General features: G+C 62.8%; 102 protein-coding genes and 1 riboswitch (2 of these 103 only partly in view). Of the genes, 52 read left to right on the plus strand and 50 right to left on the minus strand.

Annotation, left to right across the window (positions count from 1 at the left end; translation table 11 throughout):
- Nucleotides 1-783, minus strand: partial view of a UDP-glucose 4-epimerase GalE gene (galE, locus tag ACR9Y2_RS06310; protein ID WP_435040205.1) — the 5' portion only. 198 nt of this gene lie to the left of the window's left edge; only the first 783 of its 981 coding nucleotides appear in the window; it begins with the start codon at nt 781-783; its stop codon lies beyond the left edge, outside the window.
- A 68-nt stretch (nt 784-851) separates the two neighbouring features.
- Nucleotides 852-1,385, minus strand: coding sequence for a glutathione peroxidase (locus tag ACR9Y2_RS06315; protein ID WP_435040206.1), 534 nt, complete (start codon nt 1,383-1,385; stop codon nt 852-854).
- A 43-nt stretch (nt 1,386-1,428) separates the two neighbouring features.
- Here ACR9Y2_RS06315 and ACR9Y2_RS06320 point away from each other — a divergent pair, with 43 nt between their 5' ends.
- On the plus strand, nt 1,429-2,205 hold the full coding sequence (locus ACR9Y2_RS06320) for an enoyl-CoA hydratase (protein WP_435040207.1): 777 nt from the start codon (nt 1,429-1,431) through the stop codon (nt 2,203-2,205).
- A gap of 58 nt (nt 2,206-2,263) precedes the next feature.
- On the opposite strand, the gene rseP is transcribed toward ACR9Y2_RS06320, so the two are convergent.
- The 3 genes from rseP to ACR9Y2_RS06335 form a co-directional block, all read right to left on the minus strand.
- Nucleotides 2,264-3,586 carry an RIP metalloprotease RseP gene (gene rseP / locus ACR9Y2_RS06325; RefSeq protein ID WP_435040208.1) on the minus strand — a complete coding sequence of 441 codons (1,323 nt, stop codon included), beginning with the start codon at nt 3,584-3,586 and terminating at the stop codon, nt 2,264-2,266.
- 14 nt (nt 3,587-3,600) lie between these two features.
- Nucleotides 3,601-4,800 carry a 1-deoxy-D-xylulose-5-phosphate reductoisomerase gene (locus ACR9Y2_RS06330; protein WP_435040209.1) on the minus strand — a complete coding sequence of 400 codons (1,200 nt, stop codon included), beginning with the start codon at nt 4,798-4,800 and terminating at the stop codon, nt 3,601-3,603.
- Between the two features lie 756 nt (nt 4,801-5,556).
- A complete protein-coding gene (locus ACR9Y2_RS06335; protein WP_435040210.1) occupies nt 5,557-6,459 on the minus strand; it encodes an NAD(P)-dependent oxidoreductase in 903 nt (300 codons plus the stop codon).
- A gap of 105 nt (nt 6,460-6,564) precedes the next feature.
- Here ACR9Y2_RS06335 and ACR9Y2_RS06340 point away from each other — a divergent pair, with 105 nt between their 5' ends.
- From ACR9Y2_RS06340 to ACR9Y2_RS06385, 10 genes are all read left to right on the plus strand, one after another.
- Nucleotides 6,565-7,539, plus strand: a complete 975-nt coding sequence (locus ACR9Y2_RS06340) for a 2-hydroxyacid dehydrogenase (RefSeq protein WP_435040211.1) — start codon at nt 6,565-6,567, stop codon at nt 7,537-7,539.
- Between the two features lie 54 nt (nt 7,540-7,593).
- Entirely contained in the window at nt 7,594-8,502 is a 909-nt protein-coding gene (locus tag ACR9Y2_RS06345) for a polysaccharide deacetylase family protein (RefSeq protein ID WP_435040212.1), read from the plus strand.
- Between the two features lie 7 nt (nt 8,503-8,509).
- The gene (locus tag ACR9Y2_RS06350; RefSeq protein WP_435040213.1) at nt 8,510-9,538 is read left to right on the plus strand and encodes a sugar phosphate isomerase/epimerase family protein; all 1,029 of its coding nucleotides are present in this window, start codon (nt 8,510-8,512) and stop codon (nt 9,536-9,538) included.
- Nucleotides 9,535-10,296 carry an SDR family NAD(P)-dependent oxidoreductase gene (locus tag ACR9Y2_RS06355; RefSeq protein ID WP_435040214.1) on the plus strand — a complete coding sequence of 254 codons (762 nt, stop codon included), beginning with the start codon at nt 9,535-9,537 and terminating at the stop codon, nt 10,294-10,296. The genes ACR9Y2_RS06350 and ACR9Y2_RS06355 overlap by 4 nt, the downstream gene beginning before the upstream one ends.
- A gap of 7 nt (nt 10,297-10,303) precedes the next feature.
- A complete protein-coding gene (locus ACR9Y2_RS06360) occupies nt 10,304-11,227 on the plus strand; it encodes a TlpA family protein disulfide reductase (RefSeq protein ID WP_435040215.1) in 924 nt (307 codons plus the stop codon).
- The gene (locus tag ACR9Y2_RS06365) at nt 11,214-11,981 is read left to right on the plus strand and encodes a hypothetical protein (protein WP_435040216.1); all 768 of its coding nucleotides are present in this window, start codon (nt 11,214-11,216) and stop codon (nt 11,979-11,981) included. Before ACR9Y2_RS06360 ends, ACR9Y2_RS06365 begins: the two co-directional genes overlap by 14 nt.
- The gene (gene fahA / locus ACR9Y2_RS06370; protein WP_435040217.1) at nt 11,959-13,146 is read left to right on the plus strand and encodes a fumarylacetoacetase; all 1,188 of its coding nucleotides are present in this window, start codon (nt 11,959-11,961) and stop codon (nt 13,144-13,146) included. The genes ACR9Y2_RS06365 and fahA overlap by 23 nt, the downstream gene beginning before the upstream one ends.
- Complete coding sequence (locus tag ACR9Y2_RS06375) at nt 13,143-15,065, plus strand: acetoacetate--CoA ligase (RefSeq protein WP_435040218.1); 1,923 nt, start codon at nt 13,143-13,145, stop codon at nt 15,063-15,065. Before fahA ends, ACR9Y2_RS06375 begins: the two co-directional genes overlap by 4 nt.
- 227 nt (nt 15,066-15,292) lie before the next feature.
- Complete coding sequence (locus tag ACR9Y2_RS06380; protein WP_435040219.1) at nt 15,293-16,216, plus strand: hypothetical protein; 924 nt, start codon at nt 15,293-15,295, stop codon at nt 16,214-16,216.
- 113 nt (nt 16,217-16,329) lie between these two features.
- Complete coding sequence (locus ACR9Y2_RS06385; RefSeq protein WP_435040220.1) at nt 16,330-17,463, plus strand: mandelate racemase/muconate lactonizing enzyme family protein; 1,134 nt, start codon at nt 16,330-16,332, stop codon at nt 17,461-17,463.
- 10 nt (nt 17,464-17,473) lie between these two features.
- Here the strand turns inward: ACR9Y2_RS06385 and ACR9Y2_RS06390 are convergent, their stop codons facing one another.
- A complete protein-coding gene (locus tag ACR9Y2_RS06390) occupies nt 17,474-19,879 on the minus strand; it encodes a TonB-dependent receptor (protein ID WP_435040221.1) in 2,406 nt (801 codons plus the stop codon).
- A 37-nt stretch (nt 19,880-19,916) separates the two neighbouring features.
- A riboswitch (cobalamin riboswitch) is annotated at nt 19,917-20,136 on the minus strand.
- A 185-nt stretch (nt 20,137-20,321) separates the two neighbouring features.
- Here ACR9Y2_RS06390 and ACR9Y2_RS06395 point away from each other — a divergent pair.
- The 6 genes from ACR9Y2_RS06395 (at nt 20,322) to ACR9Y2_RS06420 (ending at nt 24,960) form a co-directional block, all read left to right on the plus strand.
- On the plus strand, nt 20,322-20,624 hold the full coding sequence (locus ACR9Y2_RS06395) for a type II toxin-antitoxin system HigB family toxin (protein ID WP_435040222.1): 303 nt from the start codon (nt 20,322-20,324) through the stop codon (nt 20,622-20,624).
- A complete protein-coding gene (locus tag ACR9Y2_RS06400) occupies nt 20,621-21,862 on the plus strand; it encodes an ImmA/IrrE family metallo-endopeptidase (protein ID WP_435040223.1) in 1,242 nt (413 codons plus the stop codon). The genes ACR9Y2_RS06395 and ACR9Y2_RS06400 overlap by 4 nt, the downstream gene beginning before the upstream one ends.
- 104 nt (nt 21,863-21,966) lie before the next feature.
- Nucleotides 21,967-22,764, plus strand: coding sequence for a hypothetical protein (locus tag ACR9Y2_RS06405; RefSeq protein ID WP_435040224.1), 798 nt, complete (start codon nt 21,967-21,969; stop codon nt 22,762-22,764).
- Nucleotides 22,765-22,893: 129 nt separating this feature from the next.
- Nucleotides 22,894-23,211, plus strand: a complete 318-nt coding sequence (locus ACR9Y2_RS06410) for a hypothetical protein (protein WP_435040225.1) — start codon at nt 22,894-22,896, stop codon at nt 23,209-23,211.
- 146 nt (nt 23,212-23,357) lie between these two features.
- Nucleotides 23,358-23,792, plus strand: a complete 435-nt coding sequence (locus tag ACR9Y2_RS06415; protein ID WP_435040226.1) for a VOC family protein — start codon at nt 23,358-23,360, stop codon at nt 23,790-23,792.
- The gene (locus ACR9Y2_RS06420) at nt 23,773-24,960 is read left to right on the plus strand and encodes a DNA glycosylase AlkZ-like family protein (RefSeq protein WP_435040227.1); all 1,188 of its coding nucleotides are present in this window, start codon (nt 23,773-23,775) and stop codon (nt 24,958-24,960) included. Before ACR9Y2_RS06415 ends, ACR9Y2_RS06420 begins: the two co-directional genes overlap by 20 nt.
- A 94-nt stretch (nt 24,961-25,054) precedes the next feature.
- On the opposite strand, the gene ACR9Y2_RS06425 is transcribed toward ACR9Y2_RS06420, so the two are convergent.
- The 10 genes from ACR9Y2_RS06425 to ACR9Y2_RS06470 all read right to left on the minus strand — a co-directional run bounded on the left by ACR9Y2_RS06425 (nt 25,055) and on the right by ACR9Y2_RS06470 (nt 36,076).
- Nucleotides 25,055-26,155: a Fic family protein gene (locus ACR9Y2_RS06425; protein ID WP_435040228.1), complete on the minus strand. Its 1,101-nt coding sequence runs from the start codon at nt 26,153-26,155 to the stop codon at nt 25,055-25,057.
- Between the two features lie 99 nt (nt 26,156-26,254).
- Nucleotides 26,255-27,814 (minus strand): DHA2 family efflux MFS transporter permease subunit, encoded by a 1,560-nt coding sequence (locus tag ACR9Y2_RS06430; protein WP_435040229.1) that lies wholly within the window; start codon nt 27,812-27,814, stop codon nt 26,255-26,257.
- Nucleotides 27,811-28,437 (minus strand): AAA family ATPase, encoded by a 627-nt coding sequence (locus ACR9Y2_RS06435; protein WP_435040230.1) that lies wholly within the window; start codon nt 28,435-28,437, stop codon nt 27,811-27,813. Before ACR9Y2_RS06435 ends, ACR9Y2_RS06430 begins: the two co-directional genes overlap by 4 nt.
- Entirely contained in the window at nt 28,437-29,690 is a 1,254-nt protein-coding gene (locus ACR9Y2_RS06440) for an HlyD family secretion protein (protein ID WP_435040231.1), read from the minus strand. The genes ACR9Y2_RS06435 and ACR9Y2_RS06440 overlap by 1 nt, the downstream gene beginning before the upstream one ends.
- 19 nt (nt 29,691-29,709) lie before the next feature.
- Nucleotides 29,710-31,083 (minus strand): TolC family protein, encoded by a 1,374-nt coding sequence (locus ACR9Y2_RS06445; RefSeq protein ID WP_435040232.1) that lies wholly within the window; start codon nt 31,081-31,083, stop codon nt 29,710-29,712.
- Nucleotides 31,083-31,694, minus strand: coding sequence for a TetR/AcrR family transcriptional regulator (locus tag ACR9Y2_RS06450; protein WP_435040233.1), 612 nt, complete (start codon nt 31,692-31,694; stop codon nt 31,083-31,085). The genes ACR9Y2_RS06445 and ACR9Y2_RS06450 overlap by 1 nt, the downstream gene beginning before the upstream one ends.
- An 88-nt stretch (nt 31,695-31,782) precedes the next feature.
- Nucleotides 31,783-32,832 (minus strand): cytochrome d ubiquinol oxidase subunit II, encoded by a 1,050-nt coding sequence (cydB, locus tag ACR9Y2_RS06455; protein WP_435040234.1) that lies wholly within the window; start codon nt 32,830-32,832, stop codon nt 31,783-31,785.
- Nucleotides 32,832-34,166 carry a cytochrome ubiquinol oxidase subunit I gene (locus tag ACR9Y2_RS06460; protein WP_435040235.1) on the minus strand — a complete coding sequence of 445 codons (1,335 nt, stop codon included), beginning with the start codon at nt 34,164-34,166 and terminating at the stop codon, nt 32,832-32,834. The genes cydB and ACR9Y2_RS06460 overlap by 1 nt, the downstream gene beginning before the upstream one ends.
- A 72-nt stretch (nt 34,167-34,238) precedes the next feature.
- Nucleotides 34,239-35,147, minus strand: coding sequence for a VWA domain-containing protein (locus ACR9Y2_RS06465; protein WP_435040236.1), 909 nt, complete (start codon nt 35,145-35,147; stop codon nt 34,239-34,241).
- 32 nt (nt 35,148-35,179) lie between these two features.
- The gene (locus ACR9Y2_RS06470; RefSeq protein WP_435040237.1) at nt 35,180-36,076 is read right to left on the minus strand and encodes an RluA family pseudouridine synthase; all 897 of its coding nucleotides are present in this window, start codon (nt 36,074-36,076) and stop codon (nt 35,180-35,182) included.
- Nucleotides 36,077-36,108: 32 nt separating this feature from the next.
- Between ACR9Y2_RS06470 and sppA the strand changes: the two genes are divergently transcribed.
- Nucleotides 36,109-37,875 (plus strand): signal peptide peptidase SppA, encoded by a 1,767-nt coding sequence (gene sppA, locus ACR9Y2_RS06475; protein ID WP_435040238.1) that lies wholly within the window; start codon nt 36,109-36,111, stop codon nt 37,873-37,875.
- 222 nt (nt 37,876-38,097) lie between these two features.
- Here the strand turns inward: sppA and ACR9Y2_RS06480 are convergent, their stop codons facing one another.
- Genes ACR9Y2_RS06480 through ACR9Y2_RS06490 form a run of 3 tightly spaced genes read right to left on the minus strand, consistent with a single transcriptional unit; the run spans nt 38,098 to nt 41,462 of the window.
- Complete coding sequence (locus tag ACR9Y2_RS06480; protein WP_435040239.1) at nt 38,098-38,472, minus strand: VOC family protein; 375 nt, start codon at nt 38,470-38,472, stop codon at nt 38,098-38,100.
- A gap of 24 nt (nt 38,473-38,496) precedes the next feature.
- Nucleotides 38,497-40,935, minus strand: coding sequence for a protein kinase domain-containing protein (locus tag ACR9Y2_RS06485; protein WP_435040240.1), 2,439 nt, complete (start codon nt 40,933-40,935; stop codon nt 38,497-38,499).
- Nucleotides 40,932-41,462, minus strand: coding sequence for an ECF-type sigma factor (locus ACR9Y2_RS06490; protein WP_435040241.1), 531 nt, complete (start codon nt 41,460-41,462; stop codon nt 40,932-40,934). The genes ACR9Y2_RS06485 and ACR9Y2_RS06490 overlap by 4 nt, the downstream gene beginning before the upstream one ends.
- Before the next feature lie 79 nt (nt 41,463-41,541).
- Between ACR9Y2_RS06490 and ACR9Y2_RS06495 the strand changes: the two genes are divergently transcribed.
- Complete coding sequence (locus tag ACR9Y2_RS06495; protein ID WP_435040242.1) at nt 41,542-42,927, plus strand: hypothetical protein; 1,386 nt, start codon at nt 41,542-41,544, stop codon at nt 42,925-42,927.
- Here ACR9Y2_RS06495 and ACR9Y2_RS06500 read toward each other — a convergent pair.
- Nucleotides 42,909-43,673 carry an NIPSNAP family protein gene (locus ACR9Y2_RS06500; RefSeq protein ID WP_435040243.1) on the minus strand — a complete coding sequence of 255 codons (765 nt, stop codon included), beginning with the start codon at nt 43,671-43,673 and terminating at the stop codon, nt 42,909-42,911. The two genes, ACR9Y2_RS06495 and ACR9Y2_RS06500, sit on opposite strands and share 19 nt — an antisense overlap.
- 40 nt (nt 43,674-43,713) lie before the next feature.
- Between ACR9Y2_RS06500 and ACR9Y2_RS06505 the strand changes: the two genes are divergently transcribed.
- The 5 genes from ACR9Y2_RS06505 to ACR9Y2_RS06525 all read left to right on the plus strand — a co-directional run bounded on the left by ACR9Y2_RS06505 (nt 43,714) and on the right by ACR9Y2_RS06525 (nt 52,330).
- On the plus strand, nt 43,714-46,389 hold the full coding sequence (locus ACR9Y2_RS06505; protein ID WP_435040244.1) for a bifunctional YncE family protein/alkaline phosphatase family protein: 2,676 nt from the start codon (nt 43,714-43,716) through the stop codon (nt 46,387-46,389).
- A gap of 109 nt (nt 46,390-46,498) precedes the next feature.
- Nucleotides 46,499-46,975 (plus strand): ribosome maturation factor RimP, encoded by a 477-nt coding sequence (gene rimP, locus ACR9Y2_RS06510; RefSeq protein ID WP_435040245.1) that lies wholly within the window; start codon nt 46,499-46,501, stop codon nt 46,973-46,975.
- Nucleotides 46,976-47,024: 49 nt separating this feature from the next.
- Nucleotides 47,025-48,440 (plus strand): transcription termination factor NusA, encoded by a 1,416-nt coding sequence (gene nusA / locus ACR9Y2_RS06515; protein WP_435040246.1) that lies wholly within the window; start codon nt 47,025-47,027, stop codon nt 48,438-48,440.
- 74 nt (nt 48,441-48,514) lie between these two features.
- Entirely contained in the window at nt 48,515-51,994 is a 3,480-nt protein-coding gene (gene infB, locus ACR9Y2_RS06520) for a translation initiation factor IF-2 (protein ID WP_435040247.1), read from the plus strand.
- Between the two features lie 48 nt (nt 51,995-52,042).
- Nucleotides 52,043-52,330 (plus strand): DUF503 domain-containing protein, encoded by a 288-nt coding sequence (locus ACR9Y2_RS06525; RefSeq protein WP_435040248.1) that lies wholly within the window; start codon nt 52,043-52,045, stop codon nt 52,328-52,330.
- Between the two features lie 22 nt (nt 52,331-52,352).
- Here ACR9Y2_RS06525 and ACR9Y2_RS06530 read toward each other — a convergent pair whose 3' ends face one another.
- Complete coding sequence (locus ACR9Y2_RS06530; protein ID WP_435040249.1) at nt 52,353-52,637, minus strand: hypothetical protein; 285 nt, start codon at nt 52,635-52,637, stop codon at nt 52,353-52,355.
- A 56-nt stretch (nt 52,638-52,693) separates the two neighbouring features.
- Between ACR9Y2_RS06530 and dtd the strand changes: the two genes are divergently transcribed.
- Complete coding sequence (dtd, locus tag ACR9Y2_RS06535) at nt 52,694-53,134, plus strand: D-aminoacyl-tRNA deacylase (protein ID WP_435040250.1); 441 nt, start codon at nt 52,694-52,696, stop codon at nt 53,132-53,134.
- 40 nt (nt 53,135-53,174) lie between these two features.
- Nucleotides 53,175-54,032, plus strand: coding sequence for a formyltetrahydrofolate deformylase (gene purU, locus ACR9Y2_RS06540; RefSeq protein WP_435040251.1), 858 nt, complete (start codon nt 53,175-53,177; stop codon nt 54,030-54,032).
- A gap of 7 nt (nt 54,033-54,039) precedes the next feature.
- Here the strand turns inward: purU and ACR9Y2_RS06545 are convergent, their stop codons facing one another.
- The gene (locus tag ACR9Y2_RS06545) at nt 54,040-54,705 is read right to left on the minus strand and encodes a pentapeptide repeat-containing protein (RefSeq protein ID WP_435040252.1); all 666 of its coding nucleotides are present in this window, start codon (nt 54,703-54,705) and stop codon (nt 54,040-54,042) included.
- Between the two features lie 148 nt (nt 54,706-54,853).
- Nucleotides 54,854-55,468 (minus strand): GTP cyclohydrolase II, encoded by a 615-nt coding sequence (ribA, locus tag ACR9Y2_RS06550; protein WP_435040253.1) that lies wholly within the window; start codon nt 55,466-55,468, stop codon nt 54,854-54,856.
- Between the two features lie 59 nt (nt 55,469-55,527).
- Here ribA and ACR9Y2_RS06555 point away from each other — a divergent pair, with 59 nt between their 5' ends.
- The 5 genes from ACR9Y2_RS06555 (at nt 55,528) to ACR9Y2_RS06575 (ending at nt 61,748) form a co-directional block, all read left to right on the plus strand.
- A complete protein-coding gene (locus ACR9Y2_RS06555) occupies nt 55,528-56,817 on the plus strand; it encodes a sensor histidine kinase (RefSeq protein ID WP_435040254.1) in 1,290 nt (429 codons plus the stop codon).
- A gap of 101 nt (nt 56,818-56,918) precedes the next feature.
- Nucleotides 56,919-57,839 (plus strand): hypothetical protein, encoded by a 921-nt coding sequence (locus ACR9Y2_RS06560; protein WP_435040255.1) that lies wholly within the window; start codon nt 56,919-56,921, stop codon nt 57,837-57,839.
- Between the two features lie 168 nt (nt 57,840-58,007).
- Nucleotides 58,008-60,362, plus strand: a complete 2,355-nt coding sequence (locus ACR9Y2_RS06565) for a S8 family serine peptidase (protein WP_435040256.1) — start codon at nt 58,008-58,010, stop codon at nt 60,360-60,362.
- 244 nt (nt 60,363-60,606) lie between these two features.
- A complete protein-coding gene (locus ACR9Y2_RS06570; protein ID WP_194447452.1) occupies nt 60,607-61,077 on the plus strand; it encodes a GreA/GreB family elongation factor in 471 nt (156 codons plus the stop codon).
- A 23-nt stretch (nt 61,078-61,100) separates the two neighbouring features.
- Nucleotides 61,101-61,748, plus strand: coding sequence for a CDP-alcohol phosphatidyltransferase family protein (locus ACR9Y2_RS06575; RefSeq protein WP_435040257.1), 648 nt, complete (start codon nt 61,101-61,103; stop codon nt 61,746-61,748).
- Between the two features lie 56 nt (nt 61,749-61,804).
- Here ACR9Y2_RS06575 and ACR9Y2_RS06580 read toward each other — a convergent pair whose 3' ends face one another.
- The 3 genes from ACR9Y2_RS06580 to ACR9Y2_RS06590 all read right to left on the minus strand — a co-directional run bounded on the left by ACR9Y2_RS06580 (nt 61,805) and on the right by ACR9Y2_RS06590 (nt 65,956).
- A complete protein-coding gene (locus tag ACR9Y2_RS06580; protein ID WP_435040258.1) occupies nt 61,805-62,182 on the minus strand; it encodes a holo-[acyl-carrier-protein] synthase in 378 nt (125 codons plus the stop codon).
- Nucleotides 62,182-64,941, minus strand: coding sequence for a M14 family metallopeptidase (locus ACR9Y2_RS06585; RefSeq protein ID WP_435040259.1), 2,760 nt, complete (start codon nt 64,939-64,941; stop codon nt 62,182-62,184). The genes ACR9Y2_RS06580 and ACR9Y2_RS06585 overlap by 1 nt, the downstream gene beginning before the upstream one ends.
- Nucleotides 64,942-65,062: 121 nt before the next feature.
- Complete coding sequence (locus ACR9Y2_RS06590; protein ID WP_435040260.1) at nt 65,063-65,956, minus strand: hypothetical protein; 894 nt, start codon at nt 65,954-65,956, stop codon at nt 65,063-65,065.
- Nucleotides 65,957-66,105: 149 nt separating this feature from the next.
- Between ACR9Y2_RS06590 and ACR9Y2_RS06595 the strand changes: the two genes are divergently transcribed.
- Genes ACR9Y2_RS06595 through ACR9Y2_RS06605 form a run of 3 tightly spaced genes read left to right on the plus strand, consistent with a single transcriptional unit; the run spans nt 66,106 to nt 69,496 of the window.
- A complete protein-coding gene (locus ACR9Y2_RS06595; protein WP_435040261.1) occupies nt 66,106-66,471 on the plus strand; it encodes a PadR family transcriptional regulator in 366 nt (121 codons plus the stop codon).
- Entirely contained in the window at nt 66,468-69,011 is a 2,544-nt protein-coding gene (locus ACR9Y2_RS06600; RefSeq protein ID WP_435040262.1) for an ADOP family duplicated permease, read from the plus strand. Before ACR9Y2_RS06595 ends, ACR9Y2_RS06600 begins: the two co-directional genes overlap by 4 nt.
- A gap of 23 nt (nt 69,012-69,034) precedes the next feature.
- Nucleotides 69,035-69,496 carry a helix-turn-helix transcriptional regulator gene (locus tag ACR9Y2_RS06605; RefSeq protein ID WP_435040263.1) on the plus strand — a complete coding sequence of 154 codons (462 nt, stop codon included), beginning with the start codon at nt 69,035-69,037 and terminating at the stop codon, nt 69,494-69,496.
- A 3-nt stretch (nt 69,497-69,499) separates the two neighbouring features.
- On the opposite strand, the gene ACR9Y2_RS06610 is transcribed toward ACR9Y2_RS06605, so the two are convergent.
- Together ACR9Y2_RS06610 and ACR9Y2_RS06615 are read right to left on the minus strand one after the other, a co-directional pair.
- Entirely contained in the window at nt 69,500-72,259 is a 2,760-nt protein-coding gene (locus ACR9Y2_RS06610; protein ID WP_435040264.1) for an ADOP family duplicated permease, read from the minus strand.
- Nucleotides 72,256-72,600: a PadR family transcriptional regulator gene (locus ACR9Y2_RS06615; protein WP_435040265.1), complete on the minus strand. Its 345-nt coding sequence runs from the start codon at nt 72,598-72,600 to the stop codon at nt 72,256-72,258. Before ACR9Y2_RS06615 ends, ACR9Y2_RS06610 begins: the two co-directional genes overlap by 4 nt.
- Before the next feature lie 201 nt (nt 72,601-72,801).
- Here ACR9Y2_RS06615 and recA point away from each other — a divergent pair, with 201 nt between their 5' ends.
- The gene (gene recA / locus ACR9Y2_RS06620) at nt 72,802-73,881 is read left to right on the plus strand and encodes a recombinase RecA (protein WP_435040266.1); all 1,080 of its coding nucleotides are present in this window, start codon (nt 72,802-72,804) and stop codon (nt 73,879-73,881) included.
- 132 nt (nt 73,882-74,013) lie between these two features.
- Here recA and ACR9Y2_RS06625 read toward each other — a convergent pair whose 3' ends face one another.
- Genes ACR9Y2_RS06625 through hslV form a run of 7 tightly spaced genes read right to left on the minus strand, consistent with a single transcriptional unit; the run spans nt 74,014 to nt 79,242 of the window.
- Nucleotides 74,014-74,448, minus strand: coding sequence for a Dabb family protein (locus ACR9Y2_RS06625; protein WP_435040267.1), 435 nt, complete (start codon nt 74,446-74,448; stop codon nt 74,014-74,016).
- On the minus strand, nt 74,432-74,806 hold the full coding sequence (locus ACR9Y2_RS06630; RefSeq protein ID WP_435040268.1) for a hypothetical protein: 375 nt from the start codon (nt 74,804-74,806) through the stop codon (nt 74,432-74,434). Before ACR9Y2_RS06630 ends, ACR9Y2_RS06625 begins: the two co-directional genes overlap by 17 nt.
- 27 nt (nt 74,807-74,833) lie before the next feature.
- Nucleotides 74,834-75,496 (minus strand): fructose-6-phosphate aldolase, encoded by a 663-nt coding sequence (gene fsa, locus ACR9Y2_RS06635; RefSeq protein ID WP_435040269.1) that lies wholly within the window; start codon nt 75,494-75,496, stop codon nt 74,834-74,836.
- A 30-nt stretch (nt 75,497-75,526) separates the two neighbouring features.
- On the minus strand, nt 75,527-76,297 hold the full coding sequence (locus ACR9Y2_RS06640; protein WP_435040270.1) for a fumarylacetoacetate hydrolase family protein: 771 nt from the start codon (nt 76,295-76,297) through the stop codon (nt 75,527-75,529).
- Nucleotides 76,298-76,346: 49 nt separating this feature from the next.
- Nucleotides 76,347-77,342 (minus strand): fibronectin type III domain-containing protein, encoded by a 996-nt coding sequence (locus ACR9Y2_RS06645; RefSeq protein ID WP_435040271.1) that lies wholly within the window; start codon nt 77,340-77,342, stop codon nt 76,347-76,349.
- Nucleotides 77,342-78,700, minus strand: coding sequence for an ATP-dependent protease ATPase subunit HslU (gene hslU, locus ACR9Y2_RS06650; protein WP_435040272.1), 1,359 nt, complete (start codon nt 78,698-78,700; stop codon nt 77,342-77,344). Before hslU ends, ACR9Y2_RS06645 begins: the two co-directional genes overlap by 1 nt.
- A gap of 2 nt (nt 78,701-78,702) precedes the next feature.
- Entirely contained in the window at nt 78,703-79,242 is a 540-nt protein-coding gene (gene hslV, locus ACR9Y2_RS06655) for an ATP-dependent protease subunit HslV (RefSeq protein WP_435040273.1), read from the minus strand.
- Between the two features lie 52 nt (nt 79,243-79,294).
- Here hslV and ACR9Y2_RS06660 point away from each other — a divergent pair, with 52 nt between their 5' ends.
- Complete coding sequence (locus ACR9Y2_RS06660; protein ID WP_435040274.1) at nt 79,295-80,101, plus strand: NAD(P)-binding domain-containing protein; 807 nt, start codon at nt 79,295-79,297, stop codon at nt 80,099-80,101.
- A gap of 45 nt (nt 80,102-80,146) precedes the next feature.
- On the opposite strand, the gene ACR9Y2_RS06665 is transcribed toward ACR9Y2_RS06660, so the two are convergent.
- From ACR9Y2_RS06665 to nadB, 3 genes are all read right to left on the minus strand, one after another.
- The gene (locus tag ACR9Y2_RS06665; protein ID WP_435040275.1) at nt 80,147-80,473 is read right to left on the minus strand and encodes a type II toxin-antitoxin system PemK/MazF family toxin; all 327 of its coding nucleotides are present in this window, start codon (nt 80,471-80,473) and stop codon (nt 80,147-80,149) included.
- 259 nt (nt 80,474-80,732) lie between these two features.
- A complete protein-coding gene (locus tag ACR9Y2_RS06670; protein ID WP_435040276.1) occupies nt 80,733-81,980 on the minus strand; it encodes a hypothetical protein in 1,248 nt (415 codons plus the stop codon).
- Nucleotides 81,973-83,508, minus strand: a complete 1,536-nt coding sequence (nadB, locus tag ACR9Y2_RS06675; RefSeq protein ID WP_435040277.1) for an L-aspartate oxidase — start codon at nt 83,506-83,508, stop codon at nt 81,973-81,975. The genes ACR9Y2_RS06670 and nadB overlap by 8 nt, the downstream gene beginning before the upstream one ends.
- Before the next feature lie 41 nt (nt 83,509-83,549).
- Between nadB and aroB the strand changes: the two genes are divergently transcribed.
- The gene (gene aroB, locus ACR9Y2_RS06680) at nt 83,550-84,623 is read left to right on the plus strand and encodes a 3-dehydroquinate synthase (RefSeq protein ID WP_435040278.1); all 1,074 of its coding nucleotides are present in this window, start codon (nt 83,550-83,552) and stop codon (nt 84,621-84,623) included.
- On the plus strand, nt 84,620-85,369 hold the full coding sequence (gene ubiE / locus ACR9Y2_RS06685) for a bifunctional demethylmenaquinone methyltransferase/2-methoxy-6-polyprenyl-1,4-benzoquinol methylase UbiE (RefSeq protein WP_435040279.1): 750 nt from the start codon (nt 84,620-84,622) through the stop codon (nt 85,367-85,369). The genes aroB and ubiE overlap by 4 nt, the downstream gene beginning before the upstream one ends.
- Nucleotides 85,370-85,391: 22 nt before the next feature.
- Here ubiE and ACR9Y2_RS06690 read toward each other — a convergent pair whose 3' ends face one another.
- Nucleotides 85,392-85,916 carry a hypothetical protein gene (locus tag ACR9Y2_RS06690; RefSeq protein ID WP_435040280.1) on the minus strand — a complete coding sequence of 175 codons (525 nt, stop codon included), beginning with the start codon at nt 85,914-85,916 and terminating at the stop codon, nt 85,392-85,394.
- A gap of 133 nt (nt 85,917-86,049) precedes the next feature.
- Nucleotides 86,050-87,375 carry a hypothetical protein gene (locus tag ACR9Y2_RS06695; protein ID WP_435040281.1) on the minus strand — a complete coding sequence of 442 codons (1,326 nt, stop codon included), beginning with the start codon at nt 87,373-87,375 and terminating at the stop codon, nt 86,050-86,052.
- Between the two features lie 256 nt (nt 87,376-87,631).
- On the opposite strand from ACR9Y2_RS06695, the gene ACR9Y2_RS06700 reads away from it, so the two are divergent.
- From ACR9Y2_RS06700 to ACR9Y2_RS06715, 4 genes are all read left to right on the plus strand, one after another.
- On the plus strand, nt 87,632-88,075 hold the full coding sequence (locus tag ACR9Y2_RS06700) for a GntR family transcriptional regulator (protein ID WP_435040282.1): 444 nt from the start codon (nt 87,632-87,634) through the stop codon (nt 88,073-88,075).
- Complete coding sequence (locus ACR9Y2_RS06705; RefSeq protein ID WP_435040283.1) at nt 88,072-88,959, plus strand: ABC transporter ATP-binding protein; 888 nt, start codon at nt 88,072-88,074, stop codon at nt 88,957-88,959. Before ACR9Y2_RS06700 ends, ACR9Y2_RS06705 begins: the two co-directional genes overlap by 4 nt.
- Nucleotides 88,956-89,672, plus strand: a complete 717-nt coding sequence (locus tag ACR9Y2_RS06710) for an ABC transporter permease subunit (RefSeq protein WP_435040284.1) — start codon at nt 88,956-88,958, stop codon at nt 89,670-89,672. The genes ACR9Y2_RS06705 and ACR9Y2_RS06710 overlap by 4 nt, the downstream gene beginning before the upstream one ends.
- A 79-nt stretch (nt 89,673-89,751) precedes the next feature.
- Nucleotides 89,752-91,095, plus strand: coding sequence for a YdcF family protein (locus ACR9Y2_RS06715; protein WP_435040285.1), 1,344 nt, complete (start codon nt 89,752-89,754; stop codon nt 91,093-91,095).
- Between the two features lie 381 nt (nt 91,096-91,476).
- On the opposite strand, the gene ACR9Y2_RS06720 is transcribed toward ACR9Y2_RS06715, so the two are convergent.
- Nucleotides 91,477-92,202: a helix-turn-helix transcriptional regulator gene (locus ACR9Y2_RS06720; RefSeq protein ID WP_435040286.1), complete on the minus strand. Its 726-nt coding sequence runs from the start codon at nt 92,200-92,202 to the stop codon at nt 91,477-91,479.
- A 147-nt stretch (nt 92,203-92,349) separates the two neighbouring features.
- Between ACR9Y2_RS06720 and ACR9Y2_RS06725 the strand changes: the two genes are divergently transcribed.
- On the plus strand, nt 92,350-92,889 hold the full coding sequence (locus tag ACR9Y2_RS06725; RefSeq protein WP_435040287.1) for a DUF4405 domain-containing protein: 540 nt from the start codon (nt 92,350-92,352) through the stop codon (nt 92,887-92,889).
- A gap of 23 nt (nt 92,890-92,912) precedes the next feature.
- Nucleotides 92,913-93,719, plus strand: a complete 807-nt coding sequence (gene ubiG / locus ACR9Y2_RS06730) for a bifunctional 2-polyprenyl-6-hydroxyphenol methylase/3-demethylubiquinol 3-O-methyltransferase UbiG (protein ID WP_435040288.1) — start codon at nt 92,913-92,915, stop codon at nt 93,717-93,719.
- A gap of 1,374 nt (nt 93,720-95,093) precedes the next feature.
- Here ubiG and greB read toward each other — a convergent pair.
- A complete protein-coding gene (gene greB / locus ACR9Y2_RS06735) occupies nt 95,094-95,717 on the minus strand; it encodes a transcription elongation factor GreB (RefSeq protein ID WP_435040289.1) in 624 nt (207 codons plus the stop codon).
- A 969-nt stretch (nt 95,718-96,686) separates the two neighbouring features.
- On the opposite strand from greB, the gene ACR9Y2_RS06740 reads away from it, so the two are divergent.
- Nucleotides 96,687-99,167 carry a hypothetical protein gene (locus ACR9Y2_RS06740; protein ID WP_435040290.1) on the plus strand — a complete coding sequence of 827 codons (2,481 nt, stop codon included), beginning with the start codon at nt 96,687-96,689 and terminating at the stop codon, nt 99,165-99,167.
- 544 nt (nt 99,168-99,711) lie between these two features.
- Here ACR9Y2_RS06740 and ACR9Y2_RS06745 read toward each other — a convergent pair.
- The 6 genes from ACR9Y2_RS06745 to ACR9Y2_RS06770 all read right to left on the minus strand — a co-directional run bounded on the left by ACR9Y2_RS06745 (nt 99,712) and on the right by ACR9Y2_RS06770 (nt 105,282).
- Complete coding sequence (locus tag ACR9Y2_RS06745; protein WP_435040291.1) at nt 99,712-100,149, minus strand: hypothetical protein; 438 nt, start codon at nt 100,147-100,149, stop codon at nt 99,712-99,714.
- A gap of 395 nt (nt 100,150-100,544) precedes the next feature.
- Entirely contained in the window at nt 100,545-101,369 is an 825-nt protein-coding gene (locus tag ACR9Y2_RS06750) for a hypothetical protein (protein WP_435040292.1), read from the minus strand.
- Between the two features lie 138 nt (nt 101,370-101,507).
- The gene (locus tag ACR9Y2_RS06755; RefSeq protein WP_435040293.1) at nt 101,508-102,143 is read right to left on the minus strand and encodes a hypothetical protein; all 636 of its coding nucleotides are present in this window, start codon (nt 102,141-102,143) and stop codon (nt 101,508-101,510) included.
- A gap of 243 nt (nt 102,144-102,386) precedes the next feature.
- Complete coding sequence (locus tag ACR9Y2_RS06760; protein ID WP_435040294.1) at nt 102,387-103,475, minus strand: hypothetical protein; 1,089 nt, start codon at nt 103,473-103,475, stop codon at nt 102,387-102,389.
- Nucleotides 103,476-103,903: 428 nt separating this feature from the next.
- Nucleotides 103,904-104,524 carry an NYN domain-containing protein gene (locus ACR9Y2_RS06765; RefSeq protein WP_435040295.1) on the minus strand — a complete coding sequence of 207 codons (621 nt, stop codon included), beginning with the start codon at nt 104,522-104,524 and terminating at the stop codon, nt 103,904-103,906.
- A 284-nt stretch (nt 104,525-104,808) separates the two neighbouring features.
- The gene (locus tag ACR9Y2_RS06770; protein WP_435040296.1) at nt 104,809-105,282 is read right to left on the minus strand and encodes a carboxypeptidase-like regulatory domain-containing protein; all 474 of its coding nucleotides are present in this window, start codon (nt 105,280-105,282) and stop codon (nt 104,809-104,811) included.
- A 412-nt stretch (nt 105,283-105,694) separates the two neighbouring features.
- Between ACR9Y2_RS06770 and ACR9Y2_RS06775 the strand changes: the two genes are divergently transcribed.
- From ACR9Y2_RS06775 to ACR9Y2_RS06805, 7 genes are all read left to right on the plus strand, one after another.
- Nucleotides 105,695-106,564, plus strand: coding sequence for a hypothetical protein (locus ACR9Y2_RS06775; RefSeq protein ID WP_435040297.1), 870 nt, complete (start codon nt 105,695-105,697; stop codon nt 106,562-106,564).
- 92 nt (nt 106,565-106,656) lie between these two features.
- Nucleotides 106,657-107,565 (plus strand): terminase large subunit domain-containing protein, encoded by a 909-nt coding sequence (locus ACR9Y2_RS06780; protein ID WP_435040298.1) that lies wholly within the window; start codon nt 106,657-106,659, stop codon nt 107,563-107,565.
- A gap of 238 nt (nt 107,566-107,803) precedes the next feature.
- The gene (locus ACR9Y2_RS06785; RefSeq protein WP_435040299.1) at nt 107,804-108,442 is read left to right on the plus strand and encodes a hypothetical protein; all 639 of its coding nucleotides are present in this window, start codon (nt 107,804-107,806) and stop codon (nt 108,440-108,442) included.
- Nucleotides 108,443-108,557: 115 nt separating this feature from the next.
- The gene (locus tag ACR9Y2_RS06790; protein ID WP_435040300.1) at nt 108,558-109,976 is read left to right on the plus strand and encodes an efflux transporter outer membrane subunit; all 1,419 of its coding nucleotides are present in this window, start codon (nt 108,558-108,560) and stop codon (nt 109,974-109,976) included.
- Nucleotides 109,977-110,022: 46 nt separating this feature from the next.
- Nucleotides 110,023-111,312 (plus strand): efflux RND transporter periplasmic adaptor subunit, encoded by a 1,290-nt coding sequence (locus ACR9Y2_RS06795; protein ID WP_435040301.1) that lies wholly within the window; start codon nt 110,023-110,025, stop codon nt 111,310-111,312.
- Nucleotides 111,309-112,061 carry an ABC transporter ATP-binding protein gene (locus tag ACR9Y2_RS06800; RefSeq protein WP_435040302.1) on the plus strand — a complete coding sequence of 251 codons (753 nt, stop codon included), beginning with the start codon at nt 111,309-111,311 and terminating at the stop codon, nt 112,059-112,061. The genes ACR9Y2_RS06795 and ACR9Y2_RS06800 overlap by 4 nt, the downstream gene beginning before the upstream one ends.
- A gap of 304 nt (nt 112,062-112,365) precedes the next feature.
- Nucleotides 112,366-113,580 (plus strand): ABC transporter permease, encoded by a 1,215-nt coding sequence (locus ACR9Y2_RS06805; RefSeq protein ID WP_435040303.1) that lies wholly within the window; start codon nt 112,366-112,368, stop codon nt 113,578-113,580.
- A 4-nt stretch (nt 113,581-113,584) separates the two neighbouring features.
- Here the strand turns inward: ACR9Y2_RS06805 and ACR9Y2_RS06810 are convergent, their stop codons facing one another.
- Both ACR9Y2_RS06810 and ACR9Y2_RS06815 read right to left on the minus strand, forming a co-directional pair.
- Complete coding sequence (locus ACR9Y2_RS06810; protein ID WP_435040304.1) at nt 113,585-113,944, minus strand: hypothetical protein; 360 nt, start codon at nt 113,942-113,944, stop codon at nt 113,585-113,587.
- 26 nt (nt 113,945-113,970) lie between these two features.
- A protein-coding gene (locus tag ACR9Y2_RS06815) for a hypothetical protein (RefSeq protein WP_435040305.1) crosses the window boundary here: on the minus strand, nt 113,971-114,036 show its 3' portion. Its footprint extends 237 nt past the window's final position; the window shows 66 of its 303 coding nt (coding positions 238-303); its start codon lies off the right edge, out of view — the gene reads right to left on this strand; the stop codon is at nt 113,971-113,973.

The raw sequence follows: 114,036 nt of genomic DNA on the forward strand, positions 1-114,036 counted from the left end.
CACTTCCATCACCGAATAGCCTTGACCCATCCCAGCGTTATACACGCCGCTGGGCCCGCCGGAGAGCAGGCTGTCCAGGGCCAGCCTATGCGCTTCCGCCAAATCAGACACATGGACGTAGTCGCGCACGCAGGTTCCGTCCGGCGTTGGGTAGTCGTTGCCGAACACCGTGATCGGCTTGCCCGTCCGGATCGCGCGGAAGATCAGCGGAATCAGGTGCGTTTCCGGCTCGTGCTCCTCGCCGATGCCATACTTGCTTTCCGCCCCGCAGGCGTTGAAGTAGCGCAGCGCGACGTAGCGCAGCGACGAGCACTCATCCAGCCAGCGCAGCGTCGTTTCAGTCATCAGCTTCGATTCCCCATAGGGATTCACTGGCTTCAGTGGTTGGTCTTCAATGATCGGAACGTGCTCCGGGTTGCCATACACGGCTGCGGTCGAACTGAAAACCAGGCGCCGCACGCCATGCCGCCGCATCGCGTCCAACAGTGATAACGACCCGCCGGTGTTGTTACGGAAGTACTTTTCCGGCTCGCGCACCGACTCGCCCACGGCGATGAACGCCGCAAAATGGATCACCGCATCAAACTGTGTCTTGTTGAAGACCCGGTCCAGCGCCACCGTGTCATGGAGATTTACGACATGCAGCCGCCCTTCGGGCACGTTGTGCGCGTAACCCTTTGACAAATCATCCAACACCTGGACGTCATGGCCCAGGGAAAGCAGGTGGTGCGCGGTGTGCGAACCAATGTAGCCGGCTCCGCCGGTGACGAGAATGCGAGCCATAAGAGAAAAGGGTTGGACCGCCGTACAGGCGATCCAACCCTCTAAGCTATCAGATTCAACAGCCTAACTTATTGCAAAGCCTTTTCCACGGCCGCGGTCAATTCGGGCGACTCCGGAGCCACCTTCGACTCGAAGCGCTCGATCACCTTGCCGTCCTTGCCCACCAGGAACTTGGTGAAGTTCCACTTCACATCGCCGCCCTTGGCGGCCGTGAGGTACTGATACAACGGCGTCATGTCCGCGCCCTTCACGCTGACCTTCGACATGATGGGGAACGTCACATTGTAGTTGCGCGAGCAAAAAGTCTTGATCTCCTCGTCCGTGCCCGGCTCCTGGCCGCCGAAGTTATTGGCCGGGACGCCGACGATCACGAAGCCCTTGCTGTGATACTTCTGGTAAAGATTCTCCAGGCCGGTGTACTGTGGCGTGAACCCGCACTTGCTGGCTACGTTCACAACAAGGACGACCTTGCCTTCATAGCTCTTCAGCGGCGTGGATTTGCCGTCGATGCTGTTCATCGTAAAGTCGTAGATGGAGTTGGCGGCAAAGGCTGTCATGGCGACGAGGAGTATCCCTCCCAGGGCGGTGGCAATGGCTTTCATGCGCCATTAGATGCGACGGGTTCTGATTCGGACCAGAAAATCAATGAACTCTGAAATGATTTACATCCAACAGGTTGGAGCTGTTCTGACCATCACTCTGGCCCGGCCGGAGCGTCGCAACGCACTTTCCCTCCAACTGATGCGCGAGCTTACCGGTTGCCTGGCAGCGGCGGCGGAAGACCGTTCCATCGGAGCCGTCATCCTGGCCGCCGAGGGCAAAGTGTTCTCTTCCGGTCACGACCTCTCCGAGATTCCCGGCCGTTCGGAAGCTGATTATCAGGAGATCTTTGAGACCTGCTCCAACATGATGGAGTTCATCCAGCGTCTACCCCAACCAGTCATCGCCATGGTGCAGGGACTGGCCACCGCTGCCGGATGCCAGCTCGTGGCCGCCTGCGACCTGGCCGTGGCCAGCGACCAGGCCGCCTTCGCTACCCCGGGCGTCAAGATTGGGCTGTTCTGCACCACCCCGATGGTCCCATTGACCCGTGCCATCGGCCGCAAACGCGCCCTGGAAATGTTGCTCACCGGTCGGCTGGTCTCCGCGAATGAAGCCGCGGAATGGGGCCTGGTCAACGATGTCGTCCCGGCGGAGCGACTGAGGGAAGCCACCTGGGAACTCGCGTCCCAGATCGTGGCGGCCAGCAGTTATACCGTCGGCTTGGGCAAACATGCCTTCTATCGCCAAATTGACCTCGACCAGCACCGCGCCTACGAGTACGCCTCCGGTGTCATGACAGAGAATGCCATGGCAGCCGACGCCCAGGAGGGCATATCCGCATTCCTTCAGAAACGCCAGCCCAAATGGAACGGCCGCTAAAAAGCGAAAAGGGCACGCCGAAGCATGCCCTTTGTTTTGATTTGCCTGGGAGCCTGCGTCAGCCGGGCAGCAGCTTCGTGATGTCGTTGTAGAGCACGAAGACCACCACCATCATCAGGAACACAAAGCCCAGCTTGAAGACCGTCTCCTTGAGGGCGAGGCTCAGATCCCGCCGCATCAGCATCTCGATGAGCAGCAACAGGATGACGCCGCCGTCAAGAATCGGGATAGGCAACAGGTTGAAGATCGCCAGGTTCAGGCTGACCGTCGCCATCAGGTTGATGAACGACATCGGGCCCTCGCGGGCCGCTTCGCCGGATAACCGCGCGATGCTGATGGGTCCTTCCAGCGACTTCGCCGAGGAACGGCGCTCCAGGATCGCGTGCAGGAATTGATAGATCAGGGTTGCGCCCTTCAAATTCTGCTTCACCGATTCGTTGATCGCCGCTGCCGGCGACAGTTTGGAGTACACCACTCGGGGAGCCAGTTCCACGCCGATCAGCCAGCGGCCGCCACCGCCCATCTGATCGCTGAAGTGCGGCAGAATGCTCACGGTGCGGGTTTCCTGTCCGCGGCGGTAGGCAATATCCACCGCGCGACCGTCAGATTGTTTCAGGACTTCATGAATCCGGTAGATGGTGCGAATGGGCTGCCCATTAATGCTGACGAGCATGTCGCCCTTCTGCAGGCCCTTCTTCTCGGCATCCATCCCAGCCACAAGGCCGCCAACTTCGATGTCCGTCTGCTCCGCCCAGCCAGCCAAGCCGACGCCCACCTTCGGGTCCATCTCCGGCGTGACCGTTAACGGAAGCCGCTCGCCTTTGCGATCGATCACCAGGGGCAGGGCCTTGCTGGCGCTGACCACTTCCTTCAGCAGCACGTCTTCCCAGGTTGGGTTGGCCTTGCTCTCGATCTGTACAATAACGTCGCCTTCACGAAGCCCGGCTTTCGCAGCCGGTGAATCCGGTTTCACATACCCGATGCTGGCCGGCCCCTGGGCGCTTGCCAATTTCGGATAGCGGATCATGTAGAGACCCGCCAGCAGCGCAACCGCCAGGACGACATTCATAGCCGGACCGGCAAAGACGACAATCAGCCGCTGCCACCGCGGCTTGGCCAGAAAACCACGTGGGTCGATCTCGTCGGAAGGTTGCTCACCGGCCATCCGGACGTACCCGCCAAACGGGATCCACGCCACGCGGAAGTCGGTCTCACCCTTCTGGAAGCCGAACAGCCTCGGGCCAAAACCGATGCTGAACGTGTCCACCCGGATATCAAAGTATCGGGCTGCCCAATAGTGGCCCAGTTCGTGGATGACGATCATCACCCCGATCAGGACCAGCAGCCACCAGACATTCTCGAAGAATTGGTAGAAGACCATTCCCCATTCCTTTTCTAGTACTTAGCGGGGCTAGCCATCACCCGCGCACCCAACCGCTCGCGCGTCACCTGACGCGCCACCGCTCGAGATTCCCGATCCACATCCAGCACCTGCCCAATGGATTGGGACGGCTGGCTGGGTACCCTGTTCAATGTCTCTTCGACCACTTCCGCGATTCCGGGGAATGAGATTTCATTCCGCAGAAAGGCCTCTACTGCTATTTCATCGGCAGCATTCAGCGTACAAGTAGAGGTCCCGCCAGTATTCTGCGCCTGATAGGCCAAACGCAAAAGCGGAAACTTATCCAGATCCGGGGCGTGGAACTCCCAGGTTCTCGCCTGCGCCCAATCCAATCGCGGCACCGGGGCACTCGCCCGTTCCGGATATGTCAGGGCGTATTGGATCGGCATTCTCATGTCGGTCGCGCAAACCTGCGCGATCACGCTGCCATCATTGTATTCCACCATGGCATGGACCGTAGACTGTGGATGTACCACGACTTCCACCTGGCTGGTTGGGAAGTCAAAAAGCCAGCAAGCCTCAATGACTTCGAAGCCCTTGTTCATCAGGGTCGCCGAATCGACAGTGATCCGTGGACCCATCTGCCATGTTGGATGGTTCAAAGCCTGTTCAGGTTTTACCAGAAGCAGATCTTCCTTAGGAGTTTTCCTAAAAGGACCGCCCGAGGCGGTCAGAATCAGCTTCGTCGCGTCTTCCCGGCGCCCGGCCCGCAGGCACTGGTGGGCACCGTTGTGCTCACTATCCACGGGAATCAGCTCAGTTCCAAACTGTTTCACGGCTGCCATCACCAGGCTGCCGCCAGCCACCAGGGTTTCCTTATTTGCTAAACCGATGCGCTTACCCAGGCGAATCGCCTCATAGGTGGCTTCCATGCCCGCCACCCCGACGATCGCCGACATCACGAAATCGGTCTCCGGCGCCGTAGCCACTTCCGTATAGGCAGCCAAGCCGGAGCGCAGGTCTGGCGAAAGCACCCCCGCGTCTTTCAACAGGGCTGCGAGCACAGGCACGTCTTCTGCCCTGGCCACCACCGCGACAGCGGGTTCAAACTCTTGAATCTGTTGGGCCAACCTGGTCAGGTTGCGGCCCGCCACCAGCGCGTGGATCGCAAAGCGCTCGCGGTTCTGGCGAACCACGTCCAAAGTGCTTTGGCCGATGCTTCCGGTGGATCCGAGGAGGGTTACTCGTTGCATGAGCGGACGCCCGTAATTCTATCACTGCGCGCCGCTACTGATTGGATTGCGCACATTTCTTTACGGTGACTTACTGCTTTGGAGGAGGAAATGGAAGACCCAGAGGGCGCCAGGGAGGTGAATGCTTCAGGGGTCTTTTGAGGTTAGTCTCGCTTTGGTGGGAGTTGCCTCCCTGGCTTGATTCCAATCTTAGAATACTGTTTCCCGGATTGCAAGAGTTTTCTACGGTTTTCTGTAGGAAAAAAATGAGCAGGGCTATGGATGGCAGTAAGTCATTGATTCTAAGCACATATGAATTTTGAAAGGAACGGAGCGCCAGCAGCCCTCAGGAGTTGGAACCGGGAAAACTCCTTCATCCTCAGCCCGATGGGTGCTTCAGTTTCTCATAATCGACCCAAATCGGCCGGTCGGCGCCCATGAGCTCAACCATATTTGGAATCCCACCCTGCCAAGCCCACTAATCAGGGAGCCGGGCAGAATCTGATCCGGCCGCTGCGAAGGGTCCTACGGGAAAATGGGAATTGATTCTCAACAGGCGGGCAAGGGAGCGACTCGGGGCGTGAACCAGGACACACAAGTCCAGACCGTGTAAAGTTCGTTTGGTTTTCTTTGGAGGAGGGAAGCAAGACCCAGAGGGCGCCAGGGAGGTTGAATGCTTCAGGGGTCTTTTGAGGTTAGTCTCGCTTTGGTGGGAGTTGCCTCCCTGGCTTGATTCCAATCTTAGAATACTGTTTCCCGGATTGCAAGAACTTTCTACTATTTTTGGGAGGGTTTTTTTACTTCGACCCCGGCGAGGCGCTCTAAAACCTTGATAGTGCTGCAGATATCCTCTTCTCCGGCACCTTCAGCGATGGCCGTGCGGAACAACTGCTGGGTGAGTGCGGTGAGTGGCAGCGGTACATCCATCTCATTGCCCGTGTCCAGCATCAGTCCGATGTCTTTGTGCATCCATCTCACTGAAAAATTGGTACTAAAGTCGCGCCGGAAGACATAAGGAGCCTTGAATGACACCAAGCCGCTCTTGGCCGCCGAGTTGTCGAGGATATCCAACATCAGTTCAGGATCCACGCCGGCCTTCGTAGCCAGTACCATACCCTCGTTGAATGCCTGTAACAGGTTCGAAAGAATAAGGTTCTGGGTCAATTTGGCATGCAGCCCCAGCCCAGTCCCACCGCAATAGTAGAACCGCTTGCCCATCAGTTCCAGGAACGGCTTCACTTTTTCATAGACAGCTTGACTCCCGCCTACCATGAAGGTCAGGGTCGCCCCTTCGGCGCCTGGTTTGCTGCCCGTCACGGGAGCATCCAGGAAATCGGCGCCCTTCTCGGCCAGTGTGGCGGCCGCCCGGCGGGCATAGCTGGGGGCGACGGTGCTGCAGTCGGCGATCACGGCGCCCGGCCGGAGGCCCTCAACGAGCCCGTTCTCCCCCAGCGTCACCTTGGCCGACATGTCTGTATCGCCCACGCACAGGAAGATGATGTCCGCATTCTCGGCCACCTGCCTGGGCGTCTCGCAAACAATCGCCTTGCCCAGACCGGTCAGCGCCGCCGCTTTGGAAGCGGTATGCGACCACAACGCCACCTCGTGCCCGGCTTTCAATAGGTGGCCGGCCATGGGACCGCCCATGATGCCCAGACCGAGGAAGCCCAGTTTCGCCATGTTGATTCTCCTGTCTTTCTTTTCTTTACAGCGCCCAGCAATTCATGGAGGATCCTCAATTGTAAGCCCCTCGCCGCTCGTGCGACAATCGCGGCTGACTCTGCCATGTCGAAGATTCTAGTCACCAAACGCGTCTACCCCGAAGCCGTCGAGTTCCTTCGCAAAGACTTCGAGGTGGACTATGAGGGCACCGATGCCGGTTTGACCACCGAGGCGCTGATCGAACGCGCCAAGGGTTGCGACGCGATTGTCAGCCAGCTCACCGACAAACTGAACGCCGAAATACTGTCTCAGTTTGAGGGGATTAAGGTGATCGCCAACGTGGCCGTCGGCTTCGACAACATCGACGTCCCGGCCGCCACGGAGCGCGGCATCCTGGTCACGAATACCCCCGGCGTTCTCACCGAGACCACAGCCGACTTCGCGTTCACCCTGTTGATGGCCACCGCCCGCCGCATCCCCGAGGGTCACGCCTTCGTCCATTCCGGAGAGTGGAAGACCTGGCTGATCGACCTGTTGGCCGGCCAGGACATCCATGGCGCCACATTGGGTCTGTTCGGCCTAGGCCGGATCGGCGCCGCTGTCGCTCGCCGGGCCAAGGGCTTCGGCATGCGCATCCTATATAACGACGCGATGCCCGCTCCGGCCGCCCTGGAACACGAACTCGATGCGCGCTTCGTCTCGAAGGACGAACTGCTGCGCGATTCCGACTTTGTCAGCCTGCACGTACCGCTGACGCCGGAGACCCGCCACTTCATCGGGGCTGCCGAACTGGCTCGCATGAAGCCGACAGCCATTCTGATCAACACTTCTCGCGGCCCGGTTGTCGACGAAGCCGCTCTCGCCGACGCCCTCGAAAAGCGGCTCATCTGGGCCGCCGGCCTGGACGTCTTTGAGCGCGAGCCGCAGGTGGAAGAAAAACTCCTTTCGCTGCAGAACGTCGTCCTGGCTCCGCATATTGCCAGCGCCAGCGTCGCCACGCGCCGCCGCATGTCGATGATGGCCGCGGAGAATGCCGCCGCCGCTTTGAAAGGCGAGCGTCCCGCGAATCTGCTCAACCCCGACGCCTGGACCGCTTAGCGCGCTTCCGGCGGGCGCCCACATCCAGTTGCGGCTTGCACGATAATCGTGTTGATGCAACGCAGAAGTTTTCTCTCCCTGGCCGCCGCCTCGGCCGCGTCATCCGCCCTGCCTTCGCTCTCCGCACAGACCGGTGAAAAGCGCCTCATTGTGCATGCCGACGATGCGGGCATGTGCCATTCCGTGAACGTGGCCACCATCGAAGCCCTCACCAAGGGCTCGGTCAGTTCGGCCAGTATTATGATGCCCTGCCCCTGGGTGTCCGAATTCGCCGCCTGGGCCAAGGCCAACCCCAAAATGGACCTCGGGCTGCACCTCACGCTCACCAGTGAGTGGAAGTACTATCGCTGGCGGCCGGTGGCTCCCATCGATCAGGTGAAGGGCCTGCTCGATCCGGAAGGCTACATCTGGCGCGATGTCCGCAACGCGGCCACCCACGCCACGCCCGCCGAAGTGGAAACGGAACTCCGCGCCCAGGTCATTCGCGCGAAGGAATACGGCATCCAGTTCACCCACGTCGACACGCATATGGGCACGCTCTTCGCGCGGCCCGACTTCTTCGAGGTTTATACCAAGGTCGCCAAGGAATTTAACGTCCCCTGCATGCTCCCGCGCCCCACGCCCGAGGCCGAGAAGGAGATGAAGGAGTACCCCATCACCGTCGACATGCTGAACAAGAAAGCGGCCGCCGGCTATAAGATGCTCGACCGCCTGGTGACCGGCGTGCCCGGCAAAGGCTGGGATGAGCGCACTGCCAACTATCGCAAGCTGATCGCGGAATTGAAGCCCGGCGTCACCAAGCTCATCATCCACCTGGCTAAGGACGACGCCGAGATCCGCGCCGTCACGGGCGCCTGGGAATACCGATGGGAAGATTTCCGCTTCTGGACCAGCCAGGAAGCGAAGGATCTTCTCGCGAAGAACAACGTTCGCCTCTTCACTTATCGCGAACTTGCCGGATAATAGCCACATGCTGCGCCGCGAATTCCTCGCCACCACCCTGTCCGCGCCGGCCGCTTTGGCCGCCGCACCCGCCGGAGCGAAACTTGGTGTGGACCTGTTCAGCCTGCGCTCGCAGAACTGGACGGCGTTCGAGTACCTGGACTACTGTTCCAAATTCGGGGCGCGCACCGTGCACTTCTCTGAGATCCGTTTTCTCGGCTCCCTGGAAGACGACCACGTCCGCAAAGTAGGCGAACACGCGGCCAAACTCGGCATCGAGGTGGAGATCGGCATGCGCTCCATGTGCCCCACCTCCACTGCTTTTGATCCCAAGCTCGGCACGGCCGAGGAACAGCTCATCCGCCTGATGCGCGCCGCCAAGCTGACCAACTCCAAGCTGGTGCGCGCGTTTCAGGGGACGCTGGCCGACCGCAAGACCCCCGGTGGCATCGAGGCCCGCATCGAAGACAGCGTTAAGGTGCTGCGCAACGTGCGTTCGCAGGCGCAGGACCTCAACATGAAGATCGCCATCGAGAACCATGCCGGCGACATGCAGGCGCGTGAGCTGCGCATGTTGATCGAGGGCGCGGGCAAGGATGTTGTCGGCGCCTGCTTCGACTCCGGCAACCCCTGCTGGGTGCTGGAGGATCCGAACCTCACGCTGGAAACGCTGGCGCCCTACATCCTCACCAGCCACATCCGCGACAGCTATTTGTGGAACGACGAGAACGGCACGCAGGTGAACTGGACGCGTATGGGCGAGGGCAATGTCGGCATCGAGGGCCTGCTCACACGGTTCCTGGAGCTCTGCCCCGGCAAGTCGATGTCGCTGGAGATCATCGTCATGGGCCCGCGTCCCTATACCTGGCGCAAGCCCGAATTCTGGGACGGCTATCGCGGTATTCCCGCGGCCGACTTCGCGCGGTTCCTCAACCTGGCCGGCAAAGGCACTCCGCAAACGCCGCGCCCGGCTCCGGCCAAAGACCAGGTGGCCGCGCGCGAACGCGAGGACTTCGAAGCTTCCATGAAATGGACCCGCGAATTCCTGAAGGTATGAGCGGCCAGCAGGCAGGACTCCTTGCTGGCAAGGTCGCCTTGGTGACGGGAGGCTCCCGGGGCATCGGCGCCGCCATTGCCGCTGCCTTCCATCGCGAAGGCGCAAAGGTCGCCATCTGCGGGCGCAGGCAGGAGACGCTCGACGCCGTGGCTGCATCGCTCGGCGAAGGAGTACTGGCCTGCGCTGCACATGTGGGACGCGCGGACGACCTCAAGGTCCTGGTGGCGAAGGTCGAACAGGAACTCGGCCCCATCGACATCCTGGTGAACAATGCGGCCACCAACGTCGCCCAGGGCCCGTGCCTGAGTCTCGACGAAGGCGCCTTCGACAAGATGGTGGAGGTGAACCTGAAGTCCACCTTCCGCCTCATCCAGGGCATTGCCCCGGGCATGTGCGATCGAGGCCGCGGATCGATTCTGAACATTGCCTCAGTGGCTGGGCTGAAGCCGCAGTTCGAGAGCCTGCTCTATTCCATGACCAAGGCCGCGCTCATCATGATGACCAAGTCCTATGCGCAGGAGCTGGGGCCTAAGGGTGTACGTGTCAATGCGATAGCGCCAGGCCTCATTCAGACAAAACTGAGCGAGTTCTTCTGGAAGGACGAAGAGCGCCGTCGAATCTTTTTCAAAGACCAGCCCATCCAACACGTGGGACAGCCCGAAGAGATAGCGGAATTGGCCGTGCTCCTGGTGAGCGATCGCGCCTCCTATGTGACCGGTGAAGTGGTTGTCGCCGACGGCGGATTCCTGCTGACCTGAGAGCCGAATGCGTCGAACCTTACCCCTCTTTTTCCTCATGATCATCACGAAAGTGGCGCTACCGCCCGTATACGCCCAGAAACCGCCCATTGTCTTGGAAGTGCGCGACGCCCTCGATGCGAAGGACTACGCCGCCGCCGTCAAAGCCCTGGCCGCCGATCGCGCCGCTTCCGGTGTGACCCCCGCCTACATCGAAGCCGTCAGCTGGGTGGGCCGCGGCTACCTGGCCGCCAAGAACTACGACCAGGCGGATCACTATGCCACCGAGGCCCGCAAGCTGATCCTGGAAGCCCTCAAGCGCCGTAAGCTCGATGCCGAACCCTCGCTGCCGCTCGCCCTGGGCGCCTCGATTGAAGTGCAGGCCCAGGTGTTGAACGCGCGCGGCCAAAAGGCTGAGGCCGTGGCGTTTCTCCAGCAGGAAGTGAAGACCTGGCACGCCACCTCCATCCGAACCCGTGTCCAGAAAAGCCTGAACCTGATTTCATTGAAGGGCCGAACGGCGCCACTGCTGGACATTCACGAATACGTGGGCGACAAGCCGCCCGCCGTGGCCGCGTTGAAAGGCCGCAAGGTGCTGGTCTTTTTCTGGGCCCACTGGTGCGCCGATTGCAAAGCCATGGCCGGTGTCGTGGCGCGCCTCGCCCGCGAGTATCCTCAAGTGGCCGTCTTCGGGCCCACTCAGCCCTATGGCTATGCCGCAGGCGGAGTGGAAGTGCCGCGCGCGGAAGAGATCAAGTACATCGACGAAGTGCGTCAGCGCTACTACAAGAACATTCCGGGCCTCGCGGTTCCGGTCAGCGAAGAGAACTTTAAGCTTTGGGGCGCCAGTACCACGCCGACCGTGGCCGTGATCGACGCTCGCGGCATGGTGCGCCTCTATCATCCCGGGAAGATGAGCTATGAGGAACTCCTGCCGTATGTCCGCGATTAACGCTTTTCTCGAAGGAATTGTCGACTACGCGGGCCTGTTCCCGCCTGCGCGGCTCGATCTCCCCACGGCACTCGGCAACTACGACTACTACCAGCGGCATCCGCGCGCTTCCATGCTGGCCCGCTTCGTGCTGCCTCTGGATTTGCTCCTGACTGCTCAGCCCCTGCCAGCGCGGGTCTCCCTGGTCTGCCGCGGCGATGGAGTGCAACTGCCCGAGCTTCCGCCGCAGGTGGAGGCCCTGGAAGTCGCAGGTTCCCTGGCTACGCCCACTGGCCTGCCCGTCTTCCACGAAATTGACTGGCGCGGCTCGCTCACCACCCGGTTCCCCACCGCTGGTGGTGTGAAGCTGCGTACCGGCGGACTGACTCCGGACACCATTCCACCTGCCGATGCAGTGGAAAACTTCCTGCTGGAGGCCGCCCGCCGCGCCCTGCCCATCAAGTTCACGGCCGGTCTCCACGCGCCCGTGCCCAATGACGACCCTCAAGTGGGTGCCCGCCTGCACGGCTTCCTGAACCTCTTCGCCGCCGCCTTTGCGGCTTATTCGGGTGAGACCGACCTGGCAGGCTTCATCGCCGGTGCAGGATGGGCTGATTTCCAATTCACCGCAACCCACTTCCACGCGGGGCCATTCTCGTTTACTCTCGATGAGATCGTCACGCTGCGCCGCAAGTTCGTCATCAGCTTCGGGTCCTGCAGCTTTCTGGAACCAATCGAGCACCTGGAACGCCATGGCTTCTTACAATTCGAATGACCCCACCCTGAAGAGCTGGGTGCCGACGCCGCCGGACCATCCGTTCCCGCTCCAGAACCTGCCGTTCGGGATCTTCGCCTCGAGGCCCGGAGATCCGCGGCCTGGCGTCGCTATCGGTGATCGGGTTCTCGACCTCGCGGAACTCGGCCTGCTCGAAGGCGACTCGCTGAACGCATTCATGGCCCAGGGTCCGGCCGCCTGGCGCGAACTGCGAGCGAAGATCTCCTGGCTCCTCAACGCGGACAATCCGGAGCTGCGTGACCATCCCGGCTCCGCCCTGCACCGCGTCGAGGAAGTGGAGCTTCTCCTGCCTGCCCACATCGGCGACTATGTCGACTTCTACTCCTCGCTGGAGCACGCCACCAACGTCGGCAGCATGTTCCGCGATCCCGCCAACCCGCTGCTGCCCAACTGGCGCTGGCTGCCCATCGGCTACCACGGCAAAAGCGGCACCATCGCCCTCAGCGGGACACCCGTCCGCCGCCCCAAAGGCCAGTTGACCGCCGACAACCAGACCGCCGTCTATGCGCCCTGCCGCCGTCTCGACATCGAACTCGAGACCGGCTTCTTCCTGGCCTCCGAAACGGACGTTTTCGGACTCGTCCTGCTCAACGACTGGTCGGCCCGCGACATCCAGCGCTGGGAGTATCAGCCGCTGGGCCCCTTCCTGGCCAAGAGCTTCCTCACCTCGATCTCGCCCTGGGTTGTGACGCTCGATGCACTCCAGCCCTTCCGCGTCGACGGGCCGGCACAGCAACCAGCGCCTCTCCCCCATCTGCACACGCCGGAGCCCCGCAACTACGACATGCACTTCGAAGTCTGGCTCCAGCCTGCATCGGCAGCCCGCGCTACCCGCATCGCCCGCACCAACTTTCGCCACATGTACTGGTCGATGAGCCAGCAGCTTCAGCACCTCACCTCCAATGGCGCCCCGGTGCGTCCAGGCGATCTCTGCGGCTCCGGCACCATCAGCGGACCCACTCCAGACTCCTACGGCTCCCTGCTGGAACTCGCCTGGAACGGCACCAAGCCCATCACGCTCGATACCGGCGAGACGCGCGCCTTCCTGGAAGACGGCGACACCGTCACCCTCCGCGGCTGGTGCCAGGGTGCCGGCTACCGCATCGGGTTGGGCGACGTCGTCGGTACGGTGGTGCCCGCATGATCTGGCGACCTTCCATGCGCCGCATCGCGCAGACCAATCTCGACCGCTTCATGGCCGGCCACCGCGACTACGACTCGCTGTGGCGCTGGTCCATTGAGAATCGCGAAGAGTTCTGGACTGCCGTCTGGCGTTTCTGCGGCGTCAAGGCGTCGCAGAAGTACACCGCCGTGACCGAGCCTGCCGAAGGCGTCCGCCAGGTCTCCTGGTTCCCCGGCGCGCACCTCAACTTCGCCGAGAACCTGCTGCGCTACAACGACGACTCGCCCGCCATCATCGCCTGCAACGAGGGCGGCCAGCGGCGCATCTTCACCCATCACGAATTGCAGCAACAGGTGTCGCGCATGGCCCAGGCGCTCCATGCCTCCGGAGTCCGCACCGGCGATCGCGTGGCTGCCTGGCTGCCCAACATCCCCGAAACCGTGATCGCCATGCTCGCCACGGCCAGCCTCGGCGCCATCTGGTCCTCCTGTTCCCCTGACTTCGGCGTGCAGGGCGTGCTCGACCGCTTCAGCCAGATCGAACCCAAGGTCCTGATCGCCGCCGACGGCGTCCAGTACAACGGCAAGCAGATCGACACCCTCGGGCGGCTGGCCGAGATCGTCAAGGGCCTGCCTACCCTCAAGCTGACCATCGTCGTCACTCTCGACGATCTCAATCCAAACCTGAAGGCCATCCCCCATGCCATCCGCTGGCAGGACGAAATCGCGTTCTATCCGCCCAAGCCGCTCACCTTCGTCCAACTCCCGTTCGAACACCCGCTCTACATCCTCTTCTCTTCCGGCACCACGGGTCTTCCCAAGTGCATGGTCCACGGCGCCGGCGGCACCCTGCTTCAACATCTCAAGGAGCATGTCCTCCACACCGACGTGAAGCCGAACGACCGCCTTTTCTACCACACCACCTGCGGCTGGATGATGTGGAACTGGCTCGTCAGCGCGCTCGCCACCGGCGCCTGCATCGTGCTTTACGACGGTTCGCCTGTCTACCCCCGCCAGGATGTCCTCTGGGATATGGCCGCCGCCAGCCGCGTCACCATCTTCGGCACCAGCGCCAAGTACCTCATGCTGATGCAGAAGGCCGGCTCGTCGCCGCGCACCACCCACGACCTTCTCGCGCTCCGCACCGTGCTCTCCACCGGCTCGCCGCTGCCCTTCGAGAGTTGGGAGTACATCTACTCCCACATCCACCCCGACATCCAGGTCTCGTCCATCTCCGGCGGCACGGACATCGTCTCCTGCTTCGCACTGGGCAACCCGGTCGGGCCCGTCTATCGCGGCGAGATCCAGGTGCGCGGCCTCGGCATGCACGTCGAGGTCTTCAATCAGCAGGGTCAACCGGTCGTTGGGGAGAAGGGCGAACTCGTTTGCCACCCGCCGTTCCCCTCCATGCCTCTCTACTTCTGGAACGACCCCGGCGAATCCAAATACCGCGCAGCCTACTTTGAACGCTTTCCCGGAGTCTGGTGCCACGGAGACTGGGCGGAAATTACCCCTCGCGGCGGCGTCATCATCTCAGGCCGCTCAGACACTACGCTCAATCCCGGCGGGGTCCGCATTGGGACCGCCGAGATTTACCGCCAGGTCGAACAGGTCGACGAAGTGCTCGAATCTCTCGTCATTGGCTTGAATGTAGACAATGATGTAGAGATTATTCTGTTCGTAAAACTGCGGCCTGGGATCGACCTCTCCCCCGAGCTCAAAGACCGTCTTTGCCGCCAAATCCGCACCGGGGCCAGCCCGCACCACGTACCTCGGCACATCTTTCCTGTCAGTGATTTACCGCGCACTGTCAGCGGGAAGCTCAGTGAAGTCGCAGTCCGCGAGACGCTACTGGGGCATCCGGTTCCCAACACCACCGCCCTAGCTAATCCTGAATCTTTAGTCAATTTTATTTCGCTTCCTTTCGTCAGGAAACCCTAGTGCCACCCACTGCATTTGCGCCGGATAACTACGGCGTTCTTCTGCTAGTCCTTTGGTTCTAGTACGTCTAGAATCAAATCCAGAGTGAGGACCTTAGTGGTCCTTTTTGTGGAGGCATCCGTCGCCGCACGTGGCTCGATTCGCGCGTCAAATACGCGTGCCCCGTCACGCTGCGCCGCCGCATTCCCCTCCTTGCAGGATTTGCTTATTTAGACGGAGGACAAAACATGAAACTCATCAGGACTTTTACGCTCACTGCGGCCTTGATTCTGGCCGGATTGATCATCTTTTCCGCCCCGGTGAAAGCCCAGCCGAAAGCGTCGAGCGGAGCGATCTTCACCACGCTGGGTGACGGCACGGCCGTGAACCACAATCAGTATTCCTCCACTTGTGCCGTGTTCCTGGACGGCGGCCCGGGCCCGAATGCTCCGGCCCACGCGGCTGGTTTGGATGATGGTGAGTACTACTTCCAGGTCACCGATCCCAGCGGCAAGACCCTGCTCAGCACCGACGTGGTCGCCAACCGGAGATTCCGGGTGCAGAACGGTGTCATCGTGGCCTATACCGGCGTCGGCGGCCCCGTCCATCCCATCGGCCTCGACCAGGATCATCCCGAGCTCGGCGCTATCACCATCCGCCTCGCCAACGCCACCTGCCCCACTGACTTTGCCCCGACGCCCAACAACGGCGGCGCCTACAAAGTCTGGGCCACTCCGGTCATCAGCTTCGTCGGCGATCCGAACCTCGTCGACAACTCCTGCGGCAACGGCTGCTTCCACGGCTTCATGCCCTCGGCCTCAAAATCGGACAACTTCAAGGCCAAGAACGATGCCGCCACCTTCTGCCTGAGCGTCGAGAAGCAACTGCAGTTCATGGATGGCCACACTGGCATCGGTGCCGGCTGGTTGTTCAATGTCACCGATCCCCTGGGTGTCGTGAACGCCTATTTCACCGATGACAACGGCATCCTCAACATCTGCGGCCTGGCCGCTGGCGCCTATACCGTGGCGGAGGATGCCAACTCCCAAATCCGGGGGCTCGTTGTCAATGGAGTGGAACAGCCTCTCAGTACGACCCTCTCGTTCACTTGGACCACCGGACAGCCGGCACCTGTCATCCTCTTCCAGAACCTCTACGGCAACCCGTTTTAGGCTTGGTGTGATTCCGTTACCATCCACTCCTTCGGAATCTCCCCACCCGACGGCCCGGGGCATCCTTCACCGGGTGCCCCTGGCCACTTCCACCTGTGACATCATGTTCACGCATGAAACGTCGAGCCTTCCTTGGCGCCCTCGGCCTGTCGCCTCTCCTCAAAGGCCTGCCGCCTCTCCTCAAAGGCCTGCCGCCCCTCAAAATCACTGACCTCAAAGCAGTCAACGCCGACGGCTATATCTTCTACCGCCTTTACACCAATGGTGGAGTCACCGGTGTGGGCGAACCCAGCCCCTCCAACGGCCCGCTGAACGTCACCTTCGCCGAGATGCTCAAACCGCTCATCCTCGGCATGGATGCGTTTCGCATCGAGGAGATCTGGCAGAAGCTCTACATCGGCCTCTACAAGACCCGCGGCCAGTCAGCGTCCATGGCCATCTCCGGTGTCGACATCGCGCTCCACGACGTAGTGGGCAAAGCCCTCGGGGTGCCTGTCTCCACGCTGTTAGGCGGAGCAGTGCGCGACCGCATCCGCATGTACGCCAGCTATACCAGCCGCGACCGCGCTCCCGTCGAACAGGCCAAACTCTGCGCCGCCGACATCCAAAATGGCTTCACCGCCGCCAAGATCAAAATCGCCGCCCGTCACGGCTTCGACGCCGATCCCAAATACCCAGATCACGACATGGTGCGCGAAGTGCGCTCCGCTATTGGACCCAAACCCGAGTTCATGGTCGATGCCAACTCCGGCTACAGCGTGCCGCACGCCATCCAGATCGGGCGCATGCTCGAAAAGTACGACGTGTTCTGGTTTGAAGAGCCCGTGCCGTTCACTGACTATGCCGCCACAGCCCGTGTCAACGCGGCGCTCGATCTGTTCATCGCCGGCGGAGAACAGGACCATACCCGCTACGACTTCCAGAAGATGATCGAGGCTGGAGCAGTCGACATGGTCCAGGCCGACGTCACCAAGGCCGGCGGCGTCAGCGAGTGCAAAAAAATCGCCGCCATGGCCGATGCGGCGGGTCTCGGCTATACGCCGCACGACACCTCGCACAACATCGGCCTGGCGGCCTGCTTACACATGGTGGCGTCCACACCCGTCTGCCGCTACTCGCAGGAGTTCATCAGGGAACCCGGCGGCAAACGCATTCTCAAGACGCCCCTCGTGCCCGAAAAGGGCTTCATCACGCTGCCCACCGGCCCCGGACTCGGCATCGAGATCGATCCCAGGTTCGGAGAGTAGTGGACCTCGCTTAGAACGACAGCTTCAACCCGCCCGTCGCCCAGATGCCCGGCGTCCGGAACCCATCTTCGAAGTAGCGCTGGTTCGTCAGATTCTCCGCTCGCGTGAAGAACCGCAGCGCCGTCCGCTCGCCCAGCGGCAGCGTGTAGCTCACCGCCAGGTCCAGCTTCCGCGGCCCGTCGAACTGGTAAGGCCGGTTGCCGCTGCCCACGAAGAACGAGCCCGAGATGTAGTCGCTGGCGCCCAGGAAGCTCAGCGTCACCTGCGTGCGCTTCGACACCTGCTGCGTCGCCACTGCCGTGAACATCTGCGGGAATACACGGATCGACCGCAGCGAACCCCCGATCAGCCCGCTCGTCCTCTCGTCCGCATTCGTGTAGGTATAGGACGACGACAGCGTCAGGCTGCGATAGGGCCGGGCCTCACCCGACACTTCCACGCCGCGCGCTAACCCGCCGCCCATATTCACATAGCCGCCATAGCGCCCGTACGGATCGTTCACCAGCCCGGCATAGCCGATTACTTCCTGCAGGCGCGTGTAGAAGTACGACGCGCTCACGCGATACCGTGAATTGGCGAAATACTGATCCACACCGAAGTCGGTCGATACCGTCCGCTCCGGCCGCAGCCGCGGGTCGCCCAGCGGGCTGAACGCGCCGAAATAGAACGACGAGCCCAGCCGCTCATACAAAGTGGGCGACCGGAACCCGTTGCCCGCATGCGCGCGCAGCTTCGTCGAGCTGGCCGGCACGAAGTAGCTCACCGTCACGTCACCCGTGTACGCGTTCGGCGGCGCTGAAAACGTTGCTCCCTGGTATAGCGGAGTGCCGCCCGTGAACAGCGGCTGCGAGAGCTGGAAATCCTGCAAACGCCCGCTCAGGTTCACCTGCAGCCGCTCGCCCAGCATCCTGATCTGGTCGGTGAAGAACACGGAATGGCTGCGCTGCGTGGCCGAGGCCTTCGCATCCACGCGCTGCGTTGGATCCGGATTCTGGTCCGTTGAGGGATTCTCATAGAACTCGCGCTCCCACTCATACCCGGCGCTCAACACGTTCCACTTGGCCAGCACCCAGTCGGCCCGCGCCTGGATCGTATCCAGCCGTCCGCCAAAGATGCTCGACGAATTGTACGGCGACTGGTAGCCCGATCCCGCCGGACCATTCCTGTTGTCGCGATCCGAGTTCACCGCCTGGTAGTTCACCCGGTAGTTGAACCGCGGCGACACCTGCTGGTTCCAGCTCAATAGCGAGGAGACCACCAGCCCCACCCTCCGGCTGTCGGGATCATAAAGGTTCGGGGCAAACGTGGCGTTGCCCCACGAGAACGGCTTGCCCTGGTCCGCCAACCGGGCCTGGTCGGCCGCCAGTGGAATCCCGGGAATCACCGTCGACGACGGCAGGTTTGCAGCCGGCGCGGCCTGCGGACCCGAGTTGATCCCCACATTCGCTGAGGTGCCCCACACGCGGCCTGAAAGAGAAGTGCTGGCCGAAGGGCGCCACAACGCATAGCCCATCCCGCTGGTGTTGCGGACATTCTCGATACCGTCCACGCCGCCGTTGACGTTCAACTCGGCCACCCCGGCACTGTATTGGAACTTGTCGTTCTTCAGTCCGCCGGCCACCCGAGCCATACCCCGGAACAGGCCCAGGCCGCCGCCTTCGCCTGTCACCTCACCGCGTAGCGTGCCGCCGCCCTGGTCCGTCACCAGGTTAATCACGCCGGCCGTGGCATTCGTCCCATACAGCGACGAGCCCAGCCCGCGCAGGACTTCAATCCGGTCGGTCCCGATCAGTTGCAGATCGCCCAGAAACGCTGTAGCGTCGCCCTGCACGCTGGCCGCGTCACGCAGCCGCATGCCGTCGATCAGGACACCCGTATCCGCCGCGCGCAAACCCCTGGTGAGGATCCGCGTAAACGAACCCGGCCCACCCAGTTGCTGAACCCGCAACCCGGCCGTCAGCTTGATGGCTTCAGTGAAAGTGATCACCTGCCGCCGTGCCATCTCGCCGGAATCCACTACATCCATCGCCTTGCCGGACTCTGAGGTCGACACCGGATTCGCAGTGGCCGTCACCAGCACGCGCGACGCCAGCCCGCGGATTTCCAGCTTCAAATCAACCGTCAGATCCTTGCCGTGTTCCACCGTGACACTCACGGCGTTTGCCTGGTCCAGCCCGCCGGTCCGGCCTTCCAGCAGGAATTCGCCGGCCGGGACATCCTCCATGCGGAAGGAGCCTTGCCCATCGGCGACGGCCGTCCGCAGGAACGAACTATCGCGGTTGTAGAGACGCACGGTGGCGCCGGGCACAGCCGCGGCGGATGGATCGAGCACTCGGCCCGATAGAGATTGGGTACGAGGCGACTGTGCGAAGACACACAACGCCGTCAGAAAGGAAAATGTAAGAACGCGAAACATGCGCCCCTCCCTCGAGAGCTACTTGGAGATGCCGGAAACGTTTCCGGCCCGACGGCAGGTCTTCGGACTTGTGAGCATGTCCCGGATGACTCCGGGCTTTCCTACGATCCGCGGCTTCCCAAGTGCCCTGGGGCGCTCAGTGCCAAACTGCGGAGCTCGTTCTCACTTACCGCTGCGGGGCAGTCCCGGATTCTCACCGGGTTCCCTCTTACGCGGCTGGTTGTTGATGCCAGCCGGCCAGTCGTATTCAGATTATCCCGTCCGTTTTGCCTTCCAGTCAAACTGAAAGTAACCGGGTCCGTGTGAAAGCCCACTAAAGCCGACCAGCCCCGAAGGTTCCGCGGGGCTGCCACACGGTTCCGATTGAGCTCAGTTTGGTATATGCTACCAGTGTGGGAGCATAGTACTGGAATAGATTTATGGGATCAGGACTCCGTCTCCCATGAGAGTGATCGCGTTGCGGACTCTTCGCCAGTTCTGGGAGAGCGATTCGAAGCATGCGGATTCGAAAGCCCCGTTGCAGGCTTGGTACCACGAAGCGAAATGCGCAACCTGGTCCAATCCCGCCGCCGTCAAGGCTCAGTACCGCAACGCAAGCATCCTGAAGGAGAGTAGAGTCGTTTTCAACATTGGCGGAAACAAATACCGCCTGGTCGTCAGGATCAACTACGCCGTCGAGATTGTATTCGTGCGGTTCATAGGGACTCACGAACAATATGACGAGATCGATGCGGAGACCATATGACTGAGACAATTCGCCCAATCCGATCAGAGCAGGACTACGAAGAAGCCCTCGCCCGAATCGACAGTCTCATGGATGCCCGGCCGGGCACGCCCGAAGCGGACGAACTGGATCTCCTCGCGACTCTCGTGGAGTGGTATGAGAAGCAGCACTTTCCCATCGAGAAGCCGGATCCCGTCGCCGCCATCCGATTCCGCCTGGAACAGGCCAATCAGACGAGCCGCGATCTAGTGCCGCTCCTCGGTAGCCGCGCCAAAGTGTCCGAAGTGATGTCCGGCAAACGTGGGCTCACGCTCCAGATGATCCGCGCTCTGCACCGTCACCTCGGCATCCCCGCGGAGGTTCTGTTGCAGGAAACTGCCGCCGCTTCGCCCAGCACCGGCACGGCCGCCGACTGGACACGCTTCCCCATCGCCGCGATGGTGAAAGCCGGTTGGTTCGACGCAAGCCGTCGGACAGGTCCAGGCTGGAAAGCGCAAGCCGAAGTTCTGATGCGGGACCTCATTGAAAGGGCGGGTGGCCTGGATGCCGTTCCGGAGGCCCTATATCGTAAGGGCGTTACCAGCCGGCAGAACGCAAAGACCGACCGCTTTGCACTCAAAGCCTGGTGTTACCAGGTAATCGCTACCGCTCAAGCCAAGCCGCTTTCTGCGAAGTACCGGCCCGGCGTTGTCACTGAGCCATGGGCGCGGAAACTGGCGAAGCTGAGCGCCTCTTCCGCGGGCCCTCAACTGGCAAAGGAATACCTTGAGCGCCACGGAATTCACTTGATCCACGCTGGCCATTTGCCCCGGACGTATCTGGATGGGGCGGCGATGCTCCTGCCCAATGGGACGCCGGTCATTGCTGTCACCCTGAGGTTCGATCGGCTCGACAACTTCTGGTTTTGTCTGTTCCACGAACTCGCCCATATCGCCCTGCACCTGCGCGACAAAAATGATCTTTTCATCGATGACCTCAGTCTGGACGGCTCTTCGGATGGTTCTACCAATCGTGCAGAGGCTGAAGCCGATCGATGGGCCGCGGATATGTTGATTCCCCCAGACCTCTGGCAATGCAGCGCTGCGGCCGAGCGGCCGACTCTCATGAATGTTGTGAGTCTCGCGCAGGAACTCGGAATCCATCCCGCCATCGTTGCGGGGCGGGTGCGCAAAGAACGGCGCAACTTCCACCTCCTTTCCCAAATGGTCGGCAATAGGCAGGTAAGGCAGCACCTGGCTTCCGGTTCCTCTCGGAATTGAAGTCCGCCAGATAAATTTAAGCAGATTTATTTCCGCCTGCGCCGCGCGCCGTTTTGCGCCCATAATGAGCTGACACCAAATTTCCGGCTGCAGAGGATTTGGCCATGGCCTTGCCTGTCTCCATCTTGCAAGCTGCACTGCTCTATGCCCCCGGCCTGCTCCTCCAGGCTCAACCCCGTCCAGCTCCCGATCCACCCGCCTGCATCAGCCTGCGCCTCACTCCAGTGGCGACACCAGCGGATCCCCGTGCCGCCGCGGAGGCTGCCTCTCGCAGCGGCCCTGCCCGCCCGGCACCTGTCACTTTCGATTTCCTCCTGAAGAACGATTGCGCCCAGGGCCTCACGGCCTTCGTGATCAACATCCCGGGTCAGCAGGATTCCGCCGCCGTCATCGCCAATCAGATCCGCTTCGATTCCGCCCTGCAAATGGGACCGGACGGCCAGGCCCTGGTGAAGCCCTCCGCTTCGTTCAGTCGGCGGATGCCGGCCAATGTGCCAGTCGACTCTCTCAGTGCAGCCCATCTCAATGCCGCCATCTTCGCGGACGGGTCCACTTTTGGGGATCGCCGTGAGCTCGCCCGCCTCATCTCCGACCGGCGCAGCCTTCTCGACGGCTATCGCCAGACAAAGTCGATCCTTGAGACGAGCCCCTTTCTCGGCGACGCGGCCCGCTACGCGTCAAACCTGCCCGAAATCCCTGAATATGCACCGGTCAATAGCATGGGCGAGATGGCGCTCCGGAGCTTCAAGGGAAACATCGCGTCGTTCGTGAAATACGGCAATCGCTCCGATTGGGACGGTTACTACCAAGGCAAGCAGAAGTGGGTCCAGCTCCAGATCGACCAGCTCACGGCCGCCCTGACGAGCACGCCCGGTACTCCGCCGGGGCCGGCCGCCCGCTGAGTCCACACAACCGCCCTGCGATTCGACCCAGCCTCCTACACACATGCTTCACTGAAGAGGGGAATGATTATCAGGCAACTCCTGCAGCTCATTTCGTGGCGCTCTTCCTGTGGTCGAGGCGAGTACTTCGTGATCTGGCTGATCGCCTACCTCGCGATTCGCGGAACCAGGAGCGCGGCGCCCGAATTCCGCACTTTGCCTCCTGGGGCCATCGCCTTGATGGTTGCCATGATCTATCTGGTAACCTGTGCGGCTACCCGCAGGCTGAACGAGCTGAGTCTGCCAACCAGTCTTGCCCTGCTGATCGCCGCCGGGATGGTTGTCCTGAGCCTGGATCGAGGCTGGTTGGTGGCGCCTGTCTGGGCTGTCATCCCGTGCGCCGCCGCCATTACGCTTCTTCATTGCATCTTGTGCTTCAAACCTCCCGCACTCGCCAGGCAGACCTGATTTGGAACCAAGGCGCCCTCATGCCCTGCCTAAGATGCGCCTGATGAATTGAGACCATCGCGTCCCTTCCCGCCCCCACAACCGCAAGATCCGAGAAGCGCCCCCACCCTCACCCATGGCAATCTATGCTTCGGGAGGCAGTATCCATGATTCAACGGCTTTCGCACGTGACCATCTACGTTCTCGATCAGGACGAGGCGTACGATTTCTACATCAACAAACTCGGTTTTGAGGTCCGCATGGACGCCAAAATGGACAACGGTTTCCGCTGGCTCACAGTCAGCCCCAAGGGCCAACCGGACCTCCAGATCATCCTCATGCCCACCACGCCTACCCCCATGATGGACAAGGAGACTTCGGATACACTGAGGTCTCTGGTGAAGAAGGGCGTGCTCAGCGCCGGCGTCTTCAAAACCGCCAACTGCCAGCAAACCTACGAGGAGCTCAAAGCCAAAGGCGTCGAATTCGTGCAGCCGCCCACGGAACGGTTCTACGGCATCGAGGCGCTGGTCAAAGACAATTCGGGCAACTGGTTCAGCATGACCCAGCCCAAGGAAGCCTATGAAGTCCCCTCTAAATGAGAAACTTCGGGCCTGGTGGTCGCACCGCCAGGCCCTCGATGGCCGCATGGCCAACGCCGCGCCCGCCGATGTCCTGGCCCAGACCGGTTGGGCCCGCTCCGTCGCCGGAGTAGGTCCCTACTTGACCCTCCTGTCCCGCGCCGGCACCTCCCGCGAGGCTGCCGACAAAGCTGTCACCCAGCTCGAGATCCACGAACTGCCCTGCGCCCGCGGTTGCACCTACATCGTGCCCGCCGCCGACTTCGCCTTCGCGCTCAAAGCCGGAGCCAGCTTCGGCGGCGCCGAATTGAAGACAGCCGCGAAACTTGGCGTGACGGAGAAAGAGGTCGACAAGCTCTGCGCAGCAGTGGTCGACGCCCTCGCCAAGGGACCCATGGAGCCGGACGAAATCCGCGCCGCCACCGGTAACGCTTCCCGCAGCCTCGGCGAGGAAGGCAAGAAGAAGGGACTCACCACCACCCTGCCGCTCGCCCTCGGACAGCTCCAAACGACCGGCGACATCCGCCGCATCCCCACCAACGGCCGGCTCGACCAGCAGCGCTACCGCTACACCCTCTGGCGCCCCAACCCCCTCGCCAAGTCGAAGATGACCCCGGAAGAGCTCCACATCGAGCTCGCCCGCCGCTACTTCCAGTGGATCGGTCCGGCCACCCAGGCTGAGTTGCAGTGGTTTACCGCCCTTAATGGGAGGGACACCAAGGCCTCCCTCGCCGCCCTGAAACTCGAAAAGTCGGAGGACGACAAACTGATCCTGGCCGAGGACCGTGACGCCTTCGAAGCCTTCCAGGTCCCCAAGCAGGCCCACTACGTCCTCACCAGCTCCATCGACGGCCTCAGCCTGCTGCGACGCGATCTGCAAAGCCTGCTCGATCCCGCCGACGCCGCCCACCCGCTGCTGCAGAGCACCAGTCGCGGCGGCTTGTTGATGGAACTGCCCAGCCACGCCATCTTCGACCGCGGCCGCCTCGTCGGCTTGTGGGAATACGACCCCTCCACCGAGTCCATCGCCTGGAGCTCGTTCATTCCAAAGAACAAGGATCTGGAAAAGGCGGTGACCAGTACAGAAGAGTACGTACGCACCCAGCTCGGCGATGCCCGGTCGTTCAGTCTCGATAGTCCGAAGAGCCGTGTGCCGCGGATCGAAGCCCTCCGCCAAGCCAGTCGTTGAATTTAGGAGCTATCAGCGATCAGCAATCAGCCTTCAGCTTCACTGCCGGGAACCCGCCCATGGGAGCTGAAAGCTGACGGCTGACCGTTGAAAGCTATAGGCCCGCCAGATGATAGCTGGTGCTGCGCCCGCCTTCCGGCCCCCGCACCAGCGCCCCGCGCTCCAGCAACGCCGCAATGTCTCGTAAAGCCGTATCGTGTGAGCACTTGGCCAGCTTCACGTACTTCGAGGTCGTCAGCTTCCCCTCGAACCCGCCCAGCATCTTCTTCAGCACCAGCCGCTGCCGCTCATTCAGCGGAACCTGCGCGATGGAGTCCCAGAAGTGCGCCTGCTGCAAGACATTGCCCAGCGTTCCATGTGCGCCGGCAATCGCCCGGTCCAGTGTCTGCAGAAACCACTCCAGCCACGGAGTCACATCCAGCGGCCCCCGCTGCGTCTCTTCCAGGATCTGGTAGTACGCCGCGCGCTCCTGCCGGATCTCGGTGGACATGCTGTAGAACCGCTGCCCGCTGCCTTCTGACCGTGCCAGCATCAGGTCCGCCACCGCTCGCGCAATGCGGCCATTGCCGTCGTCAAAGGGATGCACGGTCACAAACCACAGGTGCGCCAGGCCGGCTTTCAGCACTGGATCCATCGCCGGACCCGCCTCAAACCACTCCAGGAACCGCGCCATCTCCTCGTCCAACCGCGCCGCCGAAGGAGCTTCGAAGTGGACGTGCTCCTTCCCCATCGGTCCGGAAACGACCTCCATCGGACCCGTCGCATCGTCCCGCCAGGCGCCCACCCGGATCTTCGTGATGCCGCTGCGGCCCGTCGGGAACAGCGCCGCATGCCAGTCGAACAACCGCTCGCGCGTCAACGGCTGGTCATACCGTCCGGTCGCGTCCAGCATCATCTCGACGACGCCTTCCACATGGCGATCCGCCGGTTTCAACGCTCCAATATCCACGCCCAGGCGCCGGGCGATGGAAGAGCGAACCTGCTCCAGGTCCAGCCGCTCGCCCTCGATCTCACTGCTTTTCAGGACGTCCGCCGTCAAAGTCCGCAGCACGGCTTCCTGTCGGGATGGAAACCCCAGCGCCTCCATCTGGCCCAGCAACCGCCCCTGCCGGTGCCGCACCCCGCCCAGCAGGTCTGCCAGGAAGTCAGCCCGCCACAGGAACTTCGGCCAGTCTGCCCGTTGCCACAGGTACATTCAACGCATTCCTTGCGTCGATTATACCATCCAATCCACGCACCACCGCCCAATCAACGCATATGTTGCGTCGAATACGCCTCCTAATCGACGCAACCGCTAGTGCGCCGCCACTGGACCAGCAGCCTTCCCCGGCCGCTTCATGATCAGCACCAGCGGCACCAGCGCCAGGAAGATCACCGACAGGATGCGGAAGATCTGCAGGAACGACAGGATCGTCGCCTGCTGCTGCACCAGCCCGAACATCTGGGCGTAACTCTGCCGGTAGGCCACATTGGGAGCCGACCCGTGCGCCATCATCGACTGCTGCATCGCGTGCATCATCCCGGCCGCCTTCTGGTTGTAAGGCGTGATGTGCCGCACCAGGTCGGCCGTATTCGCCTGCCCGAAGCGCGCCACCATCGTCGTCACGCCCGCGATACCCACACTGCCGCCGATGTTCCTCAAAAGATTGAACATACTGGCCGCGTTGCCCATCTTCTCCTTCGGGATCCTGGACATCGTAATCGTGGTCAGCGGTACGAACAGTAATGCCAGCGACAGCCCCTGCACGAACTGCGGCCAGAAGAAGTCCCAGTAGCCCGCATTCAGGTTCAGCCGCGAAAGCTGAAACAGGGTGACCGAAGCGATCACCAGCCCAGCGGCCAGGAACTTGCGCGCGTCGAACTTCGACAGCATCGCCCCTACCAGCGGCATCGCGACAAACGACCCAAGACCGCGCGGAGCCAGCGCCCAGCCCGCCTGCAGCGATGGGTAACCCAGCAGCGTCTGCAGCCAGATGGGCAACAGCACCAGGCTGCCGTACAGGACGAACCCGAGCATCGTCATCAGCAGCGTGCCAGTGGAGTACGTCCGGTCTTTGAAGACGCGCAGGTCCACCACCGGTCCCTTCACCCGTAACTCGTGGTAAATGAACCACCCCAGCGCGACCAGCGCCGTGATAAACAGGCTGAGGATCCAGCTCGACGCAAACCAGTCTTCCTGCTGGCCCTTGTCCAGCACGATCTGCAGGCCGCCGATCCCCACCGCCAGCAACCCGATGCCCCAGTAATCCACGCCCAACTTGCTGCGTTGGATGTACGGCGGGTCGAACACAAACCAGCGCGTCATCATCAGGGACGCAATCCCTACCGGGATATTGATGTAGAACACCCAGCGCCAACTGTACGCATCCGTCAGCCAACCACCCAGCACCGGCCCCAGGATGGGCGCCACCACAATGCCCAACCCCCAGAACCCCATGGCCTTACCGCGCTGGTCAGGCGGAAACGCCTCCAGCAGCACGGCCTGCGACAACGGCTGCAGCGCACCGCCGGCCGCCCCCTGGATCACACGGAAAACGATCAGGATCGGCAGCGTCGGCGCAAAGCCGCAAAAGAACGACGCGACCGTGAAGCCGATCACCGACATCATCAGTAACCGCTTGCGTCCAAAGTAGTTAGCCAGCCAGCCCGTAATGGGCAGAATCATTGCGTTCGCCACCAGATAGGACGTCAGCGCCCACGTGGCTTCGTCTATCGACGCCGACATGCTGCCTGCGATGTGCGGCAGCGATACGTTCACCACCGTCGTATCCAGCACCTCCATGAAGGTGCCGAACATCACCGCGATGGCGACGATCCAGGGATTCACATGCGGCCGTTCGGCCGTGGCGCTCATAGGCGTTCCTCAAAGGACATGGCCTGGACGATCACTGCGGCTGCCTCCGCCTCACCCAGGCCGGAGCTCACCATCAGGTCGTACAAATGCGGATCCGACCATACACAGTCGAAGCGTTCCTTCACATACTGCGCCCGCACTTTGTCCGTATTCACGATCTCCGCCGCCGCGTCGCCGCACTCCGGCACACGCCGCTTAATCCTGCTAACCCGCTGATCCCATGGGGCATACACGAACGTGTGGAAGACGTCGGCCTTGTCCTGCAGCAGGCACTGCGCGGCCCGGCCCACAATCACGCACTGCCCCTGGGCGTAGGCTTCCTTGATCAGGTCCCCGGCCAGTTGCGCCTCCGTCTCGGCGTCGAAGATGTTGGTCCCCACGGGGCCCGCCACGCCCTCGATCGCCCCCTGCCACAGCGCCAACCGGCTCACCCGGTGCAGCCACGAATCCACTTTCTCGTCGTACTGCCGCACCAACTCGGGCGACACCTGCGCCGCCCGCGCGATCTCCTGCACCAGCGTGTTATCCAGCAGCCGCCAGCCCAGACGGGCGGCCACAATCTTCGCCACGGCAGCACCGCCGCTGCCGTATTCCCGGGCCACGGTGAGTGCGCGGTATCGCACTAGCGGACCTCGACCGTCGGGATCACCGACATGCCCGGCCGCAGCACATGGTCCGGATCCTGACCCTTCTCAAACAGGATCTTCACCGGCACCCGCTGCACCACCTTCACGTAGTTGCCGGACGAGTTCTCCGCCGGCAGCAGGCTGAACCGCGCGCCCGTCGCCGCCGCGATGCTCTCCAGGTGACCCTGATACTTCCGGCCGCCGTACGCATCCACCCCGATCTCCACCTTCTGCCCCACCTTCATGTGGGCCAGCTGGTTCTCCTTGAAGTTCGCCACCACCCAGATGTCGTCCATCGGGACCACCGCCATCAGGGGCTGCCCGGCGTTGATGATCTGCCCCACTTCCAGGCTCTTCTGGCTGACAATCCCGCTGGCCGGCGCGCGCACCGTCGTGTAACTCAAATTCAGCTCCGCCTGCTCCAGCGCGGCCTTCATTTGCAACATCTTGGCGCTGGACGAATCCGCCCGCGAGCGCGTCGCCGACACCTGCTGCGGAGCCGTGTCCGCGGCCTTTACGTCGGACTCAGACCGCGCCAGCTTCGCCCGGTGCTCGCCCAATTGGCTCTGCGCCACCCGTACCGCCTGTTCCGCTTCGTGGACCTGGGCCTGCGACGCTTCCACCTGCGCCTGCGTGGCGTCCGCCGTCGATTTCGCCGCGTCGTACTGCTGCTTCGAGATCTCGTCCTTCGCCAGCAGCGCCTCATAGCGCTTGAAATCGCTCGCCGCCCGCAATCCGTTTGCCTGCGCCTGCCGCAGCATCGCCTGCGCCGACTTCACCCGCACCTGGGCCGATTCCACCTGCTGCTCCGCCGTCGCCAACATGGCCTTCGATTCCTGCACCGCGGAATGGGCGGAATCCAAACGGCTCGCCGAAGACGCCGACATGATCGGCACCTCCGTCCGGTCCGCCTGCATCGTCGCCTCGGCCTCGGCCAGGTCCGCCTTCGCCTTGGCCACTGCCACCTCGTAATCCTTCGGGTCGATCCGCGCCAGCACGGTGCCGGCTTCCACGAACTGGTTGTCCCTCACCTTGACCTCGATCACCGTACCGCCCACGCGCGCCGCCACTGAGTGAATACGCCCGTCGACCTGGGCGTCATCCGTCGATTCGCGGCCAGCCGCATGATTCCAATACGCATAGCCGCCGCCGGCCAGCACTATCAGCAGCACTACCGCCGCCACCGGCTTGACCATCGAGGACTTCTGCGGCGGGGCCGCGGGCGTCGTTTCCATCACTTCACGTTCCATGTTGGGGCTCCCCATATACCTATTGCTTTCCTTCCGGGAAGAGGACATCCACGTTCTTTTCAATGCCGCCCATGGCCCGGGCCAGTTGCGCCCGCGCCAGATTGTACGAATACAGGCTCGAGATGAAGTTCTCGTTCGCGGTGGCCACCGCCTCCTGCGCCTGCACCACTTCCAGATTGTTCGTAACGCCCGCCGCGAACCGGTCGCGCGCCTGCTCCGACTGCTGCTTGGCCAGTGACACCGCCGAACGGTTCACATCCAACTGCTCCGCCGTCGATTTCAGGTCGAGCAACGCGCTTCGCAGCTCAAAGGCGATCTGCCCGCGCAAGTTATCAAGCTGGGCCCGCTCCTTCGCCAAAGCCGCCTCGGCTTCCATCACTTCGCCCTTCACCCGGCCGCCCTGGAAGATCGGGATGTTCACGCTGACCCCGGCCATGAACGTGCCATGCATGTTCACCGGGCTCTTGCCCAATACCCCGTAATCCCCGTTGAAGCCCACCGAAGGCAGATACCCCGCCGACGCCGCGCGCGCCGACAACTCGGCCGCCTTTACTCGCGTCGACAGGCTCAGGTAGTCCATGCGGCCCTCGAACGCCCGGGTCAGCGCCTCTTCCATCGCCGGAGCCGGCGGTGTCGCCTCCGGCATCGCATCGGCCAGCCGGATCTCCTGGCCGTCCGGCAGCCCAATCGCCCGGCCCAGCGACAACTTGCTCTTTTCAAAGGAGTTCCGCGCCGCGATCAGACGCTGCTTCTGCGTCTGCAGCTCCACCTGGGCCCGCAGCACGTCGATGCCCGGCACCATGCCTTCTTTTTTGAAGTCAATCGCCTGGTTATAAAGGGCTTGTGCCGCCGCCACCTGCGCCTCGACGGCCTCGATCCGGCTCGACTCCGAATTCGACTGCAGGTACAACGCAGCCACCACCAGCGCCACCGTATCCCGCGCATCCTTGTACGAAAGTTCCGACGCCTTCTGCGCCGCCACACTGGCCTGCGACCCGCGCAGCGACCGGAAGTTCAGGATCGTCTGCGAGACCGCCGCCCGCGTGTCAAAGACGCCAAAGGGCCCGATGATCGGCCGGATCCCCGGGAACGAATCGAACCCGAACGCCGCCAGGTTCACCTGCTGCGAGGTCTCGGCCACCCGGCCGTTGATGTTCGGCAGCAACTGGCTCAGCGCCACCAGCCGTTCCCCCCGCGCCTCCTTGGCCGACTGGCCGGCCAGCACCACCCCCAGGTTGTGCTTCAAACCCCGTTCCACCGCCTGGTGCAGCGTCAACGCCAGCGGCCCGGCCGTCGCCTGGCCCTCCGGCACCGCCCCCAGAAACGGATTCTGCTGGGCCGCAACCGACCCCGCCAGCAGCCCGCCGAGAATCGCTAAGTGTATGCCCCTCATCAGTTGGCAATTCCTTTCCAGGCCAGGTCCGTCAGTGTCTCCACATCCTCGTCCACACTGGTTCCGGTCGGCCAGATCAGCCGCCGCATCATCGTCCCCTTTGCCATGTCGTAAACAGCAGAGGCGATCGTAGGCAGGTTCGACGCGCGGATCTCCCCCGCCTCCATGCCTTCCTTCAGCACCGCCTCAAACGCCACCAGGTTCTTCAAGTACAGATCCCGGAAGTCCTGGCACAGCGCCACCGGATGCATGATGTTGCCGAACTCCGAATGGTAGATCTGGAAGAAATCGCGGTTCTCCTCCAGGTACTGCAGCCTCGTCTGGAAGAACGCCCGGATCTTGGCGCGGAATCCCGCCACCGCCGACATCCGCTGCACCGTCAGGATGCCCAGTTCTTCGGCACCCTGCATCAATGCCGCCAAATAGACGTCTCGCTTCGACGGGAAATAGAGGTACACCGTGCCCTTCGACAGACCGCCCGCCTCCGCGATCTGGTCCATCGTGGCATCGTTAAATCCCTTCTCCGCAAAGACTTTGCGCGCCGCGCTGAGGATTTCAGCGGTGCGAAAGGCGGAGAGCACTTCGTGTTTGGTTTTGCCTTGTACAGCCATAATGACTCACGAGTCAGAAAATCGACCCGTAAGTTACTAGACTGTACGATCAGGTCAACTGATTCAGCCGGCAGCCGAAAGATGGCCCCTAATAGGGCTGCTGCGAGTCCTTTGAAAGTTCCACCCGTCCGGCGTAGTGCTTGCCGATGAAGCCAAAGTAGAACAGCGACAGTACGAACGCCACCGGCCACCACCACGCCGCCGCCCAGAGGCTTGAGGGATCGGCAGACCCGTTGTACGCCGTGATCGAGTTCCGGGCGTCCAGCGTCGAATGCAGGATCACCGGGAACAGGCTCACCGCCGCCGTCGCCAGCAACCCTGCGATAAAGCCGCACCCGCCGAGGAAGACCCGTGCTTCGCGACCCGACCGCAGCCCCGTCCCAATCGCGCCGGCGCTGCCCGCCACCACCGCCGCGGTCAGCCAGGCCAGCGGCCGCCCTGCAATCCCGGAGAACAGTTCCGGCCTCACCATCGCCGTCATGCCGGTCACCCCCGCCAGCAGTACCGCCACCGCCAGCCAAAGCCGGCCCGCCAGGCGCCGGCTGCGTTCGTGGACAACCCCTGTCGTCTTCAGCGTCAGGTACGAAGCTCCGTGCGCCCCCAGGGTCACCACCGTGAAGCCCGCCATGGTGGCTGTGTACCAGTCCAGGATCCCCACGCTGCCCTCTACACCAAAATGGGTGAATAGCGGCAGGCTCAATTGCGCGTCCGGCCCCAGCGGCATCCCGCGAACGACATTGCCCATCGCTGCTCCGAGCAGCACCGCCAATAACGTATTCGAGAGCACGATCACGAAATCCCAGAACGATCGCCACATTCCATCGTCGACGTGGCCGCGAAACTCCATCGAAATCCCGCGCAGCACCAGCGACCACAGCACCAGGAACAGCGCCAGGTAGTAGCCCGGAAACGCGATCGACATCACACGCGGGAAGGCGACAAACAGCACTCCGCCGGTGCCAACCAGCCAGACTTCGTGCCAGCTCCACAACGGACCCACGGCCGCGATCAGCACCCGCCGCTCGTCCTGGTTCCTGGCCACCAGGAAATGGAGCATGCCCGCTCCGATATCCCACCCGTCCAGGATCACGAACAACGTGATCATCAGGCACAGAACTCCAAACCATGCCTCCACCATCAGAGCACCTCCGCGGGGGGTGGGCCGTGCATCACTTCCCGGCCTATCAGGTACAGGTAAATCAGTCCAACCACGAAGTAGAGGCCCGTGAATCCAATCAGCGTGAACAGCACATCGCCCGAGCTCACTGCCTTGCTATAGCCGTCGCTCGTCCGGAACAGCCCGTAGATCAGCCACGGCTGCCGGCCCAGTTCCGCTGTCATCCAGCCGGCTGTATTGGCGATGAACGGGAACGGGAACGCCAGCATCAACACCCACAGCAGCGGCCTGGTCCTGTCCAGCAGCCCCCGCCAGCGCAGCAGGTTGGCCAGCCCCATCAGCCCGATGAAGAGCGTGCCCAGCCCGGCCATCACGTGAAACGAATAGTAGAGCAGTTCGATATTCGTGGGCCACGTGTCTTCTGGAAACGCGCCCAGGCCCTGCACATTGCTGTGGAAGGTGCCGAACGCCAGAAAGCTCAGCATGCCCGGGATGCGGATGGGATTGTCCAGCCGCCGCATCTTCACATTTGGCTGCCCGATCAACGTGATGTCCGCCATCGGCCCGCTCTCGAAGCGCCCCTCCATTGCGGCCAGCGCGGCCGGTTGATGATGGGCCACCAGCTTGGCCTGCGCGTCGCCGGTGGGAAACGCCACCAGCAGCGCCGCGGCCAGCCCCACGGCACAGCCCCAGTGCAGGTACATCCGGCCCTGCTCCGTATGTTCGTTCTTCAGCAGGTAGAACGCGCCCAGCGCCGCAATCGCAAACGAACCCGTCACCAGCGCCGCCGCCTGGTTGTGGCTAAACTGGATCAGCGCCCACGGGTTCCATAAAAACTCCACCAGGTTGGCGATTCTCAGCGTGCCGTCCGCGGCCACGGCGTACCCCGCCGGATGCTGCATGAAGGCATTCGTCACGATGATGAAGAAGCCCGAAGTCCAACTGCCCAACGCCACGCCAAGCGCCGCCAGGAAATGATTGCGCGGCCCCAGCCGTTTCTCCCCCCACACCAGGGCGCCGATGAATGCGCTCTCCAGGAAGAAGGCGAACATCCCTTCCATCGCCAGCGATTGGCCAATCACGCTGCCAGAGTATTTCGAGAACGACGCCCAGTTGGTGCCGAACTGAAACTCCATTGGGATGCCCGTCACTACGCCGACAGCGAAGTTGACGCCGAAGATGCGGGCCCACAGGCGAGCCGCCGCTCCGTACTTCGCATCGCCCGTACGCCAGTGCAGATATTTCCAGAAGACCAGGAACCACGCCAGGCCCATCGTCAACTGGGGAAACAGGTAGTGGTAAACGATTGTGAAGGCAAACTGCAGGCGATGCCACAACGCAGGATCGCCGGTCATGGTCGAACGAAGCCCCTCATTCTTACATTTAAGCGCGAAGGGACGTCCAAAGGGCGAACCCGGCGCCGGCCGCTAGACCCTGGGCGCGTAATAACCCTTGCGGGCCCGCACCACCAGATCCTTGCGCTCGCGCACTTTGATCTGCACGGGATGAAACAAACCATCGGTCCTCAGCGGCTCCGGCCGGAACAGGATGCTGTACTGCGACCGCAGCTCATTGGCGATGTTCTCGAAATCCTGCGCCAGGTCCTCCGCCTTGAACGGGAAGAACGCCAGTCCGCCGGTCTCCTGCGCGAAGTACTTCAGCACCTTGTCGCCGCTCGTCTCGCTACGCGTCGTATTCGTCGAGATCGAGTACACCACCACCTCAGTCTTGTGCACCATCTCCAGAGCCTGGTCGCGCGTGTAATGCGAGTTGTTATCCTCGCCGTCGCCTACCATGATCAAAGCGCGGCGATATTTGTGGCGCGGCACCTCTTTGCCCAGGCGGTCGCGGCAGCACAGGAAGATGGAGTCGTAGAACGCCGTGCCGCCTCCGGGCCGCAACTCGCGCACTTTCTTGTCGAGCACATCCGCATCGTCCGTGAAGTCCTGGACAATGCGCGTCTCCGTGTCAAAGCTGTACACCACCGCCCGATCGACGTTCTTACGCACCACACTCTTCAGGAATTGGCCCGAAGCTTCCAGCTCAAAACGGAACCGGTCCCGAATCGAATTGCTGGTATCGACCAGAAGCCCAATGCGCAACGGCAGGTTCGTCTCCGCCGCGAACTCCAGGATCCTCTGCTTCTTCTTCTCTTCGTAGACTTCGAAGTCGTCCCGGTTGAGGTTGTTCACGAACCGGCCCCGCTTGTCGGACACAGTGTAGAGCAGGTTGACGCGCGTGACGTCGAACGTGATGGTCTGGTTGGAATCGGCCACCTGCTGGCCCAGGGCCGGCAGGCAGGAAGCCAACGACAGGAATGAGCGTCTCGTCGTCATAAAACCTCGGTTCACCTTCGATACCACCTTGATTATAGGAGCCGTTCTTTCCAAGCCTCAAGCTCCGCCGGCAACGGCGCCTCTATTGTCACCTCTTCGCCCGTCGCCGGCGAAATAAAAGTGATCCGCCAGGCATGCAGCCACGGCCGGTTCTCCGGTGCCGCCGGAGCCCCATATAGCGGATCGCCGGCCACCGGATGCCCCAACTGCGCCAGATGCACCCGGATCTGGTGCGTCCGCCCTGTCCCAATCAACACGCGCAGCAGCGTATGGTGCGGCAGCCGCTCCAGCACATAATACTCCGTGTGCGCCTCGCGCCCCTCTTCCAGCCGCGCCGTCATCTTCGTCCGGTTCACCGGGTCGCGCGTGATCGCCGTATCGATTCGCCCCGCGTCCCGTTTGACGTGCCCCATCACCAGCGCCAGGTAAACTTTTTTCACCTTGCGCCCGGCAAACTGTGTCGACAGATTGCGATGCGCCGCATCCGTCCGCGCCACCAGCATCACCCCGCTGGTGCCTTTGTCCAGCCGGTGGACGATGCCCGGCCGCAGTTCGCCGCCCAGCGTGGAAAGCGATTTGAAGTGGTGCAGCAGCGCGTTCACCAGCGTGCCCGACTCGTTCCCCGCGCCCGCATGCACCACCAGTCCGGCTGGCTTGTTGATCGCCAGCAGGCTCTCGTCTTCATACAGGATCTCCAGCGGGATGTCTTCCGCAAAGGCGCGCAGCGGCTTCAGTTCGGCCGGCTCCACTTCCACCGTCTCGCCAGGCCGCAGCTTCCAGGACGCTTTGCGGGCCTCGCCGCTCACCTTCACCCGGCCTTCTTCCACCCACGACTGCAGCCGCGCCCGGCTGAACTCCGGCAGGTGTCCCGCCAGAAAGTGGTCCAACCGCTGCCCCGCGTCTCCATCACCGATCAAAAAGCTGTGCACCCTTTCCAGCGTACACTGAGGCCATGAGACGGATGATCGGTCGGACACTGGCGATAATCGGCGGATTTGTGGTGGTGCTCGGGTTTCTGATGGTGCTGATTGCCTACTTTGCGCAAAGCAATGTGGCCAAGGTGGCCCAGAACACGATCGTCGAACTCAACCTCGAAACCAGCCTTACTGAGCAGGCGCCCTCCGACGCCCTGTCGCAGTTCCAGAACCGTGGCGGCGTCACCCTGCTCGACATCGTCTTCGCCCTCGAAAAGGCTTCGCTCGACCCCAAGGTCAAAGGCCTCATCGTCCGCGTCGGCTCCTCGCCCCTCATGCCCGCCCATGCCCAGGAGATCCGCGACGCCATCCTCGCCTTCCGCAAAACGAAGAAATTCGCCTTTGCCTACGCCGAGGACTTCGACGGCGAGAATTCCGGCCTGACTTCCTACTATCTCGCCTCCGCCTGCGACGAAATCTGGCTCCAACCCCACTCCGATTTCGGAGTCGCCGGCCTCCGCTTCGAGGTGCCCTTCGTCCGCGGAGCCTTCGACAAACTCGGCATCGCGCCCCGCTTCGAAGGCCGCAAGGAATTCAAGAACGCCATCAATACTTACCTCGAAAAAGAGTTCACCCCGGCCCACCGCGAAGCCGAGCAGCGCCTGCTCGACTCCAGCTTCTCCGCCATGGCCCGGGGAGTCGCCCAGGGCCGCCGCATCAGCGCCGAAGCCGCTCAACAGGTGCTCTCGGAAGGCCCTTATTCCGGCGAACGCGCCGTCGCCCTGCGCCTCATCGACGGCCAGGCCTACCGCGACGAAGTCTACGAAAAGGCCAAACGCCGCGCCGGCAAGAACGCCAAACTGCTCTGGCTGGGCGCCTACGACAGCCGCACTGACGACCTCCACACCGAGGGCAAACGCGTTGCCCTCATCTATGGCTCCGGCGACATCGTCTCCGGCCGCAGCGGCTTCGATCCCATGAACGGCACCGAATCCATGGGCTCCGACACTGTCTCCGCCGCCTTTCGCAAAGCCGTCGAAGACAAAGAGGTAAAGGCCATCATCTTCCGCGTCGATTCACCCGGCGGCAGCGTGGTCGCTTCCGAAACCATCTGGCGCGAAGTGCAGCGCGCCCGCCAGGCGAAAAAGCCGGTCATCGTCTCCATGTCGTCGCTGGCGGCCTCCGGCGGCTACTACGTCGCCATGGGCGCGGATCGCATCATTGCCCAGCCCGGCACCATCACCGGCTCCATCGGAGTCTTCACCGGCAAGATGTACACCCGCGCGCTCTGGGAAAAGCTCGGCGTCTCCTTCGACGCAGTCCAGACAGGCCGCAACGCCGGCATGTACGACGGCTACTACGACTTCACCCCGGAACAATGGGCCGTCGTCCGCGGCTCGCTCGACCGCATCTATTCGAACTTCACCCACAAGGTCGCCGAAGGCCGCAAGCTGCCGCTGGCGCGCGTCGAGGAGATCGCCCGCGGCCGCGTCTGGAGCGGGGAAGATGCCCTGGCCCGCGGCCTGGTCGACGAGTTAGGCGGCTTCCCTGCTGCCATCCAGGCCGCGAAGAAGCTGGCCAACATCCCGGAAAAAGACGATATCGAGCTGCGCATCTACCCGCCCGCCAAAGGCCGCATGGAGGCCTTGCTCGCCCTCATCAACGGCGAAGGCGAAGACAGCAGCGATCCGCGCGACCAGGCCATGCTCAGCCTGCTGCGCGGCGTCCAGCCCATGGCCCGCATGCTCCACCGCCTGGGCCTCACCCAGCGCCGCCAAAACTGGCTGCGAATGCCGCCCATCGGCGTCGAATAAATACCTGATAGGGTTTTGCCGCCGTTCCCGCGTTACTCAGTGACGAGCAATTGAATCGGAGGAGACCACCCAGGTATCCGCGGAGGGGCGGATGCTGGGTGGCAGCCTTCGCTCCTGCGAACAGCGCACGTCAGTCGGCGGGCGCCGGCACCCGGGCAACCGGAAGTGCGCCACCGATGCACCCGTGGAGGAGCGGGTGCGGGATGGTTGCCCTCGCTTCCCTTACAAATCAAAAGCCGTGGCATGTTTCGGCTGATACAGCCCTATCACGGCGCCGCTAGGCAGCTTCAGACGTGTCAACCGCCCCCAGCGCTCTTCCTTCACCGCCTCCGTCTCCACCCCGCGCGCCCGCAGCATCCCCATCGTAGACTCCAGGTCGTCGCACATCAGGTACACTTCCGCCTGTAGCATCGAGCCTTCTTTTGAACCCTCACTGCCCGCCTCCACCGGATGCACAGCCGTCTCCGACGGCGGCAACTTGAAAATCAGCCATCCATGCCCGGCATCCACAAAGGGCATCCCCAGCGAATCCCGTAGAAATGCGCGATCCGCTTCGGCGTCGCGGCTGAAAAAGAGAACGTGGGCTCCAGAGAACATGCAGCGAGTGTAACCCGGCTTCGGCTAAAAACGAGCCCGGCAACGCGCGATTCCAGCCAGGACCTCCCGCCTCATCCGCGCCGGATCGAAGTCCCCCACCAGCCGGCCGTTCACCGGCAACGCCCGCAGGTCGGCCTCGGCCCATGTGTAGGCCTGCAGCGCTTCCGCCCACGCTCCGCGCCGCGCGTGCGCATCCCCCAGGTTCAACGCCGCCCACCCCGCATGCAGCCGCAAATCGTGATTCTCCGGAGCCTGCCGCAACTCCGCCTGCAGCCGCCGCCTCGACTCCGTCAGCAGCTCGATCGCCCGCCGCGCATTGCCCGCGTCCAGATACGCCGGAGCCGCCGTAATCATCAGCTTCGCCAACTCGATCCGGGCCCGGAAATCGGAAGGATCCTCGGCCGCCAGCTCCTCCTGGATCGCAAACGTCCGCTGGTAATCCTCCACGGCCGACCGGTCGTCCTTCAGCATGTGGTGGATCCAGCCCATCTCCACCAGCACGAAGGAGAGTTCCATCCGCGCCCTCGTGTTGCGCGGCATCGCCTCCACCAACCTCTTCTGCAACTGCTCTGCCTGCAGAAAGTGCCGCAATGACGACCCCAGGTCGCCCACAGCCTGGTTCGCCCCCGCCAGGCTGCGGTGGCAGCGCGCCAGGGCCCGCGTAATCCCCGCGTCCGCCGGGTTCTTTGTCAGCAACCGCGTGTAGGCCTCAATCGCCGCCTGCCACAACGGAATGGCGTCCCGATCCTTGCCGTCCAGCCCCATGTTGTGCGCCAGCCGCACTTTGTACAGGGCGTCCAGTTCAGGCCGGTCCGGATAGCGCCGGGCCCGCGCCTGCATCAGCTTCGTCAACTCGGAGCGCAGCGCCTGCAGGCCCATGGCATCTCCCTGGATCTCGTAGATGTCGGTCAGGCCCGTATCCACATCCACCAGCAGCCGTTGTGCCTCGTCGTTCTGCCCGTCGGAGGCCAGATAGGCCAGCAGCAGCCGGCGCGCGTGACGAAAACTGTCCTGCGCGCCGGCGAAATCGCCCAGGTTGGCCCTGCTCTGGTGGCCCTGCACATCGCCGATCTTGAGGTACGCCGCCGCGATCTCCAGTTGCAGTTGCCGGTTCTTGCCGCCCGTTGCCTCCAGTTCGTTCAGGTAGTGCAGGGCCCGCTCCACCAGCAGCTTCCGCGCCGGCGTGGAGCCCGGCAGATCCGCTATGGCATCGTGCAGCTCGTAGATCACCGTCCGCGCCAAACCTCGCACCTGCCGGAACCGCAGCTCGCTCTGCCTCCACTGCCACAGGATCGCGGCTACGAAAACGGACGCGGCCAGCACCGCCGCCGCCGATACAATCACACCCCAGCGATGCCGCCGCACAAACTTAACTGTGTTGTAGGTGAGCGTGCCGCGCGACGCCCGCACCGGCAGGCCCCGCAGGTGGTTCTCGATGTCCTGGCGGAACTCGTCCACCGTGGCATACCGCCGGCCCGGCTCCTTCCGCAGAGCCATCAGGACAATGTCATCCAGCTCCTGCGGCAACTTCACCAAGTGGCTGGGCGGCTTCGGCTCCACCTCGCAAACAGCACGGTAGGTCTCCAGCGGGGATGTATCCGCAACTGCATAGGGCCCGTGGCCGGACAGCAGCTCGTACAGCACCACGCCCAGCGAATAGATATCCGTTGCCGTGGAGAGCGGCTCGCCCCGCGCCTGCTCCGGACTCGCATACGCCGGCGTCAACAGCGTCGCGGTCGTCTGCGTGATCGCCGCGCTGGCCGCGTCGTCAAAGACCTTCGCCAGCCCGAAATCGAGCAGTTTCGGAGCACCCGCTTCGGTCACCAGGATATTGGCCGGCTTGATGTCACGGTGGATCACCAGGTTGCGGTGCGCGTGCGCCACGGCGTCGCAGATCCGCGTGAACAGCCGCAACCGTTCCTCGGTGGTGTAGTGACGCGATTGGCAGAAATCGATCAGCGGCCGGCCCTGCACATATTCGAGAACGTAATACAGCCGCCCGTCCGGAGTCGCTCCGCCATCCATCAGGGCCGCGATGCCCGGATGCCGCAGCCCGGCCAGGATCTGCCGCTCCCTGCGGAACAATTCGGCCATCCGTGCCGCACCCGCGCCGGAGCGCATGATCTTTACCGCCACGCGCTGCGTATACGCGCCATCGTCGCGCTCCGCCAGATAGACGATCCCCATCCCGCCTGCACCCAGCTCGTGCAGGATCCGGTAAGGCCCAAACCGCTCCGGCGGGGCATCCGGAACGGGTTCGGGCTCGGGCTCCATTTCTGCCCAGCGCGTCACCGGCAGGCGCTCCGAGGCGTCGCGTTCATACTGCAGATACTCATCCACCTCGGCTCGCAGCGCGGCATCCTCTGCGCACGCCTCGTCGAGATAGGCGGTGCGCCGCTGCGGTTCCAGCTCGAGCACGGCCGCCAGGATGTCCTTGATCTGGCGCCAACGCTGGTCGATCATCGGCGCTGCGCCTCGCTGACGTGCCGCAGCAGCCACAGCCGCGCCGTCGCCCATTCGCGGTGTATGGTCGCCACGGAGATGCCCATCGACTCCGCCGCCTCTTCGGCCGTCAACCCGCCAAAGAACCGCAATTCCACTACGCGTGCCTGCTGCGGATCGATCTCTTCGAGCCGCCGCAGCGCCCGGTCCAGGTCGAGTATCTGCACCTCGGGCCCCCGCAGCATCGCATGGTCGTCGTCCATCGGTACCCTGATCAGCCCGCCCCAACGTTTGGCCGCGCTATGGCTGGCCGCATGGTCCAGCAGGATGCGCCGCATCATCTGCGCCGCCAGACCCAACAGTTGCGCACGGTTCCGCCAGTCGATACAGTGCTGCCCAGCCAGTCGCAGATAGACCTCGTGCACCAACGCGGTCGGCTGCAGCGTGTGGTCGCGGCGCTCGCCATACATCTGCGCCGCCGCGAGCCGCTTCATTTCCGCATAAACCGACTGCATCAGCTCGTCAAGCGAAGGGCTCGAGTCTGGCATCTGCGAATATCGTATCCGAAACTCCCGTGGGATCAACACAATCGTGCGAACCACGGATAGCTTGCGCCACAATCTACGTATGCTCAAGCGCGCAATCTGGATCGGAATAGTGCTGTTGCTGGTGGCCGCGCGCTTCTGCCATCTGCATGTCCTTTGGGTGGAAGAGGCCTATCCCACCGCCGCGGCCATGGAATTGCTTCGGGGCAAGGTGCTCTACCGCGATATCTGGTTCGATAAGCCGCCTTTCTTTGCCGGCATTTACATGCTGTGGGGCGCCCAGATCGGATGGGGCCTGCGGCTGGCCGGCTCGCTCTTTGCCATCTTCACCTGTTGGGTCGCTGCGCGCGCCGCGCGCGTGCTGTGGGGCCCGAAGACTGAGCTCTGGGCCGGTGGCCTGATGGCCGTATTCCTCACATTCGACACGGCTTCCGCCGTCATGGCCCTCACGCCGGACCTGCTCACCGTGCCGCTCCACATGGGCGCCATCGCCTTGGCCGCGGCGGGCTTTCCCTTCTGGGCCGGAGCTGTCGCTGGCATCTCCATCCTTTTCAATGCAAAAGGCTTGCTGATCCTGCTGGTGTGCCTGGCCTGGAGTTGGCCCAAACGCCTGGAACTGCTGGCCGGCTTCGCCGCTCCGGTCCTGATCTCCTTGGCCTGGATGGGTTTACGCGGCTCGCTGGTCGATTTCTGGCAGCAGGTCTGGGCCTGGGGCGCCATCTACTCGCGAGACACCAACATCCCCCACCCGATGCTCGAAGGAGCCAGGAGAACCCTGAACTGGGCGGGCTTCCACATCGCCCTGGTGGTCGCTGCCTGCATCACCGCCTGGAAGGAAGAGGACTGGCGCTGGGCGGTCTGGCTGATCGTTTCGGTCGCCGGCGTGTTCCTGGGACTGCGGTTTTTCCCACGGTATTACTTCCACCTTCTGCCGGTGTTTGTGCTGCTTGCTGCCCGTGGATTTACGCTTCTTCCACGGCGGTTCGCCATCCTGGCGTCATTCCTGCTCATTTTGCCGGTTGCACGGTTCGGACCGCGGTATGTGGCCCTGGCGCAGGACAAACCGTGGGGCGACCTGCTGCTCTTCCGGAGTTCGATGGAAGCTGCCAACACTCTGAAAGCAAAAGCCTCGGCGGGCGATACGCTGCTGGTTTGGGGCTACCGCCCGGACCTCTTCCCGCTCAGCGGGCTGCCGGCCGGGACCCGGTTCCTGGACTCCCAACCGTTGAATGGAGTCCTGGCGGACCGTCATCTGATCAGCGCCAAGGTCAGTTTTCCCCAGGTCGCATCGACAAATCGCGATATGTTGATGCGAAGTCCGCGACCCACCTGGATCGCGGACGGACTAGGCCCCTACAACGGCGTGCTGGATGTCCGCGTCGTCCTGAAAGACCTGATGAAGGATTACCGGCTGGAAGCGACTACGCCGGGCTACCGGTTGTGGCGGCTTCAGCGCAGCGGCGAATAGGCAGCGCCCTTGAAGAGCGAGATCTGCATCGTGCTGGAAATCTGGCCCGCTTTGGCGATGGATTCCGCCCGCGCTTTGATCCAATCGGGATCGGCTCCGAAGGCGGCCCAGGCTTTTTCCCTAGCCGCGAGGTCGTCGAAAGGCGTCAGGTAAACCAGGTTCGGTTTGCTGGGCCCAATCAGCGTCGAACTGTACAGCACCGGATGGATCCCATTGCGATGAAAGATCTTAATCTCGGGGCCCGCGAAGCGTTCGTGCAGGGCTTTCAACTGCTTCTCGGTGGGGGAATGGTAGAGGCGCAGCTCAAAGATACGCGGCTTGCCCGGCGTCGCGGCTTCCAGCGGCGGAGCGTAGGGTGCGGCTTCGAGCAGCACTTCGGAATAGCTCTCATAGGGCGGTTCCTCGCCCGTTTCCCATTGAGCCAGCGCGGCTTGCAGCTTCGAATCGGCGCTCAGCTTCTTCCGGGCATCGCGCATTTCGTCGATCGACGCATAGGCGCTGATGCAGGCGATCTGCGGCATGTGCGGAGCGGCGACGGCCTCCAGGACAAAGCGCGGACCGGGCACGCCTAAGCGGGCTGACGCCTCAATCGGGCCGTTTTTGAGGTAGTCGGCAATACGGGCGGCTTGCGTGCCATTCTTGAGGTAGTACTGTTCGAGCAGGTAGTAATGGGGTGCGGTTTCTTTGCCTTCGGCAGGCAGCATGGCAGCGACTCCCACGGATTGAATGAACGTTCGGCGTTGCACAACGCCTCCTTGCTTTGACAGGCTATCAGAAGAGTACCCGATGCGTTTTCTGATCCTGATTGCGGCCGCCAACATGGCGCTCTGGGCGGCAGAGTATCGCACGCCAGCCGGGATTCGGCCGGCGTCGCGCAGGCCCGGGGCGGAATCGGTGCTGCCGGGCGGCCGGATGATCGCTCCGCTGGGGCGGCAATTCATGACGGGTCCGGGCGCGTACGGCATCGCCCTCAGCCCGGACGGCAAGTTCGCGGTTTCGGCCAACGGCGGGCGCGGCAACTTCTCCCTCAGCTTCCTGGACATGACGTCGGAGCCGTGGCAGATCCGGCAGGTCAATGCCCAGCGCAAGGAAGACAAGGGCGACGACGACGACAAAGACTGGCGCAGTGTTTTCATGGGCCTGGCCTTCGTCGAGGACCGCAAGCTGTTCGTCTCCGAAGGTGGTTCCGGCCAGGTGCGGCTGGTCGCGGTGCCGGGCGGACGGACGATCGAAGTCCTGCAGTTGAACCAGGGTCCCTGGAAAGACAGCTACTCCGGCGACCTGGCGTATGACAGCGACAAGCGGTTGCTCTATGTGGTCGACCAGGCCAACTTCCGCATCGCCATATTTGACACCCGCAGCCGCAAGCTGGTGTCGTCGGTGCGGGTGGGCCGGCTGCCCTTCAAGATCGCGCTATCTGCTGACAAACGCAGGGTTTTTGTCACCAACCTGGGTATGTTCGAGTACAAGGCGGTGCCCGGCGCCGATGCCAAGGATGCTCCGCGGACCGGCCTGCCGTTCCCGGCTTTCGGGTTCCCCTCGGCTGATGCGGAGAAGGGCGCCAAACGGGCCACCGCGGCCGGCGAAGTGGATGTGCCCGGCTTGGGCGACCCCAACGCCCCGGAGTCGAACTCCTTATGTGTCGTGGATGTAGCGGACCCGGCGGCGCCCAAAGTCGAGCGCTTCATCCGTACCGGCGAGCCCTTTGGCCCAGGCAGTTTGGGGGGCTCCAGTCCGTCCGGCATCGCCATGACCGGCACGACGATCTACGTCTCCAATGGTAATCAGGACTCGATCACGGTGATTGACTCGCAGTCCTGGCGGGTGACGGGACAGATCCTGCTGCGCATTCCCGGTCTGGATGCTTTCCGTGGCGTGCTGCCGGTGGGCCTGACCCTGGACGTTCCAAACGGGCGCCTGCTGGTTGCCGAAGCCGGTATCAATGCAATTGGGGTGGTCGACCTGGGTAGCGGGAAAGTGACGGCCCACCTGCCCTCGGCCTGGTTTCCGACCGCCGTCCAGGTGGATCGTGGCCAGATGTATGTGGCCAGCGCCAAAGGACTTGGCACCGGTCCGAACGCCACCAAGACAGGTCCGATGGAGCGCAGCTTCCAGGGTGAGATGCGGACCGGCGCGATCAGCGTCTACCCCTCGCCGCTGAACCGCGTGCTGCCCATCTATACAGAAAAGGTCATGTCGTTGAACGGGTTCCTGGCGAGCCGCGAACAGCCGCGGCCGATGCCGATGGAGATCCGGCACGTGGTGATCATCGTCAAGGAAAACCGCACCTTCGATGAGGTCTTCGGGGACATTGAGGACGATTCGACGGGCTCGTTGCGCAGTGCTCCGGAACTCGCACGGTTCGGGCGGCGCGGGTGGGTGATTCCTGAACCGGGCGCCCTCAAGAGCAGGCTGGACAAGAAGTTCTACAATCTGACGCCGAATCATCACGCGCTGGCGTCGAAGTACGCCTTCAGCGACAACTTCTACGCGGACAGCGAAGTGAGTGTCGACGGGCATCACTGGCTGGTCGGCTCCTACCCGAATACCTGGGTTGAAAGCACGCTGGCCGGGGCTCCGAAGGAGTTCCGGTTCCCGACGGATGCGCCGGGGCGGCTGTCCAACCCGGGCAGCAATTCCAGCATTCATCCCGAGGATCAGTTGGAAGCCGGGGCGCTGTGGCACCATCTGGAGCGCAACGGGATCACGTTCCGGAACTTCGGCGAGGGCTTCGAACTGGCCGGGAATGTGGAAGATCCGGATGAGAAGCCGACGGGCGCGCGGTTCCTGACGAACATGCCGATGCCCGATCCGCTCTATCGGAACACATCCAGGAACTATCCGGGCTACAACACGAACATTCCGGACCAGTTCCGGGCCGACCAGTTCATCCGGGAGATCGATGAACTGTATGTGAAGACAGGCAAAGACCTACCCCGGGTGATTTACATCCACCTGCCGAACGACCACATGGCGAAGCCTCGGCCTGAGGATGGGTATCCCTTCTCGCCGTCTTACGTGGCGGACAATGATTACGCCCTGGGCCGGATTATGGAGTACCTGAGCGGCACGAAGTGGTGGCGCAGCATGACGGTTTTCATCACGGAGGATGATGCCCAGGGCGGAGTGGATCATGTGGATTCGCACCGCACGGTGTTCCTGGTGGCGGGTCCGTTCGCGCGCCGCAATTATGCTTCGCGCACCAACGCCAGTTTCCCAGCATTGCTGAAAATGGCCTTCCGTTTGTTGGGGATCCCGCCTCTGAACCTGTATGATGCGACGGCGGCCGACCTGTCGGATTGCTTCACCAGCGTGCCCGACTTTTCGCGCTTTGACCCCATCCGGCCGGAACCGGACATTTTCGTGCCGGAGAATGCGAAAGACCCGGCGGATCCCAAGCCGGCGCCAAAAATGGACGATCCGGACGTACTGCGCGAGCAGCACCGGCAGCAAAAGCCATGATTAGGCGTACCGGAACCGCTGGTGTATACTGAAATTTAGCGGACCATGGAAGTGGGCGAAAGCCCACTTTTTTATTGGTCTCTACTGTTTCAGCAAAGCAGGAACTGAGATGGCGGGCAGCAACCGGGAAGCCCTGGTCGAGAAGATCACCGAAATTGCCAATCGCGCCGCACAGCGCGAGGGGCTGGAAGTGTGGTCTGTGGAGCTGCTGGGTTCCGGTCCAAGCCGGGTTTTGCGTATATTCATCGACAAGCCGGAGGGTGTGTCGCTGGCCGATTGCGAGACAGTTTCGCATCAGGTGGGCGCCATGCTCGACGAGGCAAACTTCATTCCGGGTGACTCATACCAGTTGGAAGTGAGCTCGCCAGGAGTTGAACGCAAGTTATACCGTCCGGAGCATTTCACACGGTTTGCCGGCAAGAAAGCGCGCCTTGCGCTGCGTGAGCCGGTAGAGAACCAGCGCCGCTGGGACGGCGTGCTGGCCGGCTATGAAGACGGGTGTGTGGTGCTTGAGACGGGCGCGGACAAAGCCATCCGGGTCCGGATGGAACAAATCGAAAAGGCAAATCTGAAATTCGAGTGGTGAAGGCGCCCGGTTCGAGGGCAGCTTATCAGTCGGAAGGGGAGCGTACAGCTTGGCATCCATTTATCAGTCCATTGAAATCCTGAGCAAAGAGAAGGGCATCGATCCTCAGATCGTGCTCGACGCGGTGAAGGACGCCATGCTTGTGGCCGCTCGGAAACAGTTCAAATCCACCGATGACCTGGTGGCTGACCTGGACGAGAAGACCGGCAACATAATTATCTACTCCGTGAAGATCGTGGCGGATCCGGTGACGGACGCGACGAAGGAAGTCAGCCTGGCGGAAGCGCGGCGTTACGACAAGGCGGCTGAGGTTGGGGCGGTGATCCGCTTTGCGAAGCCGACCGAATTGTTGGGCCGGATTTCGGCGCAGACCGCCAAGCAAGTGATTCTGCAGAAGGTTCGCGAGGCCGAGCGGGAGAACATTTTCGCCGAATATTCGGGCCGCGTCGGCGAGCTGGTGAACTGCACGATCAAGCGCGTGGAAGGTCCGGATCTGGTTGTGGACCTGGGCAAAACGGAAGCGCGGCTGGGCAAGAAAGAGCAGTCGCGGCTGGAGAACTTCTCGGTGGGCGAGCGTGTGCGGGCCGTGATCCGCAGCGTGGACAAGACCGGCAAGAATGCGGGCGTGATCGTATCGCGCGCGGCGCCGGAGCTGGTGATGCGCCTGTTCGAGCAGGAAGTGCCCGAGATTTATGACGGTACGGTAGTGATTCGTGGATGCGCCCGGGAAGCCGGCGAGCGCACCAAGATTGCCGTGCTGAGCCGTGATCGCGATGTGGACTGCGTGGGCGCCTGCGTGGGCATGAAGGGCATGCGCGTGCAGTCGATTATTCGCGAGCTGCGCGGCGAAAAGATTGACATTATTGAGTTTAGCGACGATCCAGTGGTCTTCGCCACGCATGCGCTGAGCCCGGCCAAGATCTCGCGCGTGGCGATCATCGATTCCATGGAAAAGCACATGGAAGTGATTGTCGAAGACTCGCAGCTTTCACTGGCGATCGGCAAGAAGGGTCAGAACGTACGGCTGGCGGCGAAGCTGCTGGGCTGGCGGATCGACATCAAGACCGAGGAAGAGAAGCGGCAGGAAGTGGAAGCGCACATGGCGGCGCTTTCGGCCGGGACGCCTTTGTCGGCCCTGTTGGACCATCAGTTGCCTGAGCCGGTATTGGAACTCCTGCTGGTGGGCGGCATCGGCACAGTGGAGAAGTTGGGTTCGATGACTCCGGAGGAGTTGGAGTTGATTGCGGGAATTGATGGCCAGGTGGTGGAAACCATCGGTGCGTCAGTGAACGCCTTCTACAATCATCTGGACGCGCCGGCGGAGGAACCGCAGGCCGAAGTGACTGAGCCGGCTGTGGAAAACCAGCCGGAGAGTGAGCTGGCAAGCGCGCCGGCCGTCGTGGAACAACCAGTAGCGGACGAATCTGATACGATGGGAAACTCGGGTCTTCCTGTCGAGCAGTAGTCTGAACTGGCCACGGGGGGCGGAGCAAGGAGTGAGTTGGGCTAGCCCTGTCTACAGGGCCGGCAGTCTCAACTATGAAGAAGATTCGCATCAACGAGTTGGCTCGCGAACTGGAAGTCAAGCCCGGCACGATCATTGATATGTTGCCGGACCTTGGGGTCCAGGAGAAAAAAACGCATTCCAGCTCCGTCGACGAGGATGTGGCCCTGCTGCTCAAAGAGCGGCTGACCGGGCATGCCACTCCCTTCTCCGCCGATCTTGACCGGCCAGGCGGCACATTTTACGTCAACGAAACTTCACCGAATCAACCAGAATTCGCTGAAGCGGCCGAACCGGCCGCAACGCAGCCGTCCGAGCAAGCTGTATCTTCGAAGCCCGCATCGCCCGTTAAGCCCGCAACAGTTTCCGTATCTGCTCCTGTGAAAGACACCACCGCTGAACAGCCGGCTCCGGCCGCCGCACCTGCCGCACCCGCGGCGCCCACACGGGCCCCGATCCGTCCTCCCTTAGCTGGGGTGAGGGCGGGGGCACAGCCCACACTGCACGCGCCATCGATTCCGATTCCGGCGCGGACGATCATTGCTCACCCGGCACCGGCCGCGGCTCCCGCGGCGACGCCCGTGAAGCCTGCGACGACGGTGAAGGCCCCAGCACCGGTGACGCATCATGTACCGGCTGCTCCGGCGCCGGTTCAGCATGCGCCCGCGGCTCCGGCCGCACCCGCGGTTCCCGCCGCTCCGGTGGTCCACGCTGCTCCGGCAGCGCCCGCCGCTCCGGCAGTTCCCGCGGCGCCAGCGGCGCCCGTGGTTCCGGCCACACCAGCTACTCCGGCGGCAGCGGCTCCGGCCGCGCCCGCGGTTCCGGTACCCGCTCCAGCTACTCCGGCTCCGGCCGCGCCTGTAGCGGCGGCTCCGGCCCAGGTAATGCCGGAAGCGCCGAAACCGGCCACTCCGGCGGCTCCGGCCGCCCCCGCGATTCCGGCGAGACCGCCCGTGGCGCGCACTCCGCAGCGACCGGCGGCGCCCGCGGTTCCACAGGCTCCGCGGCCAGCGGCTGCTGAAGTTTCAGCGGCGCCAGGTGCACCGGCGATGCCGGCTCCTCCGCGCCAGGCTCCGGCCAAGCCGGCGGGTCCATCCCAGCCATTGCCCCGCAACGCCCCCATTGCGCAGCGTTCGGGCGGACCGGGCACGCCCCGTCCTGGACAGATCATTTCCGGGCCGCGTCAACCCTTGCCTGGCGGCGAAGTCCCTCGTCAGCCGATGGTAGCCCCGGGCGCTCCGCGTCCGCAGGCTCCGCACCTGCCGCGTCCGCAGCAGGGCCAGGGTGGACCCAGCCAGCCCCGCCAGCAACAGCAGACCGCCGGTCAGCCGACGCGTCCGCCGCTGGCCGGACAGCCCGCCGCCCGCCCCGTGGTTCCGCCCCGCGCGGACATCCTGGCGCGCTTGCAGCAGGCTCAGCCGAAAGCAACGCCGGGTCAACCGGCCGCTCCGCGCCCCGGCATGCCGACGCCGGGCCAGCCGATTTATCCGGGAGCCCGCCGCAGCGGACCGGGCCAGCCCACGCCGGGCGGCCGTCCTCCGTACGGTGGAGGCCCGGGTGGCCGTCCTCCCTTGCGGGGCCGTGGTCCTCATCCGACCAGTCCTGTCCTGGAAGCGCCGCCGCCGCCGCCCACCGCCGATGCGGGGCGCCGTGACGCGGCCAAACGCCGCGGCCTGCAGCGCGACCATCGCGACCGGGATACCGAGGGTAAGCTCAAGTCGCATTACCGCAAGTCCGAGCCGGCTCCGCCGCCGCCGATCGACCGCGAGATCACCATCTCGGACGGCATCACGGTGAAGGAGCTGTCTGAGAAGCTGGGCGTGAAGGCCGGCCTGGTGATCAAGCAATTGGTCGACCGGAAGATCTTCGCCACCATCAACCAGACCCTGGACATGAAGCTGGCCGACGAAGTCTCGCGTGCCTTTGGCGCGTCGACGGCCAAGATGAGCTACGAAGAAGAGTCCGTGCAGGATGTAGCGAGCACGGAAGTGGACAGCGACCTGTCGATCCGTCCGCCGATCGTGACCATTATGGGTCACGTCGACCACGGCAAGACCTCGCTGCTGGACGCCATCCGGACGGCCAATGTGGCTGGACGCGAAGCAGGCGGTATCACGCAGCACATCGGCGCGTACCATGTGGAGATCAACGGCCGCAAGATCGTGTTCATCGACACTCCGGGCCACGAAGCGTTCACTCGCATGCGTGCCCGCGGTTCGAAGGTGACCGACATTGTGGTCCTGGTGGTGGCGGCGGACGACGGCGTAATGCCTCAGACCCGCGAAGCCATTGACCATGCCCGCGCGGCGAAGGTGCCGATCATTGTGGCCGTCAACAAGATCGACAAGCCGGACGCCCAGCCGGAGCGTGTGAAACAACAGCTCACTGAGCTGGGGCTGATGCCGGAAGACTGGGGTGGTGACACTCCGTTCGTGCCGGTGTCCGCCAAGAAGCACGAGAACCTGGAACTGCTGCTGGAGATGATCCTCCTGGTGGCGGACATGCAGGAGATCAAGGGCAACCCGACGCGGCCCGCCGTGGCGACGGTGCTGGAAGCGCAATTGGATCGCGGTCGCGGTCCGGTGGCGACCCTGCTCATCAAGAACGGCACGTTGCGAGTGGGCGACCACTATCTGTGCGGAACGGTCTTTGGCCGAGTCCGCGCCCTGTACGACGATCGCGGCAACCAGATCAAGGAAGTCGGGCCGTCGATGCCGGTGGAACTGGTGGGCCTGGAATCCCTGCCGGATGTGGGCGACCAGCTCCAGGTGGTAACCGACCTGGCAAAGGCCCGGCAGATCGCGGAATTCCGCGAAGTGCGGGCTCGCGAGCAGCAGATGGCCAAGACGCGCATCACGCTGGATCAATTCCATGCGCAGTTGCGGGAAGGCCAGACCAAGGAACTCAACGTCATCCTCAAGGCCGACGTGGGCGGTACTGCGGAAGTCCTTTCGGACACGCTGCAGAAGCTCTCCACGGAAAAGGTCACGATTCGCGTACTGCATGCCGGCGTGGGCGCCATCACGGAAACCGACGTGGTGCTGGCCTCGGCTTCGAACGCGATCATCATCGGCTTCAATGTCCGCCCGGAGAGGAAAGCCGCGGAATCGGCCGAACTCGAGAAGGTCGACATCCGGTTGCACACCATCATTTACGAGCTCACAGACGAGATCAAGAAGGCCATGGTGGGCATGCTGGAGCCGGTGTTCAAGGAAGTCTACAAAGGCCGCGCGGAGATCCGCGAGACCTTCCGCATCACCAAGGTGGGCACGGTGGCCGGCTGCTATGTGGTGGACGGTTCCCTGCTCCGCGACTGCCAGATCCGGTTGCTGCGCGACAATGTCGTGGTGCATACCGGCAAGCTGGAATCGCTCAAGCGGTTCAAGAACGACGCGAGCGAAGTGAAGTCCGGCTTCGAGTGCGGACTCTCCATCGCGAACTACAACGATCTGAAAGTGGGCGATATCATCGAGGCCTTCGTCAAAGAGAAGGTCGCGCCCGACCTTTCGGCTTAAACGTCTGAATGAAGGACCCCGGGCTTCGGCTCGGGGTCTTTTGCTTTTATGGCAGCTATTGGCGTACTGACTCTCGAATTGGAAATGGTGCAATCGCACTCCCTGAAAGACAAACGGCATTGGGTGAGGGGCCTGAAGGATCGCCTACGGGCCGGGTTTAACGTGGCCGTGGCCGAGGTGGAAGATCAGAATCTGCTGAACCGGTCGGTGGTGACGGCGGTGACGGTATCGGGGTCGCGGGAGAATGCGGCGAAGGTGCTGGAGTCGGCGGAACGCGCCGCGGCGGCGTTTCTGGGACCGAACCTGGTCAGTAGTTGTATTGACTGGCTGGAGTGAGTTCCGTGGGCGCCAAACAGGACTAATCGACGACGCCGCGCCAGGTTTTGCCCTTCTGGTCGCGCAGGATGACACCGTAGCCGTCCGAGACTCCGGAGATGAAGTTGCCGTTGTCGTCACGGAAGCGATAGCGGATGGTGTCGTCCGCCATGCGTTCGGCCATGCCGCGCCACGATTGCCCGAATTCATCGCGAAGATGGATGAACTCGCCATCGCCGGGACCGGTGATGGTGCGGTTCAGGGAATCCGTGAAGCGATAGAAACCGCCGGGCACGGTCGTCTTACTCCGTCTTCTGCGGTAAATCATAGTATCTGGCATAGAATCGGCGTTCTGGAGAGCAGAGTCTATAGGATGAATACCTGATGCGAGCAATAGTGCAGCGAGTCAGCCAGGCCAGCGTCGAAGTCGATGGCCGGATTACGGGTGCGATCGGGCCGGGCATTCTCGTCCTGTTGGGCGTCACTCACCCCGATGGAGAGGCCGAGGCGGACTACCTGTTGGACCGCATCACCGGACTGCGGATGTTCAACGATGCAGCCGGGAAGATGAACCTGAGCCTGCGCGATGCCGGAGGCAGCCTGCTGGTAGTTTCGCAGTTTACTTTGTATGGAGATACGAGGAAGGGGCGGCGGCCCGGCTTCGACCAGGCGGCTCCGGCGGAGCAGGCCCGGAGGCTGTACGAATACTTCGTGGATCGGGCTCGGGCCGCTGGGGTACCCACGGAAACCGGCGAGTTCCAGGCGCACATGAACGTCTCGCTGGTGAATGATGGCCCGGTGACGTTTGTGCTCGACTCCAAATAAGGGCCGGCTGACGAACCGGGCCGGCGGCAGATAATGGGCTGTGCGGCAAAGCGCCATTCTTCTGATCAATTGCCCGGATGCGAAGGGGCTGGTGGCCTCCGTGTCCGGGTTTCTCTACGAGCACGGGGCCAACATTCTGTCCGCCGATGAACACCGCGATGACTCCTCGGAGCGGTTCTTCATGCGCATCGAGTGGGATCTGGCCGAGTTCCAACTGGACGATGCGGGGTTTCGGACGGCCTTTGCAGACCAGGTGGCCCGGCGGTTTGGGATGGACTGGCTGGTTGAGTATTCGCAGCGCCCGATGCGCGTGGCGGTCTTCGTCTCGAAGTATCTGCACTGCCTGGCGGATCTGCTCTACCGGCACCAGACGGGGGAACTGGCCGCCGACATCCGGTTGATTGTCAGCAATCACGAGGACGCGCGGCGGCATGCCGAGTTCCACGGGATCCCGTTCGAGCATGTGCCCGTGGGCCCAGGCGGCAAGGCGGAGGCCGAGGCCCGGGCGCTCGAATTGCTGGAGACGCAGCAGATTGGCCTGGTCGTGCTGGCGCGGTATATGCAGGTGTTGTCGCCAGAGTTTGTCGAGCGGTATGCCGGGCGTGTGATCAATGTGCACCACTCGTTCCTGCCGGCGTTTAGCGGAGCCAAGCCGTATCATGCGGCGTTCGCGCGCGGCGTGAAGTTGATTGGGGCGACCGCGCACTATGTGACGGAGATTCTGGACGATGGGCCGATCATCGACCAGGAGGTGATCCGGGTGTCGCATCGCGATCAGTTGGACGAGTTGATCCAGAAAGGCCGCGATGCGGAGCGGATGGTGCTGTCGAGAGCGGTACGGTGGCACCTGGAGCACCGGGTTCTGTTGTGCGGGCGGAAGACCGTGGTGTTTGAGTGAGGGTGGCCTACTTGATGGTCAACCCCAGCAACCGGGCCAGGTCCATCGCCTGCGGCGCACTGACGGAGGCGCCCCGGACATCTTCCGCGTAAACGGTGATTTCATCGATTTCGGCTCCGCTCAGATCGACGCCCTTCAGGCTTGCATGGCTGAGGTCGGCCTTCTGCAACGAGACCTTGTCGAGGATCGCACCCTCCAGATCGACTGAGCGGAGGTCGGCTTCGGCCAGGTTGCTGGCGCGGAATTCGCAGGTGGCGGTGTGGCCGCCGTTCAGGCGGAGGTAGCGGGCTTCGCAGCGATCCAGCAGGACGTCCTTCCAATGGCATTCAGCCGCACCCATGCCCATCAGGCGGCAGTCGATGAACTCGACCCGGATGGCTTCGAAGCCGCGCCAGTCGGCGTTCGAGAGGTCGCAGTTGAGAAAGCGGACGTCGCGCAGGCGAGGCGCCCGGATGCTGGTTCCGGCAAAGTTGACGCCCTGGAAGACCACCGAGGTGGCGACGAGACGGGGGATGCTGCGGCCGGTGAGGTCGAGGCCCTGGAAGAGCGCCTCCTCCAGATCTTCGCCTGCGATGAGGTCGTCGAGGGAAAGGAGGGTCAGGTCGTCGAGGCTGGCGGGCAGGTCGGCAGGCGAGCGGCGGGGCGTAGTGTCCTTGCGGCGTTTCAGGGCCATCAAGGACAGGGTAGCCTGAACGGGCAAACCTCTGCCGTGCTATCGCTTGGCGCCGGTGCGGGTAGGGTTCCGCTGGGCGAAACGGGCCTCGCGAACGCCAGGCATCGCACGGATTGCTGGCTATTGTAGCCGAACGCGCCAGCGGCGACTAGAGCTCCAACAGGTGGCCGAAGCGTTTCTTCTTTGTTTTCAGATAGCGGGCGCTGTGGCGGCTTCTCACGGCATTGCACGGGACCCGTTCCGTCACCTGGATACCTACGTTTTCCATCGCGGCGATCTTTTCCGGGTTGTTCGTCATCAGCCGGACTGCTTTGATACCGAACGAGCGCAGGATCGCTCCGGGCATTTCGTAGCCACGCAGATCCGCCTCAAAGCCAAGCTGTTCATTGGCTTCGATCGTGTCGGCGCCGGCGTCCTGCAGTTCATAGGCGCGGAGTTTGTTGAGGAGGCCGATACCCCGGCCCTCCTTGGCTTCGTAGATCACCATGCCGCGGCCTTCCGCGCTGATGGTCTCCAGGGCCAGTTCAAGTTGCGCCCGGCAGTCGCAGCGCAGAGAGTGGAAGACGTCGCCTGTAAGGCATTGGGAGTGGATCCGGACAAGCAGGGGCTCGGGCGCTTGGAGGTCGCCCATGGCCACGGCGACGGAGTCCTCGGTATAATCTCCGCGCCGGCCGGCGAAGCCGTAGATGCGGAAATGGCCGTACTCCGTGGGGAAGTCCGCCTCGGCGACCTTGCGGACTTCAATAGGGTTGGGATCTGACATGGAAACGGTGGTTTCTGTCTTTATTTTAGTATGGTCGAGTACAGCGGGTTTGGGCCGGAATGGAAAAGCAGTTCATCATCCTCTTGATCAAGCTGGCGGCGGCAGCGTCCATCGCCAGCATTCTGGCGCGTTCGTCCAAGTTCCTGAACCTGCTTTTGCGGGAGCGGCGGACGATGCTGGAGCAGCTCCAGCTCAGCCTCGGCATCTCCGGCTTCTGCGGCGCCGGCTCCATCGTCAGGATCTATACACAAAGCTACGCCGCGGCCGATATGTGCCTGGAAGGCAGTCTGTTAGCCGGCTTGATCGGCGGCTACATCTCGGGTCTGCTCACCGGTGTGATCTGTTCCATCCCGGCGCTGCTGCATGGCGAATATCTGGCGATGCCGCTGTATGCGGCCGTGGGCGTGATGGGCGGACTGCTGCGGGATCTGGCGTACGACCAGGAAGAAGTCTGGCGCATCTCGCCGTTCTTTGACCTGAGCGTGTACCGCCTGATCCGCTATCCCGAGGCGCGCCGCCGCAGCCTGTTCCAGATCGTGGGCCTGTTTACCATCGTGCTGGCCGAACTCATGCGGTACACCGTCGTGCGGTTGTTTGGCGACCGCATGATCTTCGCGTTCTACCTGCCACAGGGCGGGTGGGCCAATACGCCGGTATTCGTGTCGACCATTTTCACGGTGGCGCTGCCGCTGAAGATCTGGGTGAGCGCGCGCAATGAGCGGCTGCTGGAAAACAAAGAGCGGCTGCTGGTGGAGGCCCGCCTCAGCGCCCTGAGCGCCCAGATCAATCCACACTTTCTGTTCAACACGCTGAACACCGTCAGCTCGCTCATCCGGACAAATCCGGATAAGGCGCGGCAGGTGGTCTACAAGCTGTCGAACATCCTGAGGCGGCTGCTGCGCAAGACCGACAACTTTGCTCCGCTGCGCGAAGAGCTGGCGTTCATCGACGATTACCTGGCCATCGAAATGACGCGATTCGGCGAGAAGCTGCGCTTTGTAAAGGATGTCGAGGCCGGGACGCTGGACTGCCAGATTCCGGCGATGCTGCTGCAGCCCCTGGTGGAGAACAGCATCAAGCATGGGCTGGCTCGGAAGGTGGACGGCGGGACCATTCGCCTGGAGAGCCGCTTTGAACGGCGGCCGGAAGGGTTGCGGCTGCTGCTGACCGTGGCCGACGACGGAGTGGGGATCGAGGAAGAACGGCTGGAGTCGATTCTGGAGCAGCCGGGCATCGGCGTGTCGAATGTGAACGAGCGCCTGCTGGTGCTTTTCGGGGCGAACTACAGGCTGAGTGTGACCTCGCAGAGCGGTGAGGGCACGAAGACAGTGATCGAGATTCCAGCCTGACCGGTACAGCTTTGGACAGGCGAAAATCGGCGATGATGGAGTGCAACCCGATCGGCGAAGATAGCGTCATTTGATCTGTAAAGAAGTTTAAGGAGGCAGTAGTGATCCGGCAAACTACGATTTTGATGATGGCGGCCACGTTGGCCGCACCGGCGATCTGGGCGCAACGCGGCGAACGGAAGACTGTCGACCTGTCCCGGGTGTCCAGCAAAGTGACCTCGGAAGGCGCAGGTGGCGCTGCGGGGGCGGCACAGTTCCGGGCGGCCATGTCGCGCGGGCGGTCTGGCGGGACAACGGACGGGGCAGCGCTCGGTTCTTCCGGCCAGTCCAACGCCACAGCCCTGCCGCAGGCGCCGGGTGTCCTGCAGATGAACCTGTTCGAAGGCTACCGGTCGGGCCGCGAAACCTACTTCGTGGCGACGCGGGCGATTCCCACGGGCAGTGTCTTCCAACAGTTCATCTATCTGCCGGATAACCAGCAATTGGCCTTGAACGCGGTGCGCTTCAACTATGAAGTGGCGCCCGGCGAGTCGTTGACATTAACCAATGTTAAGGATTTTGGGTTTTTCTGGGAGTATGGCCTCACCGCTTATGCGATCAAAATCACCTTGCCGGATGGTACCGAAACCTGGACAGGTACTGATTTCGGCACGGCCGATCTGGAAGGCCAGTATTACCGGAAGTTCGAAGATCTGCCTTATGTGATTCCCGGCCTGACCGGCGCGCGCGAGTACCTCGACAATGGCGCGACGATGGTCGAGATCAAGGGCCGCTTCCGGACCGATTCGGCAGTCCACGTTGTTTTCGAAGACCTGGTGGTGCCGAATAGCGCGGTACAGGTCTTGGATTCCACCACGGTACTGGTGAATCTGAGCGCGGCCTACGGCTACTACTACGACAGCGAAGTGGGCGACCTGGTGGAGCAGACGTTTGATGCCACCCGCGTGAAAGGGTATCTGCTGACCGTGGGGCAAGGCGGATTTACCGATACATTGCCGTTCCGTCATACCCCAATGCAGTAACCGCTCGAAATCACTATTTCAGGAAGAGGCCTCGGGGCGACCCGGGGCTTTTTCGTGTCTTACACGGCACAGAATAGGTAGCGTCGAGCGCATTTTCCGCTAGATTAGGTAACAGAGGTCTCCGTGCCGGTGCGGTTGTGGCGGATCCCGCTTAGGTGGAATTTTCGAATGCGATTTCTTTTTGCACTTTTACTGGCTGGCACGGTTTATGGCCAGAACCTCGTACCGGGCCGGTTTCTGGTGGAGTTGACCGGTGCCCCGGCCATGAAGGCCCAGGACATGGGCGCCCGGCGCACCGCCATCGAGTCTGAACAGGCGGCGGTCGAAAACACGCTGCGGGCCAGGCGCGCCCTGGTGGTCGGCCGCGTCCACACAGTAGCCAATGTGTTGGTGGTCCAGGCGGCCAGCGCCCAGCAACTCGCCGGCCTGCCGGGCGTCAGGCGCGTCGAACCGGTGGAGCAGTTTGACCTGTTCCTGATGAATGCCCTGCCCATCCACAAGGTGCCGGAAGCGTGGGCCGCCACTGGAGGCATGGCGAATGCCGGCAAGGGGATCAAAATCGCGATCCTGGACACGGGCATCGACATGTCGCATCCGGGCTTCGCCGCCGGTGACATGACCCCTCCCGACGGCTTCCCCCAGGCCAGCAGCAGCGAGAACCTGGCGCTGACCAATGGCAAGGTGATCGTGGCGCGCAGCTTCGATGCGGCTCCGGTGACCGATTTCGAAGGACATGGGACCGGAGTCGCCATGACCGCCGCGGGCGTACAGCACGAGAGCCCGAAAGGCATGATCTCCGGCGTGGCGCCGGCGGCCTGGATTGGGGCTTACCGCGTGGCCGACTGGTACGACGGCGGCATTCGCAGCGACACCGTGCTGCAGGCGCTGGACTGGGTGGTCCAGGATGGCATGGACGTCGTCAATATGAGCTTCGGTTCGGTGGGCCGCTATGGCTCGTCCCACACCATTTATGGAGACGCCGTGCGCGGCTTAGCCGATCGCGGGATTATCGTCGTCCGAGCGGCAGGCAACACCTCGGGTCCCATGACGGTGGACGATACCGCGTCTATCGACCGTGTCATCGCCGTGGGCGCGAACAGCGCCACCGTGTCCACTGCCACGCAGGTGGTGCCGTCGGCGGGCCCGGCCATGGACGGGGTGGCGTCGTCGAACATTGGTGAGACTGAGCACGCACCGGTGAGTGGTCCGCTGGTCGACGTTGCGGTGTACGATCCTACCGGCTGGGCCTGCGACGCCAGCCTGTTTCCCGCGGAAAGCATGACCGGGATGATCGCCCTGCTCGAGCGCGGTGAGTGCGACTTTGAAACCAAGCTGGCCAACGTCGCCGCGGCCGGGGCCCTGGGCGCGGTGGTCTTCAATACGGCGGACCCTTCTTACGACCGTTCCGGCGAGGACGTGGTCACCATGATCGTCGACAATCCAGACCAGATTCCCGGCATCTTCATTCCGCGCAGTAAGGGCTTGGAGCTCAAGGACCTGGCCGCCACAGTGGAGGATCTCCAGGTGCAGCTCCGGTTCCCGTTCGGCAAAGGCGCTCCGCGGTCGCTGGCCAGTTTCACCAGCCGCGGACCCAGCGTCGAACTGCTGATCAAACCCGACCTGGTCGCAACCGGCGCGCCCATCTATACCGCGGCGCTGAAAGAGGATTTCGATCCCGATTACTGCCCGGTGTGCGATCCCAGCGGCTACATTTCCACCCAGGGCACCAGCTTCTCAGCTCCCCTGGTCGCCGGAGCGGCGGCTGTGCTGAAGAGCGCCCGGCCCGGCCTGTCCATGGACGAGTACCGCTCGCTGCTGATCGACAGTGCGACGCCTTTCGTCTTCCTGGATGGCACCACCGCGCCGGTGAACTCAGCCGGCGCCGGCTACCTGAACCTGGAGAGCGCGGTAAGTTCGACCATCGCGGCCGCGCCCGTCTCCCTCTCGTTCGGCTCCGGCGGCGGCACCGTCGACCTCACAAAGGACATTACCGTCAAGAATGTGGGCGCCGCGGCCACCACTTACGGCCTTAGCCTGGAATCGGCGGATCCGGTACAGCCCCTCCTGTCGGCCAGTGAAGTAACCCTGGAACCGGGCTCCACCGCGACCTTCCAGGTGAGCCTGGCCGGCGGCGGCGCGGAAGCCGGCACCTACCAGGGGTTTATCCGGGTGGCCGATACACAATCCGGCGCCGTGGCGCGCGTCCCCTACTGGTATGCGGTGGAAGGCGGACCGGCCTCCAGCATGACCATACTGGATTTCACGCCGGCTACCCCCCGGGTGAATGGAGCGCTTTGGATCTACCTGCGGGTCCACGAACAGTCCGGCATAGCCATGGGGAAGAATCAACCCATTGTGGTGCCGGTGTCCGGCGGGGTAACCGTGGTGGGCGTCGAGTCAGCCACGAACCTGTTCCCGAACGCCTGGTTGATCCAACTCCGCATGGGGCCCATACCTGGCGTCAACGCGTTCCGCGTCGAAGTGGGTGACCTGAAACGGACTTACTCCATCACGACGCCGTAACTGTGACGAATCTGTCATACAACGTCCAGAATCCCATTGACGGATCCCGGATTTGAGCTACACTATCAGGAGATAGCTATCTCGAGACGTACTCGCGGCCGCCCCTCCACCAGACTCGGGGGCGGTCGCATTTTTTTGGCTGAAACGGTACGGAATGCGCCCTGACCGGCAGCGATTTGCCAAATGAGAGCCCTGCTGGCGTGCGTGGTCTATAATCGGAATCTGGGAGCATGTTGCACACGCCATGGAGGAATTGATCAAGAAACTGCAGGCGGAGATTACGACGCTCGAATATGAGCTTCGGAATGAACTGCCCAAAGAGATTCTGAAGGCGCGCGCGCACGGTGATCTGAAAGAGAACGCCGAGTTTCATGCGGCCAAAGAGCGCCAGCGCTATGTCGATGCCCGTCTCGCCCAGCTGAAGAAGCGGCTGATGGATTTCTCCCTCATCGACATGACCAAGATTCCGCACGACAGGGTGGGCCTCGGGTCCACGGTCGTGGTGCTGGATCTCGATAAGGAAGAAGAGGTTACCTACAAGATTGTGGCCAGTGAGGAATCGGACGCGGCAAAGCGGATGATCTCGACCAGCTCGCCAATCGGGCGCGGGCTACTGGGCAAACAGGTGGGTGATGAAGTGGCGATTCCGAGCCCTGGCGGGGTGAGGAAGATGGAGATCCTTCAACTGACGACGATTCACGACGTTGTTGAATAGGATGGATTGAGAAGGCAAAGCTCATGACGTACACCCGCGCGATCGGCATTGGAGCGGGGAAAATTCTGTACTGGATTGTGCGCATGCTCGCGCTGTCGCGCATCCACCCGAATGTCCTGACGTTCATCGGACTGCTGATCAATATTTACGCGGCTGTACTGCTGGCATCAGGCAAGTTTTTCTACGCCGGGCTGGTGATTATCGGCGCGGGCCTGTTCGACATGGTCGATGGACGCGTCGCCCGCGAGACGCAGCAAGTGACGCGATTCGGTGCATTCTTCGACTCGGTCATGGACCGCTATTCCGACTTGGCGCTGCTGATGGGCCTGCTGGTCTACTACGCCAACATCAACCGCAATTTCTATGTCGTCCTGACCGCCGTGGTGATGACGGCGTCGGTGATGATCAGCTACACGCGGTCGCGGGCCGAGAATGTGATCCCTTTGTGCAAGGCAGGTTTCCTGGAACGGCCTGAGCGGATTGTGCTGCTGATCATCGGCGCGCTGTTCGACCGCATGGCGCCCGTTCTGTGGGTGATCGCGGTATTAGGCAACATCACGGTCATTCACCGCATGATGCACACCTGGGACGTCACCAAGGCGATGGATCTCGCCGCGGAACAGGACGCCAGACAGGCCAAAGAGATGTCAGCCAGCACGGCCGGCCACTAAACAGAAAAAGGGCGGCTCGCCGGCCGCCCTGCAGTCCTCAGCGCCTTGCCGGCGCGTCAATCCTCAAGTATTAGAAACGCCTGTCCATACTGCGCGGTGTGGGTCAGGGAAAGATGGGCGTGCTTGACGCCCATGCGCTCCGCTATCCGTTGGGCTACGCCGTGGAAAGTGATCGTGGGCCGGCCCGAAGGCAGGTTGGTGACCTCGAAGTCCTGCCAGGTGATGCCGTGGCGCCACCCGGTCCCAATCGCCTTCATCCCGGCCTCCTTAGCGGCAAACCGGGCGGCGTAGCGCTCATACTTGTTGGCCTTGCGGGCCACATAGGCCCGCTCCTTCTCGGTATAGATCCGGTTGAGGAACCTGTCGCCATAGCGCTCGATGGAGGCCTTGATGCGATCCACTTCCGCCAGATCAATGCCGGTGCCTAGGATCATTACTGGTTCTCCTGCTCCTGTTGGGCTCCACCCCGGCCGCCGCCTCCTGTGTAGCGGAAGACGGCGTTGAGGAAGGCCACGTTCAGACCGTCCATGTAGGCGCGGAAGTTGGGATCGGAGGTGAACCCGACCACCACTCCGCGGCCTTCACTCTGCATCGTGAGGAAGGGCTTGTAGGCGAGCTGCTTGCGGTTCTCCTCCCACAGATAGCCGGAAGCGACCAGTTCGTTCGGTCCGGCATAGAGAATGGGGTTCGTGCCGCGGTCGACCTTCGCCGGGGAGTAGATGGCGCGGCCGTCGACCAGCACATAGAGCGTCTCGGGCAGGCCGGCGGTGATCCAGGTCTCCGGATCCACCTTGGCGCGCACCAGCACGCCGGCCACTGAATCGGGCAGTTCCCGGTCAGCCCGGATGGCTTTCTCATAGTCCTGCATGTTGTTGAAAATCTTGCCCGGAGCCGGCCCGGCTCCTGCGGGACCCGCGGCCGGCGGAGCCCCCGCGGCCGGAGTAGTCGACCCTGCGCCTACGCCTGCGCCGCCCGCGGCTGGTTTGGCCGCATCGGCCGGACGCCCGGTGTCCTGGGCCAGGCCTTCCTGGGTGACACCCAACAGGCCCACCTGCGGGCTGGAGAGATAGGAGACCGCGGCGCCAATGCCCACCAGCACGCCCCCCTCGCGCACCCAGTTCTTCAAACGGTCGGTCACCATGGGCGAGAGGGCCCCCGCATAGCCGCCGCTGGGCAGGATCAGCACCTGGAACTTGTCGAGATCGAGCGCGCCCATGCTCGAAGTACGCACCACGGTGACCGGGTAGCCATACTGGCGCTCGAGCACAAAGCGCGTCTGGCCGGCCGAGGCGGACGAGGTGGGCGCATCCCACAACATCGCAATCGCGGGCTTCTTCACAGCCCCCACATAAGCGCTGCCGAAGTTCACGCCGTCTTCCACCCAGCCGGTGTTGGTGGCCACAGCCTCGGCGCCGCTGGCCGCGGCAATGGCGGCGACCTTCTCATGGACGCCCGCCGGATTCTGCTTGACCATCACGATCAGCGTGCCCGACGGATACTTCCGCCCGGCTTGCGTAAACGCCTTGTTGGCTGTCAGGACGCGCAGGTCGGCGCGCAGCGCGGCGGTGAGGAAGCGGCCCGCGGCCTGCGTGCCCCACGGCACGAGATAAGCCACCTCGGCGCGGCCCGAAACCGCACCATGCGGCTCATAGGCGCCCGTGACGGGTTCGAACGAGCCCTGCGATACCTCGGCGGCGCCGACGCAATCCACGTTGAACGACATCGGCAGGTTCCAGCCGGTGACGTCGTAGATCTGGTCGGCCAGCTTCTTCTTGCGGCGGCGCTCCTGCTCCTTCAGGAAGTCAGGCTCCATCGGCGTGTTGGGGTCGAGCAGCGCGTGGATGAAGCGTTTGCGCGGCTGGGCCAGGACGATCGTGTAAGAGCCGGCCGGGTAATCCTTGCCGCCGTTCTTGAACGCCGCCTTCGCTTGGCGGACTTCGATGCCGTGCTCGGCCAGGATGTGGGCCAGCTTGTCGACAGCGCCGGGGTCGCCTTGGCGGGGCAGGATGAATTCCTTGACCGGCTCCTTCTGGCCCTCTTCGATGGCGGTCACCTGATAGCGGTAGAAGCTGTCCAGCAGCTTCTCACGGTAGTCGAGCGCCGTTTCACAGGTCGCAATGGAACCCACGAAGTGCTTTTTGACACTCTCCTGGAAGGTGTACAAGGTCTCGTCGGAGCGGCGCAGCACCAGGCCGCGCACCGAGGCGTTCTCATACGTCATGCCCATGCCGCCGTAGAACCACGGCCACGAAGCGCCATACCCCGGGTAAAACTCGTCGTATACCTCGCGCGTAAAGTACGGCCAGCCGAACTTGTCAAACCACTTGGCGTCGTTCTTGCCAAACCAGTTCATCTGGTCTTTCTGATCCTGCGTCAGGTTCGGGTTGTACGGCAGCGAACCCGGCGTGAAGAAGTAGCTGGAGTTGCCGCCCATCTCGTGCAGGTCCACCTGCACCAGCGGCAGAAACTGGCGCAGGTACTGGATGCGGCCGCGCGTTTCGGGCTGCGTCACCGCGTGCCAGTCGCGGTTCATGTCGAAGAAATAGTGGTTGGTGCGGCCGCCGGGCCAGGGCTCGGCGCGCTCCGCAGCGACGGGACTCTCATCGGGCAGCAGGCCTTCATTCACCCGGAAGTTGTGGACGAACCGCTCGCGCCCGTCAGGATTCTGGATGGGGTCGATCAGCACGACGACGTTCTTGCGGACGTTGTCAATCATCTGGTCGCCGCGCGCCGCCAACAGGTGATAGGCCGTCATCATCGCCGCGTCGGGCGAGGAGATTTCGTTGCCGTGCACCCCATAGGAAAGGCTCAGGATCGAGGGCATGCCGGCCATCAGCTTCTTCGCCTCGGCGGCGGAGGTCTTGCGCGGGTCGGCCAGTTTGAGCTGCGTCGCTTTGATCTGCTCCAGGTTGCGAATGTTCTCCTCGCCGGAGATCACGGCGTAGATGAGCCGGCGGCCCTCCCACGACTTCGCATACTCGCGGATCTGGATGCGCGTCGGAGCGGCCGCGGCCAGCGCCTCGAAGTAGCGCACGATGTCACCGGGCGGCGCAATGCGCGTCCCTGGTTCATGACCCAGCACCTGCTGGATGGTGGGAATGGCTGGATCGTATTGCGCACCCGGCCAGAACTCGGCCTTTTGCGCGTGGAGGGAGAGTGCGAGGAGGGGGAGCGAGACCAATAACTTCCGCATAACTTACTTCACAGGATAGCGTCCGGAAGGCTGTGCGGTCTCTGCCCAGTGGAGGCTGCGGCGATCCTCCCTGCTGCCTTGGGGGGGTGGCAGGGAGGATCGCGGGCTTGCAGCGGGCTGATTATTGCGGGAACATGCCAGACCAGTTCAGCACCGGGATGGTGCTGAAGGCATGCTGCGGATTGAAGCGGAAGCCCAGCGCGGAGAGCCTCGTCGTGCTGCTCTCAAAGAGGATCGATCCGACCTTTCCCTGGGTGTCGGGGAAACGCTCCGGAATCGAAAACGCCGTCTGCGCGCCCTTGGCCAGGTCGATCGTGTCCGTCTTCACCGTATTGCCCTCGGTGTCGAGCAGGGTCACGAATACCTGGCTGTCGAGATTGGCGCCCGGGTTCACCAGCGCCATGCTGGTGACGAAGCCGTTGGTGTTGTCATACGGCATGATGAAGACATAGTCGTCATACGCGCTCAGCGGAACTAGTGCCTCAAAGTCCGGTGAGCCCCCAATGCTCTGCTTGAAGATCGCATAGCCGCCGATTCGCGCGTTGTTCGAATCGTAGGCGATTGAAGACCAGCCGGTCCGTAAGCCCGTACCCTGGTCGAGCAGTTTGATGTTGAAACTCGCACCGGGGTTCAGCGTTCCCTGCGCTGAACTGGTCGTCATTTGCTGTCCATCCGGAATCGATTGGAACGTCACGGTCATGGGCTGGCCGGCGGTATCGAAAAACGCCTGCGAAAAGGTGATGGGTGTGTTGGACAGATTCACCAGGACCAGCGTCGTCTCCCATCCGCCTCCGAACGCGAGATGGGGGAAGATCATGTCGGTGGGGCCGACATAGGTGAACTTGCCCGGATTTTGTGTTCCCGAGGCGGCTCGAAGGCCGGTGGGTGTTCTGGGTGATGCGGTGATCGTGTTCTCCGTGGGAGGCAGAGCCTTCAAGTCCTTCACTTGGCCAGCCGCGCCAAGCGGAGTGAGTACCGCAACAATGATGAGTGTTAAAACGTCATGCCGTTGCATGCGTTGAATATATACCACTCGGTAGGCGACAGGGAGACGAAGGAGTTCCGGCCCTTCGCGGTGGAATACACAGCGAATTTCGGGTCTGTTTGATTTGTCTTGACAGCTCCCCGCGTCCGGCGTATAACTAGTACAAAATCTGTACTACTATGACGAAGCCCAACGCAATCGATCCTTCAGACTTCCTTCCACTGCCGCCGCTGGCCTTCCACATCCTGCTCTGCCTCGGCGACGGGGAACGCCATGGGTATGCGCTGAAGCGGGAAATCGTGAAGCGCACGGAAGGGCGCTTGAATCCCGGCGCCGGGTCGCTCTACGGCACCATCCAGAAACTGGTGGACCAGGGCCTCATCGAGGAATCGGGCGAACGGCCGGATCCCCATCTGGATGACGAGCGGCGGCGCTACTTCCGCATGTCGGAACTGGGGCTGGCCGTGGCGCAGGCCGAGGCGGCGCGCATGCGGGCGCTGGTCGAACTGTCGGAAACGCGGTTCGGCCTGGGAGAACCCGCATGAATAGCGAGCGGCTGTACCGGGCGCTGCTGAAGCTGTATCCGGCGCGGTTCCGCGAGGAGTATGAACGGGAGCTGCTGAGGTCTTTCCGCGAAGATCGGGCGGAAGGCGCGCCCGTGGCGAAGTTCTGGCTGGGGACGCTCTGGGATCTCGCAGCGACCATACCGGCACGCCTGCTGGAAGAGGCGGCGCAGGATCTGCGGCATAGTGTGCGGGTGCATGCCCGCCGGCCTTTTGTGGCCTTGTTCGCCATAGCCGCGCTGGCGTTGGGGATTGGCGTGGCGACAGGCCTGTTCGGCGTGCTGGATTCGATGCTGTGGCGCACGCTGCCTTACGCCGAGCCGCAGCGGTTGGTCTTCCTGCACATGCTGCCGGGTTCGATGAGGCTGACAGAGTCGCCTGCGGCGCTGCACAGTTGGACGCGGCAGAGCCCCTATCTGAAAGCGGCCGCGGTGTATGCCAGCGATGAGTTGAACGTGGCCGGCGGTCCGCGTACGGTGCGCGTGCGGGTGTGCGAAACCTCGGCGAACCTGTTCGCGCTGATGGGCACGCCGCTGGCCTGGGGCCGCGGGTTTCTGCCCGAAGAAGAGACTCGTGGGCGGAACGACGCGGCCGTCATCAGCCATGCCATGTGGGATCAGGAGTTTGGTGGTGATCCGCGTGTGCTGGGGCGCACGCTCCGCATCAGCGGGACACCGTTCCGCATCGTGGGCGTGGCTCCGGCCGGGTTTAATTATCCGGATGGCGCCCAGGTGTGGACCCCCACGGTGTTCGAGTTTGAGCGCATCAGGAAAGAAGGCGTGATCTTCTGGCAGGTGATGGGGCGGCTCAAGGACGGGCTGCCGCTGCAGCAGGCCCAAGCCCTGTATCTGGCTGAAGCGGCACACCAGAGCCCCGGCCGGATGCAGGCGGACGAAGCGAACCGGCCCGCGCTGCGGACGCTGCAGGTGCAGTTGGCGGGTGCGGCCCGGAAGCCGTCCCTCGTCCTGTTTGGCGCGGTGCTCTGCGTCCTGCTCATCGCCTGCGGCAATGTGGCGAACCTCCTGTTGACCCGTGTGCTCGACCGGCGCCGCGAACTGCAGATCCGGGGGGCCCTGGGCGCATCGCGGGCCCGGCTGTTTCAGCAGTTGTTGTTCGAGAGCATGGCTCTCGCGTTGGCGGCGGGAGCGGCAGGGATCCTGGTCGCCCGGCTCGTCGCCCGCATCGCGGCGTCCCTGCAGCCCACCCTGGCCGAGGCGCCAGTCGATGGGCGCATGCTCGCGTTCGCGGTGGGCCTGTCCCTGCTGACCGGCCTCGTCTTCGGAGTGCTGCCCGCGTGGCATGTCAGCCGGCTCCAAACGTCGAATGAAGCGCTGCGGGCGGGTACGGCCCGCGTGCCGGTGGCCCGCCTCCGCGTGGCGCTCACCGCTCTGCAGGTGACACTGTCCCTCGTGCTGCTGGCCGGCGGCGTGAGCCTGGGCCGGACGTTCCTGGACATGCTGCGGGTGGATACCGGTTACCAGACAGCGCAGGTGGCCACCCTGCGGGTATCGGTGACCGGCACGCCCAGGGAGGACGCAACCAGGCGGCAGGCCTACTACCGCGAAGCGCTGGAACGGTTGCGATCGCTCCCTGGCGTGGAGTCGGCTGGGGCTGTGAACCTGCTGCCCCTCTCGCTGCAGCCCATCGGCATGGGACCGTGGTTCCTGGATGACGGGCGAAAGCTCGATGCGGCTGTCGGCGTGGTGGCGTCTGAACAGTACTTCGCCGCTTTGAGCACACCCATTGTGGCCGGCCGCGACCTCCGGCCCACCGACACCGCGGCGGCCGAACTGGTGGCCGTGGTGAACGAAACCATGGCGCGCAAGCTGGGTGGTCCGCAGGCCGCGCTGGGGCGATGGATCCATAATTCCGCCCAGGGGAAACCCCGCCGGATTGTGGGTGTCGTGAAGCCGGCCCTGCACTTCGGGCCGGGATCGGAGCCGCTGCCTCAGGTCTTCACGCCTCTCGGGCAGGCAGCGACGGCCAACCTCACTTTTGTGCTGAAGGCGCGCGGCCAGCTCGATCCCGTGATGGCGGCGGCGCGAGCGGCTCTGGCCAGTGTCGACCCGCAGGTGCCCGTTTTCGCCGTACAGAGCATGGATTCACACCTGGCCGAGCGGATGGCGAAGCCGCGGCTGTACACCGGCACACTCGTGTTCTTCGGCTGCTTCGCCGGGTTTCTGGCGATTCTGGGCTTGTACGCCACAGTCTCTTACTCTGTTTCGCAGCGCACGCAGGAGCTGGGTGTGCGGTTGGCTTTGGGCGGTACCCCGGCGCTGCTGCGGGGCTTGATCCTGCGGCAGTCCCTGCCGGTCGTGCTGGCCGCCCTGGCCGTGGGCACAGCCGCCGCTTTGGCCCTGGGCCGCATCCTGGCGGCACTGGTCTACCAGGCAAAGGCCGTCACCTGGCAGGATTGCGCGGCCGCCGGGCTCGGCCTCATCGTGATCGCCGGCCTGGCTATCCTGCTGGCCGCGCGGCGCATCTCCAGCCTGAATCCGGCGCAGGTCTTGCGTCCCGAGTAGCCTTCCCGGGTACACTGTCCTTCGTGACGCATCCGCTCATCTATACAGCTCCACTGCGGCTGGGGCCGGCGGTCCAGGATGAGTTGTTCCGGCGCCTGGTGCGGTCGCGCGATTATCTGGCGGCGGGCTTCGGCGAGCCGCTGCGCCTGCACGATGCCGCGCGCGAGGCGTGCCTCTCGCCTTATCACTACCAGCGCATGTTCCGCCGGACGTTCGGCGAATCGCCGCTTGAGTTTCTGACTCGGTTGCGGATGGACGAGGCCAAGCGCCTGCTGGCCCGCGACCACCTGGCGGTGACCGAGGTCTGCTTCGCCGTGGGCTACGAAAGCCTGGGTTCGTTTAGTACTCGCTTCCGCAGCCTGGTGGGGCAGGCCCCCTCGGCCTATCAGCGATCGTTGCGGCGCGTCTTCCCTGTGCCCGGACTGGCTGTCCATCGCCTGGTGCCGGCCTGTTTTCTGCAGTTCTGGGGCGCTCGCGTTTTCTAGCGGTTACTCGTTTCTCAGCGCCACCTGCGGATCGATCTGCGCGGCGCGGCGCGCCGGCAGGAAGCTGGCCGCGGCTCCTACCAGCAGCAGTGTGCAGAGGCTCGCCGCCAGCGTGAGCGGGTCGCCCGGTTTGACGCCGAAGATCTGGTTCTCCACCAACCGGGAGGCCGCCAGGGCGGCCGGCAGGCCGATGACGGCTCCAGCGCCAATCAGCACCAGCGATTCCTTCAACACCATCCACGGGACGTGGCCGCGCGGAGCGCCCAGCGCCATGCGGATGCCAATCTCGTTGGTGCGCCGTGTGACGGCGTAGGCAAGCGTCCCGTAGAGTCCGACGGCGACCAGAATCATCGCCAGGCCGCTGAATACCGTGCACAGGACGGCGAACAGCCGCTCCTCACCCAGCCCGTCGCGGAGCAATTCAGTCTGTGTCTTGGGCTCGACCAGCGGTACGCCTGGATCGAGGCCCCGCATGGCGCCGCGGATGGCGTTCAGGACGGCAGCCGGATCGCCCGCCGTCCGCACTTCGAAGTGCATCTTGCTCACCGATTCCGGAATGGCCGGGTAGCTGATGTAAGCCGTGGGATTCACCTCGCCGCGCACGCTGCCGTACTTGGCATCGCCCACGACGCCGATGATCTCGATCGCCTCGGCGGCGTTGTACTCCTCACTCATTGAGAAACGGTGGCCCACCGGATTCTGATTCGGAAAGTAGCGGCGGGCCATCGCCATATTGACCACCGCGACTTTGCGGGCCAGCCGGATGTCTGCCCAGTCCAGGTCACGGCCCTGGATCAGATTCATGCCCATGGTGCGGGAGTAGTTGGGCCCGGCAGTGTTCCAGGTCAGGGAGCGCGAGGGCTTTGCCTCACTGGCCGGAGCCGCGGAATCGGCGGACGCATCCGAATTGTTGGTCCAGCCTGAGAGCAACGCCAGCCCGGACGAGGTGGCCGACTCCACACCGGGCAGCGGCTGGATCGACTCCAGCGCGCGGTGGTAGAACTCCACCCGGCGGTTGCCGCTGTATGCGGTGCGCGGCGGATCCAGGGAGAAGACGAGCAGATTCTCGCTGCGGAACCCAAGGTCCTGCGATTCGAGGTTGCCGAGCGTCCGCAGGAACAACCCCGCCCCGAAAAGCAGCAGCACGGAAAGGGCGACCTGACCGGCTACTAGCGCCGAGCCCAGGTTCAGGCGCCGGACGTGCATCGTCACACCCTCCTGGATGCGTGTGGAAACATTGGTGCGTGTCGCGCGAAACGCGGGCGCGAGTCCAAACAGGATGCCCGTGAGCAGGGAGAGCCCCAGGCAGAATCCCAGCACCGTGCCATCCGGCCGCACGTCCAGCGAAAGCGCCCGCGTGTCCCGGTCCAGCAGGACAAGGCCATGGCTACCCCAGAAGGCGACGAGGACGCCCAGGCCGCCACCGACCAGGGCGAGCAGCACCGATTCGGTTAAGTATTGGCGGATGAGGCGGCCGCGCATGGCGCCCAGGGCGAGGCGGACACTGGTTTCCCGCTGCCGCGCCGTGGCGCGGGCCAGCAGCAACATGGCCACATTGGCGCAGGCGATGAGCAGAACCAGTCCCGTGGCCGCCAGCAGCAGCTGCAATGGCCGGGAGAGGCGGCTGCGTAGATTGTCCAGGCCCTTGCCGGCGTCCGTCAGCTCCAGATGCGGCAGGATCTCCGGCTTGAGGTCCGCCGGGGCGCCGGAAGCCAGGATCTGCCGGAAGCGGGCGTCCAGTTGAAGTTGAGCCTGCTGTGCGGTGACACCGGGCTTCAGGCGGCCCATCAGCATGCACCACCACCATGTGCGGTCGCTGAACATCCGGCTGGCTTTGGGCGAAGTGTTGCCCCAGGGGGCCAGGCCGGGCAGGTCGCGCAGGGGGAGCCAGAACTCGGGTGGCTGGGCCGCATTCACTCCAAAAAAGTCCTGGGGCGCCACGCCGATGACGCTGAAAGGCTGTCCGTTCAATGAAATGCGATGGCCAATCACGCCACGGTCGCGCCCAAACTGGCGCGTCCAGTAGCCATGGCTCAGGACGGCCACGTTGGGCGCACCCGGCTTGAGGTCGTCCTCCGAAATGGCGCGGCCGATGACAGGCGCGACGCCGAGGCCGCGGAAATAGTTGCCCGAGACCATCTCACCGCCCGCGGTGGACGGTACGCCGTCGATATTGACGGTGAGGCCATGCCGGTCGAAATTCATCGGCACAAACGCGAAGAGCTCCGACAGCCCGCCGCCGCTGTCCTGCAGTTCCTGCAGCATGTAGTGCGGGAAAGAAGCACGCTGGAAGCCGGAATTGCTGTGGCGAATGGTCCTGGGCAATTTGGAGTCGCCCTGGAAGCGAAGCTGGACCAGTTGTTCCGGCTGGGCGACCGGCAGGTGGCGGATCAGGACGGCGTTCAGGACGCTGAACAGGGCGGTAGTGGCTCCGATGCCCAGGGCGAGGCAGGCGACGGCGGTGAGGGTGAAACCCGGCCGGCGCCGCATGCCGCGAAAGGCGTAGCGGAGATCCTGGAAGAACGCCTCGACTACGGGCAGGCCTCGCTGGTCGCGATACGATTCCTTGACTGACTCGAGGCCGCCCAGTTTCAACACCGCGGCGCGGCGGGCGTCGGCCGGATTCATGCCGCGTTTGATGTTGTCCGCGGTGAGCAGTTCGATATGTGATTCGAGCTCCTCGGCCAGATCCTCATCGCGGCGGCGGCTGGGGAGCAGGCCTTTGAGGCGGCTCCAGGAGCGGCGTAAAGCCTTTCGATTCATTGTTTTGCTCCTGGTGCGGAGAGGAAGCGGGCCATAATCGAAGTGGTGGCCTCCCAATGCAGTTGCTCTGTGCGGAGTTCCCGGCGGCCTTCTTCGGTGAGGTGGTAGAAACGCGCCTTGCGGTTGTTCTCCGAGAGACCCCAGTCGGAAGCGATCGAGCCTTCCTGTTCCAGCTTGAGCAGCACGGGGTAGAGGGTACCGTGGTTCACCGAGAGCAGGTCTTCGCTGATCTGTTCAATGCGGCGGGCAATGCCATAGCCATGCTGCGGACCCATCATGTCCAGTGTTTTCATCACCATGAGGGCGAGCGTACCCTGCCAGACGTCATTTTTGTCTTTCATCTCAATCTCCGCTGGGAATCCCACAAGAAGAATACGGCGGTTCTTGTGGGAAAGCAATAGGAGGTGGCGGAGATAGAGGTTAATTTTTGGAGATACTCACCCCGGGCGCATCACTAGTTACACTAGGAAGCGCGCTTCTTGACAAGCGCTGCTATACTGTAAGAGTTTTCACTAGTCACCAAAGGAGGCCCCCGGAAGGCCATGGCTCTCGAAGAGAAGGAAAAACAGCGGCTGCTGAGTGTCACGCTTGGCAATATTGAGAAGCAATTCGGCAAGGGCACCATCCAGCGGTTGGGCTCACACGATGCCATCGTTCCCGTCGGCGTCATCTCTTCCGGGTCGGTCTCCGTGGATCATGCGCTGGGCGTGGGCGGTTTCCCGCGTGGGCGCATCATCGAAGTCTACGGGCCGGAATCTTCCGGTAAGACCACCCTCGCGCTGCAGGCTGTAGCCCAGGCGCAGAAGGTGGGCGGCATGGCGGCGTTCGTCGACGTGGAGCACGCGCTGGATCCCATCTATGCCCGCAAGCTCGGCGTGGACGTGGACAATCTGCTGGTTTCCCAGCCGGATTATGCTGAGCAGGCGCTGGAGATCACCTCGGCCCTGATCAGTTCCAACGCCATCGACATCATCGTAGTCGACTCGGTGGCGGCCCTGGTGCCGAAGGCCGAACTCGATGGCGAAATGGGCGACTCGTTCATGGGCGTGCAGGCGCGGCTGATGTCGCAGGCCATGCGCAAACTGACGGGCAACGTATCCAAGTCCAACACCTGCCTGATCTTCATCAACCAGATCCGCGAAAAGATCGGCGTCATGTTCGGCAACCCGGAAACCACCACCGGCGGCCGCGCGCTGAAGTTCTACTCCAGCGTACGCATCGACATCCGGCGCATTGCGGCGATCAAGGACGGCGAGGCCGTCGTCGGGAACCGGACCAAGGTGAAGGTGGTCAAGAACAAGCTGGCTCCGCCCTTCCGCGAAGCCGAGTTCGACATCATGTACGGCGAGGGCATCAGCCTCATCGGCGACCTCATCGACATCGGTGTCGAGCACAACATCGTCGAGAAGAGCGGATCGTGGTACAGCTTCTCCAGCGAACGCATCGGCCAGGGCCGCGAAAACGCCAAGCAGTTCCTGCGCGATCATCCGGAAACGCTGGTGAAACTCGATCAGATGGTGCGTGAGGTTCTCGGGTTGTCGAAGCTGCCGGACGCGGTAGAGCCCACCGTCACGCCGGAGCCTGCTGCTGCCGCCAAGACCGGCCGCGGCTCCAAGAGCTAGATCAATAAGTTAGAACGCAAAAACAACAGCTGTCGTTTTGGCGCGCGGACGAGAAAGCGCCTAAACGACAGCTGTTGTTTTAGTACCAGAGCTGAGACTTGAACCGGCCGGCAGCCTGCTGGCCTGCCGAACTTACGGATTCGTGACGTCGGTCGTGATCGAACGTTCGCGTACGTTCATGTAGACTTTTTCCCACGCACGATGAGCGGGATGGTCGGCGTAGGTCTGAAAGGCGGCTTCGTTTTCAAACTCGATTACGAAGGCGTCGGTGACTGGCCGCAGCTTGATGCTGCCGTCGGCCTGCTTGTAAGGGTAGTTGCCCTGGACGCTGGAACCTTTCAGCCACACATTGCGGATGCCGGGGATGTCCGCGGCCATGCGTTCGATGCCTTCGAGAACTTCCTTCTTCTGCTCATCCGTGGTGCCGTCCTTATACAGCAGCGTGACGATGTGCAGAACCGATTTGGGCTTGTTGTACTTGTTGGCGGCCACTCCGATTGCGGCGCCGAGGAGCACCACGAAGAGCGTGGCGCATATCATCTTCTTCCAGTCACTCGACAATTGCATCCTGACTTTCCCTTTTGACAGTGAGTCCTGACCAATCTTCGCAGATTACAATCGAGTTGGCAGGGTTTCTCGGATCATACTTCACTCCGACGGCACCAATCAACCGATCGGGGAAGAGGGGAAGAAGAGTTCGGATGGCGGAAACGTCCTGCGAGGCGAAGTACATCACGCCCCGCAGTTCGTACTGATAGTGAATGAGATCCTCGCCCGCCTCGGAGATGACCCCTTCGACAGTACGGCGGCTTCGATTCACGAAGACGCGGCGACGGCGCTCCTTCTCCACCGGCGTGAGACGCCGCTGAAAGATGACATAGACGGCCAGGGCAACCAGGACCGCCGTCGCAACGAGTCCGATCAAATAACGAGGATCTCGAATAAGCACTCTTTATCTTCCGGCCGGCGCCTCCTGGAACGCTTTGGCGTAATCCTTCAGGAACTGATCCAGGCCCTTATCGGTCAGCGGATGGTTGAACATCTGATCCAACACCTTGAAAGGCATGGTTCCGATGTGTGAACCGGCTTCGGCGGCCTGCACAACATGCAGGGGCGACCGAAGCGAGGCGGCGAGCACCTGCGTTTTGTAGCCGTAGTTGGCGTAGATTTTGCAGATGTCACGGATGAGGGTCATGCCTTCGAGCCCGATGTCGTCGAGACGCCCGACAAAGGGGCTGACGCACCACGCTCCGGCTTTCGCGGCCAGAATCGCCTGGCTGGGCGAGAAGCAGAGAGTGACGTTGACGCGGATGCCTTCTTTCGAAAGCGTCGAGCAGGCTTGGATGCCGGCCCGGGTCAAAGGACACTTCACGATGATGTTCTTGTGCAGTTTGGCCGCTTCGCGACCTTCCCGCAACATGCCATCGACGTCAGTGGCGATGACCTCCGCGCTAACAGGACCATCGACAATTTCACAGATCTTGCGAATCTGTTCCTGTAAGGGAATGCCTTCTTTCGCGATGAGCGAAGGATTGGTGGTGACGCCGTCGACGACGCCCCAGGCCGCACCCTTCTTCAATTCATCGAGATTAGCGGTGTCCAGAAAAAACTTCATACCGGCCCCTCCTGTCTGAAGTCTTACTACTTACTCTGCCACGATGGAATTTTCGAGGATCCCAAGTCCCGGAACTTCCACTTGGATCACATCACCCGGTTGAACCGGGCCGACGCCGGGCGGGGTGCCAGTGGCAATGAGATCACCCGGCTCGAGCGTCATGAACTCTGTTACGAACTGTAGAATAGCACCCACGCTGAAAATCATATCCGTGACGGGAGCGTCCTGTTTGACCTCTCCGTTCACTCGGGTCGTGACACGAAGTGATTTAAAATCAATCTCTTCGCGAGGAACCCAGCACGGCCCCACCGGACAAAAGGTATCGAATCCTTTGCCGCGGGTCCACTGGCCATCCTTCTTCTGAAGATCACGCGCCGTCATGTCGTTGACGATGGTATAGCCGGCGATGTAGCCGTCGGCTTCCTCCTGTTTGATGCGGCGGGCGCGCCGTCCGATGATGATTCCGACTTCGCCTTCAAACGACACCAGTTGGGAGATTCTTGGGTAGACCACCTCGCCCAGGTGGCCATTCAGCGAAGACGGAGGCTTCATGAAGATGAGCGGCTCCGTCGGCACCGCATTGCCGAGCTCCTTGGCGTGTTCCGCATAGTTCCGCCCCACACAGACAATTTTGGTGGGCGAAACGGCCGGCAACAGGCGGGCCTGGGCCAGCGGCAGCGTGCGTCCCTCGGCGAGGAGGATCTGATCGTCCTGAAGGATTCCGCGGAGGACGCCGGGATGCGAGTCCGGTGCGCTAATGGGCACGGCGGGCTCGCGGGCAATACGAACGTAACGCGTCATTAAAGACTATGGTGCGACATTCGGGGACGGTTCGTCACCCCAGTTTGGGTTAGGGTACGGCGATCTCGACCGCGGCGCTGGGGTCGCTGGTGTTGCCGAGCTCGTCGACGGCGGCGACAGCATAGCGGTACTTCTTGCCGCTCTCCACCTTGCTGTCGTTGAAGTTGGGGCTGGTGCCGAGGTCGGCGATCTTCGCGAGTGCCGCGCCGCCTTCGGCCCGAAAGACAACGTAGGATTTGAGGTCGCTCTCCTGGTTGCGGTCCCAGTTGAGGTCGACAGCTTTGATCCCCGCCACGGCAGTGAGTCCGGTGGGGATGCCTGGCGCGAACTTGTCCTCGTACTTCAACGAAGCGGTGGGCGAAACTTCACTTTCGGCCTCTTCCTTCTCGTTAATTTTGAGAACCTGCTGCAAGGTGTAGCCGTAAGTCTTGCCAAACTCCGCGTTCGGGTCGAGCCACGAGGGACCGCCCGCATTGCCCAGGACAGTGGGCTCCTTCTCCCCTTCCGCCAGCCGCCAGACACGCCATTCCGTGCCGGGGGCGGTGTGCTCGTCCTTCCATTCCAGGTAGATGCCTTTGGCCGTGGCCACAGTGGTGAGTCCGGCCGGCACCGAGAGCGTGGGCACGATGCGCAGGGTGACCAGGTTCGACCAGCTGGACGAACGGCCCTTCGGTCCGGTGGTGCGGACGGCGAAGATAATCTCCTTGCCGGTGAAGCCGGCCGTGGGGATGGTGAGCTCCTTCGGAGTGATGGAAACGTCACTCACCGGAATCTTGCGGGCCGCCTCGGCCCAGCGATTCACTTCAAAGCCGCCCTGGATGTTCTCGCCCGCGCGCAGGTCAATGGCGGCAAAGGACTTGAGCAGAATGTCCTCGGTCGTCTTCGGATTGGGCGTGAACGCCAGCACTATATTGGCGCCGCGCTGGACCCCGCGCAAATCCTGTATCGGCAACGGGATGTCCAGCGCCGGCGGCTTGGGGTCGCCAACATAGCCGCACCCGGAAAGGGCAAGGGTCAGGACTGCGAGGGCGGCGAACGGGCGCATTACAGAATGTACCGGCTCAGGTCCTGGTCGGCCACAATGTCGGCCAGTTGACGGCGCACAAACGCCGCGTCCACCTTGACCTTCTTCTTCTTCAGATCGGGGCCTTCAAAGCTGATCTCCTCGAGCAGTTTCTCGAGGATGGTGTGCAGGCGGCGGGCGCCGATGTTCTCGCTCGACTCGTTCACCTGGGTGGCAAAGCCGGCGATCGCGCGGATGGCGTCGTCACCGAACTCCAACTGAATCCCTTCCGTTTCGAGCAGCGCGGTGTACTGCTTGATCAGGGCATTCTTCGGCTCGGTGAGGATCCGCACAAAGTCATCCTCGTTGAGGGACTTGAGCTCGACGCGGATCGGGAAACGGCCCTGCAGCTCCGGAATCATGTCCGACGGCTTGGAGACGTGGAACGCTCCGGCGGCGATGAACAGGATGTGATCCGTCCGGACAAAACCGTAGCGGGTGTTGACCGTGGTGCCCTCGACGATGGGCAGGATGTCGCGCTGTACGCCCTCGCGGGAGACGTCGGGTCCGTGGCCGCCTTCGCGGCCGGCAATCTTGTCGATTTCGTCGAGAAATAGGATTCCGTTGCGCTCCACACGCTCGATGGCGAGGCGCGTGACCTGATCCATATCGACCAGGCGACCCTCTTCCTCTTGCGTGAGGTATTCGAAGGCCTCGGCCACTCGCAGTTTGCGCTTGGTGGTACGGCCGCCGAACAACTGGGGCAGGAACTCGCGCAGGTTCATGTCCATGTCTTCGTTGCCGGTGTTGGAGAAGACTTCGAAGGACGGGGCGCGGTCTTTGACGTCGATCTCGACAATCTTCTCGTCGAGACGGCCGGCGCGCAGCTTCTCGCGCATCTTTTCGCGGGTTTTGTCGGCGGTTTCGCTGGGCTCGGGCGTAGGCGGCAGCAGGATGTCGAGCAGGCGCTCCTCGGCTGCCTCTTCGGCGCGATCGGCTACTTCTTCGAGCTTTTCTTCGCGGACCATGTCGATGGCGACCTCGACCAGGTCGCGGATCATCGATTCCACGTCGCGGCCGACATAGCCGACCTCGGTGAACTTGCTGGCTTCCACTTTGAGGAACGGCGAGTTGGAGAGCTTGGCCAGGCGGCGGGCGAGTTCCGTCTTGCCGACGCCCGTGGTGCCGATCATGAGGATGTTCTTCGGCATCACCTCTTCGGCCATCTCGGGGTCGAGCTTCTGGCGGCGGATGCGATTGCGCAGGGCAACGGCGATAGCGCGTTTGGCATCCGCCTGGCCGATCACATATTTATCGAGGGCGGCGACGATCTGGCGCGGAGTGAGCTCGTCCAGCAGGGGCTCGTCGCGGTTGGCGTCGCCGGGCAGGTAGATGACCATGCTTAGCCGAGCTCCTGGTAGCTGATGTTGCTGTTGGTGTAGATACAGGTTTCGGCGGCGATGATCATGGCCTTCTCAACAATTTCCCGCGCCGTGAGCTTGGTGTTCTCCAGCAGCGCGCGCGCGGCCGCCTGGGCGAAAGGCCCACCGCTGCCGATGGCCATGCAGTCGCTATCAGGCTCGATGACATCGCCATTGCCGCTGAGAATATAGATGTTGGTGGCGTCGGCGACAAGCAGAAGAGCTTCCAGGTGTCGCAGCATCTTGTCGGTCCGCCAGTCCTTGGCGAGCTCGACGGCGCTGCGCGGCAGATTGCCGTTGTGTTGTTCGAGTTTGGCTTCGAAGCGGGCGAAGAGAGAGAAGGCGTCAGCCGTGGAGCCGGCGAATCCAGCCACGATCTTATCCTTGTGCAGACGGCGGAGTTTGTTGGCTTTCGCCTTCAACACCTCGCTGCCCAGGGTCACCTGTCCGTCTCCGGCCATCACGACTTTGCCGTTGCGGCGGACCACCAATATAGTGGTCCCGTGGATGCTATTCGTCATCAGGTCTCAACCACCTCCAGTGTAGCGCGGAGGGTTGTATACTTCTGTTCGCATGGCAATCGGGTTCATTGGCACAGGCAAAATGGGCGCAATGCTGGTTCGCGCACTGCTGCGAGCCGAGCGTCCGGTGGATGAAGAGATCTGGGCGAGCAACCGTTCCCAGGAGAAATTGGAGGATCTGCAACTGCACTATCCGCGGCTGCGCACCGGCACCAACGCGGAGTTGGGCCAGGAGTGCGAGACGCTGTTCCTGTGCGTCCGCCCGGGCGACACCGCCCAGGTGCTGGAAGAGGTCAAACCACTGCTGACCAGCCGCCATCTGCTGGTGAGCATCTCCAATGTCGTGGAGTTGGACCGCCTGGCGGCCACCACCCCGTGCCGTACGGCGAAAGTGATTCCCTCCTTTACGCAGTTTGTTCACGGCGGCGTCAGCCTGCTGATCCCCGGTCCGCGAAGCACCGAGAAAGATCTCGCCTACCTGCGCGATTTGCTCGAGCGTTTGAGCCGCACGGAGCAGATCGAGGAGTCGCAGAGCCGGGCAGCGACCAACGTGGTGAGCTGCGGGCCGGCCTTCCTGGCCAGATTCTGTACCGAGTGGGCCGCGGCGGCCTACGAAATGCAGCCCGACATCTCACTGGTGCAATGGGAATCGCTGGTGTGGGATACGGTGCGCGCGGCGGCCGATCTGCCGAAAGCCGGCATCGACGGCCGCGAGATGCTGGAAGAAGTCAGCACGCCGGGCGGCATGACCTATGAAGGACTGCTGGCCATGGATGCGGTGCTACCGGAAATGTGGCGTGAGGTGATGCGCCGGACGATGGAGCGGGAGAAGGTGTTGAAGGCGGCGTTCACGTTGTAGGCAGGCGGGTGAGCCCGGGGCCGCATGCATACACCTGCTCCGCGCTTATTCCAGGAAGAAGGCCATCCTCAGGGCTGACGCTAGCGTGGCCCGATCCTCCTGCACCAGTGCGCCGATCCGGCGGGCCATCTCGCTCTTCGCCAGTACTGTGAGCTTGTGAATGCGCATGGTGGAGGGGCTGTTGAGGCCGGCTTCGCGCCACTGTACGATCGGCACGTCGTAGTCCGAGGTGCGGGATCGAGAGGTGATGGGCGCAGCGACGAAGTCGTCGTCATCGGCATCCAGGAGAACTATGGCCGGCCGCACTTTGCCGCCCGGCGTCTGGTGATAGTCAATCCGTATCAGGACGACTTCACCTGGTCGAAGTGTCATCAATTAGCGATTCGTAAATCTCGTCTGCATCCGCATACGCAGCTTCGAACTGGCGGCGGCCAGTTTCGCGCCAAGCCGCATCATCCTGGAGCGAAGCCCACGAGATGACAACCCGAACCTGCGCTCCAGGGGGTACCTGAGCTGCTATTTCGGGAGGAACCGCGATGCGGCCCTCAGTAATCTCGCAATTGAAATCCATGGTTTCTGGTTCCATGCGGGCACCTGAGCCCATCATCTCATAGCCCGCGTCAGGGAGGGCTCAGCGCGCCGCCGGCCGGATCCGCGTGCGCCACAATTCCGCGAAGAGAGTGAACGCGGCCGGCATACGCTTCCCGGCAAGGCAGCGGACTACTTCCACGGCGAACCAAAGGAAATAGATCGCGGTCACAATCCAGTGAATGTGGCCGGCAATCATCCCCCAGGCGCCCGGACCGGGCTGCACCGGCGACAGGATGAACTGGATGAACCACAGGCCCAGCAGAGCGCCTGCTTCCCACCAGGTGAGCATCATATTGACCAGGAAGATCATCCCCACCAGCGACTGCCCGATCGTCATCAGCAGCTCGAGCTCCTGCTGGGAGTCGAACGTGATGGCTGACGGCGTCCCGCGGCTGATGGAGTAAATCACCGGCAGCATCGCGGCCAGCAGCGTCCACTGGTTGATGTTGGAACTCACCATGTTCATCAGGGCCATCGGCGCACGGTCAATGGTGCGGGCCCAGTAAAAGGCCGAAACCTTCTCAGGGAATTCGCTCACGAACGGCGCTACCCACTGCACAAAAACAAAACTGGGGATGCCGAGAACCGCCGACAGCGCCAGCAGGCTGCCCAGGAACGGCTCCGCGCAGAAGTAGATCAGGGCGCCGCCCGCCGAAAACAGGGCGAAGATCAGGAAGGTCCGGACCCGGGGGCTGGATTCCACCACGGCGCGCGGAATACGGTCCAGGTCCTCAATCCCTTCCGCTTCCTGCGGCGGCAGTTTGGACAGGACCATCAAGTAAGCAACGTAGAGGGCAACCAGCACCACGGCGTCCAACAGATTCAGCGAAGACTTGGCCCAGATGACGGTCACGTAGACCAGCGGCGCGAGCAACCCCACCACCTCGACGCAGTGTTCATCCGCCAGGTGGATCGCATTCAGTGCCTTCTTATACTTAATGCGGTGGAACGCGGCGGCTGTGAAGTAAATCAGCGGCCAGCCCAACCCGGTGAGCAGGCGAAGCGCTCCGGTCAGGTTGGCCAGCAACAGCGGAACTTGCTGCTTCCAGGCCAGTACCGCTTCCACCGCGAACTCCGGCAGGGTCTGCAGCCAGGCCAGGATCGCGAGGGCAAATCCCTGGGCAATGTAGAACTGGGCGGATTCGGCAGCCCAGGCGATGAGCATCGCGGCGAGCAGGATGGCGGGGGCCGCCCATAGGGCCGTGGAGGGGCCAACCTGCATGAGTTCCAGCGACGTGAGTAATAGAAAGGCGCAAGCCGGAGCCGTAACAGTGTTGCGTCTATTCAAAATTCACCTCGCGCTGGCTGATCCGGATCCTGGAGTGCTTTTCAAAAGCATCCACTCTCTTAGGATAGTCGGATCGGCGGTGCGCCCCGCGACTTTCTTCGCGGGCGCGAGCACAGCGCGCAATTAACTGCGTGAGGGTGTGAATGTTCGCGACTTCAATATCGGCCCGGGCAACCTGGCGCTTGCGCGCGGCAGGCATGCCCCCCAGGATCGTCAACGCCGTGGTCAAACCGTCGCCGTTGCGGATGATTCCGCAGAAGTCCGTGGCGATGCGGCGGACGATTGCCTCTTTGGTTTGAGGGATTTCCAGCGGTTCAAAGCGCACACCGCGCAGGCGGGCCGTACTGTTGGAATCCACAATCGACTGCCCTGCCCGGGCGCCAAAAACGACACCTTCGAGTAAAGAATTCGAGGCCAACCTGTTGGCGCCGTGGACCCCGGTGCAGGCCACCTCCCCGGCGGCCCAAAGCCCGGGACTGGAGGTGCGGCCGTCAAGGTCGGTCCACACTCCGCCCATGGAATAGTGCGCGGCGGGGTGGACCGGCGCTGCTTCCTGATCCAGGTCGATGCCGTACTGCAGGCAGGTGCTGTAGATGCGGGGAAAGCGATTCTTGACGAAATCCGGTCCGCGGCCCGACAGATCGAGGAAGACGTGCGGGGTCTTCTCACGGCGCATCTCTTCCACAATGCAGCGCGAAACCACGTCGCGCGGCGCCAGTTCGCCCATCTCGTGGTACCGGCGCATGAAGCGTTCGCCCTTGGAATTCAACAGATGGGCGCCTTCGCCGCGCAGTGCCTCGGAGAGCAGGAAGCGGGGCGCGCCCTCGACATGCAGCGCCGTGGGGTGGAACTGGATGAACTCTATATCGGAGATCGTAGCTCCGGCGCGCCAACCCATGGCGACTCCGTCTCCGGTGGCCACATCCGGGTTCGTGGTGTCCGTGAAAACCCGGCCCAGTCCTCCGGTGGCCAGCAGCACGGCCTTGGCGGAGATCGGAATCAGCGAGCCTGAGTTCTCGTCCAGGGCCACCGCGCCCACAACGTTACCATCCTGGACCAGCAGGTCCACTACCGCCGAGAAGCTGCGGAACGAGACATTCTCCAGCGAAGCGGCCTTGTGGTACAGAGTCCGAGCGATCTCTTTGCCGGTGGAATCGCCGTGCGAATGCAGCACCCGGCTGCGCGAGTGCGCCCCTTCGCGGGCGAAAACGAGGCGGCCGCCCTCTTTGTCGAACTCGGCGCCCCAGTCCATCAGTTGCTGGATGGCTCCGGGCCCTTCTTCGACCAATACGTGAACCGCCTGGCGGTTGCACAGCCCGTCGCCGGCGGCCAGCGTGTCGGACTCGTGCAGATCCACCTCATCGTCGTCACTCAGGGCAACGGCAATGCCGCCCTGGGCATATTCCGAGGAAGATTCGCGCAGGCTGTCCTTGGCGACTACCAGCACACGGCCCGCCGGAGCGAGCGCAATGGCGGCGCGCAATCCGGCGACACCGGCGCCTACAACCAGGTAGTCAGTCTGAATCAAGTCTGAGATCGCGCTGATAACTCCCATGGTACAACGAAGATATGCCTGCCTTTGCCGTGACAACAACGGCGCACCGATATGAAGCAACTGTAGAGCGTGGAGTCCTCCGCCGGCTGCGCGATTTTCTCCCCGCCAGGCATGGGAAAGTCTTTGTCGTGGCCACCGACGACGTGTGGGCCCTGCATGGTCCGGCCGTGGCGTCGGGTCTGGATGGGAAGGACTGGCACCGCCTGGTGTTCCCCGGTGGTGAAGAGCGCAAACGGCTGTCCTCCGTCGAATCAATGGCCGACCGTATGGTGGAACTCGGCGGCGACCGGTCCAGCCTGGTGGTCGCCTTCGGCGGCGGCATCGTCAACGATCTCGGCGGTTTCCTGGCTGCCATCTACATGCGCGGCATCCCGGTCATCCAGATCCCCACCACCCTGCTCTCCCAGGTGGACGCGGCCGTTGGCGGCAAGACCGGAGCCAACCTCGTCGGCGGCAAGAACCTCATCGGTTCGTTCCACCAGCCGCTGGCCGTCCTGACCGATCCCGACGTCCTGGCCACCCTGCCGGAGCGGGAATACCGCGCCGGACTCTTCGAAGTGATCAAGCACGGCGTCATCGCCTGCGAGCCGCTCTTCCGCCTGATGCAGAACGAACAGCCGCGCGTCATGGCGCGCGAACCCGGGGCCGTCGAACAGATGGTGGCCGAAAGCGTCCGCATTAAGTGCGAAGTGGTCACCGCGGACGAGAAAGAGATGGGCCTGCGCAAGATCCTCAACTTCGGCCACACCGTGGGCCACGCCATGGAAGCCGAAACGAAATACGCGCACTTCCTGCATGGCGAAGCCGTGGGCCTGGGCATGATCGCCGCCACCCACCTCTCGCGCCTGGCCGGCCGCCTCAGCGAGGACCACTCCTCGGAAATCATTGATGTGGTGAACGCCTATGGCCCGTTCCCCTCGACTGCGCCGCTCAGCGTGGATAACCTGATGCCGAGGCTGGTCAAGGACAAGAAGGCGATTCAGGGAACAGTCCATTTCGTGCTCGCGACGGGCATCGGGTCGACCGAAGTGGTGCCGGGGCTGCCCGCGGACCTGGTCCGCGAGGCCATCGGGTTGACGCTCGCATGACAGCACCCAGGGGGACGACACCGCAGGGCACGGTGACCGAGGAACAAGCGGCGCAATACGTGCGCGGCATGTTCGGACAGGTCGCCGGCAAGTACGATCTGCTGAATCATCTGCTGTCGTTCCAGGTCGACCGCTACTGGCGCGGCACCACCGTGCGGCGCGTCGAGCACATCCTGCGCCGGCCCGGCATGAAGGTGATGGACCTCTGCTGCGGCACCGGCGACCTGCTGCTGGCGCTGGAGGAGCGGGCGTCGGAACAGACCCTGGTCCTCGGCAGCGATTTCTGCCACCCCATGCTGGTGGCGGCCTCCGTCAAGGCGGGTCAACGCAAGGCATTCACCCCGCTGTTTGAAGGAGATGGACTGCGGCTGCCGCTGGCCGACAAGTCACTCGACTTAGTGACAGTGGCCTTTGGTTTCCGCAACTTTGCGAACTACCGGAAAGGACTCAAGGAGTTGCGCAGGGTGCTGAAGCCCGGTGGCATGCTGGCCATCCTGGAATTCTCCACCCCTCCCAACCCCGTCATCCGCGGAGTGTATGGCCTCTACTCGCGCCGCATCCTGCCGGCCATCGGCGGCCTGGTCTCCGGTTCGAAAGAAGCGTATACCTACCTGCCGGAATCCGTCCGCAAGTTCCCCGGAGCCGAGTCGCTAGCCGCCGAAATGGAAGGCGCCGGCTACACCCGCGTGAAGTTCGAACGCATGACGTTCGGGGTGGTCGCGCTCCACACCGGCCTGTCGGGCTGACCAGGGCGGTTCTGGCAGCCCGTCACCCCCCGTCCAGACTCACGATCACCGCTTCCGCCTCCACCACTTTGATCAGGGCCATTCTGCCCACGATCTCCGGATAGCGCGTAGAGGCTGCCACGGTCGCCAGGTAGTACTCGAAAGTGCGGACGCCCTCCGGAAACCAGTCCCAATAATCGGCAAAGACCAACTCGGTGGTCAGGCGTTCAATCCGCCGGATGTCTCCCGTAAACTGTAGACCCCCGGGGCCGCTTGCCGCGGCGCTGACATGGATCTCCGCCCATTCAGTCCCCAGCATGCGGAGTCCACGGGGCCTGATCCGCACGTCGGTCATGCTCACGCTCAGGTCGTGCTCCAGTTCAATCTTGCGGCCCACGAGCTCGCGAAACAGAGTTGGGCTGGCGGCCCGGAAAGCGCTCGCGGTTTCCCCCCAATCGACGGACTCCTCCTCCTGGGCAGTGGCGGGCCAGGGCAAAAAGAAATGGTTCCAGATCCCAATCAGGGCCAGGCGATACTGCTCAAGGATCGAATTGACGCTAATTTCCATACCCGCCAGCCATCACAACGGCCGCCACCACAAATAGAGCCGCGAACGTAAGTGAGCCGGATAGCCCACCGAACTCCCCCCATCCCCAGAAGGCAGCCGCAGCCGGCGAAATCAGGCACTCTCAAAGCTCACCTCAAGCGCTAACCGGCTCCCCAGCCTCCACCTTCTCCGGAACCTGCATCGGCACGATCCCGCCCTCCTGGTCCCCATCCACATCCAACACCTCGCGGAACGCCCCCTCAATCGTGCGTACGGCGTTGCCCAACTGGTGCAGCCAGTTGCCCCAGAATTGCGGGATCGACGGCACCTGTTTCGTCTGCTTGATCTCGCGCTGGACATCCTTCTTGTGCGTGGAAAGGTCGAAGCCCCTCAGCATCGCCGCCCCGACGTCGGTCAGGTTGATCTTGTCGTTCAATTGCACCCGCACCAGGTCCCGCCGGATGATCCGCTCCACGCCTTCCTTGTTCAGCACCGGGATGCACTCCTGGAAGGTGAGGACGCCCGAAACAATCCCGGTGTCGCTCGTCATCCTCAGCAGCGTGGTCGCGCTCGTCGGAGCCTTCACCCCAATCGCCGGAGCCGTAGCGTGCAGCCGGATCATCGCCGGCCCGGAGATCCCCGCCCACAGCCCGCCCGGCAGCTCGGTCATCGAGAAGTAATTCGCCACAATGGCTTCCAGCGCCCGGTCCTCCAGCTTCTCTATCTCTTTCGCCGTGAACCGCTTCGCCTCCTCGGCGCGCTTCACGAAGTCGTCCTCATACCCGGTCTTTTCGTACAGCCGGTTGAGGATTACCTCCGTCCAGTTCGGGGTGCCAAACGTCCACGCCACCGGGATCGTCTGGGCCGCCAGCAGGTTCAGCCGGACAATGATCCGGTAGATCAGCAGCTTGTTCGTGCTCTCGATGTAAACCCGGCCCTCGTTGAAGTCCAGCAGCACCGGCACCTGCTTGCGGACAATCGTGGTGACGCCCAGCGTCTCCTGGTCCACCGTCTTCTTATCGGTGGCCTGCAGAAACCGGTAAGGCCGCTCCAGCAGTACATACGACCGCTGCTCTTTCACGGAGGGCAGGTCGCTCGCCTTCTTCCAGTCGTTCGCTACAGCCCACATTCCAAACCAGGGCATCGTCGGGTGCAACTGGAACCGCTCCGCCGAAACGGCATAGCCCTTGTCTGCCAGGATCTCTTCCGGCAGCGTCTCCTCGGAACCCTCTTCCCGCTCAGTAATCGCAAACTTCGCCAGCTCCGCCTGCTGTTCCTCGTTGAGCTCCTGCTCCTCGTCCAACCGCGGAGCGCTGAACGGGTTGAACCCCAGCGCATCGGCCCCATACAGCCGCGCGATCGCCGACGCCGCCATCTGGGACGAAGCCGCCATCAGCAACTGGTTTTCCAGGTTGGTTCTGAAGACTTCCAGCGACTCTTTCGCGAGCCCGAGAATGGCCCAATTACCGCGTCCAAACATGCAAAGTTCCTGCTTTTCCTCTAGAGAATGTCGACAAACGCCGGAATCCGGCAGCGCGAAGGAGTGCGTCGGCTGGCAGCTCGGAAGGTCCCAGTAGGCCGTGGCGCGTAACTGCGGCAGCCCGGCGGCTGACTCCTGACCTCTCACTCTTTTTACCACGCGGCGCCTTTTGGACGGAACGGCGAAGCCTGCGGCCCAGGCCAAGGAATGCGCAGCGGTTTCCCCCCCCGCCTCGAAAATCCTTGACGGCTCCGGATTGTCACTGTACCATCACACCATTACAGTGAAACAGCACCTCCTTCGCCTCGACCCCGCCTCCGGACTGCCCATCTACGTCCAACTGGTCGAACAGATCAAACACGCCGTCGAGATCTGCGCCCTGCTGCCCGGCGACCAACTGCCCAGCGTGCGCGCCCTCGCGCAGGAGCTCGTGGTGAGTCCCAATACCGTGGTCAAGGCCTACATGGAGCTGGAATTCGCCGGCATCATCGAGCTGCGCCAGGGCGCCGGAGCCTATGTCCTGGACGCCGAGCGCAACCCGCAAGCCGCGGGCAAACTGCTCTCAGCCAAGGCCGAGGTCCATAGCCTGGTGGAGAAGCTGCGCGGGCGCGGGCTGCTGGAGGACGAGATCCGCCGCATCTTCGAAGCCGAACTGCTGAACACCGGCGAAGTGGATGCGCGGAAAGGGCGGCCCAAGTGATCATCGAGACCAGCCGGCTCACCAAAAACTATGGCCCGGTTGTGGCTGTGTCCGATCTCCGCCTGCGCGTCCCCAGCGGCGGCATCAGCGCCTTCCTCGGCCCGAACGGCCACGGCAAAAGCACCACCATCAAGATGCTGCTGGGCATGACGCGCCCGGCCTCGGGGACCGGCCAGGTGTTGGGCCGCGACATCACCGATCCCACGGCCAGCCTCGAGATCCGGCGCCGCACCGGCTTCGTCAGCGAGGACAAACTGCTCTACGGATACATGAGCGTGCGCCAGATGCTGGCCTTCACCCGCTCGTTCTATCCCACCTGGCAGCCGCATCGCGAACAAGAGCTGCTGGTCCGCTTTGAGCTGCCCCTGGATCGCAAGGTGAAACAGCTCTCGAAAGGCATGCGCACCAAACTGGCGCTGATCCTGGCGCTCGCCCGTGGCGCTGAGCTGTTGATTCTCGATGAACCCAGCGAAGGACTGGATCCCGTTGTTACCGAGGTCATGCTGCAGGAGGTCGTACGGTCGGCCGCCGAAGGAGCCACCGTCTTCTTCTCCTCCCACCAACTCTCGGAAGCTGAGCGCATCGCTGACCAGGTCTTCATCCTGAAGCGCGGGCAAGTGGTGCTCGAGGGCCGGCTCGATGAGCTGCGTTCGAAGTACCGCCGCCTGAATGCCGTATTCGCCGGCGCGCCTCCGCTGGAAGCCCTGCGGCCGCTCAACCTGCTGCACACGCAGACCGAGGGGCATGTCCTGAGCGCCTTGACGAATGGCCAGGCGGAGACGGCGGTCGCGGGGCTGCGGCAATTGGGCGCCCTGAGCGTTGAATCGCATCCAGTGAATTTGAGGGAGCTGTTTCTCCAGGTAGTGCAGGAGCAAGCGCAATGATCTGGTACAAAGCCTGGCTGGAGAGCCGCTGGCGCTTCGCCGCCGGCCTGCTGCTGGTCACCGCCATCGCCGCAATGGACATCGGCCAGGCCCGGCTGTTGATGCCGCGGCTCGGTATTCCCGCCGATCAGTTTGGCCAGTTCGTGTGGAAGTCTTACTTCACACGTATCGCCTTTGGCTGGACGCTCAGCGCCTTGCTGCTGGCCGCCGGCGGGCTGGTTCGCGAACAGGCTTTGGGTTCCTGCCTGTTCAGCCTCTCGCTGCCGGTGAGCCGGCGCCGCTGGCTGGCCGTGCGAACCCTGCTCGCCTTGGGCCAATCCCTGGTGCTGGCCCTGATCCCAGCCGGCGTCGTCCCCCTCATGGCCGCACTGCTGGGCTGGAGCTACTCCCCCTGGGACGCGGCGAAATTCTCCCTGCTCCTCTTCCTCACAGGTCTGGCTACCTTCGCGGTCGGCATCCTGTGCTCCTCCCTCTTCCAGAACGAATTTGCGTCGGTGGCCGTCGGAATCGGGTTCGTGTTTGCCTGCGGCATGGTGGCCAACGCCGTAGCTCCGCACAGCGAGTATGGAGCCTACATGACAGGCCGCCAGCACATGGACGCCGCCTGGCACCTCACCAGAGGCTGGCCCTGGTGGGGCATCGCGGCCAACGCCGGCGCCGCCCTCGCGCTGGTAGGCCTCGCACTGAGGAACCTGGAGCGCCGGGACTTCTAGAGGCGCCGTCAGCCCTGCAACTCCGCCCCCCGCTACAATGGCAGCAACGTGCCCACCCGGCACCAGCAAGGACACCATCATGCTCACTTCGCGGACGAACGGTCACCTCCACGGTCTCCGGCACGCTCCGGCCCTCTTCCTCCTCCTCACCCTTCTCACCCACGCCGCGCCACGACCCGCGCCGCTCACCCTCCACCACCCGGTCCAGGACAAGAACTTCTACCTCCTCTCCTCCATCGAGCAGAGCCCCTCCGTCCGCGCCCTCATCCAAGCCGACCCCGCTCTCACCCAGATCGCCACCGCCAAACGCTCCGCCCTCCTCGATGCGCCGCGCACCTGCGCCGCCGATGTCGAGTGCTACGCCAAAGCCATGCGCTGGTCCGACGAGGAGATCGCCCAGGCGCGCGCCGCCCTCGCCCGCCTCGCCGCCAACCCGGCCATGGCCCGCTTCGTCGACGGCGTCCTGCGCCCCTCCGGCATGTTTCAGCGCTATCACGCGAAACCCTCCGCAGCCCTCCTCGAAACCGCCTGGGAAGACGCCGCCCGCAAGATGAACCGCGCCATCGACCTCTTCGCCGTTGGCCAACCGCCGCAGCGCATGCCGGGTCCTCCTCCGGGCGGTCCGCCACCGCAGGCCGCGCCCGGTGCTCCGGCCCAACCACCCCGCGGACCCCGCTTCGACCTCACCTCCTACGACGTCAAATCGCCCGCCTTCGCCCGCATGGTTCAGATCATGGCCGGCATCGTCGGCAGCGATCCCAAGTCGCTCGAGCTCTTCTTCCAGCCAACACTGAAGTTCTCCATCGAGCTCCTCCTGCTCCACGGCCACGACGAAGCCGGCCGCCACGAGCCGCTGGAAGCCGGCGAAAATCGCGCCGCCGTGGCTCGCATCGCCACCACCCAGTGGGCGAACTATCCCTATACCGTCATCGTGGTCCTCGGCAACGGGCCCGAACGTGACGGCGTCGCCCTCGCCCCCGTCGGCCGCCTCCGCCTGATGGTCGCCGTCCGCGAATTCCGCGAGAAGAAGGCCCCGTTCCTGCTCGTCACCGGAGGCTATGTCCACCCCAACCTCACGCCCTACAGTGAGGCCATGGAGATGAAAAAGGCCCTGCGCACGGAGTTCGGCATCCCCGAGGACGCCATCATCGTCGACCCGCAGGCGCGCCGCACCACCACCAACCTCCGCAATGCAGCGCGGCTCATCTTCCGCTACGGCATCCCCGCCGATCGCAAGGGCCTCATCCTCACCGATCAACTCCACAGCGCCACCATCGAGACCCCGGCCTTCCTGGAACGCTGTGTCCGCGACTTCGGCTACGAACCCGTCCGCCTGCTGTCGCGCATCTCCCCCTTCGATCTCGAGTTCACCCCGCTGATCGACTCGCTCCACGCCGACGCAACGGACCTGCTCGATCCGTAAGACCGCCCGTGTCCACCAGGGCTGCCCGAATTCCGGGTAGCCCTGGTGGGACGGAGTCGCAGGCGCGCAAGACAGGCAATCCCCAACGAAGGCGGCCTCTCCAGCGCGCGACCGCTCAGAGGATGGGCCAGGCAGAGCAAGAAAGAGATCTGGCCCCACACGCTCTCTTACGACCATTCAGGTTCCAGTTCGAGGATCACCCGGCAGGAAGGTCGGCGCAGGTCCCGGGAATGGCCGCAGTGGGCCCGCTCAGGCGAGGAGGTGGTAGGCAGCGAGAAACCTGGTCCGACTTCCGGGTTGGCGACGATTCACCCGAAACAGGTACTCCTCTGCAACGCAGGGGCGCAAGCATCACGCGATCTTCCACGGTTGCTTTCAGCCTTACGGCCGGTGCGCGTCCTCGGTTTCGAAATCGGGGAGACACGAGGGAGCACTCCCGAACATGCGCCGGCAGATGCGGCAGAACTGTGCCGAATCCGAAAAGCCGGCAGCGTGAGCGGCCTCGGTCAGCGAAAATCCCAGAGCAATCTGCGTGAACGCCTCTTCAATGCGTAGGGAGAGACGGTACTGCCGCATAGGCAACCCCACATCGCGTCGAAACAGGTGGGCGAATCGGCTCTCGGACAGGCCAGCTCTGGCGGCAAGATCGGCAAGGCTGATGTTCTCATCCGATTCCAGCCTGAGAGACTCGATCGCCGAACGAACTCTCGGGTCGATGGGATCGGCCGCAATTACACCTGGCGCGAGCAGATCCACTATTTGAGCGACGGCGGCGCGCACACTCGGCACATCCCATCTTCCCTGACGTCCGCGCTCGAACTCGCCGCGAACTATCTCGCATTCGGCTTCGGACAGAGGCGCCTGCCCCAACCCATGCAACCGGGCGCGAAGGCGTTGCCCGATTTGCGAGAGCGGGTCGATGAGAATCACAACGGTCGCGCCACTGCACTCCATCAGGTGGCATTGGCCGGAGCCAGTTAGCCAGCCGGACTCGAATCCCTCGGGCTCGCCGTATCCAATCCGTAACGACACGGTTTCAAGCAAACCCACGGTCAGTTGCATCGCAAAGTGGGCGTGAAGGTCGTGTTGGATCAGCGCATCTTGCATCGAGTGGAGATGGAGGGCGCCGCCGCGCCATAGGAACGAGCGAGCTACGGCCGTATCCTTTTCCATTGCTTAACAATACGAATCGCTCAGCAGGTTCGTTCAAGATTTCCCGTCTCGATCCGCCTACGCTAATTGCAGGAAGATCAGATGACGCTCGTTGACAGACACCCCCCGACCCGCGCACGGGTGAACAATTCGGCGAATATGCTGGCCCTTGGATCCGCGATTTTGGTGCTTAGCACCGGACTTCTGCTGCTGACGCACTTTCACGCGGGCGCAGGCGCGCTGCGGGCTTCGGCGCTCGGCCAGTCCCGGCTCGTGTGGGTGAACCTTCACCGAATCTCGGCGCTGGCGTTCCTCGCGGCCGTCGCAGTGCACGTTCAGTTGCACTGGCGCCCGATCCAGGCCCAATTCGAACGCGTGTTCGGCAGGAGGCCCGGCAACGTCTCGCGCGCCGACCTGGTGTTGTACATCGGCTCTGCTGTTGTTTCCGTGACCGGATTGACGGCTTGGTTCGCGGTGTCCGGGTCGCCGCCTTTGTTCGGCCCGGTGACGCTGAGCGGGTTGGCGCCGCAGAGGCTTTTCTGGATTGATCTTCATCATTGGTCCGGGCTGATCGTGCTTCCGGCGGTAGTCATTCACGTTCGGCGCCGCTTTCGTTCGATCCGCCGGGCGATGGGGTGGTGAGGGAAGTGAGAGGAAATATGGAAGTGAACAACCGAATCTACGACGACCTGGGCCACGTGTGGTGGGACGACCAGGCCGGGTTCGAGATTACGAGCCTCAGATTCTGCATGAATCCCGTGCGATACGGCTACTTCCAGAGGCACGTGCAGGCGCTCGCCATGCCGGGAAAGGCCGTATTGGACGTCGGGTGCGGTGGCGGTTTTCTGACAGAGTCATTTGCCAGGGATGGTTATGACGTCGCAGGCATCGATTCGTCCGCCAACTCCATCGCCGCTGCGCGGGAACATGCAGCGGCCAGCGGGCTAGCGATCGACTACCGCGTTGCGCGTGGCGAATGCCTGCCATACGCCGACGGTTCGTTCGACATCATCAGTTGCTGCGATGTCCTGGAACACGTTCACGATCCGAATCAGGTTATTCGCGAGATTTCACGGACACTCAGGACTGGCGGCATATTCCTCTATGACACAGTCAATCGAACCTTCATGAGCTGGCTTCTCGCGATCAAGCTCTGGCAAGACTGGCACATCGCAGGCTTCAGCGCGCCGAACGTGCACGTATGGCGCAAGTTCATCAAGCCCGGCGAACTGGCCGCCATGATGAGTCAGGCTCAACTCTCGCCTCGCGACCAGAAAGGTATTAGCCCCGGAAGAAGCCCGGCGGTCTTGCTGCACACGATGCGGCAAATTCGCAACGGGCGACTGCGCGGACCGGAAATCGCGAAGCACTTCACGCTGCGAGAGTCCGACGACCTCAGCGTCTCCTACATTGGATGCGCACAGAAACTGGGTACCTTGACGCGGAATGCAGACGATGGTTCCCTCCGGTAGTCGCCCGGCATTTTCCGCGGACATGGGATGCTCAGTGAGGTTACGCGCCATCCGGAAGTCAGGTCGGTCCCACTCTCCGGACCCTGCCTCCACCGCGCATACCCTTCAATCTCATCCCTAATCAACTCCGCCGCCCGGCCGCCGGCGTTGTGTAGCTCAGCTCCAGTCTTTGCCTGCTGAACTCAACAGGGTGCGCCAACCTGGCTTCTCCGCCACACTCGGCATGCCCCTGCGCGAAGCCATCCAGTCGCAGCGTCCACCCCCGATTCTGTCCGCTGCGGCGTTCTCCAGACTCGCGGAAACTCAACCCGGCCGGACGGGGCAACCGGTTACATGCTCGATCTACTCGTCGCGCCGGCACTGACCCTCTGCAGCGTAATGAGAGGTGAAGCACCTTGACGACCAGAACCACAGATTTCGCCTCTACGGTTCCACACAAGATTGCGATGCGGCTGCTCCCGTTTCTCTTCCTGGTCTACATCACTGCGTATGTCGACCGTGCGGTCGTTTGAACTCGCGCCCCGTTCGGCTCGGTTCAATTGATGATCGAGCCACACCCGGACTGAAGGCGCGATGCCGTGGCGTGCAACAATCGCGCTAATGTGACACGGCGGCTGGACCGGGTGGAAATAGGGGGCACGGCAGTCGGTCCTGCACTTGATCGCTGACTGGCGCTTCAGGGGTTGGGAGTAGTTGGCCCCGGCTGCAAGTTTCCGAGATCCCCGCTCTCATCCGCGATTTCGGTCCGGGCACAATTCTTCTCGTCTGGGTGTCAGAATGTTCTGGAGATGGTTTCATGAGTCGCGCCGTTCTGTCCTGCTTGTTCGCGTGCTCGATTCAGGTGGTGCAAGCGGAAGAGTTCATATGGAGAGGCAGCATGGCCGAGAACGCGATGGCTGCGACGATCAGCTCGGCGCCCGGGTTTGCCGCGGTTAGGCACACGGATTGGCTGGTTGGGCACGCACTCTTTGTTGCGCGAAGGTACCTTGGAGCTTCAGCCAGCCTGTTCGCGGTGCGACCTTGGTACCCAAGAGTATTGCGTGGCCTCGGCGCGACTCTTCTGCTCAGTGGCTTCGTTTTCACAGCGAAGATCACACTGCGCATATTATGGGTTTTGAATCTGCACGTGTAAGCGTCGAAAGGCAATCGACTCTCCCTGATAAAGGCCGAAAGACTGCGTTATCGAAAAGCAGCAGGTCACTTGGGCGCGTAGACGTCCTCTCGGACTTTCACCACCGGGCACCATCGCTCCTGAACCACGCGCCAACGGGAAGCAATTCGGCAGCAGTCCAAGCTGCGGATTGCCGATGACCTACCCGGAGAAGCCAACTCGCCACTCGTCCTCAAGCCCGCCCGTAACGTACATGTGTCGAGCTACGAGCTTCGGCCAGGTGGATCGGAATTGCGAGAAAGCCCCTTTGACGAGGATTCGGCAAAAGGCGGTTCACTGAATGGTTCGACCGCGATGCACTCATAGCGCACTTCAAGCACAATCAGGTCGGTTGTGCCGCCCGGTGCCCTGAGTTCTACGCGGTCGCCTTCCCCCGACTTCAGCAATGCGCGTCCCAGAGGCGAGAGCCAACTGATGTGGTGGCGGTTGAGATCGACCTCGTCGGAACCCACGATACTGACCACACGTTCGGCACCCGTGGCATCGGCACAGCGCACAGTGGCCCCAAAGTATACCCTTGCCGAGGCCTGCTCCGATCTCGGAGCGCCCGGGTCGACCACTTCTGCAGCTTCGATTCGCTTGCGGAGAAAGCGAATCCGGCCATCGATCTGACGCAGCCGCCGCTTCCCGTACTTATAGTCGGCGTTATCGCTGCGATCGCCGTTGGCGGCCGCCCACGACACCATCTCCGTGACGGCCGGGCGTTCCCTGGTGACGAGAAAGTGGTACTCCTCATTGAGACGCTTCAGGCCGCCTGGCGCGATGTAGTTCTTGCCCGGCGATTCGGGTTTGTCCGGTTGAGGTTGTCGAGTAAACGCTGTTCGCACTTCTTAGTCCGTCCCGCGCGAATCTCGCGGATGAACCAGGGGCCACGAGGAGGGGGCGCGGAAAGCACCGCGGATGTCCGGGTTCCCTGGGAGGCGTGCCTCTACCTACCGATTGTTTCACGTGCCACAATCCGCGTTGAGCCGACTCGCCGCCACGGGCGCTCGCGCCCGAAGGCACGCCGATCGCAGAAGTCCACCCTGCGCTCGCGAGTTGCTAGCGAATCACGCGCAATCGGGAAGTTGGGCGGGCAAGGTTCGTCAGCAGGTCTCAACTTCGGCTTTGCCAACCACTCACCCAGTGGCTGCTGCTGATCCACTTCGGCGGCTCGCGCGTTATCCGTCAAGGTGAGGTGTCGCTGGCGCCGGACAACTCGGGCTCTGCGAGTCACCTCTTCAACTACCAGCACGGTTCCGTTGGGTTCGAACCGATGACCCAGCTGGTGCCGCGATTCGAGCGAAGCCCGAATCTGGGGGCGGTCACCTCTTTGTCACAGGCTGCTTTCGCGCTCCCTTTCTCAAATACTTCTTCTCCACCACACGATTAGCGGCCGACTGCTCCTCGTTGACTATAGACGCATACTAGACTCTCTTGTTGCTGTACTCCAAGCGGGATGTCGGGCGAACAGGGCTGGTGCCGAAGAACGCCCCCAACAACGGAGCCGAATGGTAGAATCGGTGGCCGATTGGAGACAGGTGGGTATGATTCTCTGCAGCATAGGTATCCACGCCTTCGAGAAATGCGAATGCCGCCGTTGCGGGCTCAAGCGTCACACTTGGACGGCCTGCACCTGCTCGGCCTGCGGCGCAACGCGCCACGGTTGGATGGCTTGTAGATGCATACAGTGTGGCTCCGCCCGCGATTCCGAACACTCCTGGGCGGGCTGCAGGTGTGACGCATGTGGCCTGACACGCGACCAGTCACACACTTGGGACTCGTTCCGGTGTACCACTTGTGGCAAGGTGTCCCACTTGGCACAAGCTCTTCTCGAGGAAACCGTTGGGATTGACTGCTCCTTCGCATTGCCCGCTGGAACCCTAGGGCTCCAGCAGGAATTACGAGAAACATGGACGGAGTTTCTGCTAGCCAGCGGCCTTCGTCCTCCCAGTGCCGTATCCAACGTCGATTTCCGCTTCAGCCTCGCAATAGAAGCCGAGGACATCTACGCCGATTATGAACAAATACCGGACCAGGGCCGTGTCCGCACGGTATACAAAACGCTCCGTGTCGGCAGCAGATGCACTGCCACAGCTAGATTGCGGCAGGGAGACGTTCTTCTTTGGTCACATAAGCGGGGCATCACCTCCTCGCCGCCAACTCGAGTGGTATTCCCCACCGGAGTGAGTAGTAAGATCCACGATACGTGCTGTGGTGCGCTCGGGGCGCTGTTGGTGGACCTCACCGCCGAGTTCAGACGACCGGAACTCAGCTTTGCTGCTTTGCGACTTGCCGTCTCGCCTTCGCTTTTAGGAAAGCTCGCCTGCGAGTCAATTACCGACGCAGATCTCTTGACGACTATTGCTCTGTCTCATAAGTCGGCCGCGAAAGAGGTCGCTGTCATGCGCATCACATGCGACGACCACCTCGCGCAGATTGCCAGAGGCAGTGACTCAGATTCGATTCGGTCCCTTGCCATTAACAGGATCGCAGACCAGAATCTTCTTGTTGTAATGGCCCGGTCAGCCGAATCCTACACGGCGAGAAGAACCGCGGTAGCTCGACTTTTCGATCAGTCGGTGCTGTGCGATGTCGCAACGAAGGACGAGTACTCCTCCGTTAGAAAGGAGGCAGTCACGCGAGTTATCGACCAAGATGTCCTGTGTAAAATCGCGACGATCGATGCTGCTGCCGAGGTCCGAAGCACCGCCCTCGCCCGTATCGACAAAGTTGATCTCCTAATGCAGCTAGCGATCGATTGCCCTCAGCCCGACGTACAGGTCGCCGCCATCGCCCGTATTTCGGAAGCATCTTGTCGTGCCGCCATTGCCAGGCGCTCGTCGAACCCGCGAGTGAGAGTCATTGCTATTGAGTCTGTCTCAGACTTAGGGGAGCTCGCCGAGATCGCCCGCCGGGACATCGAGCCATCGTGTAGAGTCGTCGCCCTGCGGCGATTACGGGATGATACTGTAATAGAAGAAATTGCCAGAACCGACCCAGACCCGTCAGTGCGATCTGAAGCGGTTAAGCACATCCCCGCCGCTCATCAGCAATTACTTTTTGAACTGGCGCTGGCGGAGGACATTCAGAAGGTGAGGATAGAGATACTTAACAGAATTACGGATGAGGGTCTGGTCCGCACAATCGCCAAGCGCGGCTCATCAGCGCAAGCCAGGAATGATGCCATGAACTTGATTGCTGATGAGGACGTCATTTACGAATATGCGAAAACAGACGAGTCGTTGAGGTACCGTGCTATCAACAGGATAAATGACGCTGCGTTGTTGCGGATGCTGATCGATGATTCCCCAGACTGGGGCGTCGAGGCGCAGGGTTGGGCTGTCTCTCGGCTCCACTCCGAAGCTTTGGCGAAAGTAGCTACAGACGCTCCGGAGGCGAACGTAAGAATACTCGCTATTAACAGCCGTCGGATTTGCGATCAGGCTATCATAGCCCGTATTTCAGAATGTGATTCGGATGAGAATGTCAGGTTGGCTGCGGTGGAAGGAGTGCTCTGGGAGGGCTTTCGTGATACCGTTCGGCGAGTAGCGATGACTGACAGTTCGGCTGCTGTCCGCCGCGCCGCGGTCCGGTGTGGCATTCTCGGGGATTCTACGAATTTGGAGATCGTTGGCTCCGATCCTGACGAGAGCGTATGCTGCCAAGCAGTCGATTGTCTGAGCGACCGCAGTCTGCTTTTGGTGGCGACGCAGCACACGTCTAGGGTAGTCCGACTTCGAGCCCTTGGAAGAATGTCCGGTAAAGCGGTTATAGAGGAACTCCAGAGGAAGCCGCTACCAGAATACTACGAACGCCTTGCGTTTGAGTTCTCAATCGCAAGTTCCTTGGATCGAAGTGAGAGCCGATTCGCTGTGCGCGCCTGGGCCGCGAGTCAGGTGCGGGATCGGGCGTGTCTTGAGACAATCGTGGAAGAGATGGCAGCGGCGATTCCACTCGGTTTCGGCCAACAAGTGCTGGCTCGGATTGCAGGCGATTCTGCCGATGGTCTGAGGTATTCGGCAATCCGGAATCTGTTTGACCCGGTTCTGCTGGCACGTGTGGCTCGTCGTTCGCGCGACACCGCCATCCGCCAGGTTGCCGTTTCTCGGCTTTCGGAAGGTACCGACCTGGGTGCGATTGTGCGCTCCGACCCTGAAGCATCAGTGCGGCACCAAGCAATCGACAGACTTACCGACCTTAGTATTCTGGAAGATATTGCGCTCACCCACGAAGATCAGGAGACTCGTACCTGGGCAGAGCGCAGGGTCCACGAAATACGCAGCCGGCTTGGCTGATCATATGGACGGAACGGGCGCGATGTATTCTGGGCCGCCTCAACATACCGAGTACAGGAGCCCAGCCTAGAACCCAAAGCGACCGTAACCAGTCGAGCTCCCTGGCTGGTTATCCCACACACTGGCACAGCGTCTTCTGCAGCAGTCAGACTGCACTTCGATCAGGATTCGGGCAGATGCGGTGAAGGATGTCTTCGGGTGGCGCGCGGTATGCGTTGGAGGCCGTGGACAACAGCGGGATCGTAGAACCAGAACAGGCCGACAGGCGAGAGGCCGCTGCGCCGGCACACGAGCGGATATTTGGGTAGCTCCATATTGGATTTCGGGGTACGCGCCCGAGGTGGGTGCGTTACCTCGATTTCTGGATTTCTGCGAGGGATCGTTCGAAGCACTGACGTGAGCGAGAAGTCGCCGTCTCGGAGAATTGGTCGGATTACTCCTGGACCACACGCCATCCGGAAGTAAGGTCGGTCCCACTCCCCCGGAACCTGCCTCCACCGCGCATACCCTCGCCATCGCGACTGGGCCGTCCGGCGCGCACCCGTCACTGGTGCTCAAAACTGACAACCTCACAGCCCGGCTCTTCCAACCTCACAAGGCCTGACTCGCATGAGGTGAGCGCCATGGAACGAGTGCAGAGGCCAGTAGTGGAAAAGCCGGCGGCGAACATCCCGAAAGGTCCAAAGCCGTTGCCCACTCGGGCCTTCCCCTCGATCTTGCCCCGAAGCTGCTCACGGGTCTGCACGTAGCCCACCAGGATCACCGGCACCCTCGTTCCTGGCAACTCCGCCGATAACGCTTCGAGGTGCCGGCGAAGTTCCGAAGACACCACCCAAACGTACAGCGTGCTCGGCCACTCGATCCCGCCTGTCCTCAGCGCGGACGGACAACTCTCGCAAGCAGCCCGCAGATCACCCGTCTTGACATCAAGGGTGCCCGCCACCGAAATCAGCTTGCCCCGCAGCTTCTTCGCATGCTGCATCACATCGCAAACGCTCCGAACCCTCAATCCCTCAGAGCCCGGTTTTGTCTCAGGCTTCTGGGCCCAACAGGAGGTCGCCACGACAACCAGGAGGACCAATTTGGCAATTCTGGGAACCCAGGATTCCGTTCGCATGGATCTAGTGAATCACGACTCGCGAAGCCCCGCCCGCTCGTGTGAGAGGCCGGGCTCGACAACAGAGGCGCCCCGGCGTGGTCACTGCGGATCAGCGCGATCAGGCGCCTCACCCCGGCCCCCACGCTTCAAGCGGAACGAGCCCCACCGCTCGCCACCGCCGCGTCCATCGGCACTGCGGCCGACTTTGGACGGCAGTCCGGATACCGGCCCCCTGGCGCGCACACTCCACCTGTTTCCGGGAAGCTCGCAGCGCCGGGCTAGTAATACACGGAATATATGTTCACTCCGGTCATGATCCGTTGGGCAATCTGTTCAGGCTTCCAGCCCGCTTTGAACTCGAGAGTCCGCAGTTCTTCCGGCAGCGTGCCGACGACTCGCCACTCCAGGGAATTCGATACAACCCAATCCCCGTATTGCCCCGGCTGTTTATCGCACGCCGCCTTTGTGGAGGACCGCATCAACGGCATGATGGGAACCGGCTCCGGCGGGCAATTACCTAAGAACTTCCATTTGCCACCCTTCACCGAGTGGACAACCGAGCTCCCAATTGGAGGAAAGAGGGCGGAGGCACCGCTGAGCAACGGCATCTCGCAGGGAGCAGCCAGTATGACATCCAGCACTTGAACGAAATCGCCCCACGGAGCTTCATGCGCCACAAACCACGCATGCCCCCATCGCCCGTCTGGCAGCGGAATCGCATAGTAGTCCCCAATCTTCGGCTTCCTGCTTCTCTTGCCCGGCCGGGCGGCAAAAGTCGTCAGGCCCTCTTCATAGGCGAATAACGCAAAGGACACACCGGATCGGCAATCGTCCGCTATGTCCCGAAGGTTGATCCTGATGTCTTTCATCTCGTGGCGCAGGGCCAGCAATTCACACGCCTTCAGGAAGGGGCGTGGCCGCGCCACCTCGAAATAGAGGACCAGTGTTCCTCCGCCGATCTCGTGGCCCTGGTAGTCAACACTCGTCCGGCGGGCGAGCATGTCCAGGAAGAGCCGCTCCATCCGATCTGCGTCCGCAAGTCCTTGCGCGTCTGGAAGCCCCTCACTCTGCAAGGGGATGGCAATCTCGATTGTGCAAGCCATGGCGATCCTCTCTAGAATGCCAGCTTGCTGGGCCCGGTAGGTCCTCGCCGCCACCTCCAGGAAACCCGCTTTCGCAGGAAGTTCGAGCCGGAAACAGGCCAGACCGGAGCAGGCAACTGCGTTCCACCCCCCAGCCCCTCACCGTGCTGGCCGGCGCAGCATCACCACCGTCACATCTTTCTCTACCCCCTCGCCCGGCCCGCACCCCTCCGCAATCGCAAGAGGAAAGTAGCCGTCTTTCTCCAGCCACCCGGAAGACTTCGCACCGAACTTCACAGATTGAAAGATTCGGCCAAATCGGTCGCTTTCCTTCGGCTCCGGCGCTGCGGTAGAAACATTCAAGCCGTGGAGGTGGACGCCCTCCACCGCATTGCCGCTGGCGCTCTCATCCCGTACTCGGATCGTCAGCCTGCAACTGAATGGGATCGCCCATTCCTCACCTGCGCAGTTCTCGTACGTCACGAAAACCTGCCGGGTTCGCAGCCAGTACCGCTTCAAGTAGCGAACAGTCACCGCGCTACATCGATTGCCGCCGACGCGAATCTGAATCAGCCGGGCTGGCGCATCACAGAGCCTGGCTACCCCTCGCTTGTCGGTGAGTGCTACCCCGAAGACGCTCCCGTCCTCATCAACCCCTTCTACCCCTTGCTCCTCAAGAAGGGAGCCGGCAGGGGATCGCACCACCACTTCGAACGCACAGTAGCTGTCCGATGCCTGTGCCTTCATCCCGGCAGCGAACACCAGGGCGGCAGTGATCACTAATGCGAGTCTCACGCCAACTGCATTCATAGTCTCGGTCTCTGGCCGCCCACAAGTTCCTGCTGCGCCTTCTGTCTCAGATGGGACGGCGCGTCATGTCGATCAGCCGGCTCACGCACAAGCGTATTCCCGAAAAGTCGCTCATACACCCCACTTCAGAAGGTCCCGCTTCGTTGCCGCTGAGGATAAGTCACCCGGCATTTGCCGGATGTTCCGGGTACCGGACTCATCAGCGGATGACCTCCAGCTTGCCGAGCCTTACCGCCAGATCAGCTTGAACAGCACATCCTGTCCTTCCACCCAGCAATGCCCCTGCGCGCAGGTCGCGTAAGTAATCCGAACAGGCGCCTTCAACTTCTGCCAGGTCGTCCCTCCGTCGCGGGTCTCGAACAATGTGCCCTGGCCGCCCAGCGTCCACCCGATCGACTCTGTCGCAAAGTAGACCCAGCCCCAATGACCGAAACCCACAATTCGGGACCAGATCTCGTCCTTTCTCACCAACTGCTGCCAATGCTGCCCACCATCCGTCGTCTTGAGGATCTCTCCATTCTCGTAGCCGATCCATCCAATCTGATCGTTCCCATCCAGGAAGTGCAGATTGATAGGTGGCGCCACCCAGCCTGCACCCGCTCGGTTCGCGACAGGAACGCGTTCAATCGGGGCCTCCAGCCAGTGCCGTCCTCCATCGTCCGTCCGCAGAATCGAATTCTGAACGACGGCCAGGCCGCGGCGCCCGTCAAAGAAATGGAGGATCTGAACCGGACAGCCATTTCTGATTGGGAGCGGTTGCTCCACCCAGGCGGCGCCGCGTTTCGGCCGGTAATAGATAACAGGATCAAACTGAGGATTGCCGGGGCGCGCCACACAGGCATCCGGGCCGCCCCTGGGCGAGCGCTCCACTCGCTCCTTCATTCCACCCATCCAAATGGCCTCGCCATTGCGCAAGGAGAAGAAGGATTCCTGGTACCATTCCGCTGTCGGCAGCGGAGTTTGCTCCACCCAGGTCCTCCCGCCGTCACTGGTTCGAAAGACCGTCTGTATGTTGCTGGAGCCAAGCGCATCCCGTGGAGCGAGCCACAGCCACGCCTCCGAGGCTGAGCGGGATTCGAACCCTCGCATCTCATAGCCAGTCGACCCGGCCAACGCGGGCGTGGTCAACTCTGCCCACGTGACGCCCCCGTCCGTCGTTCTCCACACGTGCCCTTGATTGTTCGACGACCAAGCCACCAGGGGAGAGACCAAGATCGGGGCGCCGTGGCGCATCGGCCCAACCTCCACGAATCCAGTCCGCCCGGTCTGGCCCGGCAGCAGGACACACGCGAATAGCCCAATAACAACCAGTTTCATTCCGTCACTCTTTCGGCCAGGACAGAAGACTGATGACAGCTCGCCCCTCTCCGAGTGTATGGGCAAACATTCAATCGCAACCAATGCCGATAGGATCCGTATACTTCACGAATATAAAGAGTATGAGGGTCTATTGGTGGCATGGTGGGATCGAGCTCATTCCGCGCGGCGCGTAGCTGCTAAAGGCGAGCGTGGGATAGCATCGGACGAACTTCACTATCTGGTGTGAGAAGTCGGTCCAACGCAACAGCCTCCATTAGCTGCTCGATGAGATAGGGATCTGTCGTCTTCACCAATCTAGCGAGCCTTGAGTGGAGTTGCTCAATCCCCTCAGCAGTCTCCAGATGCCAATCGGAAAGCATGATCTTCTAAAGGCGCGGGGTTAGCGCTCGACTTGGTCGGGCTTGGCGCATTTCGCGCGTTCACGCCTAAACCCACTTCGAGGGCCTTGCAAGGACTCGGCCATTTAGTTGGGTGATCTGCTCCGGGAGCTGTGCAGATGCGAGCTTCTGCCGACCGAGCGGGAAATGGCCATGAACAACCTGCGCGAGCTCTTCTGATCTTCGATTGGGCGGAAATGCCGCAATAATTCGCTTTGTCGGGAAAAGTCGCCTAATCGCTGAAACGGGTGGGACTAGGTCGCTATCAGCCGTAATCAGTATCGCAGTGTCGAACGCATCCTGAAAGGCATCTACCATCATCTCGACCGCGATATTTACATCTGTTTTCTTCTCGCTTGGGACCATGTCAACCCGATGGCAAGACTGGCATTCTCGAGCCTGGGTCTGATACTTCCCGTAGTAAAGTCCAAGGGCCGCTCCAGCGTGCAGCGAGAGCGCGTCAATATACGTTGACTGCCGTTCCCGCTTCTCGACGGGGGATGAGATCCTACTGGTGAAATACTTGGTCTTCTGAAGCATCTGCCCATCTAGCAGCAGGGAAGTGGAGAGCTTGGGTAAATCAAGCCAGAGGTAGCGGCGAAGCTTTGCGTCCCTTATTCCAAAGTAGAGGTTGAACCCGTCTATGTAGGAAATCACCCTTGTCGGCATAGCTGTCGCTGGCTTTTCTGGGCTTGACAAGGTATCGCTCGCTTGATAGGCTCTTATTGCACATCCCCCGAGATCGTATCTCGGGGCCTACGCCCCCAGCCAATGGGGGCGTTTTCATTTATTGGCGTGCTGCCAATATATCATGCGCAAGTTGAGCGCTCCGCCTCGGCTGTGTTCACAGGCGAAGCAACAATTATCCTCCCGACCTGGCGTGGTCACCCTGCTCATATCCGCACTCAAGAGGACTCCTAGTTCATCGAACAGCTCCCACCACCAGCCGCCCCCTATTTCTTCGGCGCCGGCTCCAGCTTCCCACCCCAACTCAATAGGTTCCGGTAAGCCCACTCCATGCTGAGGTCGATCGTGGACGAGGACAGTGCCCCGGTTACCGTCTTGATCTCGATGCGGTACTTGCCAGTCGGAACAGCCATCGCGTACTCGCCCATTCCGTCCGTAGAGGTGCAGCCCACCCGGCTGGAGCCTTTCTCCGTATACGCACAAATCAAGGCGTCCTTGAGAATCCCCTCAGGGTTCCGCAGCGTTCCGGAGAGAATCGACTCCAGCACAACGCTGTCGCCCCGGACGTCGCCCAGGGGGAGCGTGAATACCAGTTCGGTTTTCCGTCCAGCCTCAACTCGAACTGGTGAGTACCGCACATTCAAAAAGCCGGTAAGTCCGGCCTCAATCGCGTAGAGTCCCTCGGGCATCGCCAGGCAGGCCAGTCCGCGCGCGTCCGTCATGGCGTGGTAGCTCTGCATGGGCGAATGGGGGCTTTCTCCTGGGCTGCCAGCTCACCGCATTCACCCACGCATTCGGCAAGGGCGGCCGGTCGCTTTGATCCTGGACGCGGACGCACACTGGGCCTCCGTCCACTGTCGTCGAAAAACAGGCGGCCGCCGAGGCCAGCACCAGGCCACTGCGGACTCTCTCGGAACCCATCGCATCCTCCCACTACCGTCTCAGCCAGCATCATAGTATTCCGCTGGCTCCTCCGGCCTGCCTCAAACCCACTTCTCCCCAGAATTCGGCCCTCCCGGAAAGCGGTCACAGCCTTCCGAAATAAATCTTACGCCCGTAACTCATTGCAAATCAAAGGACTCTGGCCGAACCAGCAACCGCCTCGCAGCCATCCCGCTCACCCGCCCCCTACACTTTGCCCCGAGGTGAAATATGTCAGATAAAACGAAATCTGATCGGGCGCGCGCCAACGGCAAACGCTCGAACGGCCCTGTTACGGCCGAGGGCAAAGCCCGCTCCGCCCAAAACTCGAAGAAGCACGGCCAGTACGCTACACCTGTCGCCGTTGCCCACGTCGCTGTCCTCAGGAACGAGGATTGCGCCGCCTTCAACAATCTCCTGGCTCGCCTGAACCAGGACCTCCTTCCCACCAACTCCTCCGAGTGCTCCCTCGTCCGTGAACTCTGCGCAATCGAGTGGAGGCTCATCCGCAACATGGCCCTCCGGACCCGCGCCATCGACATCCAGATCGCGGCCGAAGGCGCAGCTATCCGCCGCACCCAGGGCTCCCTCCGCGGCGTCGAGCCCATCGACCTCACCGTCATGGCCGTGGCCAAGCTCCTCGAGACCTCCAAACTCCTCACCTACTCCGATCGCGAACTCGCCCGGCTCCACCGCGCCCGGCGCGACATCCTCAACACACTTTTTTCACTCCGGAAGCGCCCGCAGGGTGTCGTCAGATCGCAGGAACCCGCTATGTTTCAAGAACTTGACCGCAGCATCGAAGCAGGCTACCAGACCCGGAACGAACCAACCGAACTCGACCCATGGGAACCCCAACCCTCACCCGAAGACCCGCAGCCGCAGGCCGACGAAACGCAGCACACCCCACAGCCGGAGCAACCGTCTCCCGAAACAGCCGAAGTGAAACCCAATCTCGCTGAAGACCCCGGTAGCCCGGCCCGCTTCCCCGTCACTCTCCTCGCCAAAACGCCCCAATCCAGCCCGGCGGCCCATCCGGATCACTCAACTGGCGACTCCAACGAAGGCCCCACCCGCCTCGAAGGGAGGCCCGCGGCCTGAACTCCCCTGCCTGGCCCCGCCTTGCTCCCCTCACAGGATCATGGCTCGCGCCTCGGCCAGCCGGAATCGCGCCTCCTCGGGAGAACTGCGTCATGACGTTCCTGATCGGCAAATACGAACACCTTCAAATGCCGGCCCAGCTCCAGCTCTATCTCCTTCAGCAGGAAGAGCGTAGCTCGGGGGCCGCCAGGATCCGGGGCAACCACGCCCGCGCCACAGGACCGTCCGGATTGCTCCTGCCCTCCCCTCCACCACCGCTCTCCCAGTGGGCCGCCCAGGCCCTCGACTTCCACCCCTTCCCGGCCCAGGCCGAAATCCTCGATTGCCCGGACTCCCACGTCATGCTCTGCTGCACCCGCCAGTTCGGCAAAACCACACTCACCGCCCTCAAAGCCGCCTATCACGCCCTCACCAACCCCAACACCAATGTGGTCGTCGGCTCCCCCAGCCAGCGCCAGTCGGCCCGTCTGGTCTACAAGGCGGGCGAATTCCTCCGCCGCGCCGGAGTCCGCATCCGTGCCACCAGCGAAGGCACCTACGGAGCCCGCCTCCCCAACGGAAGCTGCATCTACGCCCTCCCCAGGCACGAGACCACCACCCGAGGCTTCGACTCCGTCTCCCTGCTCATCTTCGAGGAGGCCGCCTACACCCGCGACGCCTTCTACCACATGGCCACGCCGTTCCAGGCCGTAGTCCGCAACCGCTCCCTGTGGCTCATCTCCACACCAGCCGGCAAATCCGGCTTCTTCTACGAGGAGTGGTCCGACCCGGCCCGCACCAAGTGGCGCCGCTTCCGCGTCCCCGCGTCGGACTGCCCCCTGATCGACGCCGAATTCCTGGCCGAGGAACGCATCCGCAAAGGCGAAACAATCTTCCGCAACGAGTACGAATGCGAATTCGTCTCCGACGCCACCCAAATCATCACCCGAGCCCTCTGGGACTCCGCCCTGGACGAAGACGACGTCCCCTTCAACGGAGGCAAACCCCTATGGAACGACTAACGAAAGCCCCCGGGGACGTTCATCCCTGGCCCAAAGCGCCGAAGATCCAGAACCCAATGGAAACCCCCAGGTGGCCAGGGTGTGAACGTCCCCCCTCCGAAGAACCCGAAGCGTCAGCCCCCAAACCTCCAACCCCCTCCAAAACCGTGGGGCGAGCCCCCAGGCTTGCGGGCCGGCAATCGTGCCGGCCATCTTCCCCCGCAAACAAGCGCAACCACCCCCACCAGGGCCACCGCCCATGAGACGCCTCCCCCCGCACCTCTACTTCGGCCTCGACCTCGGCCAGCGCCGCGACCCCTCCGCCCTCGCCATCCTCCAACGCATCCACGAGCCCACCGGAGAACGGGACCCGTTCACCATGGAGCAGCAGTGGAAGCTCTACTTCCGCCTCCGCCACGCCGAACGCTTCCACCTCGGCACCCCCTACCTCACCATCGTCGACCGCGTCCGCGAACTCCTCCGCGACGGCGACGGCGCCCTCCGTGCCGGCTGGCCCTTCGCCCCAGGCCAGCTCACCGATCCCGACAAAACCCTAGTCGTCGACGCCTCCGGACTCGGCGCCCCCGTCGTCGAACTCTTCCAGCGCGCCAAACTCCACTCCTCCCTCATCGCCCTCACCATCACGGGCAGTGGCTCCCCTCACAACAACGGTGCCTACCAGGGCAGCGGCTACACCGTCCCTCGCCGCGACCTCGTCACCAACCTCCGCCTCTTCCTCGAACGCGGCATCCTCCGAATCCCCACCCACATGCACGCCTTCGACGACATCCGCGAAGAACTCCTCAACCTCCAGGACGAGGCAGGCCACAACCGCGACGACATGGCCATCGCCCTCGCGCTCGCCGCCTGGTGGGCCTCCAGGAACGTGCAGCTATGAATCCGCAACCGGCTGAAAACACAACATGTGTCACGTTACATAACCTCCATGTCTCCACCTGTCTCTCACGTACGTCCGCCCTTCCGGCGGACTCTGGGCATGCGAGGCCGAAACGATGAAACGAAAAGCAATTCAGACCGCCGGCGCACTGTTGGGAGCCTGCCTCCTGCTGGCCGGCTGCGCCAATAAGAGGATGCAATACCATCCGCCCGCCGCCCCCCAGTTGGCCCAGGCCGAGACCTGGAATACCCCCCCGGCTGGCGGAGCCAAGGCCAGCCCCACCGACGACAGGACCCTCGCCCAGTGGTGGTCCACCCTGGGCGACCCCACCCTCACCGCACTCGAGGAACGCGCCGTCAAAGGCAACCTCGACCTGCGTCAGGCCGAGATGAAGATCCGCCAGGCCCGTGCCCAACGCGAAAGCGCCCGGGCCGACCTCTACCCCACCGTCACCGCCAGCGGTTCCGCCACCGGCAGCCGCGCCAGCACCCGCGCCAACGGCGAACTCGGCCAGTCCTACTCCGCCGGAGTCTCCGCCAGTTGGGAACCAGACTTCTTCAACAGGATTCGCGGCACCGTCGCCGCCTACTCCGCCGATCTCGAGGCCGCCCAGGAAGACCTCCGCAACGTCCTCGTCAGCCTCACCGCCGAGGTCGCCCTCAACTACGTCGACCTGCGCTCCTACCAGTCCCAACTCGCCATCACCCGTGCCAACCTCGCTGCCCAGCAGGAGACCTACCAGTTGACCGTCGCCAAACACGAAAGCGGCCTGGCCACCGAGCTCGATGTCCAGCAGGCCGCCCTCTCCGTCGAATCCACCCGCGCCGGGATACCAACTCTCGAAACCGGAGCCCAGAAAGCGCTCAACGCCATCTCCGTTCTCGTCGGCGAACGGCCCGGAGCCGTCGACGCCCTGCTCGGCACAGTGCAGCCGGTGCCCGTCATCCCCGCTGAAGTCGCCGTCGGCCTGCCCGCCGATCTCGTCCGGCGCCGCCCCGACATCCGCGGAGCTGAGCGCCAGGTCGCCGCTCAGTCCGCCCGCGCCGGCGTCGCCGCTGCCAATCTCTACCCGTCGTTTACCTTGTCCGGCCTGCTGTCCTTCAGCTCCATCGACATCTTGAACCTCTTCACGCCCGCCACCCTGGCCGGCAGCCTCGCCGGATCGGTCCAGCAGACCATCCTCAACCGCCGACGCCTGCGCGCCCAGCTCAACATCCAGGACGTCCTGCTGGAACAGTACGAAACCGCCTACGAAGGCACGGTCCTCGGCGCCATGCAGGACGTCGAAGACGCCCTCAAGGCCTTCGCCAATGAACAACTCCGGCGCAAGTCGCTGGCCGATGCCGCCGCCGCCGCCGAACGTGCCGCGGGCCTGTCACGCAATCTATACAGCTCCGGACTGAAGGACTTCCTCACCGTGCTGGACGCCCAACGGTCGTTGCTGAGCCTGCAGAATCAACTGGCGCAAAGCGATGCCGCCATCACCGCCAACCTCATCCGGCTTTATAAGGCCCTGGGCGGCGGGTGGAGCTGAGGGCAATTCCGCCCACCCGGTCAACAGAACGAAAGGAGATATGGTCATGACAACCTCAGTGGTCGAAGTTCAGGAAAATCTGGGTCTCGCGCCCGGCAAACGCCGCTGGAAGCGCATCCTCGGGTGGCTGGTGTTTCTCATCCTGCTGGGCATCGGCGCAGCCATCCTCGTCGGCCGCTATCAGGCCGCCGCGGCAGAGCCGTCCGTGCACTACCGCACCGAACAGGCGCGTACCGGCGACCTCACCGTCACCGTCACCGCCACCGGTCAACTCCTGCCCACCCGCACCGTCGATGTCGGCAGCGAGGTCTCCGGCATCATCGACTCCGTCCTGGTCAACTACAACGACTACGTCAAGGTCGGGCAGGTGCTCGCCAAGATCAATACAGAGAAGCTGGAAGCGCAGGTCCTGCAGGACCGCGCGTCGCTCGAAACAGCGCGCGCCAAGGTGCAGGACGCCAGGGTGACCGTCGAGGAGACCGAGGCCGAGTACAAGCGCATCGAAGCCGCGCGCGAACGCTCCAAGGGCCAACTCCCCTCCCAGCACGACCTCGACACCTCGAAAGCCGCCTTCGGCCGTGCCAAGGTAGCCGTCACCAGCGCCCAGGCTGCCGTCACACAGGCCGAAGCCACCCTGGCCATCAACCTCACCAACGTCGCCAAGGCCGTCATCAAGTCGCCCGTCGATGGCATCGTCCTCGCCCGCAACGTCGAGCCCGGCCAGACCATCGCCGCCTCGTTCTCGGTCACCACCATGTTCCAGTTGGCTGAAGACCTCACCCGCATGAAGCTGCAGGTGAACATCGACGAAGCCGACATCGGCGAGGTCAAGGAGGGCCAGAAGGTCACCTTCACGGTCGACGCCTACCCGGGGCAGAAGTTCCCCGGCCGCATCACCCAGTTGCGCTACCAGTCCACCACCACCAACAACGTGGTCACCTACCTGGCCGTGATCTCCGTCGACAACCAGAAGCTGCTGTTGCGGCCGGGCATGACCGCCACTGCCACCATCACCGTGCAGTCCCTCACCAATGCGCTGCTCGTACCCAATGTCGCTCTTCGCTTTGAACCATCCGCGCTCAACGCCGGCGGCCAGGGCGATCAGCGCAGCTTCTTCCGGAAACTGATGCCCGGGCCGCCCCCCATGCCGCAACGCAAAGCGGAAACGGAAGACCCCGTCGCCGCCGGCCCCCGGGTCTGGGTCCTCCAGGGACAACAACCCGCGGCCGTGCCGGTGAAGACAGGCGTGACCAACGGCAAAGTGACCGAGATTCGCGCCGGCTCACTGGCCGCCGGAGTCCCACTGATCGTCGAAGCCGTAAAGGGGATGAAATGAAACCCGAAGACACACCAATCCTCGATGGCGCCCGGGAACCGGCGCTGATGGAATTTCGCAAGGTGGAGAAGGTCTACGGCCAGGGCGACGCCTCCATGCTGGCGCTGGCCGGAGTCGACTTCCGCATCGAAGAGGGCGAGTTCGTGGCCATCATGGGCCCCAGCGGCTCGGGCAAGTCCACCTGCATGAACATCCTGGGCTGCCTCGACACGCCCACCGGCGGAGCTTATCTCTTCAAGGGCATCGACGTCGGCCTCCTGCCGCGCAAACAGCGCGCCCGCCTCCGCCGCTACTACCTGGGGTTCGTCTTCCAGGGTTTCAACCTGCTGGCCCGCACCTCGGCCCTGGAGAACGTTGAACTACCCCTGGTCTACCGCGGCACGAAATCGTCTGAACGCCGCGAACGGGCCGCCGTCGCGCTGCAGACCGTCGGCCTGAAGGGCTGGGAAGATCACACCCCGGCCCAGCTCTCCGGAGGCCAGCAGCAGCGCGTCGCCATCGCCCGCGCCATCGTCACGGAACCGGCCGTCCTCTTAGCCGACGAGCCAACGGGGAACCTGGACTCGGCCCGCAGCAAGGAGATCATGGAGCTCCTCTGCCAGCTCAACCAGCAGCGCGGCATCAGCATCGCCATGGTGACCCATGAACCGGACATGGCAGAGTACGCCAGCCGCACCATCACCTTCCGCGACGGCCTGGTCTCCTCGGACGTAGTCCGTCCAGCCAGAACAGTCCTGGCGCGGCAGTGAAGCGAGGAAATCAGAATGAAGCTCCACCCCAAGCCGCCATCCCAAAACCGCCCCGCAAAGCGCCGCGACTCCAAACGGAGCCGCGACCGTCAGGGAGCGGGCACAACGCCAATCGCCTCCCAAGCGAAGCCCCGCGAATCCCAGTCCGCAACCACCCGCGACTCCAAACGGAGCCGCGACCGTCAGGGAGCGGGCACAACGCCAATCGCCTCCAAGGCGACCCGAAGGGAGCCCCGCATACTCCAACCCAAGCGCAAACAACCCATCGACTCAAGGCAGTAACACCCAGGAAAGCAGGCAAATCATGTTATGGGACGCAATTCTACTGGCCCTCTCGGCCATCCGCCGCAACGTCATGCGCTCGACACTCACCGTGTTGGGCATCATCATCGGGGTGGCCGCCGTCATCATCATGGTCACCCTCGGCAACGGCGCGACAGCCCGCGTTGCCTCCGAGATCTCCAGCCTAGGAGCCAACATGCTGATGGTCATGCCCGGCCAGGAACGCCGCGGCATGGGCGGCGGCATGCGCGAAGAAGCCAAGCTCTTCGAAGCCCCTGACGTCGAAGCCCTGCGCGATGAGGTCCCCGGAGTCACCGCCGTCGCACCCACGGCCTCCAAGTCGATGCAGGTCATCTTTGGCAACACCAACTGGTCCACCACGGTCAACGGAATCGACAACTCCTACTTCAAAGTGAAGACTTGGCCCCTCGCCAGCGGCCGTGAGTTCTCTGATGCCGAGCTTAGCTCCGGTGGAGCCGCATGCATCCTGGGCGCCACCGTGCGCAAACAACTCTTCGGTACGCAGGATCCCATCGGCGTGAACGTCCGCCTGCAAGCCATCTCCTGCCAGGTAGTCGCGGTGCTCGAATCGAAAGGCCAGTCCGGCATGGGCATGGATCAGGACGATCTGGTCCTCACCCCGCTGCGCACCTTCCAGCGCCGCATCTCAGGCACCCGCTACATCAGCAGCCTGCTCGTGGGCATGCGGCCCGGCTCCATCTCCTCCGCCGTCGTGGCCGACGTCCAGCGCCTGCTGCGCCAGCGCCGTAAGATCCAGCCCCATCAGGAGGACGACTTCATGGTGCGTGACCCGCAGGAACTCATCAGCACGCTCACCGGCACCACCCAACTGCTCACCATGCTGCTGGGCGCTGTCGCCGCCGTCAGCCTGCTGGTCGGCGGCATCGGCATCATGAATATCATGCTGGTTTCGGTCACGGAACGGACCAGGGAGATTGGGGTCAGGCTGGCGATCGGGGCGTTTGAAAATGACGTGATGACGCAGTTCCTGGTCGAGGCGGTGGTGCTCTCTTCGCTCGGCGGAGCCATGGGCCTCGCCTTGGGCTTGCTCGTCTCCGTCGCCGGCGCCAAGGCGCTCGAAGTGCCCTTCCAGCCCGACATGCGCATCGCCACCATCGCCTTCATCTTCTCGGCGATGGTCGGAGTCCTGTTCGGCTTCGTGCCTGCGCGCAAAGCCGCCCAGTTGGATCCCATCGAGGCGCTACGCCATGAGTAAGGGTCTAGCGAGTCGGGTCGCGCCAAGCCGCGCCAACATGGTCGGTCAGCGGACGCCGCGGAGCCTTCCGGCGGTGGGCGGCTTCCACCCGTGCCGCCGCACATTCGGCATAGCGGCTCATATCGGCCTCGGCATAGGTGAAGGAGTGGCTCGTCGTCGCTTCGTAACCTTGCTCCAACACCGACCGGCACAGCAGCGGCAACTCCTGCAGCCGGATGCCATACTGGCGCGACATCGCCAGGTTCGTCGTAACGCTATAGGGAGTGCGGCTGCGATCCGCCGCAATGCCCTCAAACGCAAAAACGCGCGAACCCAGAATCTCTTTGAACCCGGTCAATACGAACTGCATCTTCGGTTTCTCCATTCGAGTTCTCCTCTCCCTCTCGCCAATCAGCGATTCGGTGCCCGCGGGTGCTGCCCCGTGGGCTTGTACTCGTGCACCAGGCTGGCTAACCT

Origin of the sequence: Paludibaculum fermentans, assembly GCF_051172195.1 — a bacterium.
Lineage (GTDB): Bacteria > Acidobacteriota > Terriglobia > Bryobacterales > Bryobacteraceae > Paludibaculum > Paludibaculum fermentans_A.

Coding starts and splice junctions, on each gene's coding strand:
- ACR9Y2_RS06625 (WP_435040267.1), bottom strand. CDS start 74,448: ATGCAATTGTCGAGTGACTGGAAGAAGATGATATGCGCCACGCTCTTC.
- ACR9Y2_RS06745 (WP_435040291.1), bottom strand. CDS start 100,149: ATGCAGCATGCGAAGAAGCTGCGGGGCAAGCTGATTTCGGTGGCGGGC.
- ACR9Y2_RS06800 (WP_435040302.1), top strand. CDS start 111,309: ATGAAACCCGAAGACACACCAATCCTCGATGGCGCCCGGGAACCGGCG.
- ACR9Y2_RS06545 (WP_435040252.1), bottom strand. CDS start 54,705: ATGGCCCTGAAACGCCGCAAGGACACTACGCCCCGCCGCTCGCCTGCC.
- ACR9Y2_RS06335 (WP_435040210.1), bottom strand. CDS start 6,459: ATGGCGAAACTGGGCTTCCTCGGTCTGGGCATCATGGGCGGTCCCATG.
- ACR9Y2_RS06415 (WP_435040226.1), top strand. CDS start 23,358: ATGATTCAACGGCTTTCGCACGTGACCATCTACGTTCTCGATCAGGAC.
- ACR9Y2_RS06420 (WP_435040227.1), top strand. CDS start 23,773: ATGAAGTCCCCTCTAAATGAGAAACTTCGGGCCTGGTGGTCGCACCGC.
- ACR9Y2_RS06780 (WP_435040298.1), top strand. CDS start 106,657: ATGACGTTCCTGATCGGCAAATACGAACACCTTCAAATGCCGGCCCAG.
- ACR9Y2_RS06610 (WP_435040264.1), bottom strand. CDS start 72,259: ATGAATCGAAAGGCTTTACGCCGCTCCTGGAGCCGCCTCAAAGGCCTG.
- ACR9Y2_RS06365 (WP_435040216.1), top strand. CDS start 11,214: ATGTCCGCGATTAACGCTTTTCTCGAAGGAATTGTCGACTACGCGGGC.
- ACR9Y2_RS06395 (WP_435040222.1), top strand. CDS start 20,322: ATGAGAGTGATCGCGTTGCGGACTCTTCGCCAGTTCTGGGAGAGCGAT.
- ACR9Y2_RS06345 (WP_435040212.1), top strand. CDS start 7,594: ATGCAACGCAGAAGTTTTCTCTCCCTGGCCGCCGCCTCGGCCGCGTCA.
- infB (WP_435040247.1), top strand. CDS start 48,515: ATGAAGAAGATTCGCATCAACGAGTTGGCTCGCGAACTGGAAGTCAAG.
- ACR9Y2_RS06810 (WP_435040304.1), bottom strand. CDS start 113,944: ATGGAGAAACCGAAGATGCAGTTCGTATTGACCGGGTTCAAAGAGATT.
- ACR9Y2_RS06555 (WP_435040254.1), top strand. CDS start 55,528: ATGGAAAAGCAGTTCATCATCCTCTTGATCAAGCTGGCGGCGGCAGCG.
- ACR9Y2_RS06715 (WP_435040285.1), top strand. CDS start 89,752: ATGCTCACTTCGCGGACGAACGGTCACCTCCACGGTCTCCGGCACGCT.
- ACR9Y2_RS06465 (WP_435040236.1), bottom strand. CDS start 35,147: ATGACGACGAGACGCTCATTCCTGTCGTTGGCTTCCTGCCTGCCGGCC.
- ACR9Y2_RS06445 (WP_435040232.1), bottom strand. CDS start 31,083: ATGAGGGGCATACACTTAGCGATTCTCGGCGGGCTGCTGGCGGGGTCG.
- fsa (WP_435040269.1), bottom strand. CDS start 75,496: ATGAAGTTTTTTCTGGACACCGCTAATCTCGATGAATTGAAGAAGGGT.
- ACR9Y2_RS06665 (WP_435040275.1), bottom strand. CDS start 80,473: ATGACACTTCGACCAGGTGAAGTCGTCCTGATACGGATTGACTATCAC.
- ACR9Y2_RS06450 (WP_435040233.1), bottom strand. CDS start 31,694: ATGGCTGTACAAGGCAAAACCAAACACGAAGTGCTCTCCGCCTTTCGC.
- ACR9Y2_RS06660 (WP_435040274.1), top strand. CDS start 79,295: ATGGCAATCGGGTTCATTGGCACAGGCAAAATGGGCGCAATGCTGGTT.
- ACR9Y2_RS06405 (WP_435040224.1), top strand. CDS start 21,967: ATGGCCTTGCCTGTCTCCATCTTGCAAGCTGCACTGCTCTATGCCCCC.
- ACR9Y2_RS06320 (WP_435040207.1), top strand. CDS start 1,429: ATGAACTCTGAAATGATTTACATCCAACAGGTTGGAGCTGTTCTGACC.
- ACR9Y2_RS06400 (WP_435040223.1), top strand. CDS start 20,621: ATGACTGAGACAATTCGCCCAATCCGATCAGAGCAGGACTACGAAGAA.
- ACR9Y2_RS06340 (WP_435040211.1), top strand. CDS start 6,565: ATGTCGAAGATTCTAGTCACCAAACGCGTCTACCCCGAAGCCGTCGAG.
- ACR9Y2_RS06330 (WP_435040209.1), bottom strand. CDS start 4,800: ATGCAACGAGTAACCCTCCTCGGATCCACCGGAAGCATCGGCCAAAGC.
- dtd (WP_435040250.1), top strand. CDS start 52,694: ATGCGAGCAATAGTGCAGCGAGTCAGCCAGGCCAGCGTCGAAGTCGAT.
- cydB (WP_435040234.1), bottom strand. CDS start 32,832: ATGGTGGAGGCATGGTTTGGAGTTCTGTGCCTGATGATCACGTTGTTC.
- ACR9Y2_RS06350 (WP_435040213.1), top strand. CDS start 8,510: ATGCTGCGCCGCGAATTCCTCGCCACCACCCTGTCCGCGCCGGCCGCT.
- ACR9Y2_RS06725 (WP_435040287.1), top strand. CDS start 92,350: ATGACGCTCGTTGACAGACACCCCCCGACCCGCGCACGGGTGAACAAT.
- ACR9Y2_RS06765 (WP_435040295.1), bottom strand. CDS start 104,524: ATGCCGACAAGGGTGATTTCCTACATAGACGGGTTCAACCTCTACTTT.
- ACR9Y2_RS06460 (WP_435040235.1), bottom strand. CDS start 34,166: ATGACCGGCGATCCTGCGTTGTGGCATCGCCTGCAGTTTGCCTTCACA.
- ACR9Y2_RS06440 (WP_435040231.1), bottom strand. CDS start 29,690: ATGGAACGTGAAGTGATGGAAACGACGCCCGCGGCCCCGCCGCAGAAG.
- ribA (WP_435040253.1), bottom strand. CDS start 55,468: ATGTCAGATCCCAACCCTATTGAAGTCCGCAAGGTCGCCGAGGCGGAC.
- ACR9Y2_RS06380 (WP_435040219.1), top strand. CDS start 15,293: ATGAAACTCATCAGGACTTTTACGCTCACTGCGGCCTTGATTCTGGCC.
- ACR9Y2_RS06770 (WP_435040296.1), bottom strand. CDS start 105,282: ATGCAGAGCTACCACGCCATGACGGACGCGCGCGGACTGGCCTGCCTG.
- sppA (WP_435040238.1), top strand. CDS start 36,109: ATGATCGGTCGGACACTGGCGATAATCGGCGGATTTGTGGTGGTGCTC.
- fahA (WP_435040217.1), top strand. CDS start 11,959: ATGGCTTCTTACAATTCGAATGACCCCACCCTGAAGAGCTGGGTGCCG.
- ACR9Y2_RS06505 (WP_435040244.1), top strand. CDS start 43,714: ATGCGTTTTCTGATCCTGATTGCGGCCGCCAACATGGCGCTCTGGGCG.
- ubiE (WP_435040279.1), top strand. CDS start 84,620: ATGACAGCACCCAGGGGGACGACACCGCAGGGCACGGTGACCGAGGAA.
- hslU (WP_435040272.1), bottom strand. CDS start 78,700: ATGGTCATCTACCTGCCCGGCGACGCCAACCGCGACGAGCCCCTGCTG.
- ACR9Y2_RS06385 (WP_435040220.1), top strand. CDS start 16,330: ATGAAACGTCGAGCCTTCCTTGGCGCCCTCGGCCTGTCGCCTCTCCTC.
- ACR9Y2_RS06585 (WP_435040259.1), bottom strand. CDS start 64,941: ATGCGGAAGTTATTGGTCTCGCTCCCCCTCCTCGCACTCTCCCTCCAC.
- ACR9Y2_RS06805 (WP_435040303.1), top strand. CDS start 112,366: ATGTTATGGGACGCAATTCTACTGGCCCTCTCGGCCATCCGCCGCAAC.
- ACR9Y2_RS06480 (WP_435040239.1), bottom strand. CDS start 38,472: ATGTTCTCTGGAGCCCACGTTCTCTTTTTCAGCCGCGACGCCGAAGCG.
- ACR9Y2_RS06525 (WP_435040248.1), top strand. CDS start 52,043: ATGGCAGCTATTGGCGTACTGACTCTCGAATTGGAAATGGTGCAATCG.
- ACR9Y2_RS06375 (WP_435040218.1), top strand. CDS start 13,143: ATGATCTGGCGACCTTCCATGCGCCGCATCGCGCAGACCAATCTCGAC.
- hslV (WP_435040273.1), bottom strand. CDS start 79,242: ATGACGAATAGCATCCACGGGACCACTATATTGGTGGTCCGCCGCAAC.
- ACR9Y2_RS06690 (WP_435040280.1), bottom strand. CDS start 85,916: ATGGAAATTAGCGTCAATTCGATCCTTGAGCAGTATCGCCTGGCCCTG.
- ACR9Y2_RS06590 (WP_435040260.1), bottom strand. CDS start 65,956: ATGCAACGGCATGACGTTTTAACACTCATCATTGTTGCGGTACTCACT.
- ACR9Y2_RS06615 (WP_435040265.1), bottom strand. CDS start 72,600: ATGAAAGACAAAAATGACGTCTGGCAGGGTACGCTCGCCCTCATGGTG.
- ACR9Y2_RS06710 (WP_435040284.1), top strand. CDS start 88,956: ATGATCTGGTACAAAGCCTGGCTGGAGAGCCGCTGGCGCTTCGCCGCC.
- ACR9Y2_RS06490 (WP_435040241.1), bottom strand. CDS start 41,462: ATGCCAGACTCGAGCCCTTCGCTTGACGAGCTGATGCAGTCGGTTTAT.
- aroB (WP_435040278.1), top strand. CDS start 83,550: ATGCCTGCCTTTGCCGTGACAACAACGGCGCACCGATATGAAGCAACT.
- ACR9Y2_RS06530 (WP_435040249.1), bottom strand. CDS start 52,637: ATGATTTACCGCAGAAGACGGAGTAAGACGACCGTGCCCGGCGGTTTC.
- ACR9Y2_RS06600 (WP_435040262.1), top strand. CDS start 66,468: ATGAATAGCGAGCGGCTGTACCGGGCGCTGCTGAAGCTGTATCCGGCG.
- ACR9Y2_RS06430 (WP_435040229.1), bottom strand. CDS start 27,814: ATGAGCGCCACGGCCGAACGGCCGCATGTGAATCCCTGGATCGTCGCC.
- ACR9Y2_RS06795 (WP_435040301.1), top strand. CDS start 110,023: ATGACAACCTCAGTGGTCGAAGTTCAGGAAAATCTGGGTCTCGCGCCC.
- ACR9Y2_RS06360 (WP_435040215.1), top strand. CDS start 10,304: ATGCGTCGAACCTTACCCCTCTTTTTCCTCATGATCATCACGAAAGTG.
- ACR9Y2_RS06315 (WP_435040206.1), bottom strand. CDS start 1,385: ATGAAAGCCATTGCCACCGCCCTGGGAGGGATACTCCTCGTCGCCATG.
- ACR9Y2_RS06720 (WP_435040286.1), bottom strand. CDS start 92,202: ATGCAAGATGCGCTGATCCAACACGACCTTCACGCCCACTTTGCGATG.
- recA (WP_435040266.1), top strand. CDS start 72,802: ATGGCTCTCGAAGAGAAGGAAAAACAGCGGCTGCTGAGTGTCACGCTT.
- ACR9Y2_RS06695 (WP_435040281.1), bottom strand. CDS start 87,375: ATGTTTGGACGCGGTAATTGGGCCATTCTCGGGCTCGCGAAAGAGTCG.
- ACR9Y2_RS06485 (WP_435040240.1), bottom strand. CDS start 40,935: ATGATCGACCAGCGTTGGCGCCAGATCAAGGACATCCTGGCGGCCGTG.
- ACR9Y2_RS06495 (WP_435040242.1), top strand. CDS start 41,542: ATGCTCAAGCGCGCAATCTGGATCGGAATAGTGCTGTTGCTGGTGGCC.
- ACR9Y2_RS06640 (WP_435040270.1), bottom strand. CDS start 76,297: ATGACGCGTTACGTTCGTATTGCCCGCGAGCCCGCCGTGCCCATTAGC.
- rseP (WP_435040208.1), bottom strand. CDS start 3,586: ATGGTCTTCTACCAATTCTTCGAGAATGTCTGGTGGCTGCTGGTCCTG.
- ACR9Y2_RS06645 (WP_435040271.1), bottom strand. CDS start 77,342: ATGCGCCCGTTCGCCGCCCTCGCAGTCCTGACCCTTGCCCTTTCCGGG.
- ACR9Y2_RS06750 (WP_435040292.1), bottom strand. CDS start 101,369: ATGGCTTGCACAATCGAGATTGCCATCCCCTTGCAGAGTGAGGGGCTT.
- ACR9Y2_RS06390 (WP_435040221.1), bottom strand. CDS start 19,879: ATGTTTCGCGTTCTTACATTTTCCTTTCTGACGGCGTTGTGTGTCTTC.
- ACR9Y2_RS06760 (WP_435040294.1), bottom strand. CDS start 103,475: ATGAAACTGGTTGTTATTGGGCTATTCGCGTGTGTCCTGCTGCCGGGC.
- ACR9Y2_RS06575 (WP_435040257.1), top strand. CDS start 61,101: ATGACGTACACCCGCGCGATCGGCATTGGAGCGGGGAAAATTCTGTAC.
- ACR9Y2_RS06565 (WP_435040256.1), top strand. CDS start 58,008: ATGCGATTTCTTTTTGCACTTTTACTGGCTGGCACGGTTTATGGCCAG.
- ACR9Y2_RS06775 (WP_435040297.1), top strand. CDS start 105,695: ATGTCAGATAAAACGAAATCTGATCGGGCGCGCGCCAACGGCAAACGC.
- ACR9Y2_RS06790 (WP_435040300.1), top strand. CDS start 108,558: ATGAAACGAAAAGCAATTCAGACCGCCGGCGCACTGTTGGGAGCCTGC.
- ACR9Y2_RS06595 (WP_435040261.1), top strand. CDS start 66,106: ATGACGAAGCCCAACGCAATCGATCCTTCAGACTTCCTTCCACTGCCG.
- ACR9Y2_RS06355 (WP_435040214.1), top strand. CDS start 9,535: ATGAGCGGCCAGCAGGCAGGACTCCTTGCTGGCAAGGTCGCCTTGGTG.
- ACR9Y2_RS06580 (WP_435040258.1), bottom strand. CDS start 62,182: ATGATCCTAGGCACCGGCATTGATCTGGCGGAAGTGGATCGCATCAAG.
- ACR9Y2_RS06425 (WP_435040228.1), bottom strand. CDS start 26,155: ATGTACCTGTGGCAACGGGCAGACTGGCCGAAGTTCCTGTGGCGGGCT.
- rimP (WP_435040245.1), top strand. CDS start 46,499: ATGGCGGGCAGCAACCGGGAAGCCCTGGTCGAGAAGATCACCGAAATT.
- ACR9Y2_RS06570 (WP_194447452.1), top strand. CDS start 60,607: ATGGAGGAATTGATCAAGAAACTGCAGGCGGAGATTACGACGCTCGAA.
- ACR9Y2_RS06785 (WP_435040299.1), top strand. CDS start 107,804: ATGAGACGCCTCCCCCCGCACCTCTACTTCGGCCTCGACCTCGGCCAG.